At 46.4% G+C, this 115,343-nt stretch carries 92 protein-coding genes, 4 tRNA genes and 2 pseudogenes (2 of these 98 only partly in view); 24 read left to right on the top strand and 74 right to left on the bottom strand.

All coding sequences use genetic code 11. The features are described 5' to 3' along the window. Window positions 1–737 carry the 5' portion of an MBL fold metallo-hydrolase RNA specificity domain-containing protein gene (locus tag EK374_RS04700; protein ID WP_127020589.1) on the bottom strand. The gene continues 670 nt to the left of window position 1, outside the view, so 737 of the gene's 1,407 nt are visible here — the first part of the coding sequence; the start codon lies at window positions 735–737; the stop codon falls past the left edge of the window. Window positions 738–856: 119 nt separating this feature from the next. On the opposite strand from EK374_RS04700, the gene EK374_RS04695 reads away from it, so the two are divergent. Continuing rightward, the gene (locus EK374_RS04695) at window positions 857–1,735 is read left to right on the top strand and encodes an LOG family protein (RefSeq protein WP_127020587.1); all 879 of its coding nucleotides are present in this window, start codon (window positions 857–859) and stop codon (window positions 1,733–1,735) included. 39 nt (window positions 1,736–1,774) lie between these two features. Here the strand turns inward: EK374_RS04695 and EK374_RS04690 are convergent, their stop codons facing one another. The 5 genes from EK374_RS04690 to EK374_RS04665 all read right to left on the bottom strand — a co-directional run bounded on the left by EK374_RS04690 (window position 1,775) and on the right by EK374_RS04665 (window position 7,994). Next, the gene (locus tag EK374_RS04690; protein ID WP_127020585.1) at window positions 1,775–4,042 is read right to left on the bottom strand and encodes an arginine/lysine/ornithine decarboxylase; all 2,268 of its coding nucleotides are present in this window, start codon (window positions 4,040–4,042) and stop codon (window positions 1,775–1,777) included. Between the two features lie 427 nt (window positions 4,043–4,469). Next, on the bottom strand, window positions 4,470–4,676 hold the full coding sequence (locus EK374_RS04685; RefSeq protein WP_127020583.1) for a hypothetical protein: 207 nt from the start codon (window positions 4,674–4,676) through the stop codon (window positions 4,470–4,472). Between the two features lie 146 nt (window positions 4,677–4,822). Then, the gene (mtgA, locus tag EK374_RS04680) at window positions 4,823–5,521 is read right to left on the bottom strand and encodes a monofunctional biosynthetic peptidoglycan transglycosylase (RefSeq protein ID WP_127020581.1); all 699 of its coding nucleotides are present in this window, start codon (window positions 5,519–5,521) and stop codon (window positions 4,823–4,825) included. A gap of 235 nt (window positions 5,522–5,756) precedes the next feature. Beyond that, complete coding sequence (tyrA, locus tag EK374_RS04670) at window positions 5,757–6,902, bottom strand: bifunctional chorismate mutase/prephenate dehydrogenase (RefSeq protein WP_206099285.1); 1,146 nt, start codon at window positions 6,900–6,902, stop codon at window positions 5,757–5,759. 9 nt (window positions 6,903–6,911) lie between these two features. After that, window positions 6,912–7,994, bottom strand: a complete 1,083-nt coding sequence (locus tag EK374_RS04665) for a 3-deoxy-7-phosphoheptulonate synthase (protein WP_127020579.1) — start codon at window positions 7,992–7,994, stop codon at window positions 6,912–6,914. 359 nt (window positions 7,995–8,353) lie between these two features. Between EK374_RS04665 and EK374_RS04660 the strand changes: the two genes are divergently transcribed. Both EK374_RS04660 and EK374_RS04655 read left to right on the top strand, forming a co-directional pair. Then, a complete protein-coding gene (locus EK374_RS04660) occupies window positions 8,354–8,704 on the top strand; it encodes a DUF3135 domain-containing protein (RefSeq protein WP_127020577.1) in 351 nt (116 codons plus the stop codon). Between the two features lie 101 nt (window positions 8,705–8,805). Next, window positions 8,806–9,384 carry a response regulator gene (locus tag EK374_RS04655; protein WP_127020575.1) on the top strand — a complete coding sequence of 193 codons (579 nt, stop codon included), beginning with the start codon at window positions 8,806–8,808 and terminating at the stop codon, window positions 9,382–9,384. Window positions 9,385–9,679: 295 nt separating this feature from the next. On the opposite strand, the gene EK374_RS04650 is transcribed toward EK374_RS04655, so the two are convergent. The 7 genes from EK374_RS04650 to ffh all read right to left on the bottom strand — a co-directional run bounded on the left by EK374_RS04650 (window position 9,680) and on the right by ffh (window position 15,178). Then, the gene (locus tag EK374_RS04650) at window positions 9,680–10,906 is read right to left on the bottom strand and encodes a threonine/serine exporter family protein (RefSeq protein ID WP_127020573.1); all 1,227 of its coding nucleotides are present in this window, start codon (window positions 10,904–10,906) and stop codon (window positions 9,680–9,682) included. A 114-nt stretch (window positions 10,907–11,020) separates the two neighbouring features. Further along, the gene (locus EK374_RS04645; protein ID WP_127020571.1) at window positions 11,021–11,623 is read right to left on the bottom strand and encodes a DNA-J related domain-containing protein; all 603 of its coding nucleotides are present in this window, start codon (window positions 11,621–11,623) and stop codon (window positions 11,021–11,023) included. A gap of 54 nt (window positions 11,624–11,677) precedes the next feature. After that, window positions 11,678–12,037 carry a 50S ribosomal protein L19 gene (rplS, locus tag EK374_RS04640; protein WP_046518264.1) on the bottom strand — a complete coding sequence of 120 codons (360 nt, stop codon included), beginning with the start codon at window positions 12,035–12,037 and terminating at the stop codon, window positions 11,678–11,680. Window positions 12,038–12,059: 22 nt separating this feature from the next. Continuing rightward, complete coding sequence (gene trmD, locus EK374_RS04635; RefSeq protein ID WP_407691852.1) at window positions 12,060–12,836, bottom strand: tRNA (guanosine(37)-N1)-methyltransferase TrmD; 777 nt, start codon at window positions 12,834–12,836, stop codon at window positions 12,060–12,062. Then, window positions 12,836–13,363 (bottom strand): ribosome maturation factor RimM, encoded by a 528-nt coding sequence (rimM, locus tag EK374_RS04630; RefSeq protein WP_127020569.1) that lies wholly within the window; start codon window positions 13,361–13,363, stop codon window positions 12,836–12,838. Before rimM ends, trmD begins: the two co-directional genes overlap by 1 nt. Window positions 13,364–13,391: 28 nt before the next feature. Then, window positions 13,392–13,643, bottom strand: a complete 252-nt coding sequence (rpsP, locus tag EK374_RS04625; RefSeq protein WP_046518266.1) for a 30S ribosomal protein S16 — start codon at window positions 13,641–13,643, stop codon at window positions 13,392–13,394. Between the two features lie 167 nt (window positions 13,644–13,810). Next, the gene (gene ffh / locus EK374_RS04620; RefSeq protein WP_127020567.1) at window positions 13,811–15,178 is read right to left on the bottom strand and encodes a signal recognition particle protein; all 1,368 of its coding nucleotides are present in this window, start codon (window positions 15,176–15,178) and stop codon (window positions 13,811–13,813) included. A gap of 167 nt (window positions 15,179–15,345) precedes the next feature. Here ffh and EK374_RS04615 point away from each other — a divergent pair, with 167 nt between their 5' ends. Further along, window positions 15,346–16,155: a cytochrome C assembly family protein gene (locus tag EK374_RS04615; RefSeq protein WP_127020565.1), complete on the top strand. Its 810-nt coding sequence runs from the start codon at window positions 15,346–15,348 to the stop codon at window positions 16,153–16,155. Window positions 16,156–16,247: 92 nt separating this feature from the next. Continuing rightward, window positions 16,248–17,516 carry an HlyC/CorC family transporter gene (locus tag EK374_RS04610; protein WP_127020563.1) on the top strand — a complete coding sequence of 423 codons (1,269 nt, stop codon included), beginning with the start codon at window positions 16,248–16,250 and terminating at the stop codon, window positions 17,514–17,516. A 90-nt stretch (window positions 17,517–17,606) separates the two neighbouring features. On the opposite strand, the gene EK374_RS04605 is transcribed toward EK374_RS04610, so the two are convergent. The 3 genes from EK374_RS04605 to EK374_RS04595 form a co-directional block, all read right to left on the bottom strand. Continuing rightward, entirely contained in the window at window positions 17,607–18,224 is a 618-nt protein-coding gene (locus EK374_RS04605) for a transglycosylase SLT domain-containing protein (protein ID WP_127020561.1), read from the bottom strand. Between the two features lie 182 nt (window positions 18,225–18,406). Beyond that, window positions 18,407–19,981: a glutamate--cysteine ligase gene (gene gshA, locus EK374_RS04600; protein WP_127020559.1), complete on the bottom strand. Its 1,575-nt coding sequence runs from the start codon at window positions 19,979–19,981 to the stop codon at window positions 18,407–18,409. Between the two features lie 109 nt (window positions 19,982–20,090). Next, window positions 20,091–20,546: a CBS domain-containing protein gene (locus EK374_RS04595; protein ID WP_127020557.1), complete on the bottom strand. Its 456-nt coding sequence runs from the start codon at window positions 20,544–20,546 to the stop codon at window positions 20,091–20,093. A 93-nt stretch (window positions 20,547–20,639) separates the two neighbouring features. Here EK374_RS04595 and EK374_RS04590 point away from each other — a divergent pair, with 93 nt between their 5' ends. Next, window positions 20,640–22,187, top strand: a complete 1,548-nt coding sequence (locus EK374_RS04590; RefSeq protein WP_127020555.1) for a methyl-accepting chemotaxis protein — start codon at window positions 20,640–20,642, stop codon at window positions 22,185–22,187. A 50-nt stretch (window positions 22,188–22,237) separates the two neighbouring features. Here the strand turns inward: EK374_RS04590 and clpB are convergent, their stop codons facing one another. The 3 genes from clpB to rluD form a co-directional block, all read right to left on the bottom strand. After that, window positions 22,238–24,823 carry an ATP-dependent chaperone ClpB gene (gene clpB, locus EK374_RS04585; protein ID WP_127020553.1) on the bottom strand — a complete coding sequence of 862 codons (2,586 nt, stop codon included), beginning with the start codon at window positions 24,821–24,823 and terminating at the stop codon, window positions 22,238–22,240. 97 nt (window positions 24,824–24,920) lie between these two features. After that, entirely contained in the window at window positions 24,921–25,655 is a 735-nt protein-coding gene (gene pgeF, locus EK374_RS04580; RefSeq protein ID WP_127020551.1) for a peptidoglycan editing factor PgeF, read from the bottom strand. Then, the gene (rluD, locus tag EK374_RS04575; protein WP_127020549.1) at window positions 25,655–26,629 is read right to left on the bottom strand and encodes a 23S rRNA pseudouridine(1911/1915/1917) synthase RluD; all 975 of its coding nucleotides are present in this window, start codon (window positions 26,627–26,629) and stop codon (window positions 25,655–25,657) included. Before rluD ends, pgeF begins: the two co-directional genes overlap by 1 nt. A gap of 126 nt (window positions 26,630–26,755) precedes the next feature. Between rluD and EK374_RS04570 the strand changes: the two genes are divergently transcribed. Further along, on the top strand, window positions 26,756–27,508 hold the full coding sequence (locus tag EK374_RS04570; protein WP_127020547.1) for an outer membrane protein assembly factor BamD: 753 nt from the start codon (window positions 26,756–26,758) through the stop codon (window positions 27,506–27,508). A 34-nt stretch (window positions 27,509–27,542) separates the two neighbouring features. On the opposite strand, the gene radA is transcribed toward EK374_RS04570, so the two are convergent. After that, a complete protein-coding gene (gene radA / locus EK374_RS04565; RefSeq protein WP_127020545.1) occupies window positions 27,543–28,901 on the bottom strand; it encodes a DNA repair protein RadA in 1,359 nt (452 codons plus the stop codon). 115 nt (window positions 28,902–29,016) lie between these two features. Here radA and EK374_RS04560 point away from each other — a divergent pair, with 115 nt between their 5' ends. After that, on the top strand, window positions 29,017–31,566 hold the full coding sequence (locus EK374_RS04560) for a PilZ domain-containing protein (protein ID WP_127020543.1): 2,550 nt from the start codon (window positions 29,017–29,019) through the stop codon (window positions 31,564–31,566). A 25-nt stretch (window positions 31,567–31,591) separates the two neighbouring features. On the opposite strand, the gene EK374_RS04555 is transcribed toward EK374_RS04560, so the two are convergent. Together EK374_RS04555 and serB are read right to left on the bottom strand one after the other, a co-directional pair. Further along, window positions 31,592–32,488 carry an alpha/beta hydrolase family protein gene (locus EK374_RS04555; RefSeq protein WP_127020541.1) on the bottom strand — a complete coding sequence of 299 codons (897 nt, stop codon included), beginning with the start codon at window positions 32,486–32,488 and terminating at the stop codon, window positions 31,592–31,594. Beyond that, window positions 32,488–33,537 (bottom strand): phosphoserine phosphatase SerB, encoded by a 1,050-nt coding sequence (serB, locus tag EK374_RS04550; RefSeq protein WP_127020539.1) that lies wholly within the window; start codon window positions 33,535–33,537, stop codon window positions 32,488–32,490. Before serB ends, EK374_RS04555 begins: the two co-directional genes overlap by 1 nt. An 83-nt stretch (window positions 33,538–33,620) precedes the next feature. On the opposite strand from serB, the gene EK374_RS04545 reads away from it, so the two are divergent. Next, on the top strand, window positions 33,621–34,235 hold the full coding sequence (locus tag EK374_RS04545; protein WP_127020537.1) for a hypothetical protein: 615 nt from the start codon (window positions 33,621–33,623) through the stop codon (window positions 34,233–34,235). Here the strand turns inward: EK374_RS04545 and EK374_RS04540 are convergent. The 7 genes from EK374_RS04540 to EK374_RS04510 all read right to left on the bottom strand — a co-directional run bounded on the left by EK374_RS04540 (window position 34,232) and on the right by EK374_RS04510 (window position 40,183). Continuing rightward, window positions 34,232–35,032, bottom strand: coding sequence for a TatD family hydrolase (locus EK374_RS04540; protein WP_127020535.1), 801 nt, complete (start codon window positions 35,030–35,032; stop codon window positions 34,232–34,234). The two genes, EK374_RS04545 and EK374_RS04540, sit on opposite strands and share 4 nt — an antisense overlap. Then, window positions 35,023–35,661, bottom strand: a complete 639-nt coding sequence (pdxH, locus tag EK374_RS04535) for a pyridoxamine 5'-phosphate oxidase (protein ID WP_127020533.1) — start codon at window positions 35,659–35,661, stop codon at window positions 35,023–35,025. Before pdxH ends, EK374_RS04540 begins: the two co-directional genes overlap by 10 nt. A gap of 39 nt (window positions 35,662–35,700) precedes the next feature. Further along, entirely contained in the window at window positions 35,701–37,440 is a 1,740-nt protein-coding gene (gene argS / locus EK374_RS04530) for an arginine--tRNA ligase (protein ID WP_127020531.1), read from the bottom strand. Window positions 37,441–37,476: 36 nt separating this feature from the next. Beyond that, window positions 37,477–39,063, bottom strand: a complete 1,587-nt coding sequence (gene prfC, locus EK374_RS04525) for a peptide chain release factor 3 (protein WP_127020529.1) — start codon at window positions 39,061–39,063, stop codon at window positions 37,477–37,479. A gap of 173 nt (window positions 39,064–39,236) precedes the next feature. After that, entirely contained in the window at window positions 39,237–39,683 is a 447-nt protein-coding gene (gene rimI, locus EK374_RS04520) for a ribosomal protein S18-alanine N-acetyltransferase (RefSeq protein ID WP_127020527.1), read from the bottom strand. Window positions 39,684–39,686: 3 nt separating this feature from the next. Next, window positions 39,687–40,094 carry a hypothetical protein gene (locus EK374_RS04515; protein ID WP_127020525.1) on the bottom strand — a complete coding sequence of 136 codons (408 nt, stop codon included), beginning with the start codon at window positions 40,092–40,094 and terminating at the stop codon, window positions 39,687–39,689. 12 nt (window positions 40,095–40,106) lie between these two features. After that, a tRNA-Trp gene (locus EK374_RS04510) sits at window positions 40,107–40,183 on the bottom strand. A gap of 228 nt (window positions 40,184–40,411) precedes the next feature. Between EK374_RS04510 and EK374_RS04505 the strand changes: the two genes are divergently transcribed. Then, window positions 40,412–40,837 (top strand): CBS domain-containing protein, encoded by a 426-nt coding sequence (locus EK374_RS04505; protein WP_127020523.1) that lies wholly within the window; start codon window positions 40,412–40,414, stop codon window positions 40,835–40,837. A gap of 117 nt (window positions 40,838–40,954) precedes the next feature. Here EK374_RS04505 and EK374_RS04500 read toward each other — a convergent pair whose 3' ends face one another. Both EK374_RS04500 and EK374_RS04495 read right to left on the bottom strand, forming a co-directional pair. Then, window positions 40,955–42,928, bottom strand: a complete 1,974-nt coding sequence (locus EK374_RS04500; RefSeq protein WP_127020521.1) for an alpha/beta hydrolase family protein — start codon at window positions 42,926–42,928, stop codon at window positions 40,955–40,957. A 59-nt stretch (window positions 42,929–42,987) separates the two neighbouring features. Further along, window positions 42,988–45,993, bottom strand: coding sequence for a TonB-dependent receptor plug domain-containing protein (locus tag EK374_RS04495; RefSeq protein WP_127020519.1), 3,006 nt, complete (start codon window positions 45,991–45,993; stop codon window positions 42,988–42,990). A 999-nt stretch (window positions 45,994–46,992) separates the two neighbouring features. Between EK374_RS04495 and EK374_RS04490 the strand changes: the two genes are divergently transcribed. Further along, entirely contained in the window at window positions 46,993–47,463 is a 471-nt protein-coding gene (locus EK374_RS04490) for a hypothetical protein (protein ID WP_127020517.1), read from the top strand. A 12-nt stretch (window positions 47,464–47,475) separates the two neighbouring features. Here EK374_RS04490 and EK374_RS04485 read toward each other — a convergent pair. From EK374_RS04485 to EK374_RS04450, 8 genes are all read right to left on the bottom strand, one after another. Beyond that, window positions 47,476–47,552: transfer RNA gene (locus tag EK374_RS04485), tRNA-Arg, on the bottom strand. A gap of 39 nt (window positions 47,553–47,591) precedes the next feature. Next, window positions 47,592–47,668, bottom strand: a tRNA-Arg gene (locus EK374_RS04480). Between the two features lie 17 nt (window positions 47,669–47,685). Next, window positions 47,686–47,775 (bottom strand) — tRNA-Ser (locus EK374_RS04475). Window positions 47,776–47,933: 158 nt separating this feature from the next. After that, window positions 47,934–48,137, bottom strand: coding sequence for a carbon storage regulator CsrA (gene csrA, locus EK374_RS04470; protein ID WP_008897327.1), 204 nt, complete (start codon window positions 48,135–48,137; stop codon window positions 47,934–47,936). Window positions 48,138–48,251: 114 nt separating this feature from the next. Then, window positions 48,252–49,460, bottom strand: coding sequence for an aspartate kinase (locus EK374_RS04465; RefSeq protein ID WP_127020515.1), 1,209 nt, complete (start codon window positions 49,458–49,460; stop codon window positions 48,252–48,254). 6 nt (window positions 49,461–49,466) lie between these two features. After that, window positions 49,467–52,085, bottom strand: a complete 2,619-nt coding sequence (gene alaS, locus EK374_RS04460; protein ID WP_407691858.1) for an alanine--tRNA ligase — start codon at window positions 52,083–52,085, stop codon at window positions 49,467–49,469. A gap of 9 nt (window positions 52,086–52,094) precedes the next feature. Next, the gene (locus EK374_RS04455; RefSeq protein ID WP_127020511.1) at window positions 52,095–52,580 is read right to left on the bottom strand and encodes a regulatory protein RecX; all 486 of its coding nucleotides are present in this window, start codon (window positions 52,578–52,580) and stop codon (window positions 52,095–52,097) included. A 2-nt stretch (window positions 52,581–52,582) separates the two neighbouring features. Beyond that, window positions 52,583–53,305, bottom strand: a complete 723-nt coding sequence (locus EK374_RS04450) for a DUF2189 domain-containing protein (RefSeq protein WP_127020509.1) — start codon at window positions 53,303–53,305, stop codon at window positions 52,583–52,585. 294 nt (window positions 53,306–53,599) lie between these two features. Between EK374_RS04450 and EK374_RS21125 the strand changes: the two are divergent. Continuing rightward, window positions 53,600–53,967: pseudogene (locus EK374_RS21125) on the top strand (DUF5924 family protein); the annotation flags it as partial. After that, window positions 53,950–54,264, top strand: a complete 315-nt coding sequence (locus EK374_RS21120; protein ID WP_407691857.1) for a DUF2914 domain-containing protein — start codon at window positions 53,950–53,952, stop codon at window positions 54,262–54,264. The pseudogene EK374_RS21125 and the gene EK374_RS21120, both read left to right, overlap by 18 nt. A 95-nt stretch (window positions 54,265–54,359) precedes the next feature. Here EK374_RS21120 and EK374_RS04440 read toward each other — a convergent pair whose 3' ends face one another. After that, window positions 54,360–56,522, bottom strand: a complete 2,163-nt coding sequence (locus EK374_RS04440) for a S46 family peptidase (protein ID WP_127020505.1) — start codon at window positions 56,520–56,522, stop codon at window positions 54,360–54,362. Between the two features lie 180 nt (window positions 56,523–56,702). On the opposite strand from EK374_RS04440, the gene EK374_RS04435 reads away from it, so the two are divergent. Continuing rightward, window positions 56,703–57,212 carry a TIGR00645 family protein gene (locus EK374_RS04435; protein ID WP_127020503.1) on the top strand — a complete coding sequence of 170 codons (510 nt, stop codon included), beginning with the start codon at window positions 56,703–56,705 and terminating at the stop codon, window positions 57,210–57,212. 71 nt (window positions 57,213–57,283) lie between these two features. On the opposite strand, the gene EK374_RS04430 is transcribed toward EK374_RS04435, so the two are convergent. After that, window positions 57,284–58,237, bottom strand: coding sequence for a porin (locus EK374_RS04430; protein WP_127020501.1), 954 nt, complete (start codon window positions 58,235–58,237; stop codon window positions 57,284–57,286). Window positions 58,238–58,929: 692 nt separating this feature from the next. Here EK374_RS04430 and EK374_RS04425 point away from each other — a divergent pair. Further along, entirely contained in the window at window positions 58,930–60,558 is a 1,629-nt protein-coding gene (locus EK374_RS04425) for a methyl-accepting chemotaxis protein (RefSeq protein WP_127020499.1), read from the top strand. Window positions 60,559–60,687: 129 nt separating this feature from the next. On the opposite strand, the pseudogene pelA reads toward EK374_RS04425, so the two are convergent. From pelA to EK374_RS04335, 18 genes and pseudogenes are all read right to left on the bottom strand, one after another. Continuing rightward, window positions 60,688–61,551 (bottom strand): annotated as a pseudogene (gene pelA, locus EK374_RS21175) (pectate lyase); the annotation flags it as partial. A gap of 349 nt (window positions 61,552–61,900) precedes the next feature. Continuing rightward, window positions 61,901–64,969: a TonB-dependent receptor gene (locus tag EK374_RS04415; protein ID WP_206099284.1), complete on the bottom strand. Its 3,069-nt coding sequence runs from the start codon at window positions 64,967–64,969 to the stop codon at window positions 61,901–61,903. A 114-nt stretch (window positions 64,970–65,083) separates the two neighbouring features. Continuing rightward, a complete protein-coding gene (locus EK374_RS04410) occupies window positions 65,084–65,281 on the bottom strand; it encodes a hypothetical protein (protein ID WP_127020495.1) in 198 nt (65 codons plus the stop codon). An 18-nt stretch (window positions 65,282–65,299) separates the two neighbouring features. Further along, entirely contained in the window at window positions 65,300–66,922 is a 1,623-nt protein-coding gene (locus EK374_RS04405; RefSeq protein ID WP_127020493.1) for an NADP-dependent glyceraldehyde-3-phosphate dehydrogenase, read from the bottom strand. Between the two features lie 13 nt (window positions 66,923–66,935). Then, window positions 66,936–67,886 carry a sugar kinase gene (locus tag EK374_RS04400; RefSeq protein WP_127020491.1) on the bottom strand — a complete coding sequence of 317 codons (951 nt, stop codon included), beginning with the start codon at window positions 67,884–67,886 and terminating at the stop codon, window positions 66,936–66,938. Window positions 67,887–67,908: 22 nt separating this feature from the next. Beyond that, entirely contained in the window at window positions 67,909–68,565 is a 657-nt protein-coding gene (eda, locus tag EK374_RS04395) for a bifunctional 4-hydroxy-2-oxoglutarate aldolase/2-dehydro-3-deoxy-phosphogluconate aldolase (protein WP_127020488.1), read from the bottom strand. Continuing rightward, window positions 68,562–70,061, bottom strand: a complete 1,500-nt coding sequence (locus tag EK374_RS04390; protein ID WP_127020486.1) for a mannitol dehydrogenase family protein — start codon at window positions 70,059–70,061, stop codon at window positions 68,562–68,564. The genes eda and EK374_RS04390 overlap by 4 nt, the downstream gene beginning before the upstream one ends. A gap of 10 nt (window positions 70,062–70,071) precedes the next feature. After that, the gene (uxaC, locus tag EK374_RS04385) at window positions 70,072–71,496 is read right to left on the bottom strand and encodes a glucuronate isomerase (RefSeq protein ID WP_127020484.1); all 1,425 of its coding nucleotides are present in this window, start codon (window positions 71,494–71,496) and stop codon (window positions 70,072–70,074) included. A gap of 9 nt (window positions 71,497–71,505) precedes the next feature. After that, on the bottom strand, window positions 71,506–73,053 hold the full coding sequence (locus tag EK374_RS04380) for a UxaA family hydrolase (RefSeq protein ID WP_127020482.1): 1,548 nt from the start codon (window positions 73,051–73,053) through the stop codon (window positions 71,506–71,508). Window positions 73,054–73,106: 53 nt separating this feature from the next. Further along, window positions 73,107–74,543 carry a glycoside hydrolase family 28 protein gene (locus tag EK374_RS04375; RefSeq protein ID WP_127020480.1) on the bottom strand — a complete coding sequence of 479 codons (1,437 nt, stop codon included), beginning with the start codon at window positions 74,541–74,543 and terminating at the stop codon, window positions 73,107–73,109. 210 nt (window positions 74,544–74,753) lie between these two features. After that, window positions 74,754–77,717, bottom strand: a complete 2,964-nt coding sequence (locus tag EK374_RS04370; RefSeq protein ID WP_164731816.1) for a ligand-binding sensor domain-containing diguanylate cyclase — start codon at window positions 77,715–77,717, stop codon at window positions 74,754–74,756. Window positions 77,718–77,822: 105 nt separating this feature from the next. Next, on the bottom strand, window positions 77,823–78,860 hold the full coding sequence (locus tag EK374_RS04365) for a LacI family DNA-binding transcriptional regulator (protein WP_127020476.1): 1,038 nt from the start codon (window positions 78,858–78,860) through the stop codon (window positions 77,823–77,825). Window positions 78,861–78,872: 12 nt separating this feature from the next. Continuing rightward, a complete protein-coding gene (locus EK374_RS04360; RefSeq protein WP_127020474.1) occupies window positions 78,873–79,649 on the bottom strand; it encodes an IclR family transcriptional regulator in 777 nt (258 codons plus the stop codon). A gap of 9 nt (window positions 79,650–79,658) precedes the next feature. Continuing rightward, on the bottom strand, window positions 79,659–80,954 hold the full coding sequence (locus EK374_RS04355) for a TRAP transporter large permease (protein WP_127020472.1): 1,296 nt from the start codon (window positions 80,952–80,954) through the stop codon (window positions 79,659–79,661). Continuing rightward, the gene (locus EK374_RS04350) at window positions 80,954–81,454 is read right to left on the bottom strand and encodes a TRAP transporter small permease (protein WP_127020470.1); all 501 of its coding nucleotides are present in this window, start codon (window positions 81,452–81,454) and stop codon (window positions 80,954–80,956) included. The genes EK374_RS04355 and EK374_RS04350 overlap by 1 nt, the downstream gene beginning before the upstream one ends. After that, complete coding sequence (locus EK374_RS04345) at window positions 81,447–82,463, bottom strand: TRAP transporter substrate-binding protein (RefSeq protein ID WP_127020468.1); 1,017 nt, start codon at window positions 82,461–82,463, stop codon at window positions 81,447–81,449. Before EK374_RS04345 ends, EK374_RS04350 begins: the two co-directional genes overlap by 8 nt. Window positions 82,464–82,737: 274 nt before the next feature. Next, window positions 82,738–83,580: a 5-dehydro-4-deoxy-D-glucuronate isomerase gene (gene kduI, locus EK374_RS04340; RefSeq protein ID WP_127020466.1), complete on the bottom strand. Its 843-nt coding sequence runs from the start codon at window positions 83,578–83,580 to the stop codon at window positions 82,738–82,740. A gap of 34 nt (window positions 83,581–83,614) precedes the next feature. After that, window positions 83,615–84,373, bottom strand: a complete 759-nt coding sequence (locus EK374_RS04335) for an SDR family oxidoreductase (RefSeq protein ID WP_127020464.1) — start codon at window positions 84,371–84,373, stop codon at window positions 83,615–83,617. A gap of 424 nt (window positions 84,374–84,797) precedes the next feature. On the opposite strand from EK374_RS04335, the gene EK374_RS04330 reads away from it, so the two are divergent. The 3 genes from EK374_RS04330 (at window position 84,798) to EK374_RS20735 (ending at window position 91,968) form a co-directional block, all read left to right on the top strand. Then, a complete protein-coding gene (locus EK374_RS04330) occupies window positions 84,798–87,575 on the top strand; it encodes a TonB-dependent receptor (protein ID WP_127020462.1) in 2,778 nt (925 codons plus the stop codon). 234 nt (window positions 87,576–87,809) lie between these two features. Beyond that, window positions 87,810–90,266, top strand: coding sequence for a glycoside hydrolase family 88 protein (locus EK374_RS04325; RefSeq protein WP_164731933.1), 2,457 nt, complete (start codon window positions 87,810–87,812; stop codon window positions 90,264–90,266). Between the two features lie 4 nt (window positions 90,267–90,270). Continuing rightward, on the top strand, window positions 90,271–91,968 hold the full coding sequence (locus EK374_RS20735; protein WP_206099283.1) for a pectinesterase family protein: 1,698 nt from the start codon (window positions 90,271–90,273) through the stop codon (window positions 91,966–91,968). Here the strand turns inward: EK374_RS20735 and EK374_RS04310 are convergent. Together EK374_RS04310 and EK374_RS04305 are read right to left on the bottom strand one after the other, a co-directional pair. After that, window positions 91,965–93,152 carry a winged helix-turn-helix domain-containing protein gene (locus tag EK374_RS04310; protein WP_127020458.1) on the bottom strand — a complete coding sequence of 396 codons (1,188 nt, stop codon included), beginning with the start codon at window positions 93,150–93,152 and terminating at the stop codon, window positions 91,965–91,967. The two genes, EK374_RS20735 and EK374_RS04310, sit on opposite strands and share 4 nt — an antisense overlap. A gap of 3 nt (window positions 93,153–93,155) precedes the next feature. After that, window positions 93,156–93,884 (bottom strand): tRNA1(Val) (adenine(37)-N6)-methyltransferase, encoded by a 729-nt coding sequence (locus tag EK374_RS04305; protein WP_233280333.1) that lies wholly within the window; start codon window positions 93,882–93,884, stop codon window positions 93,156–93,158. Between the two features lie 109 nt (window positions 93,885–93,993). On the opposite strand from EK374_RS04305, the gene srmB reads away from it, so the two are divergent. Further along, window positions 93,994–95,253: an ATP-dependent RNA helicase SrmB gene (gene srmB, locus EK374_RS04300; protein ID WP_233280332.1), complete on the top strand. Its 1,260-nt coding sequence runs from the start codon at window positions 93,994–93,996 to the stop codon at window positions 95,251–95,253. A 69-nt stretch (window positions 95,254–95,322) separates the two neighbouring features. Here the strand turns inward: srmB and EK374_RS04295 are convergent, their stop codons facing one another. From EK374_RS04295 to yaaA, 3 genes are all read right to left on the bottom strand, one after another. Continuing rightward, entirely contained in the window at window positions 95,323–96,033 is a 711-nt protein-coding gene (locus EK374_RS04295; RefSeq protein ID WP_127020454.1) for a hypothetical protein, read from the bottom strand. 287 nt (window positions 96,034–96,320) lie between these two features. After that, complete coding sequence (locus tag EK374_RS04290) at window positions 96,321–97,619, bottom strand: inosine/guanosine kinase (RefSeq protein WP_127020451.1); 1,299 nt, start codon at window positions 97,617–97,619, stop codon at window positions 96,321–96,323. 243 nt (window positions 97,620–97,862) lie between these two features. Then, window positions 97,863–98,642, bottom strand: coding sequence for a peroxide stress protein YaaA (yaaA, locus tag EK374_RS04285; RefSeq protein WP_127020449.1), 780 nt, complete (start codon window positions 98,640–98,642; stop codon window positions 97,863–97,865). Window positions 98,643–98,937: 295 nt separating this feature from the next. Between yaaA and tal the strand changes: the two genes are divergently transcribed. The 3 genes from tal to EK374_RS04270 all read left to right on the top strand — a co-directional run bounded on the left by tal (window position 98,938) and on the right by EK374_RS04270 (window position 101,890). Continuing rightward, window positions 98,938–99,894 (top strand): transaldolase, encoded by a 957-nt coding sequence (gene tal / locus EK374_RS04280; protein ID WP_127020448.1) that lies wholly within the window; start codon window positions 98,938–98,940, stop codon window positions 99,892–99,894. A 70-nt stretch (window positions 99,895–99,964) separates the two neighbouring features. Continuing rightward, complete coding sequence (pgi, locus tag EK374_RS04275) at window positions 99,965–101,593, top strand: glucose-6-phosphate isomerase (RefSeq protein WP_206099282.1); 1,629 nt, start codon at window positions 99,965–99,967, stop codon at window positions 101,591–101,593. 120 nt (window positions 101,594–101,713) lie between these two features. Next, window positions 101,714–101,890 carry a DUF3545 family protein gene (locus EK374_RS04270; RefSeq protein WP_127020446.1) on the top strand — a complete coding sequence of 59 codons (177 nt, stop codon included), beginning with the start codon at window positions 101,714–101,716 and terminating at the stop codon, window positions 101,888–101,890. Between the two features lie 109 nt (window positions 101,891–101,999). Here EK374_RS04270 and ung read toward each other — a convergent pair whose 3' ends face one another. The 7 genes from ung to EK374_RS04235 all read right to left on the bottom strand — a co-directional run bounded on the left by ung (window position 102,000) and on the right by EK374_RS04235 (window position 109,514). Then, the gene (gene ung / locus EK374_RS04265) at window positions 102,000–102,662 is read right to left on the bottom strand and encodes a uracil-DNA glycosylase (RefSeq protein WP_127020444.1); all 663 of its coding nucleotides are present in this window, start codon (window positions 102,660–102,662) and stop codon (window positions 102,000–102,002) included. 3 nt (window positions 102,663–102,665) lie between these two features. Beyond that, the gene (gene thrC, locus EK374_RS04260; RefSeq protein ID WP_127020442.1) at window positions 102,666–103,955 is read right to left on the bottom strand and encodes a threonine synthase; all 1,290 of its coding nucleotides are present in this window, start codon (window positions 103,953–103,955) and stop codon (window positions 102,666–102,668) included. 9 nt (window positions 103,956–103,964) lie between these two features. After that, window positions 103,965–104,897: a homoserine kinase gene (gene thrB, locus EK374_RS04255; RefSeq protein ID WP_127020440.1), complete on the bottom strand. Its 933-nt coding sequence runs from the start codon at window positions 104,895–104,897 to the stop codon at window positions 103,965–103,967. 1 nt (window position 104,898) lies between these two features. Beyond that, a complete protein-coding gene (gene thrA, locus EK374_RS04250; RefSeq protein WP_127020438.1) occupies window positions 104,899–107,358 on the bottom strand; it encodes a bifunctional aspartate kinase/homoserine dehydrogenase I in 2,460 nt (819 codons plus the stop codon). Window positions 107,359–107,572: 214 nt separating this feature from the next. Beyond that, entirely contained in the window at window positions 107,573–108,541 is a 969-nt protein-coding gene (locus EK374_RS04245; RefSeq protein WP_127020436.1) for a sensor domain-containing diguanylate cyclase, read from the bottom strand. After that, window positions 108,541–109,152 carry a chemotaxis protein gene (locus EK374_RS04240; RefSeq protein ID WP_127020434.1) on the bottom strand — a complete coding sequence of 204 codons (612 nt, stop codon included), beginning with the start codon at window positions 109,150–109,152 and terminating at the stop codon, window positions 108,541–108,543. The genes EK374_RS04245 and EK374_RS04240 overlap by 1 nt, the downstream gene beginning before the upstream one ends. After that, complete coding sequence (locus tag EK374_RS04235) at window positions 109,149–109,514, bottom strand: response regulator (RefSeq protein WP_008897284.1); 366 nt, start codon at window positions 109,512–109,514, stop codon at window positions 109,149–109,151. Before EK374_RS04235 ends, EK374_RS04240 begins: the two co-directional genes overlap by 4 nt. A 280-nt stretch (window positions 109,515–109,794) precedes the next feature. On the opposite strand from EK374_RS04235, the gene EK374_RS04230 reads away from it, so the two are divergent. Both EK374_RS04230 and rdgC read left to right on the top strand, forming a co-directional pair. Further along, complete coding sequence (locus EK374_RS04230; protein WP_127020432.1) at window positions 109,795–111,543, top strand: sensor histidine kinase; 1,749 nt, start codon at window positions 109,795–109,797, stop codon at window positions 111,541–111,543. Between the two features lie 117 nt (window positions 111,544–111,660). Next, the gene (gene rdgC, locus EK374_RS04225; RefSeq protein WP_127020430.1) at window positions 111,661–112,557 is read left to right on the top strand and encodes a recombination-associated protein RdgC; all 897 of its coding nucleotides are present in this window, start codon (window positions 111,661–111,663) and stop codon (window positions 112,555–112,557) included. A 56-nt stretch (window positions 112,558–112,613) separates the two neighbouring features. On the opposite strand, the gene EK374_RS04220 is transcribed toward rdgC, so the two are convergent. The 3 genes from EK374_RS04220 to EK374_RS04210 all read right to left on the bottom strand — a co-directional run. Beyond that, on the bottom strand, window positions 112,614–113,453 hold the full coding sequence (locus tag EK374_RS04220) for an HDOD domain-containing protein (protein ID WP_127020428.1): 840 nt from the start codon (window positions 113,451–113,453) through the stop codon (window positions 112,614–112,616). Between the two features lie 102 nt (window positions 113,454–113,555). Next, a complete protein-coding gene (locus tag EK374_RS04215) occupies window positions 113,556–113,975 on the bottom strand; it encodes an HIT domain-containing protein (RefSeq protein WP_127020426.1) in 420 nt (139 codons plus the stop codon). Then, window positions 113,965–115,343, bottom strand: partial view of an ATP-binding protein gene (locus EK374_RS04210; protein WP_127020424.1) — the 3' portion only. Its footprint extends 1,288 nt past the window's final position; 1,379 of the gene's 2,667 nt are visible here — the last part of the coding sequence; the start codon falls outside the window, past its right edge; the stop codon is at window positions 113,965–113,967. The genes EK374_RS04215 and EK374_RS04210 overlap by 11 nt, the downstream gene beginning before the upstream one ends.

Below are 115,343 nucleotides of genomic sequence, written 5' to 3'. Positions count from 1 at the left end.
TTGCCGCCTGCTTTATGTGCTTCCTCCAGCGCATTCGCAAACTCTTCCAGTGTATTTTGTAAGGGCTGGTGGTTGCGATCGCCATAGGTACTTTCCATCAGTACCAGATCAGCAGTTTTTACCGGGCTTGGGTCTGGCATCAGCACTGTGGCTGGGTTACCTAAATCGCCGGAAAATACTAGCTGGCGCATCGCCTTGCCATGCTTGACTGCAAGCTGCACTATCGCGGAACCAAGAATATGACCGGCGTCGAGAAACTCTAACTCCAGCCCTTCACAGACCGTCACTTTTTGCTTGTAACCGATCGGATGGCAACAATCCAGCACCTGCTCTACATCCTGCACCGCCATCACAGGGTCAAGCAGCTTTTTACCTTGTCGGGCCAACTGCTTGTTCTGCCATTCCAGATCTTTTAAATACAAATGCACTGAATCTTTTAATAACACGCCAAGCAGTAAGGCCGTGCCCTGAGTACAATAAATTTTGCCCTGAAAACCCTTCGCCACCAGCAATGGCAATAAACCACTATGGTCTATATGAGCATGAGACAAAATCACGTAGTCGATATCTTTGGGGCGAAAGGCAAAACGGAATTTATTCCATTCGGTGATTTGGTTTTCGCCCTGAGTCATGCCGCAGTCGAGCAGAATCTGTTGGTCTTGCAGCTTCAGCAGATAACAAGAGCCTGTGACCTGCTCTGCAGCCCCTAAAAAGGTTAAACTGGCATCTAATGGCATTGGGTACACTCCGGTTGTGGGGCTAAGTCCATGTTATAACTGAACTGAAGTGTTAAAAGATTAGTCTATATCAAACAAAGCATTAGTTTATTCCGTCTTCCCTTTTATGGAGCCTCTACATGTCTGGTGACATCCCCCTGTATCAACGCCATCTGAGTTCTGCCCGTGAAGCAACAGAACAACAAAGTCAGGATTTACTTGAGCATCCGTCCTACCGACTCGCCTTTGCAGACAATGACTTTTTAATGCAGGACGAATTACGGCATGTGCGTTTACAACTGGAGTATTTAAAACCCCAGCTGATCCTGGAACAAAATCAGATTAAAGCCACAGTGGTCGTTTTTGGCAGCGCCCGCTTTGTGTCGCGTCAACAGGCAGAGCAGATGGTGGCCGAAGCCAAAACTCAATTAAAACAATACCCTGAAGCTTTGGAGCTGCAGCAAAAGCTCAAAGTGGCACAGCGTCAGCTGAAAAACAGTGCCTATTATGAAGCGGCGGCGGCGTTTTCACGTATTGTGACGGAGCATAGTCAAAGTTGCCCTGATACCTCCTTAATGATTATCAGCGGTGGCGGGCCTGGGGTGATGGAGGCTGCAAACAAAGGTGCCTATCAGGCGGGTGGGCAAAGTATTGGCCTGAATATTGTGCTGCCTCATGAGCAAAAGCCCAACCCTTATATCACGCCGCAATTTTGCTTTCGGTTCCATTATTTTGCCATTCGCAAAATGCACTTTTTACAACGTGCACGGGCTTTAGTCGCCTTCCCTGGTGGTTTTGGTACTTTGGATGAGCTGTTTGAAACCCTGACTCTATTGCAAACAGGCAAAGCCAATACAGTGCCAGTGATCCTGTATGACAAAAATTTCTGGACCCGTTTGATTAACTTTGACCTGCTGGTCGAGGAAGGATTGATTAAAGCTGAAGATATGCAGCTGATCCAGTTTGTCGATACACCGGAACAAGCCTGGCAAGCGATTTGCCATTGTTATCAGTTATAACGAAATAAAGGGTCAGAGCCTTGGCTCTGACCCTTCGACTTATTGAGCTTTTACGCAGTCAACAAAGTATTCTTTTTTACCATTACGTTCTTCACAAACCAGACCATGGATATAAGTCTCGAAGCCCGGGAAACGTCCGTTAAATTCGCGGGCGAATTTCAGGTAATCCACAATAATGGTATTAAAGACTTCACCCGGCACCAACAGTGGGATACCTGGCGGGTACGGCGTTAACATCACAGCGGTAATACGGCCTATCAGATCATCCAGCGGCACCCGGTCCAGCTCTTTATGCGCCATAGCAGCAAAAGCTTTGGATGGTTTCATTGCTGGTACCAGCTCAGACAAATACATCTCAGTGGTCATCTTAGCCACGTTATTTTCACGGTAGATCTGGTGAATTTGATCACATAAGTCTTTTAAACCAATACGTTCGTATTGAGGGTACTTGGCGATAAACTCAGGTAATACCCGCCACAGTGGGGCGTTTTTATCGTAATCGTCTTTGAACTGCTGCAGCGCTGTCACCATAGTATTCCAGCGGCCTTTGGTGATGCCGATGGTAAACATAATGAAGAAGGAGTACAGACCGGTTTTTTCGATAACGACACCGTGTTCAGACAGATACTTCGCCACAATAGCAGCCGGAATACCTGAATCATCAAAATCGCCCTCTACGTTTAAACCAGGCGTCAAAATGGTCGCTTTGATTGGGTCAAGCAGGTTAAAACCTTCGGCAATATCACCGAAACCATGCCAGCTTTCGCCAGCCTTTAACATCCAGGCGTCGCGGTGATCCAGACCTTCGTCTGTTAAATCATCCGGACCCCACACTTTAAACCACCAGTCATCACCGTATTCATCGTCGACTTTACGCATAGCACGACGGAATTCTAAAGCTTCGTCCAGTGACTCTTCCACTAAGGCTGTGCCACCTGGCGCTTCCATCATGGCAGCAGCTACGTCACAGGAGGCAATAATGGCGTACTGTGGACTGGTTGAGGTATGCATCAGATAAGCTTCGTTGAACAAATGCTGATCCAGCTTGTTCTGCTTTGCATCCTGCACCAGAATTTGTGAAGCCTGTGAAATACCAGCCAGCAGTTTGTGCGTCGACTGAGTCGAGAACACCATAGAGGTTTCACAACGCGGACGACCTTCACCTATCGCATGGTAATCACCGTAGAAGTCATGGAAAGCGGCATGAGGTAACCAGGCTTCATCAAAGTGCAGAGTTTCGATTTCGCCGTCAAGCATCGATTTAATTTCTTCGACGTTATACAAGACGCCATCATAAGTCGACTGAGTAATAGTCAAAACCCGTGGTTTCACATCTGGATTTTGCTCCAGTTTTTCACGGCAGAACGGGTTTGCCATCATCTTCTTACGGATAGTTGCTGGTTCAAACTCACTACGCGGAATAGGACCAATGATGCCGTAATGGTTGCGTGTTGGCATTAAGAACACCGGCACAGCGCCCGTCATCATAATGGCGTGCAAAATAGATTTATGGCAGTTACGGTCAACAACTACGATATCACCCGGTGCAACAGTGGAGTTCCAGACGATTTTGTTCGAGGTTGAAGTACCGTTGGTGACAAAAAACAAATGGTCGGCGTTAAAAATACGCGCCGCATTGCGCTCTGAAGCCGCCACTGGACCTGTGTGATCCAGTAACTGGCCTAATTCATCAACCGCGTTACAGACGTCGGCACGTAACATGTTTTCACCAAAAAACTGGTGGAACATCTGACCTACAGGAGATTTTAAAAAGGCGACGCCACCTGAGTGTCCAGGGCAGTGCCAGGAGTAGGAGCCATCTTGTGCATAGTTGGTTAAAGCACGGAAAAACGGTGGAGCCAGCGTATCTAAATAGCTTTTGGCTTCACGGATAATATGCCGCGCCACAAACTCTGGCGTGTCTTCGTGCATATGAATAAAACCATGCAGTTCACGTAGAATGGCATTAGGTATATGGCGTGAAGTCCGGGTTTCACCGTACAGATAAATTGGGATATCCGGATTTCGATGACGGATTTTATCAACAAAACCCTTCAGGTTTTCCAGCACCGACTGGCTATCTTCCACTGAGCCAGCGCCAAATTCTTCGTCATCAATAGACAAAATAAAACCAGCGGCCCGGCTTTGTTGTTGAGCAAAAGAGGTAAGGTCACCATAACTGGTATAACCCACTACATCCATGCCTTCGGCTTCAATGGCTGCAGCCAGTTCACGAATACCTGAACCACTGGTATTTTCGGTTCTGAAATCTTCATCAATGATGATCAGAGGAAAGTAAAAACGCATGGAATACCCCAAGCCGGTTAAAAGTGCGCAAAGGATACTTTATTTTGCAGAAAATTCCTCTAATCCGACCTGTTTTTCCTGCAGAAAAAACTGAAATTACCCAAATCAGTTAAAAAATATCAGTTGAATACGTATTCACCAGAGCAGAAGTGCTGAGTGTCACAGAACTGACACAGCTTTTAGCCATCTTAGCTATGGCTGCAGTAAGACGCAGCTCTATTCCTGTTCTGTACCCGTCGCCTTTGAAGCTGCAGCTTTGTTGACTTCGCCATCTAGCCCCAGTCAGATAGGCCGACTATGCTGCTGGGGGCTCACTGGCTTGTCGCCTCCCTGTATCGTCAAGTCAATTGGGTATACACCTAGCGATTCGGGGACTGCATGCAGTCCCTGCTTTTTTGCATTTTTATCTTTGTAAAAAAGAGCCTGCTCAGATGCTGGAGCGTTCTGAGCCAGCCACTGAGTGTTGTTCAGTGCTATAACCCGCCTCAAGCAGTAAATCCATCAACTCATCCTCACAGACGCCGACAAACCTCAGATGTTGGATAGCTTCTTCTGTGCTTTTGCCTTGCTGCAAATCTGCCTGGATAGTTTTTATATGCACAGAGCGCATAAATTCAGATGTTCTTTTGCCCATGATCAAACTCCGCATTAACTCTTCAGTTGCGGCAGATCCTAAACAGCCTGAACAAAGTTTGCATCGAAAAAGCGTTAAAAATCAGAAATCTTCACCGAATCGTCACACAAAAGTCATGAAAAAGTCATGAAAAAGTCATATATGGTTTAATTGTCAGCCAAACGTTGCTCTATAGGAGCTAATTGCCTCATTTGCTTTAAAATCCATTGTTGGCGTTTGTAGACATAAGGCGAGGGATTTTGCACTTTAAAACGCAGTGGGTTAGGCAAAACTGCCGCTAACAGCGCAGCCTGATGGCGACTTAACTTACTGGCAGGACGCTTAAAAAACGTCTGAGCTGCGGCTTCAACCCCAAAAACACCAGGGCCAAACTCCACACTGTTTAAATAGACTTCTAAAATGCGTTCTTTGCCCCAGGTCAATTCAATTAAGCCGGTAAAGACCAGCTCCAGCCCTTTGCGAAACCAACTGCGACCTGTCCATAAAAATACATTTTTTGCCGTTTGTTGGCTGATAGTAGAAGCACCACGCACTTTCCGGCCTTTACTGTTGTATTCCAATGCCTTTTCAATAGCAACTGTATCAAAACCATAATGATCCGGAAATTTTTGGTCTTCAGCCGCCACTACAGCTTGTTTCACCGCCGCAGACATCTGTTCAAAAGGCACCCAGTCATGCTGTAACTCATAACTTTGATGATTATTCCACAGCGCCTGAATTTGCCGTTCAATCATCACGCCAGTGACAGGCACTGGTACAAAAGCAAACAGCAGCACCAGGCTAAAAGTCAAAATAGCCAGGTATTTTATAATGCTTAGCAGCTTATGAAACCAAAGTGAAATCAATGACTTTTCCGATTAGATAAAAGTGTTCGTCAGATTTTAGTGTAAAGCGCTGCAACAAAATCAGCCAGCATTAGTTGCTGTATACCCTTCACACTTGAAGCTGCAGCATTGTTGGCTACGCTACTCGCCCCAATCGCATAGTGTATCTATGCTCATGGGGTCTCGCTCACTTGCCGCCGCACTGCAACGCCAATTGCTTTGGGTATATAACCGAAAGGATTTAAGGAAATACTCTTTAACTACGTTCGTCTGAAGCTTTTTGTAATAAGCGACGACTTTCCTGCAGAAACTGATCCGCTAAAGGCCCGAAAAACTGCTGGCCCTTGGCAAACTCAGCCATTAAACCGACTTTGTCGCGTGCAGCGAGCAAATGCGATAGTTGATTAAATCTGTGCTGATAACGCTGCAACAAACCAGTCACTGCGCTGGAGGACAACATAATGTCGGCATACAACTCAGCATTTTGTGCAAACAACCGGCCTACCATCGCCAGCTCCAACCGGTAAATAGGTGAGCTCAATTCCAGCAACTGCTGTAAATCAGCTTGCTCTTCTGCCAGATGCACACCGTAAACTAAAGAGCTGAAATGGCGCATCGCCTGAATAAGTTGCATCAGTTCATCATGTTGCTGCGCAGATTTTTCGGTCAGTACAGCGCCCCAGACTTTGAATTGTTGAATCAGCCACTGATACTTTTCAGCATCGCGGCCATGACTGACCACCACTACTTGCTTGGCTATATTGCTGATATCAGGGCCGAACATCGGATGTAAACCTACAACGGCAGCACTGTGCTTCGCCAGCATAGCGCTCAGAGGCCCGGTTTTGGTGCTGGTTAAATCAGCAAGTACAGTATCGGCATCCAATTCAGGTAATTGCGTTATCACTTGTTCAGTCACTGCGATGGGCACTGCAATCAGCACTAAAGCAGCGCCTTGCACCATGTCTTTTGCCTGATGCCAGTTCTCTTGCTCCAGCACTTCAACCAGATAACCAGAGCGCAGGAATAAGCTGACAAAACGTTTGCCCAAAGCTCCGGCACCACCCACCACCACCACTTTATCACCTGGTGTTCGACAGCAGACAAAACCGGCTTCCTGAGTCTGGTAAGACTCACGCATCACACGGCGTAATACATCTTCAATTAAATCAGCTGAGACGCCTGCTGTTTCAGCCTGTTGACGACGGGCTTTAATCAATGCCTGTTCACGTTCAGGCACATACAGAGGCAAAGCATACTGTTGCTTTACTCGCCCGACTTCTGCCGTGACAGCGGCTCTTTTGGCTAATAATTCAACCAGTTGGCTATCCAACTGATCGATTTGCTGACGCAGCGGCAGTAAAGCTGCCATAGGGTCAGGTGTGCTTACAACTTTGTTCATGCGTATATCTCAGGCCGCAACTTCACGCGAAGCTTGTTGTGGCGTCTCTTGTGAAGATAGCTGTTGATCCAGACCCGCCAATAAGCCGGCTGTACTCGCCCAGTCGATGCAGGCGTCTGTTACAGATACACCATACAACTCAGCTTTGCCATCCACTAAATCCTGACGACCTGCGTGAATATGGCTTTCCAACATAATGCCAATAATGGCTTTATTGCCTTTGATACGCTGCTCAATCACAGACTGAGCCACAATGCCTTGTCTGTTATGATCTTTACTGGAGTTGCCATGACTACAGTCAATCACCAAAGCTTCAGGTAAAGCATTTTTACGCAGTGCTACCAAAGCAGCCTGTACACTGTCTTCGTCATAGTTGGGTTTAGTGCCACCACGTAAAATCACATGACCGTCCGGGTTACCGGCGGTTTGCACCAAAGACACCTGACCTTTTTGGTTAATACCAATAAAGCTGTGACCGCTGGCAGCGGATTGCAGCGCATTCAATGCGATATTTAAATTGCCGTCAGTGCCATTTTTAAATCCAACAGGCATCGACAAACCACTGGCCATCTCGCGGTGGGTTTGTGACTCCACAGTACGAGCCCCAACAGCAGCCCAGCTGATTAAATCAGACAGATACTGAGGACTGATGGGATCCAGTGCTTCAGTGGCCGCAGGCAATTCCATCTCGACTAAATCCAGCAGCAAACGACGACCTTTGGTAAGACCCGTTTCCAGATCAAAAGAATCATCTAGATGTGGATCGTTGATAAAGCCTTTCCAACCGACCGTAGTACGTGGTTTTTCAAAGTACACCCGCATCACAATGTATAAGGTGTCTTTGTATTGCAGTTGCAGTTGCTTCAGGCGACGGGCGTAATCCATAGCTGACACTGGGTCATGGATAGAACATGGACCTGTGATCACCAATAGACGCGGATCACGGCCATGCACTATGTCAGCAATTTCCTGGCGGGATTTCTGAATAAAGTCAGATCCTGCACTGGATAAAGGTAAAGCCTGCTTTAACACTGCAGGTGGGCTTAATAACTGCTCCGAAACTATACGTAAATCGTCAACTATCTTGCTCATTTCAATGCTCCTGTTTGCATCATGCGTTGCCAAAGCGCCGGTTTTACTTGATAAATGCAAGCAGAACACCAGTAAACTTATATTTACAACACGTATTTAATTTATTACGAATTGAAGCATATTAAAAACCAACGACAAACAAGTCAACCTTTTAAGTCAAACAAATAAAGGAATCAAAGCAAAACAAACAAAGAAACCCAGTGTAAACCTTTAAATACAATCATCCATAGCAATCTCCAACTAGTCTATCGGCAGGTATTTTCTACAGAGCAGCACCAGACACAACCACAGGAACAACAGCCTGAATTAGATGGTCTACACTAAGACTTAGTCCGTTCACACTATGTATAGGTTGGCTCATGGCTGGATCCCCTTATTCACCCCTGCCCGCTTTTGACGAATTGCTAAGCATGGCAAAGCAGGACCCTGCAGCATTGGATGCGTTACAAAAAAAATTAAATCAGGAACTGATTGATGCACAAAGCGATGACAAGGGCAGAAAAGCTATTCAGCAAACCTTATTCAGGCTGCAGTCAGAACAGCTAAGATATAAAGCACCTCTGGTCCGGCTAACCAGAGCCTATCAACTGATGTTGTCGGAAATGAGCCGGATGCAGGATGCCTTGGCGCAGCTATGCACAACGCAAAAACCGCCGAAAAAGACTTGTGCTACTATTTTGCCTTTCCGGTCCAAGAGTCAGGAGCGATAAGTGAAAAAAAAGCGGTTGAAATTCACAAAAATAAAGTGACAGCAGCCAGTGTTCTCGTCTAGAATTGATAAAAATACAAAATATGATACCCATTAGCCAGTATGAACAAAAGTAAGCACACAGAACCTTTATTATCGACTCAACAAGCTGCTGATTTACTTGGTGTTTCTTTACGCACCGTGCAGTTGTGGGTGGAAAAAGGAGCTCTGGACGCCTGGAAAACTCCAGGTGGTCACCGTCGAGTCACTCAATCTTCTGTCGAACGCCTTCTGCTGAAAAATCAAACTCAACCTGTTGATAATTCAGTTCGCATTCTCTTGGCGGAAGATGATGAGTTACTAAAACAACTTTATAGCCTGCAAATTGAATCTTGGGGCTTACCTATCAGTTTGCAGTCTGTCACTAACGGTATAGCTGGTTTATTAAAAATTGGCGAATGGGCACCACAAATTCTGATCACAGATTTGCAGATGCCTGAGCTGGATGGTTTTCAAATGATCCGTGAACTGAAATTATCTTCACGCCATGAAAATATGAAAATCATCGTGGTCACAGCCTTAACAGATGCAGAAATTGTAGCCGGAGGCGGTTTACCTGACACTGTCCAATTGATGCGAAAACCACTGTTATTTAGCGACTTAAAAGACCGCTTAGAGAAGTTACTACAAGAGCTGCGTTAATCGCAGCTTTTTTACATTTTGCTGTCCTGCAAAGTGTTCCGGCCAGTGGACAGAGCCACTGGCGCTCATCCGGGCATTGCCAAACTGTTGGCAATGCTTTTACCGGCTTCGCCCTGACGGGCCATCGTCGCTATGATCCTCGCACCAGTCATTTGTTTCAGCGGATTAACGTTGGTCTCTGGCGAGCATACGCCTCAATCCATAGAAACATAGGACTACTATGCTCCTGGGGTCTCCAATGCTTGTCGTCGCACTGCAACATCAATTACTTTGGGTATAACGAAAATCGAGTTTGCTACAACGCCTTTCTCGGCGGTAATGCCACGTTAGCAAAAATAAAGCCTGCCACCAACGACATAAAAATCAGAAACGTTTGCTGACCTAATTGCTCAGTTGATACCATCTGTTGGCCTGAAACAAAAGCATTTAATCCTATATAAGTCTTGCTACCAGGGACCAACACTATCATTCCTTGCAGAGAAACTATGCTACCAGGCGCATTCATCAGTCTGTTAAACAAGTTGCCGTATAAACCTACGGCAAAGGCCCCTACGAAAGCACCTAGTGCCAAACCAAGATAATAAGCCCCCCATAAGCTGGCAGCATAAGCAATAAAACCCGATACCAGCCCCCAAAGCGCATGCTTAAGCCTGGCTTTAAACACCACTACTAGGCTGCCACATAAGATAGCCACAGCCAGCCAGCTAGTCCACTGAGGTACAGAAGGCGCTAATTGCGGTGGAATTTGGCCAAATAATATCTGACCTAAAGCTATCCCTAAAAAGGCGCCAAAATACAGCTTAAACAACAGCATCACCGCATCCATCACACGGGCGGTTCCCGATACCAGGTGACGGGCTGCCAGCTCCGCTAATCCAAGAGTTAAGGCTAAACCGGGAATAAAGACAATAATAGCGGACAAAACCACCAAGGGCACATTGATCATAGGATCAATATAAACAGCAACAGCTGCGGCCAGTAGTGCCGAGACTAAAGCCACCAATGGCTCCAACATATGAGCCACCCGGCGTGATTTAGCCGACCAGAGTACAAACAAATACACTATTAGGCTCAGCACTGTGGACCAAAACACATCGTGCCAGCTTGCACGCATTAACATGGCAAAAGCGCCCCCTGCGGCGCCGAAAGCCGCGAAGGTAGCCCAACGTGAATAAGGGTTGGGCGCTGCTGCTATTTGATCGAGCCGCTGATTCACATCCTGCAAAGTCAGTTTGCTGCTGGCAAGCGCATCCACCAGCTCGTCTGTGTAAGATAAAGCGCCTAAATCTAACTCTCCAGGGGTCACTCGGGAGATGTGAGTGTATTCATTTTCATCGCCAGGGATCCAAAGCACAAAAGTGAGTACAGTGGGTGTGATAGCAAAAGAACCGCCGATCTGCAGCAGTTTTGCAACTTCCTGTAAATGCGCTTCCAAACGGTAAGCTGGTGTACCAAACTTATGCAGCATTTTGCCAAGCTTGACGATAAAACGGCGTTTTTCAATAAAACTGGCGGAATCCACTTTAGGGTCCTTGTCGCGTTGCAACACAATACAGCTATTGTAGTGGGCTTTATAACGTAAGGATAGAAGAGGATATTGCTAAGTGATTGATAAAGGCTAAGTTACTGTGCTTTTCTATAAAGAAAGCTCAGCTAGCAACCATTGATATTCCTGCTGCAACAGCTGAAAAGCAGCAGCGTCTCCGCCTTTATCCGGATGCAAACGCAGCGCCTGCTGTCGATAGACTTTTTTCAACTGGGCTACAGAATATGGGTGGCTTAACTGCCACTTTTGCTGCAACTGGCTGGTGTCGAGCGCTTTATTTTGCTGATACAACGCCAGCTTTTTCCAAAACTCAGTCAACACAGACTGTAATTTATCATCTGTCATCGCCCGCATATTTTGCCAATCCAGATAATAAGCGGCTTTGTCCTGCTGCTCTTGCCATAAGGCTACTGCATTGTCAGGTAAAGCTGTGACTGTGTAGATCATCACTTTGGCGTAACCAATATGCAATAAAGCTACTTGTTCCTGCTGCCACTGTGCCTGCAGTACAAATAAATGATGATAAAGAATAAAGTGTTGTTGGAATAACAAGGAATCAACAGCAAGAGTGCGGGGTTCAGGGAAAAAGGCTTTTAATTGGTGCAGCAATTCCTGCTCGCTGATCTCTCCCTGTCTGGATAACAGGAAAGCTTCGAGTGCGGCTACTAAATCGGCTTGCAGTTCGGTATGCATGGCCTAAGTAAAGACATAAAAAAAGGCTGACACAAGGTCAGCCTTTCCAGTTGCTTAGTTAAGCTTTTCGCGGATACGCGCTGATTTACCTGAACGATCGCGTAAGTAGTAAAGCTTGGCACGGCGAACTGCACCACGGCGTTTCAGCGTAATGCTGTCAATCATAGGGCTGTGCGTCTGGAATACACGCTCAACACCTTCGCCATTGGAAATTTTACGAACTGTAAAAGATGAATGCAGACCACGGTTACGTTTAGCAATAACGATGCCTTCGTAAGCCTGCAGACGAGTTTTATCGCCTTCTTTTACTTTAACCTGAACTACTACAGTGTCACCTGGGCCAAATGCTGGCACGTCAGTTTTTAACTGTTCGTCTTCAAGTTGCTTGATAATGTTTTGGCTAACTTTGCTCATAACAATCTCACTTTACCTGGAATTAACTATCGTGTTGCTGCAACGCCTGGTGTTCCTGTTGGAATTCATCCAGTAATTTGCGTTGCTCCTTAGTCAGAGCCAGGGCATTTAACATATCCGGCCGTCTTAACCAGGTTCTACCAAGAGCCTGTTTCAGACGCCAGCGTCTTATATTTTCATGGTGTCCACTCAGCAACACCGGTGGAACCTCTTTGTCTGCTAACACCGCAGGTCTGGTGTAGTGTGGGCAGTCTAACAAACCAGTTGCAAACGAATCCTGTTCTGCCGACTCTTCGTGCCCCAGTACGCCTGGTACCAGTCGCGACACCGCATCAATCAGCGTCATCGCAGGCAACTCGCCTCCACTCAGCACGTAATCCCCAATTGACCATTCTTCGTCAATTTCGGTTTCAATTACGCGTTCATCAATGCCTTCGTAACGGCCTGCCACTAGCAGCAGTTTCGGGTAACGTGCAAGTTCCTGTACACCTTTTTGGTCTAATTTGCGGCCTTGCGGCGACAAATACACCGTATGTACATTCTCTCCGGCAGCTTGCTTGGCGGCGCGGATTGCGTCGGTCAGCGGCTGTACCATCATTAGCATGCCTGGACCACCACCAAAGGGGCGATCATCGACGGTATTGTGTTTGTCGCTGGTATAATCTCGCGGATTCCAGCACTCAACCTGTAACAAACCCTGCTTTACAGCGCGGCTTGTTACACCAAACTTTGTAATAGCATCAAACATTTGCGGAAACAGAGTAACAACCCCAACCCACAATCCAGCTTGTTGCGACATTAAAAGTCCGGATCCCAGTCTACTAAGATACGTCGTTCAGCGTTATTCACATCCTTAATGACAGAGTCAGTCAGGAAAGGGAGTAAACGCTCCGTCTTGCCAAATGCATCGGATTTATTGGCTTTCACAACAAGAACGTCGTTTGAGCCAGTTTCCATCATGTCGACCACTTCACCTAAGTGATAACCAGCCTCGTTCACTACAGCCATGCCCATCAGGTCACGCCAGTAGTAATCACCCTCAGCAAGCTGGGGTAATGCAGAACGCTCTACTGCGATATCCGCATTCACGTAGAGTTGAGCCTGGTCACGGTCAGACACTTCAGCCAGTTTGACGATCAGGCCATTGCCATGTCGTTTTTTACTGCTGATCTGCACTTGACGCCAGTTACCCTGCAGTTGAATTTGCCAGGGTGTGTAATCAAAAATCCCTTCCGGGACATCGGTATAGGAGTTTACTTTTAGCCACCCGTTGATGCCGTAAACAGCGCCAAACTTACCTAAGACAACTAAATCTTTACCGTTCAAGGTGAAACTCCGACCTTTATTTTAGCTATTAAGCAGCAGCTTTCTTAGCAGCTTTCACCAATGAAGCAACGCGGTCGCTTAAAGAAGCGCCTTGCGATACCCAGTGGTTGATACGCTCTAAGTCAATACGCGTTTGCTCTTCTGCACCGCCAGCGATTGGGTTGAAGAAACCCACGCGCTCAATAAAGCGGCCATCACGAGCAAAACGGCTGTCCGCTACCACAACTTGGTAAAATGGACGCTTTTTCGCGCCACCACGTTGTAAACGAATAGTTACCATACCGTCCTCTAATAATCGTTCAGGATTTAAAAAAATAACAAACCCCGCGGTCAGACCGTGGGGTCGGTGAATTGTACGGATTTTTGCCTGCTTTGCAAGGTTTTTCGGGCTTTGGCCGCATATTTACGCAAATACCAAAGCCCAGGGGACAGAGCTGAAAAACGGATTTAACGCGGAGGTAATAAGCCAGGTGGCAACTTACCGCCCATACTACGCATCATTTTCATCAAGCCGCCTTTGCCGGACATCTGCTTCATCATTTTCTGCATTTGGGTAAATTGTTTCAGCAACTGGTTCACATCCTGTACCTGAGTACCTGAACCTGCTGCTATGCGTTTTTTGCGTGAGCCTTTAATCAAATCAGGAAATAAACGTTCTTTTTTCGTCATGGAATTAATAATGGCTTCCATTTTATTGAACTGCTTATTGCCCATCTGATCCATAGCACCAGCTGGTAAGTTTTTCATACCGGGTAATTTATCCAGCATCGACATCATGCCACCCATACTGCGCATCTGCACGAGTTGGTCGCGGAAGTCTTCTAAACTAAAGCCCTGCCCTTTCATCACTTTGGCTGCCACTTTAGCAGCTTGTTCTTTGTCGACCTTCTGCTCGATTTGCTCAATCAGACTCATCACATCGCCCATGCCCAGAATACGGGAGGCAATACGATCCGGATGGAATGGCTCTAAGGCGTCAGTTTTTTCGCCCATACCGATAAACTTAATCGGCTTGCCTGTGATATGACGAATAGATAAAGCAGCACCACCACGGGCGTCACCATCAGCTTTGGTCAGGATCACGCCTGTTAAAGGCAAAGCTTCGTTAAAAGCTTTAGCTGTATTGGCTGCATCCTGACCCGTCATGGCATCGACCACAAACAAAGTTTCTACAGGTTTTACCGCAGCATGCAGCGCTTTGATTTCACCCATCATTTCTTCGTCAACATGCAGACGACCGGCGGTGTCGACTAAAAGCACATCAAAAATTTGTAAGCGGGCGTGAGCTATCGCAGCGTTCACTATGTCTATAGGCTTCTGGCCAACATCGCTAGGGAAGAATTCAACACCTACTTCTTTTGCCAGCGTCTCTAACTGTTTAATAGCAGCAGGACGATAGATATCCGCAGAGACCACTAATACTTTTTTCTTCTTCCGCTCTTTTAAAAATTTGGCTAACTTAGCCACAGAGGTGGTTTTACCCGCACCTTGTAAACCTGCCATTAATACAACAGCGGGCGGCTGAACATTCAAAGCCAGTTCTTCGTTGGCCTCGCCCATGGCATCTTCTAAAGCTTTGCGGACGATTTTCAGAAATTCCTGACCTGGTGTCAGACTTTTGCTGACTTCAATACCAACAGAACGTTCTTTCACCTGATTGACAAAATCACGAACCACAGGCAAAGCCACGTCGGCCTCTAATAAAGCCATCCGTACTTCACGTAAGGTTTCTTTGATATTATCTTCAGTTAAACGACCACGACCACTGATGTTCTTCAGCGTTTTGGTTAGGCGGTCCGACAGGTTTTCAAACATAACTTAGCACCTGATATACAATATGGCCGGATTATACCCCAGCTGGTTAAAGGAGTCAGCCGCCATCTGAGCAGAAGCAGTTACTCTGAATACACAAGCTTACACTGTCAAATGCGAGTAATTTGCAATAGAATGTTAAATCTTCACGAATCAACAGGATCTGATTTATGTTAGTTGAGCTGTTACCCGGTGTGGCATTGATTGGTTATCTGCTGGCAACCGGCATGGTATTGTCCCGCCTGGTGCATCCACAAGGCCCTAACTATAAATTAATGTTCAGTGCGGCTTTGTTGGCCATTGTTAGCCATATGCTTTTTCTGGCTGATTCGATTTTTGCCGACTCGGGTCAGAATTTTAGCCTGCTGAATGTGATTTCATTGGTGTGCTGGCTGATTAGCACTGCTATTACTATTACCGCTTTGCGCACTCCTACTGTTCTGTTGTTACCCATCGTGTACGGCTTTTCTGCCCTGACTCAGCTGGCTATTTTAGTATTGCCTGCTGAAGTGCAAATGCAGCATTTTGAACATAGCCCTATTTTGCTGATGCATATCATAGTGGCATTTGTGGCTTACACCTTATTAATAGTGGCCACTTTACATTCGCTGCAAGTGCACTACATCAGCAAAAAACTGAAACAAAAGGATTTTATGCTGGGCAATCAGTTTTTACCGCCGCTGCTTCAAGTGGAACAGTTGCAGTTCAGAGTATTATTGCTGGGTACTTTATTACTGGGTTTAACTTTATTCAGTGGTGCCGCTTTTACGGATAACTGGCTGGCCGCGCAAAACCTGCATAAAAACATACTAAGCTCCATCGCTTTTCTGGTATTTGTTGTGTTGTTATGGGGCCATGCTCAATTAGGCTGGCGTGGTCGCTTGGCCATTGCTTTAACCTTTACTGGCAGTATTTTACTGACGCTGGCTTATTTTGGCAGTCGTTTTGTTCGTGAAGTGCTGCTTGACCGGCTCGGATAATGGCTTTTTCTGCTTAGGGGCCATTAAGTCTTGACTTGATTGGCCGTTCGTAATATCAAATAACTTCGATTAGCCCTACAGGTATCTTACTTTTGGACGAGATCTCAACCAGTACCCTTTTTATAATTCTGGGACTGCTGGTGTTATGTTCTGCATTCTTCTCAGCTTCTGAAACCGGCATGATGTCGGTGAATCCATACAAGCTTAAACATCTGGCCAATGAACAGCACAAAGCTGCACTGCGTGTAACTGCCATGCTGGAACGCCGCGACAGGCTCATCGGTTTAATTCTGGTCGGTAACAATCTGGTTAATGTAGCAGCATCATCCATTGCCACCCTTATCGGTATGAGGCTCTATGGTGATTACGGAATAGTTATCGCTGGTATAGCACTTACTCTGGTTATTCTTATTTTTGGCGAAGTAACCCCCAAAACGCTGGCTGCTTTACACCCTGAAAAAGTCGCCTTCCCAAGTTCAGTGGCTCTCAAACCCTTGATGAAGCTGCTTTATCCTGTGGTCTGGTTACTGAACAAAATCTGTAACACCTTGTTAAGATGGCTTGGCGTCAGTGCTGAGCAACACCATGGCAACAGTTTAAGCTCTGAAGAGTTACGTACTGTAGTGCATGAAGCTGGCGCTCTAATTCCGCAACATCACCAAAGTATGCTGGTCGGAGTGCTGGATTTAGAAAAAGCCACAGTCGAAGATATTATGATCCCCCGCAACGAGCTGGTTGGGGTGGATATCAACGACGAATGGAAAGATATAGTGCGTCAGCTATCTAACAGTCAACACAACCGTATATTGTTATACCGCGACAGCGTTGATGATGCATTGGGTTTTATTCATAGCCGTGAATTAGCTCGTCTGGCATTAAAAGAACAGCTAAACAAAGCCTCGTTATTACGATCAGTGCGGGAAATTTACTTTATCCCGGAAAACACTCCACTCAATACTCAACTGCATAAGTTTCAAAGTTCAAAAGAGCGTATAGGTCTGGTGGTCGATGAATACGGTGATATTCAGGGGTTGGTGACTTTAGAAGATATACTCGAAGAAGTGGTAGGTAATTTCACTACTGACATAGCAGATAGTCAGAATGAAGAAATTCAACCTCAAGCCGATGGCAGTTTTTTGGTGGACGGTGGTATTAACCTGCGCGACTTAAACAGAGATATGCAGCTGAACTTTCCAACCGATGGCCCTAAAACATTAAATGGTCTGGTATTGGAATATCTGGAAGAAATTCCGGAAGCCAGTTTAGGTTTAACTCTGGCGGGTTGCCCAATGGAGATTATCGAAGTGCAGGATAATATGATTAAAACAGTGCGATTAATGCCCCACTTGCAAAGGGATTAATATATCCGTTGTACTTGAATTAAAATTTGAGACGGGCGCGAATAAACAGCGCCCTTACAAAACCATCTTCCTGTACAAGGCTGTGTTCGATTAACCAAATAAGCCAAAAAACCAGCCGCTTTTAAATTCTTCTTCGCAGCTCTGTAACTGGCGCTGATACATAGTCGCTCTTTGTTGTACCTTGCGGGAGGTTTCCATCAACCAGCGCTTTTTATAGTAACTGCCACGTTTATAGCCACCCCAGCCCTCGTGGTAGTTCAGGTACTGCGCATAAGCATCCGACTTCGACACTTTGTTAATACGACTGCTTTTATTGATATACCAACCCATAAAATCCAGAGCATCTTCAAAGTTTGAGCGCGCCGCAAAATAGCTTCCCGTTTCTCGGCCATAATCTTCCCAGGTTTCATCTTTCACCTGAGCGTAACCATAAGCCGTACTGGCACGCCCTACGGGAATAAAACCAAACCAGTACTCCATAGGTGGCTGTGCATCGTGCTTAAAGCTACTTTCCTGATACATTATCGCCATAGGTACATGAATAGGCACATCCCATTTATCACGCATATCAGATGCAGCGTCATACCAGTCGTCATGCTCGCGGAATATTTCGCACAAATTAGAGCTGTTTTTTGGGGGGGCTGTAGCGCAACCAGTCAGAACTGAGGCCAGTGATAAGAAGAGTAAAGTTTTTTTAATTTTTTTCATCAGACGCTGAACTTTTTAAAACACAACTCAGACTAACCCAATGAACGGATTCAACCAAGTTTTTGTTTTTCATCCCTGGATTATCCTTATCCTTAGTTTCACGGCCAGCTTGCTGGCCGTTTTTTTATCTGTCAGATAAGGCATGTAAAAAAAAGCCGGATGTGTGATATCCGGCTTTATCGTTATAAATCAGCAAAATATCGTTCGAGATACTGGTCAAAATTCACATCGTCTGCCTGTTCAATCTTCTGCTGTTCTAGCAAAGATACCGCAGCCATCTGCTCAAATTCTGCTTCAGTATAAATCTGGTAATCAGTTGCTGCGAGCTGCTGGCGGTATTGTTCAGCCAAAGCCAGCGCATAATAAGGGCTGTCCTGTTGCTGGGCTATTAAACGGCTTAATAACTTACCTGAGTAGGTTTGGTTCGGGTCTAATAAGCCTAAGTAAAACTCTTTGATAGCAGCACTGTACGAATCACCACCATGAGCAGCATCCATCCAGTTCGCTATAGGCATCAGATCAGCAAACAGTTGTTCAGCCCAGTCCAACATTAAACGAGGCTGACCATTCTCATTCAGATCTAAATTCCGCTTACGGCCTTCTGTGACCACTTTGCGCAGGTTTTGCTCTGTCACCGTCTGTTCGTCAGCTGATAGATCAGGGCTTTTTTCTAATAAACAATAAATTAAAAACAAATCGAGAAAACGCATTTGTTCAGCGTTAATCCCCACAGCACTAAATGGGTTTACATCCAGAGCCCGCACTTCGATGTACTCAACACCACGGCGTTTTAAAGCACAGGTTGGCCGCTCGCCACTTTGAGTGGTGCGTTTAGGCCGGATGGTTGAATAAAATTCGTTTTCTATTTGCAGTATATTGCTGTTCAGTTGCTGGTACTGCCCGTCCACTTTAATGCCAATATTGGCGTATTCAGCAGAAGGCGTCGAAATAGCCTGGCGTAAGCCTTTAATATAATCCGGTAAATTGTTGTAGCTGATATTTAAACTGGACTGTGCACTGTTGGTGTAGCCCAGATCACTCATACGTAAAGAAGTGGCATAAGGTAAATACAAAGAGCCTTTGCCCAGAGTCTGGAACTTATACTTAGGCTCACGGCCTTGTAAAAACGAGCTACACATGGCCGGAGAGGCACCAAACAAATACACCACCAGCCAGACGTATCTTTTATAGTTACGAATAAGGTGCAGGTACTGAGCAGAAATAAAATCCTGTAATGAACCTGTATCCCCTAATAACTGCTGATACTGCTGCCAAAACTCTTGTGGAATTGAGAAGTTAAAATGCACACCACTAATGGCCTGCATCATGCTGCCATAACGGTTTTTAAGGCCCTGACGATACACGGTTTTCATGGTGCCAACGTTAGAACTGCCATATTGTGCTAGCTGAATTTCGTCCTGATGGCCTATGTAACAAGGCATAGAACCGGCCCAAAGCCGCTCTTCGCCTATATGGGACAAGGCAAACTTATGAATATCTGTCAGTTGTTTTAAAGTGACGTCAATATCGGTCTGAGCCGGGGTAATAAACTCCAGCAAAGACTCTGAAAAATCTGTAGTAATTAAAGGATGAGTCAAAGCCGACCCTAAAGCTTTTGCATGACCCGTTTGTGCCAGTTGGCCATCCGGATTAATCCGCAACGTCTCCCGCTCAATACCCCGTCTGATACCTTTAATTGCAGTTTGAAATGACGTGGTGCCAAGCGCAGCCAGACGTTGTTCGAGGAAATGACTCAAGCTGATCCCTTATTTCTGATAATGAGCGAATGTTAAAATGGGGCGACTCAAATTAAAAAACAAGAGTGACCAAAAATTAAGTTTTTATGAGACAAAATGATGTTGCATTCTACTCTTCTTCAGCCGCTGCACCATAAGCTAATCTGCTTTTACGTGCAGCCTGCAACACCACTATCCGCATAATATCTTTCCACGACACTATACCTATAGCCACATTATCCTGATCAGTCACAGGTAAGCAGCCAATATTGTGTTTGAGCAATAATGCCGCGGCTTTCACGACAGGATAATCTTCAGGCACCGCAATCACAGGGCTGGTCATCACATGCTTAATTTTACGGCTGGTGACAAAGATATCCAAAGTTTTTTCTGACGCAGCATCCATTACAGGAGCCAGAGCTTTGAAATAATCTTTCACTGAAACTATACCTACCAGACGCCTGCTGGCATCAATAACGGGCACATGCTGAAATTTGGACTGATTAAAAATGTCTTTTAACGCAGACAAACTCATATCCGGGTCAACCATGGTCAATTTTCTGGTCATAATGGCAGATACTTGCATAATGCTCCTAAGCTCGCTTATCTGAGAGATCTTTGAAATAATGCCGCCGCTTTGATCCAGATTAACTGAATGATAAATAAAAAGGAAATATGCATGAACCGCCGCAACCAGCAGCTTGTTGACCAGGAAGTTCAGTACGACGCCGGACAAGAGTTAGTCTCCACTACGGATACCCGAGGGGTGATCACCTATGCTAACCCAGCTTTTTGCCTGGTTGCAGGTTACACCGAAGACGAACTCGTCGGTAAAAACCATAATCTGGTGCGTCATCCTGATATGCCTGCAGCAGCTTTTGCCGATCTGTGGAGCCACTTAAAGCAAGGTCAATCTTGGCGTGGCATGGTGAAAAATCGTTGCAAAGACGGCCGTTATTATTGGGTGGATGCTTTTGTCACCCCGATTTATCAGCAACAGCAACTGGTTGGATATCAGTCGGTGCGAGTGAAAGCAAGCCCGGATCTGATCCAAAGAGCCGATCGTTGTTATCAGGCGATCAATGCAGGTAAAACCGTCAGCCAGTGGAATGCGAACCCGAACCTGCGCCGCCTTATTGCACTGCTTAGCAGCTTCATCTTAATAGCTGCGGGTGCATTGCTCTGGTCTCATGCGTTATGGCTGGCGTTACTTATTCCAGCTATTTTCTTTGTGCTGATGTATGACGAATTAGTGGATATTCCAGCCCAACTTCATAAAATTCAGCAAGACTTTGATTCAGTATCCCGTTATGTCTATAGCGGTAAAACTGCATTTTCGATTGCAGATTTCCGTCATCAGATGCATCAGGCCCGTTTGCGTACTGTGTTAGGTCGCACCAAAGACAGCACCAATAAACTCTCCAGTATTGCCGACACACTGGAAGAAGCAGTGCATTTAACCGAACGTGGTATTCACCAACAAAGCCAGGAGCTGGTATCTATTGCAACGGCCACTCAGCAATTGAGCAGTACTGTGCTTGATATTGCCGAGCGTACAGGCGAAACCAACCAGAAAGTGGGTGAAGCTCAGCAAATATGCCAGCAGGCAGAACAAGTGATGCAGTTAACCGCCAACACAGTAAAAAAATTAGCTGTTGAAGTACAAGGCGCCGCCAGTACTGCAGATAATTTAGCTGTAGAAGCTGAACGTATTGGCGCTGTCATGACAGAAATTCAGGGAATTGCTAATCAAACCAACTTACTGGCGTTAAATGCAGCCATTGAAGCGGCGCGGGCCGGTGAACATGGCCGCGGTTTTGCCGTAGTAGCTGATGAAGTCCGGGCTTTATCATCCCGTACCCATAAAGCCACAGAGCAAATTCAGCGCTCTATTGGTGAAATTCAGCAAACCTTATTGAGTTGGGGCAAGACCATGACACAAAGCCGTGAACAGGTAGAAGAATGTGTGACTCAAACCACTCACAGCACAGCTCAGTTATCCGACATAGTGGCGATGGTAAACACTATTGACCACCTATCGTCACAAATTGCAACTGCTGCGACTCAACAAGGCCAGGTCGCCAGTGAAGTTGCCAGCAACGTGCAAAACATTCAGCATATTGCCAATGAAAACTTAAACAATATGCAACTGGTCGCCGACAACAACAAACGCCTGCACCAGCAAGCCGCTGAAATTGCCAATTTAAGTAAGACTTTTAGTCAGTAACCCTGACCAGTAAAAAGCCCGCTGAAGCGGGCTTTTTTGTCACAGTCCTTTTAATGAACAGGTCCGGAGCCAATCACAAATTGTCCTTCTTTGGCATCGACTGACACTATTGCATTGGGCTTAATCTGACCTTTCAGTAAGGTTTGAGCTAATGGGTTTTCAATATAATGCTGAATAGCCCTTTTTAAAGGCCGCGCCCCAAAGACGGCATCAAAACCAGCTGCGGCCAGCAGATCCAAGGCGGAATCTGTTACTGACAAACCAAAGCCTTTATCCTGCAAACGCAACCGCAGACGCTGCAACTGAATAGACGCTATATGGCGGATATGGGCGCTGTCTAGCGGGTGGAATACCACAGTTTCATCTAAACGGTTTAAAAACTCAGGCCTGAAGTGTTTGCTCAGTACTTCCATCAGCATATCTTTCATTTGCTGATAATCCTGATGCTGGTAATGCTCCTGAATCAGGTCTGAGCCTAAGTTCGAGGTCATAATGATCACTGTGTTTTTAAAATCCACAGTACGGCCTTGTCCGTCTGTTAAACGGCCATCGTCCAACACCTGCAGCAGAATGTTAAACACATCAGGATGAGCTTTTTCCACTTCATCCAGCAGCACTACTGAATAAGGTTTACGTCTTACAGCTTCAGTTAAATAACCACCTTCTTCGTAGCCGACATAACCAGGTGGTGCGCCGACTAAACGCGATACAGTGTGTTTTTCCATAAACTCCGACATATCAATGCGGATCAGCGCATCTTCGGTATCAAACAGGAACTGAGCTAAAGCTTTGGTCAGTTCGGTTTTACCCACACCTGTCGGGCCTAAAAACAGGAATGAACCTATAGGCTTATTCGGGTCGGCTAAACCTGCACGGGAACGGCGAATGGAGTTAGACACAGCCTCCAATGCTTCGGCCTGACCTACCACACGTTTTTGCAGTTCCTGCTCCATACGAAGCAGTTTATCGCGTTCGCCTTCCAACATTTTGCTGACCGGAATACCAGTGGCTTTGGAGAGCACATCGGCAATTTCCTGCTCAGTTACTTTGTTTCTAAGCAGCGTCATTTCGTGCATTTCCACTTGTGACGCTAAATCCAAGCGTTTTTCCAAAGCAGGAATACGTTCGTATTTTAGCTGCGACATGCGGTTTAAATCTCCGGCACGGCGCGCTACTTCCATATCCAACCGGGCTTGTTCTAAGTCCGCTTTGATATTTTGCGTGCCTTGCAAAGCCGCTTTTTCTGAAGACCAGACTTCATCCAGCTCGTTGTATTTCAAATCCAGTTCACGGATTTGTTCCTGGATCATGTCACGGCGTTTTTTGGTGGCGTCATCTGTTTCTTTTGCCAGTGCATTGTCTTCCAGCTTCAGCTGAATAATACGCCGCTCTAATCTATCCAGCTCTTCTGGCTTAGAGTCCATCTGCATCCGGATACTGGACGCCGCTTCGTCAATTAAATCTATGGCTTTATCCGGCAATTGCCGGTCGCTGACATAACGGTGTGACAAAGTAGCGGCCGCTACTATGGCCGGATCAGTAATTTCTACCGCGTGGTGCAGCTCGTAGCGTTCTTTTAAGCCACGCAAAATGGCGATAGTGTCTTCCACTGAAGGCTCATCCACTATCACTTTCTGGAAACGTCGCTCCAGCGCCGCATCTTTTTCAATGTATTTGCGGTATTCATCTAAGGTGGTCGCGCCTAAGCAGTGCAACTCGCCCCGCGCTAACGCAGGTTTAAGCATATTGCCGGCATCCATAGCACCATCGGCTTTGCCTGCACCTACCATAGTATGAATTTCGTCGATAAACAGAATGACCCGGCCCTCTTCTTTTGAGAGCTCGTTCAGTACCGCTTTTAGGCGCTCTTCAAATTCACCGCGATACTTAGCACCAGCTAACAAAGAGCCCATATCCAAAGACAACACACGTTTATCTTTTAAACCCTCAGGCACTTCTTTATTGATGATTCGCAGCGCTAAACCTTCGACTATGGCGGTTTTACCCACCCCTGGTTCACCAATCAATACCGGATTGTTTTTAGTACGGCGCTGCAGCACCTGAATACAACGGCGGATTTCTTCATCTCGGCCTATGACTGGGTCTAACTTGCCAGCCTCAGCCCGCGCTGTTAAATCCACTGTATATTTGGTTAATGCCTGACGGCTATCTTCCGCATTAAGGTCATCGACATTTTGGCCACCACGGATTTGTTCTATGGCTTTTTCCACCACTGCTTTATCGACACCCAGCAAGCGTAATAAATGACCTAATTCAGATTTGTCCTCACAGGCAGCCAACACAAACAACTCGCTGGAAATATATTGGTCTTTGCGCTTTTGCGCATATTTATCACATAGATTCAGCAGGTTAATAGTGGCAGCGGACAGTTGCACATTGGCATCCACGCCATCCACTTTGGGTAAACGCTCTAACGCCTGGGATAATTTGGAACGTAATTCGTTGGTATTGACGCCAATTTTGCTAAACAGATCTTTGGTGGAGCCACCTTCCTGATTCAGCAAAGCATGCATTAAATGAATAGGTTCAATAAACTGATGGTCACGGCCTAAAGCCATAGACTGAGCTTCGGCTATTGCCAATTGGAATTTACTGGTAAATCTGTCGAGTCTCATAGTATCTATCTCCACGCACATCAAACTGCTGTTGGCATTAAGATGGGGGAGAGCCGACTAATAATCAAGCAATAAAACGTCAAAAATTTGACTTGGATCAGTCAATCCAGATACAGGATGCCATCCGGCCTGTTTGTCCATCACGGCGGTAGGAATAAAAAGCTTGTGAGTCGGTGTAAGTGCAAAAACCACCACCGTACACTTGTGAAACGCCACAAGCATTCAAACGTAAACGCGCAAGTTGATATAAATCAGCCAGCCATTTACCTGTTTTATTTGGAACTGCCACAAAAGCAGCGTCAGCTTTGGCATCTTTTTCAATAAAAGCCAAACGTACTTCCGCCCCCACTTCAAAAGCTGTGGGGCCAATAGCAGGGCCTAACCAGGCCATGACTGTCGTTGGATCAGAAAACTGCGCCAGCGTTTGTTCCAGCACGCCGTCTACCAAACCGCGCCAACCGGCATGAGCAGCAGCCACCTGAGTACCAGCTGCATCACAAAACAACACAGGCAGACAATCAGCGGTCAGTACCACTGCTACCAGACCTTTGGTTTTGGTGGCACTGGCATCGGCGGTAACAGGACCCATTGAAAAATCAGTCTGGTCCAGCACCACGCAATTTGTACCATGCACCTGGTTTAGCCATAAAGGTTCAGCAGGCATCTTCGCCTGTTGTCTGAACAGCTGACGATTCTGCGCCACTGCGTCAGGCCTGTCATTGACATGACTGCCTAAATTCAATCCATCGTAAGGAGGCAAAGATACACCACCCTCGCGAGTACTGATCGCTGTTTTTATACTTAATGGCGCAGGCCAGTCAGCTTTAAACATCAGGCAAAGTCCAGACCATGAATGTCAGTGTCTTCACGCAATGCCAGAGTCAGCTCAACCATATCGTCAGGAATTGGCGCATGCCATTCCATAATTTCACTGGTAATAGGGTGAGCTAAACGCAGCATAGCTGCATGCAGCGCCTGACGTTTAAAGGCTCGTAATACAGTTAACAAAGCTTCATCCGCTTTACGCGGTGGACGTGGACGACCTGCGTAGACAGGATCACCGACCAGCGGATAGTTAATGTAGGTCATATGCACACGAATTTGGTGAGTACGGCCTGTTTCCAGACGTAAACGCAAACGGGTATGAGCACGGAACTTTTCCATCACACGGTAGTGAGTCACAGCAGGACGACCAGAGCTGGTCACTGCCATATGAGTACGTTTGGTCGGGTGACGGCCTATTGGCTCATCCACTGTACCGCCCGCGGTCATAGTGCCGTGGCAAATCGCTTCGTATTCGCGGGTAATTTCCCGCTCCTGCATCGCCTCCACTAAATGGGTTTGAGCCGGAATAGTTTTGGCTATCACCATTAAACCCGTGGTGTCTTTATCTAAACGATGCACTATGCCAGCACGTGGCACTTCAGCAATAGAAGGACAGTGGTGTAACAAGGCATTTAATAAAGTACCGTCGGCGTTGCCCGCACCAGGATGCACCACCAAACCCGCAGGCTTATTGATCACCATAATGTGCTCGTCTTCATAAACGATATTCAGATCGATAGGCTCAGCTTCAAAGCGTTCGTCATCCGGTAACTCGGCCTGGATCAATACAGACTCCCCGCCCAGTAACTTTTCTCTGGGGGTGTTACAGAGCTGGCCATTGATTTGAACCCAATCGGCTAAAATCCATTCTTTTATTCTGGAACGCGAATAGTCCGGGAACATTTCGGCCAATACCTGATCTAAGCGCTTACCAAATAAATGGTCAGGTACAATTTCTGCAAGTTTTATCTGTTTTGTCATGTCGGAACCAGTTATCCTGTGTGCATACCCGAACTGTCTGGGTTAGAATCGGGCCATAAAAGGTTATTTTAACGGTTTTACTCCAGACTAAATAGCCAATAGGTTTAAGTAGTAGCGGATTTTTAAATGAAAGTGAATTTTTTAGCCATAATCGCCCTAGCTTTAACACTAACCGCCTGTGCGGGGAACCATAAAGCCGAAGAAGAACTGGTGAATACGAACCAGTCTGCCCAGCAAATGTATGACGAAGCCAAAAATGTGCTGGATTCGGGTCTCTACAACAGAGCTATTGAGCTGTTAAGAGCCATGGAAAGCCGTTATCCCTTTGGCCCATTGTCTCGTCAGGTTCAGCTGGATCTGATTTACGCCTATTACCAAAGCGGTGATACCACTCAGTCTTTAGCCAGTATTGACCGTTTTATCAGATTGAACCCAAATCACCCGGATTTAGACTATGCCTATTACATGCGTGGTTTAAGTAATGTTAAAGTCGACGAAAATGCTTTTCAGGAATTCGTCGGCATTGACCGTGCAGACCGCGATATGTCCAGCACCAAACAAGGTTTTGATGATTTCAAAATATTGGTCAGCACTTACCCAAACAGTAAGTATGCCAACGATGCCAGAAAGCGCATGTTCGCTATTAAAGAGAAACTGGTCCGTTATGAATTGCTGGTCGCAGACTATTACACCCGTCGTGGCGCGCATCTAGCTGCTGCCAACCGCTGCAAATATATTGTTGAGTACTACCGCGATTCGCCGCAGGTTGAGCAAGCATTGCTGATCATGGTCGACAGCTATGACAAATTAGGTTTAGTGAAATTACGTGACGACGCCAAAGCTGTGTTGTTATTAAATTACCCTGACGCTCTGAATTAAGCATAAGGGTCAGAGTTGATAGCTCTGACCCAACTCATAAAGCATCCAATGCTTCAGATAACTTACTGACTGCTATCACTGTCATTCCTGGAATTGCTTCTTTCGGCGCATTTGCTACTGGCACTATGGCGCGTTTAAAACCATGTTTAGCCGCTTCTTTTAAACGTTCCTGACCACTGGGTACAGGACGGATTTCACCGGATAAACCAACTTCACCAAAGACCACCAATTCGTTAGGCAAGGCTTTATTTTTAAAACTGGATACCAATGCCAGCAAAGTGGCTAAGTCAGCGCTGGTTTCGTTCACTTTCACACCACCCACCACGTTGACAAACACATCCTGATCGGCCATTTGAATACCTGCATGACGGTGCAATACGGCAAGTAACATCGAAATACGGTTTTGCTCCATCCCCAAAGTGACGCGCCGTGGATTATTTAATGGCGAATAATCGACTAAGCCCTGAATCTCCACCAGCAAAGGCCGGGTACCTTCCCACAGCACCATAACAATAGAGCCTGGCGTATCTTCTTTGCCACGGCTTAAAAATATAGCGGACGGGTTTTTCACCTCACGCATGCCCTGCCCAGTCATTGCAAAAACGCCCAGCTCATTCACTGCACCAAAGCGGTTTTTATTGCCACGTAAAGTACGGAATCTGTTGTCGGTATCGCCATCCAATAAAATAGAGCAGTCGATGCAATGCTCCAGTACTTTAGGGCCAGCAAGCGAGCCGTCTTTTGTGACGTGACCGACCATAATTACAGCCACATTATGCTGCTTAGCAAAACGGGTTAAATAGGCGGCACTTTCCCGCACTTGCGACACACTGCCAGGTGCAGACTGAATATCGGCCATCTGCATCACCTGAATCGAGTCGATGACCATAATGCGTGGTTTTTCTTGCTGCGCCAGTTGGCAAATAGTTTCGACATTGGTTTCGGCCAGCATCATTAAGTTTTGTGTTGGTAAGCCCAATCTGTTGGCCCGAAGCGCGACTTGTTGCAACGATTCTTCCCCCGTGACGTACAAGGCTTTATCGGTCACAGCCAATCCACACATAATTTGTAGCAGCAAGGTGCTTTTACCTGCCCCCGGACTACCACCAATTAAAATGGCCGATCCTGGCACTATACCGCCGCCCAACACCCTGTCAAACTCAGCAAAACCAGAACTAAAACGTGGTACGTCCTGTAAATCAACCTGGTCAAGCCGGATCACCTTAGCAGCAGTAGCACCGGCATAACCGTCAAAACGTTGCTGTTTTGTCACGCTGGGCAAACGCACTTCGCTGATACTATTCCAGGTACCGCACTCAGTGCATTGGCCTTGCCAGCGCACAAAGTCAGCACCACAGTCATTACAAACGTACGCGCTTTTAGTTTTAGCCATTTTTTATCTCTTCTTATTAAAAGGCACGATTATTGCTTTTACATCGTACTGGTTTTACTCTAACCCAAATTATTCATACAGGGCTTGCTACTGCCCTGTAGGTGTTTAAGCGAGCATGACAACAAACGACTTACAAGCTTATAGCAGCGTGCTGGAACGTCTGAAACCCCTTATCAACACAGAGCTGTTTGATGAGGAGTTTCGACTATTGACCGGAGACTTAGCCAAATCGCAGCAATTTCTGATCAAAATGGAATTAAAGCGTTTGGCACAGCCATGCACCTATTATATCGATTTACGTGGTAGGGTCGACGGTGATGTGCGTCCTTTTGAGCATAAAGGCCAAACCCATTATCTGGATGAAGTTGCGATCCGAACTTTCGAAAAAGGCCTGAAACAATACGGCCAGTATACTATTGGTATTTTTGAAGATGTCACCAACACCAATAACAACTTCAGAGTAAGACACCAACAAGAAACAAATAAGAGAATACAAGATGTGTTGTCAGGAGAAGTGTCAGAGACTCGTGATTTAGCTGCTATACCCCCAGATGCAGATATAACAGCGAACGACTATAAAGCCGCCCAGTTGATCCGCTTTGCTAGCTATAACGTTCGCCGTGAAGAACGAATGAATTTTTCCATCGACATTGAAGTCGTATTGCAAGACGAAGAGCGTTTTCCTGCAACGACCAGCGACTTATCTGTATCTGGCTGCAAAATTAAAGTACCGCTGGCGATAGAAATGACAGCAGGGCAAGAAGTTGCCATATTTTTCCGAGGCTTAGAGCAGGAGTTTGCCCTTGGGATCAACAATGGTATTCCCTATCAGGTGATTGATAGTGAAGCTGCGGATAAAAGTTATTACGTGCGGCTGAAACGTTTGCCTTTAGCTGACGAAAAAGGCTTTTCGGAGTTTCTGCATCATTTTATCCACGGTAATAAAAGACGCTACAAAGTCAATCTGGACAATACCTACGAAGCGGTATTTATTAAAGGCTATGAGCAATTTTACCTGCCACGTATCAATTCTTTACCTGTGTTTCTGGCTGTTAATGAAGGCAAAGCGGCTCCAGCCTGCGTATTAACCACTGAAAATAACAGACACCTGATGCATTACTTTCAGGATGAGCGCCAGCAAAACGTGTTGCCGCAACTACTGCATGTAAGACGCTTAAAACAATGCTTGGCCAAAGAAGCCAATGAAAACAGTACCGTGCTTTATACCTTTACCCATGCAGCCAAAGGGCGGTTGTTTTTTTATTCCGCAACCACAGAAGAGCTACTGCAATACCCTGAACTAAGATCTGTGTTTTTTGGTTTTGGCGCAGCCAAAAACAGCTTCAGGGCTTTTCGAATGTCGGTTCTGCGCACTATACCTGCGCACGCCCATATTCCGCTGTCTTTACCCAATACAGCCGATCAGGAAGTACAAAAACTTAACCAGCCGCCAACGCCTTTAATTTCAAACTTTATCCGCAACTTGCGCTACATTGTGGCGCTGACCGATATCAGCACAGCGCAAAGCAGCAGCTTGTATAAAGCTATGACTTACGATGCAGCCTTGCTGAATCAGCTGAAAGTCTTTGGTCATGCCAAACTTGAGCAGCTTCCGTCTATTGAAAGTGCTTCAGTGCAGTATGTAAACTTACGCTCTGAAAGCCGGTTTTTATATAAAACCACAGTGCTGTTAGAAAGTGATAAAGGAGATGATATTCAATCTTTTAGCCGCGATTTCTCCAGCAAAGGCCTGCAACTTGAATGCGCTGAACCTGTCAGTTTTTCTAAAGGTGATACGGTAAACATCAGCTTGCCAGAACTGCAAAAGATCACCACCAAACATCAGCTCTCAGGCTTGCCTTATGAAGTCATGGCCGTTAGCAAAAACAAACTGATTATGAATATGCGGGTGGTGGACCCGACCAATGATCATGCAGGCAAAATATTCTTCCAGCAGTTGATTAATAACAACAGAAGCAAGCTGACGATGGCTGAGGAGACGCCTAAATTTCCTGGCCTTGGTCCTGCACTCCGTAACATGTATGCTAAAGCTTTGGATACCTTTGCATTTTACGTACATCGTCAGGGAATTCGTTACAATCTGGATGTAGTGGCTATGGGGGCTAAACCCAGCGCTTTGCATAAGTTGCTGGCGCAGTTTAGTGAAGACCCTGAATCCATCACTATGCTACCGCTGTTGAAAAACAATGCCACCAATTTGCATTTTGCTAATCAGCTGAAAAAGATGAAACGCCAGGAAGTGCCTTTTAGTTACGAAGTGTTTTTACGTTTTGTACCTGAACAGGACAGCATAGAACAAAGCTTCGAAACTAAATTTGATTTTGACTTTAAGTTGCACAGTGCAAAAAAAGAATTTGTCGATAACGTGGTCAGCACCGATCTACTGTTTGCATTTAAGATCTTTTTATCCCGTACAGGTCGTCCAGATACTGAACATATTGCCAAAGAACTAGGATATGTCAGTACTTATGCCATTCATAAAGCGAAAGTATTGGAAGAAGAACTCTGGAGTGTGGTGGGCGTAGGTGATGTTGTAGATATCACAGATGAAGTGTTACTGCGTTATAACACCAGCAATGAGCAGATCGAAGCACAACAGCAAAAACGGCTGGCGTTATTGGCAAGCCTTAAACGACCTGAATAATAATCGCCCAGTTAAAAATGGGCGGCTATATCTGCTTTAACCACAACTCAAGTTCAGCAAAATGGTCTGCACCAGCACTGGGATGAGTCAGCATCGAGATATGATCATAATCCTGCTGATGGCCCTGCGCTTTACCCAGCAAGCTATAACGCCCTGAGTTTAAGCCAGTTTCCGCCAGAAATGCCTGCACATCCAGCGGATGTCCTAACAGCTGATCGTTAATGGCAGCAAAATGCCAGCTAACTGGCCAGTTCACATCGGCGCACGCTGCGGCATAGTCAAAACCGTCAGTTGGATCAACAAAAGCCTGACCACGGATCCAGCCAATGGTATCCAGTAAATACTGAGCTGGTTCGTTGTCCGCGCCAAAACGCCACTGTTTTGCCGGTAAATAACCATACAAAAGACACAGCAGCGGCGAAAGCCTATTCCAGACCAAATCAATATGCAGCCGCTTTTTAAAACCACCTACACTAATCACCCGTTTGGAGCCAAAGGTAATGATGGCTTTGACCTTAGGCAGCAGCGCAGGAAAACGCGCTAAACTTGCCGCCAACACCACACCAGCCCAGGAATGCGCCATCACTACTACAGGCTGTTGATACTGCTGCTGCAAATAATTAATTAAAGCCGGAACATCCAGACAAATCAGTTGTTGCTGACTGTGATTAAAATGCCTGCTCGCTTGAGGACTGGATAAACCACGGCCAGCAAAATCAGCGCAAGTGACGTCAAAACCACGATCGGCCAGAAAGCAGCCCAAACCCCGGCCCTTTTCATTGTAAAAAATCCGGCTGTTTTCAATAGCGCCATGTAGCATCAGTATTGGATAAGCTGACTCTGAATGATTCGGTGTTAACTGCCGCAAATGCAGCTGATAATCAGCGACCGTCAGCCATTCTGAGCTTTGCTGGTGTTGCATCAGCTTTCCAGTAAATACAACAGCTGCAATAACGAACCTTGCCGTATCGCGGCTTTGGCCTGTGCCTGCACCTTAGGTTTGGCATGAAAAGCCACTCCAAGAGCAGCAACTGCCAACATAGGCAAGTCGTTGGCACCATCGCCAATAGCCACAGTCTGACTGGACTGGATTTGATACTGACTGGCAATCTGTTGCACCACATCCGCTTTGGTCTGGGCATCCACTACAGCCCCCAACACCTGCCCTGTCAGCTTGTCATCGATGATTTCCAGTTGATTAGCAAAAGTAGCCGTCAATTGTAAACGTTGCTTCAAAGCTTCAGTAAAATAGGTAAAACCACCGGACGCGATCACTACTTGCCATTGATGTTGCTGTAAGAATGCCACTAAGGCTTCTAAACCCGGCATCAAAGGCACAGCATCCAGCACTTGTTTCAAAATACTCTCTGGTGCGTCTTTCAGTGTGGCGACACGCTGACGTAAGCTTTGCGCAAAATCCAGTTCGCCATTCATAGCTCGGGCAGTTACAGCTGCCACTTGTTCACCAACACCTGCCAGTTTGGCAATTTCATCAATGCACTCTATCTGAATAGCAGTGGAATCCATATCCATCACCAGCACACCAGGTTGCTTTAAAAACACTGGTGCTGGCAAGTAGACCAGCTCTGCAGTCCAGTCTTCACTTAACTGGCGTAAGGCCAGAATTTGCGCTGAGCTTAAGGCTTGCGGTAAATCGATACGCACAGCCAAGGCTAACTCAGTGTGAGGACGATACAAACTTAAGCAATATGCCGCATCTGCAGGCAATAACTGCAGCACAGCGAAAAGCTGCGATAGCGTACAGCTGCCGGAAAAGATCCGCAGGCTGGCCGTGCTTTGTCCTTTGACTAATCCAGTCCAGAATTCTGGAGCTGAAACAGAGTCAGGCGCTTCGCGTTCGCTTTGATAAAAGCCTGAAGCATGCATTTGTACTGCGCCTTGTGCAGTCAGCCACTGAACTAAACTGTTGTCAGCAAAGGAGTTTGGGTCAATCTTATAATAAAAGCTCAAAGGGCCACCTGTACTTCATTCTGTTGCCGTGGCATTCTACCGACATTTTTAAGCCATTGTCAGTGTAAAAATCAGGCAAATTAATGCAATTAAGCGGATATCAGCACAACAAAAACTCAAAATACTTCAGACTAGCCCAGCTGTTGCTGGCCTTGCTGGGGATTTGGGTGCTCTCACAATGGTGGTGGAACAGTAACCAGCAAGGTGAACTTTTATTCCAGCAACAAAGTGCAGAACTGATGCGCTCGACCCTGGTCGCTTTATCTCACACCGCTGCTTATCTCATAAACAACGACCAGCTGGAAAGCTTAAAACAACTGACCACCCATATTGCAGCTACCCCTTACTTGCAGGATGTAGTGGTGTATGACGCCAACGGTGTGAAGTTATCGGCTTCAGAAGGCACTGCAGCAGCTCAGTTGTTGTATGCACCTCAGCATGAACAAGCGCTGCTTGCTATGGTGCAGGAAATTACGCAGGAAGGCAGGGTCATTGGCTATATCAAAATCAGTATGAAACTTGATGCCAGCCTGTTGCCTGTGACTCAGGCCTGGCAGCAGTTAATGCGACAAGTATTCTGGATGTTGTTACTCGCAGGGGTAGTGGCTTTTATGCTCCGCGGCAGCTGGAGCAAAATTGTGCATCAATGGCAAAAATGGCGTCGCAGTAAACAGGCGGATGCGGCGAATTTGCTTTAGGTTTGAAACAACTGAATCGCAGTATTACACAACACTTGTGCAATTTGCTGCTGATTTTCGCCTCTTAACTCTGCCAGCTCTTTCAGCACCAAAGGCAACTGGGCAGGTGTATTGATTTCACCTTGAAAACCATTTAGCGGCATCGAAGGTGAATCGGTTTCCAGCACTAAAGCGTCGAGCGGAAATTGTTTTACTGCCTTGCGGGTTTTCTCAGCACGCTCGTAAGTAATAGTTCCGCCAATGCCAAGCTTAAAGCCCATATCAATAAAGGCTTTGCCTTGCGCAAAGCTGCCTGAAAACGCATGCAAAATGCCTCCTTGGCTAAACTGCTGCTGTTTAATAACCTGCAGTAATTCATTTTGTGATTTACAATGATGCAAAATCACAGGTTTCTTCAACTTGGCTGCCAGCTGCAACTGAGCCTCAAAACACTGTCGTTGCAAAGCAAAACTGTGTTCATCCAAAGCAAAATCCAGTCCTATTTCACCTATAGCACTGACTTGCGGTAAGGCTGCCAAAGCCTCAAGTCCTTGCAGTGCATAAAATTCTGATTGGCTTGCCCACCAGGGATGTACGCCTAAAGCGATGTAAAAACCATATTGCTGCTTTAATTCCAGCAAAGGCAACCAGGCGGACGATTGCACTGCCGGCACTAAAAAGCCTTCCACGCCCACAGCTTTGGCGTTGGCCAGATGTAAACCGAGATCAGGCAATAACTCTGGCAAATCCAGATGGCAGTGGCTATCAAATAATACAGGCCGCGTATCTGCGGCCTGTGAAGGATGAATTATGGACATAAACGCTCTATGGCCCAGCTGCTGTCTGCTTGCTGCTTGTACATAAAGCGGTCATGCAGCCGATGCTCGCCCCCTTGCCAGAATTCAATCTGATGAGGTTTGACCAAAAAGCCGCCCCAAAAAGAGGGAACCGGCACTTCGCCCTGCTCAAATTTATGTTTAATTTCAGCAAACTTTTGCATCAGCACCTGACGGGTCGACACAGGCCTGCTTTGCTCTGAAGCCCAGGCTGCCAGCTGACTCTCTTTTGGCCGGGATAAGAAATAACTCATCACCTGACTGGTCGGAACCCGTTCTGCCGTGCCATAAACAATGACCTGACGCTCCAATGGATGCCATGGAAAATGCAGACTGACCTTAGGGTTCTGCTCCAGCTCAGAGGCTTTACGGCTGCCTAAGTTGGTGTAAAACACAAAACCCTGGCCGCTGACATCTTTGAGCAGCACCAGACGTTGTGATGGCTGACCTGATGCATCCACTGTAGCGACGCACATAGCGGTCGGATCCGGTAACTCGGCCGCTACAGCGTCTTTTAACCAAGCTTCAAACTGTAAAAAAGGATCGGCATTGAGCTTATCCAGATCCAGTTTATCCATGGTGTAACTACGGCGAATATCAGCAATTTTCATCAGTATGTCCTTAGGCCGAACCAGCCTCGACAAAGCGGATTACATCCGCTCCATCACCTCGATACCTAATAAGTCTAAGCCTTGTTTTAAAGTACGGGCCACCAGAATACTCAGCATTAAACGGCTGTTTTTCAGGTCTGGTTCAATGCCTTCTTTTAAAATAGGGCAAGCTTCGTAGAAACTCATAAACTGACTGGATAACTCGTACAGGTAATTACACAGCAGGTTAGGTACCGCATCTTTCATCACGGCCTGTAGGGTTTCTTCTAAACGTAACAGTTTGACGGCTAACTGCTTTTCCTGCTCTTCCACCAACATCAGCGGAGCCACAAAGCTCTCGTCGATACCGGCGCGGCGCAAAATACCGCTGACACGGGTATAAGCATATTGCAGGTAAGGGGCTGTGGCACCTTCAAAACTTAACATGGCATCCCAGCTAAACACATAATCACTGGTGCGGTTTTTCGATAAGTCCGCAAACTTTACTGCACCTATACCAACTTTACGTGCCACTTCAGCCATTTCTTCCGTGCTTAAATCGGACGATTTTTGCTCAACCACGGCCCGAGCCCGCACTACAGCTTCTTCTAACAACTCAGCCAGTTTGACAGTGCCACCAGTACGGGTTTTAAACGGCTTACCGTCTTCACCCATCATGGTACCAAAGGGGCAGTGATCATACGCGACATGCTCTTTTAGCAAACCCGCTTTACGGGCCACCAATTCCACTTGTTTAAAGTGCAGCGCCTGACGGGCATCGGTAAAAATCACAATGCGATCGGCAGCTAAATCAAAACTACGGTACTGACAAGCCGCTAAATCTGTAGTGGCATAGAGGAAACCACCACCGGTTTTTTGCACGATAAAAGGCGAAGGGTTGCCTTCTTTATCTGCCAATTCCTGTAAAAACACCACTAAAGCGCCTTCACTTTCTACGGCTAAACCCTGTTGCTTTAAGCCATCGACTATAGGCTGCAGCATAGAGTTATAAGCACTTTCTGGCTTGATATGCTCATGGCCTAAAGTCACTTTTAAGGTTTTATAGACATCATCGCTGTGTTTAATAGAAGTATCGATAAACAGCTGCCATAACTTTTGGCAATGAGCATCGCCACTTTGTAGTTTCACCACATAGTCACGTGACTTATCAGCAAAACCTGCTTCATCGTCAAAACGTTTTTTCGCTTCGCGGTAGAAGTCTTCCAAATCTGCTAAGGCGACTTGTTCTAAGTCGATACCAGCCGCCAGCTTGTCTTCCAGATGAGCAATCAACATACCAAACTGCGTACCCCAGTCGCCCATATGGTTCTGACGAATGACTTTATCACCCCAGAACTCCAGACAGCGCACGACGGCGTCGCCAATAATAGTGGAACGCAAATGGCCAACGTGCATCTCTTTTGCCAGGTTGGGCGCTGAGTAATCCACTACTACTGTTTGTGGTGCCGGATTTGCGCTTAAAGTTAAACGTGGGTTTTGTGAAGCGCCCACCAACTGTGCGGCTAACCAGTCTTTACGTAAAGTGACGTTAATAAAACCCGGGCCTGCAATCTCTACTTTTTCAGCCATATCGGCCAAATCCAGTTGTTGCACCAGCTGCTGCGCCAAAGCACGCGGATTGGTTTTTAATAACTTGGCAGCCGCCATAGCGCCGTTAATTTGATAATCACCAAATTCAACTTTAGTACTGATGGTGACTGCTGTATTGGTATCGGCAGGCAAACCTAAAGCCACCATAGCGGCCTGAGTTTTTGCAGATAATAATTCTTTGATATTCATAACAAACCTTTGTGCCTGAATTAGTGAGTGCCTGAATTAATGTTCACGGGTCTTATGGAATTTGATCTTCGGATAACGCTCTATCGACAAGTTCAGGTTCACCATAGTAGGTGCCAGATACGTCAGGTTATCGCCACCGTCCAGTGCTAAGTTGGTACTGGCTTTGTTTTTAAACTCGGCCATGGCTTTCTGATCATCGCTGTAGACCCAACGCGCGGTCGTCACGTTAACGCTCTCGTAAATCGCGTCGACGTTGTATTCAGATTTTAAACGGTGCACCACCACGTCAAACTGCAGCACACCTACGGCGCCTACAATCAAATCGTTGTTATCCAGCGGACGGAATACCTGCACGGCGCCTTCTTCAGACAACTGCACTAAACCTTTGAGCAGTTGCTTTTGTTTCAGTGGGTCGCGTAAACGAATGCGGCGGAATAACTCAGGTGCAAAGTTTGGAATACCTGTGAAGTTAAACTTTTCACCAGAGGTAAAAGTATCACCAATCTGAATAGTGCCGTGGTTATGTAAACCTATGATATCGCCTGGAAAAGCTTCTTCCACATGCTCACGATCACCGGCTAAAAAGGTTAATGCCTGAGGTACCAGCATGTCTTTGCCAATACGCACATGGTGCATTTTCATGCCCTTTTCATATTTACCTGAACAGATGCGTAAAAAAGCCACACGGTCGCGGTGCTTAGGATCCATGTTGGCCTGAATTTTAAAGACAAAACCGGTAAAAGCTGGTTCTGAAGGTTCAACCACACGACTGGTAGTCGCACGGTGTTGTGGTGCAGGTGCCCATTCGGTTAAACCGTCCAGCATATGGTCGACACCAAAGTTACCTAAAGCTGTACCAAAAAATACTGGTGTCAGCTCGCCTTTACGGAACAACTCTAAATCAAACTCATGGCTGGCGCCTTTGACCAGTTCCATTTCTTCCCGCAGCTGCTCAGCGTAATAACCTACTCTTTTATCCAGCTCAGGATTGTTAATGCCTTTAATCACATCCAATTCCTGGATGGTATGGCCCATACCTGATTTGTATAAAATAATTTCATCACGGTAAATGTGATAGACACCTTTGAACTCTTTACCTGAAGCTATTGGCCAGGTAATAGGAGCACAGGCGATTTTTAATACGTTTTCAACTTCATCTAACAAATCAATAGGATCACGAATATCACGATCCATTTTGTTCATAAAGGTCACAATAGGCGTGTCGCGTAAACGTGTGACTTCCATTAGCTTAATAGTACGGTCTTCAACACCTTTAGCGCCGTCTATGACCATTAAGCAGGAATCTACTGCTGTTAAAGTACGGTAGGTATCTTCCGAGAAGTCTTCGTGACCTGGCGTATCAAGCAGGTTGACTAAGCAATCCGCATAAGGGAATTGCATCACAGATGTCGTGACCGAGATGCCCCGCTCTTTCTCCATTTCCATCCAGTCGGAGGTAGCGTATTGGCCAGACTTTTTACCTTTGACCGTACCTGCCTTTTGGATCAACTGTCCAAACAACAACACTTTTTCAGTGATAGTGGTTTTACCGGCATCCGGGTGAGAGATGATCGCAAAAGTGCGGCGTTTGTTAATTTCTTCTAAAAACAGTTCGGTAGTCATGCCATCCAACTTGATCAATAAACGAAGCCCACAACATAGCCAAGAAGCAGAGTGGGCTTGGGTTACTTGGGTATAAAGGGAAATTTCGCGCGATTATAGCAGCAAGCAGAGCATAGGCACAGAATTTAGCCACTTTGCTCTGGAAATTATCTTTCTGAACAGACGATTTAACCTTAGCCTAAGGGCAAAGCCATCAAAATAGCGTCTTCACGGCCCGTTGCCGTAGGGTAATAATTGGGGCGTAAACCTGTTTGAATAAAACCACATTTTTCATAGAGTTTAATGGCATTGGCGTTGGATTGACGGACTTCCAGCCAGCAGTCCAGTGCTTCTAAATCCTGGGCCTGTGCAATAAAGTGCTGCATCAGTTGCTGGCCATAACCCTGACCCTGAGCTTTTGGCGCCACGCCAATATTAAATAAACTGGCTTCTACTACGACTTTTTCGCCTATGTAAAAACCCAAAATGGCATCGTTATCATCCATCAGTACCGCATTAAAATAACGCTCGCCAAAGCAGGTGCTAAAGGTGCCTTCCGACCAGGGATGGCTATTGGCGCTTTGTTCTATCTGCAGCATCGCAGGGATATCGGCAGGGGTGGCACTACGTATTAACGGCATGCATCAGCTCTCTTGCTGGAGGCACAACCAGAGCAGCTTTTTCTGCTGGGCTGACTGTAATAATTCAATCGAAGGTGTTACTAAGAGTCCGTTTTGCAACATAGGTTCAGTACTGGCTGGGTTTAACCGCCACAGCAGCTCTGGTTGATACTCACTGAGTGCCACTGAGACGTCTTTGCAGAAAGCCAGTTCCGGGTCAGGTTCCTGATAGGGTTCAGTGTATGATTCAGTATCAAAAGGTACTGCTGGTTCGACAGGCTCTGCCAAGGCTTTAATAGCAGCAACAGCTTCTGTCAGCACACCAATTTCCGCTTCAGGCGTTTTGGCCATAGCAGAAAACTCTTGATGTAATTCAAGTGGTTGTATTTGGAGTAAGTGCAGCAGTTGCTGCTTAGACGATAAAGAATTCATATCAAAATGAAGTGGCAGGGGCAGAGGGATTCGAACCCCCAACCATCGGTTTTGGAGACCGCTGTTCTACCAATTGGAACTATGCCCCTAGCGTTGGAGGCGCCATTATACAAAAGAGAGTTCAAAGGTAAAGCAAAAATCTGCCTGCACTGATTTAACTGCACACAAAACATACGTTTCATCACTTTAACTCCCCTTCTCTGCTTGCTACAAAGTTTTCTAATCGCAAATTACGATACTCTTGTGCTTATTAATTCGTTTTCATCGAAGCATTTATCGGGCTTATGCTGCTTCCATAGTTTCAAAGGAGAAAAACCATGAGCAAAGTACAAGATATATTCCAGCGTGAATTTCCACGCCTGCAACAAGACGATACGATAGTACAGGCTGTGCAGCAACTGCGACAGTTTAACCTGACCGGTGCACCAGTGTTTAATAAAGAAAATAACCTGGTCGGTTATTTGTCTGAGCAAGACTGCTTAACCGCTATGTTACACGCCAGCTACTTCTGTAGCCTGCACAATACCATTGCTCAGGTAATGAGCAAAAAGGTGGTCACTGTACAGGCTTCTGACAGTGTGGTGGATAGTGCAGTGATCTTTACCAGCCTACATTTGCATCAGTTGCCTGTGCTTGAGAACGGCTTGGTGGTTGGGGTGTTGAATAGAGGTCAGGTGGTTAGAGCATTAGAGGCTACACTTGGGGATTGTTATGGCGGACATGCGAAGGAAGAAGCCGCATGAAAATGGCGAGCAAAAGTGCTCAGCTGATCGATTGTCGCTCTGTAGCAAAGCTCGAATAAAAATCTGACAGACCCGGCGCTTAGCGCTGAGTCTGTCAGGTTAGGTCAGCTATCTAATTTAATTCGGTTTTCCAATGTGCTTTTCAAAGAAAGCTAACATTTTCTGCCAACGTTCAACGTTATTCTCAGGAACGAAGAAGCCATGGCCCTCTTTCTCTTTCACCAACCATTCATAAGGATGATTACGCTTTTCAAGCTCAGCCTTTAAATGGTTCGCATGAATAATAGGAACTCGTTTGTCTTCACCACCATGTATGATAAAGACAGGCGCTTTCAGCTTGTCCAGTTGTTTGAGCGGCGAATAAGCATTTAACTGCTCTTTATCACGCCCAATAACTTTCTCAAGATAGGTAACACCAGACTTACGCTCAGGAATATCACCCTCTGTGTACATCAGGTTTAAGTCGTAAACACCCACAAAACCAACAACACATTTATACAGATCAGGCTCACGGATCGCACTCATAAGAGCGGCATAACCACCGTATGAACCGCCATAAGTACAAACTCTTGACTTATCTATCATACCTTGCTCTGCTAAATGTAAGACACCGTCTGTCATGTCATTAATCATAGTAGAGCCCCAGTTGCGGTAACCGGCCTGTTCAAAACTCAGACCAAAACCACCGGATCCCCTGAAGTTAGGTTGTAATACTGCGTAGCCGCGGCTTGCCAGCACTTTAGCATCAGATGAATAACTCACTGTATCTCTTACGCCATGAGGCCCACCGTGCGGTAACATAATTAATGGTAAATTTTTAGCATCTGTATTTTTTGGCAAAGTTAACACAGCATGGATAGTGAGTCCGTCCCTGCTTTGGTATGTAATGCCTTTTGTTGTAGGCATATCTCTGTCTTTAAGCCATGGCGTTGTATTAAGCAGATGCGCTAACTTTTTGTCGTTTTTATTGTAAATATAAAAATCAGCCCCGCTGTCCTGATCGGACACTGCAAGAACGATAACCTTGCCATCTTTTGTCATCGACGTGACATTAACCACTTTGGAAGGAAAAGTTTTTTGCATCGAGCGAATTAACATCGAAAATTCATCAACGGCATCATCAAAAATAATGGTTTCGTTGGTGTCATAGCTATAAGCGGCACCAATGACGTCTGCTGGCACACCTTTGACAATATTCAGCACAGGGCTCAGATCCACTTTTGGATGCTGGGCAATAATTTCCTGCTTATGAGTATCAGTGTTATATAAAGTGATGGCTGCAGTTTCTGTTTCCGTATTACTGACTCCCACAATAGTTTTATTGTCAGCTAAAAAAGCGTAAGGGGTAAAATAGCGGCCATTGATATCTGCTTTGGCTAGCTGTTGCCATTCGTCGTCTTCGCTTTTACGATGCACGAGCAATAGCTCCTGATCATTTTCAGGATTTAAGCCAATCGCCATCCGCGCCACACCATTGTTGTCCAAAATCAAGGTAGCGCTATTCTCAAGAGTTGATTTAATAGGCATTTTTGTAAGAGGCGTGACTCTGCCGTTATAGACATTGAGCTTACGCAAATGCATATAGGGTGAGTTTTTATTGTATGGACTGCTGTTGATTAAAATATATTCATCATCATCAGGCAACAAGTGAGCAACAGTAGAAAATACATATTCCGCATTTTTCGCTCGTGGGCCAGTCAGCGTGATAGGCTTACTGCCATCGGCATTGACGGCAAAAAGCTCACCAGCATAACTTGGCATCTCAAGTGCACCAATCATTCTGGCCACCTGAATTAAGATCCGCTCGTTATTTACCCAAAAAAATCCACCTATAGTATCCTTACCCCTAAGATATTGATTAGAAACAACTTTATTAGTCTTCATTTCAATAACAGTAAGAAATACACTACCGGAATCTTCTCTGGATGTTGCTGCAATATACTTACCGTCCGGAGATATTTTTATATCCAGAAACTGAGCTTTTTTTGCAAAATCCTCCAAAGAAATTTGTGCTGTAGTCGCAGCCTGGGCATAAATTCCAAATGCGGGTGACAACAGAAAAATTACAAAAATAAGACGTAAAAGATCCATTTTTTCCTCCTAAAAAAATAAAGCCCATAAAGGGCTTTATTTATTAATGTCAGCTTTAATTAAAAATTATAGGACATGTTCAAGAATACACGGCGACCTACAGTGTCATACTGTGAGTACAGGGCTGAGTAACCAGCCTGATAGAAACCACCAGCAGCACTAACCTTAGGCGGCTCTTTACCAAACACGTTAGCAACACCAAATGTCAGATCAACACCAGACTCAAATGACGTCATAGCTGATGCAGTATGAACAATATAGCTTGGTACATGTGCAATAAAGTTATAACGCTCGCCACGGTAAGCTGTAGTTGTACTGGAGAAATACTTCCAGTCATCAGCTTTACCAGTGTACTGAGTCGACCAGATGTATGACCAGCCATCACGCTTCAGTGAGAAACGGGCAATACCAGAGTGCTTCGGAGAGCCAACATCACCAACATACTGGTCTGGCTCACTGTCCGCAAACAACTGATACGTTTTTTCCAGCTGAATGTTGTGTTTGTAATCAACGCCAAAACGACCCATATCAGTATCGATGTTGTAGTTGAATGCTAAGTCAATACCTCTGATCTTCTGGCTAGCTACGTTTAAGTAACCACCAAAAATCTCATCAACACCATAGTCACCGTTTGTTCCATCACGTCTTGTAAACTGGTTACATAACGGCTCTGAAGCAAAGTTTGCAGAACGGTAGCAAGTGTTGGTGATATCTGAACCACTTACAGACGAAATCTGGCTAGATATGTTGTATTCATAGGCATCAACTGACGCACCAATTTCATTGTCTTCGCTGGTCCACACTAAACCAATAGTTTCAGCCACTGAAGTTTCAGCTTTTAAGCGACCTGCACCACCAGCTGTGTATGATGTTGCAGACGAGCCTGCAGAAGTGTAAGACGCAGGGACGCCATCGGCCTTACAGTTTGCCAGCACGCGGTCATCAATAGTACCGTCAGCTTCTCTGCCTGACCAGTTTAAGCATGGATCCGCAGTTGTTTGGCCCAGGAAACCACTTTGGTTACCTAAGTACAGCTCAAACAAAGCTGGAGAACGGAAAGATGAACCTCGTGAAGCACGAACACGGAAACCTGCAGCTATATCCCAGTTAATACCGGCTTTATAGGTGGTGTCGTTACCATAGGTGTTTACGTCAGTCCAACGGCCAGATAAAGTCACATCAAGGCTTTTCACTAAGAACATGTCAGCCAATACAGGGATCTGGAATTCACTGAACACAGCTCTTGTAGACTGATCACCAGCGGTGATACCTGAACTGGAAGAACCCCACAGGTTGCCTAACAATGTTTGCTCACCCGGTGTGTCATTTAACTCATCTTGCTGGTATTGAACACCAACTGCAGTACCAACCTGACCAGCTGGCAGCTCGTACAGATCACCAGATAACACAGCTTCAATAGTTGACTGTCTGTAGGTGGTTACACCTCTGTCTATACCAAATAAGAATTCACGTTCTGATGGTAACAAGTTACCGTCGTTAAATTCTGGGTCTAACCATCTTAAATCAACGCAGGTTTTACCTGAATATGGAGTAACCTGGCCGTTACAGTACTGAGCCGTAGGGTTAGCCATTGTTGGCAGTAAAGACTGGGCTAAATCCATCGCATCTTTGTGGATGATTTTATTTTTATAAGTACCTTTGTTGTAACTGTTCTGGTAAGAAACTTCCCAGTCCCAATCGCCAATACTACCATCAGCACCAAGTACATAACGGGTGTAGTTGATATCAGTTTCGCCACCAGTCCAATTGGTCATAGCAACAGCCATTAAAGACGAAGCACCACCCCAACCTTGGTTGTAATCATTTTCGCCCACTAAAGCAGTACCTAAGATACGGCGATCGCCGTTCCAGAACTGACGGTAGCTGTTGATTGTAGTGGTACGGCGGCTGTGCAGGATGTCACCGAACAAACGAACGTCATCATTCAGGTTGTAATCACCCTGGAAGAACAGTGAGCCAACTTCAGTTTCCGGAGTAAAAGACTGTAAGTCCTGGAATCTGTGGTCGGTATTGGCAATGGCGTCTGATTCACGGTCATAAGATACCGGGAACCAATTTTCAGGCAGTGTAATACCATTTGGTCCTGTAGCAGCTGGCATAGGACGGGTATTTAAACCAGCCAGAACACCACCGTAGTCATACTGGGCTTTCATGCCTGGTAAAAAGTTGCCTGTAGGGCGTGTTGCAGCACTGTGCTCGTATACCCAGATACCTGACTGAGTATCAGCACAGTGGTAAGAACCAGTACGAGGATCGATAGGATCGGCACGTTCACCTGTTTCTGTATCAAAAAGTACACGCTCTTTACATGCGAAGTAATCACGGTCACCACGAGCTAATTCGTGTTGAATTTTATAGTCCGCCATTACACGGACAGAGCCCTTATCAAAGGTTTTACCTATGGTAAAGTCAATACGTTGGTTTTCACCACCTGAATCGAATGGTTGGCTCAAACTCACGTTTACTGAAGAGTCATCACCTTTTTTAGTGATGATGTTGATCACGCCAGCCACAGCATCAGAACCATAAAGTGAAGATGCACCGTCTTTCAGTATTTCAACACGTTCAATTAAGGAGATTGGCAAACTGTTTAAGTCAAAGGCGTTTACCTGACCACGAGTACCAGCAGGGCCAGCACGACGTCCGTTTAATAAAATCAGAGTACGGTTTGAACCTAAACCACGCATATCCACTGATTCAGCACCAGCACCACCAGCAGTCACATAACCAACTGTTAACGCAGATGTTAACTGGTTAGAACCAGAAGCTACAGTTGATGTACGCAGTAAATCACTTAAAGTTGCCAGACCTTGTGCACCAGCAATATCCGCAGTCAAAATTTCTACTGGCACTGCAGACTCAAGTCCGTCAGTACGAATACGAGAACCTGTAACCTGAATACGTTCTGTTTTCGCATCTTTGGCTTTTGTATCTTCTTCTGAAGCCGAGGTGTCCTGAGCGAAAGCAGTTGAACTAAGAAGTGCAGTAGCACCAAATAGCAATGCCGTGCGCACAGATGTTGCTAGTTTGTTTTTCGTGTACATATTTTTTTATCTCCCTGGATCACTGTTTTTAGTGATTTTCTTATTAATTTACTCAGTCTTGTCAGGCGACTGTTGCCCTGTTACAAACAGAATGTGTCTATTTGGTAACATTTCGATAGTAAGCTGACCTTTTCCTTAAGGTCAATAACTTTCGACGGAACTTTTCAGCCTTTTTACTGTCGTCTAAATTTGAGAAACACCCGACTAAAACATCACCTAATTCATTTGCGCATAAACGAATGCGAATAGTTGTGCACAGTTGTGCTGTGTTTAATTTTTGCACCAATATCCGGAACGCCATATAAAGAGCGTTATTGTGCTCAAAATTCAAGCTATGTTGCAGGTTAAACGCGACGAAATTAAAAACACTGCAAAAATTTGTTCGGGCAACCATAGATAAAGGCGATGCCTGCAGAAAGTTTGACAAGACGATCTATGTCCTCTGGCATGCCCTTCCATCATCATTACCCAATAAAGAAACACAAAAACGCCGGGAGCGTTTTTAGATCGTCGCACGACGAGTCCCGAAGAAATTTTTCGCAGGGATGTCACATGAAGGTTTTTAAACGGCAACAAGAAGATCTATCCCGCAGGCAACCCTTTCATCACTCACTTATGGAAAAAGGAAACACAAAAACGCCGGGAGCGTTTTTGGACCGCCGCACGGCGAGTCCCGAAGGGATTTTCCGCAGGGATGTCACATGAAGGTTTTTAAACAGGCAACAAGAAGATCTATCCCGCAGGCAACCCTTTCATCATCAACTTATAAAAAAGGAAACACAAAAACGCCGGGAGCGTTTTTGGACCGCCGCACGGCGGGTCCCGGAGGGATTTTTCGCAGGGATGTCACATGAAGGTTTTTAAACAGGCAACAAGAAGATCTATCCCGCAGGCAACCCTTTCATCATCAACTTATAAAAAAGGAAACACAAAAACGCCGGGAGCGTTTTTGGACCGCCGCACGGCGGGTCCCGGAGGGATTTTTCGCAGGGATGTCACATGAAGGTTTTTAAACAGGCAACAAGAAGATCTATCCCGCAGGCAACCCTTTCATCACTCACTTATGGAAAAAGGAAACACAAAAACGCCGGGAGCGTTTTTGGACCGCCGCACGGCGGGTCCCGGAGGGATTTTTCGCAGGGATGTCACATGAAGGTTTTTAAACAGGCAACAAGAAGATCTATCCCGCAGGCAACCCTTTCATCACTCACTTATGGAAAAAGGAAACACAAAAACGCCGGGAGCGTTTTTGGACCGCCGCACGGCGGGTCCCGGAGGGATTTTTCGCAGGGACGTCACATGAAGGTTTTTAAACAGGCAACAAGAAGATCTATCCCGCAGGCAACCCTTTCATCATCAACTTATAAAAAAGGAAACACAAAAACGCCGGGAGCGTTTTTGGACCGCCGCACGGCGGGTCCCGGAGGGATTTTTCGCAGGGATGCGAAAAACAAAAAAACCTGCACTTAGCAGGTTTAGTTGTGGTGGACGCAGGAGGATTCGAACCTCCGACCGCTCGGTTCGTAGCCGAGTACTCTATCCAGCTGAGCTATGCATCCATCTGGTACTTTCTTTTTCACATCGTCGTTGCAGTTAAGTGGTGGACGCAGGAGGATTCGAACCTCCGACCGCTCGGTTCGTAGCCGAGTACTCTATCCAGCTGAGCTATGCATCCAATCTTAACAGTACAACTGGCGGAGAAGGAGGGATTCGAACCCTCGATAGAGTTTCCCCTATACACCCTTAGCAGGGGTGCGCCTTCAGCCACTCGGCCACTTCTCCGCGCTACGTTGCGGCGTGTATATTAATGTCTCAGGAAAATAAGTCAAACAATTTTTGGAGCTGGAAAGCGCGTTTGCTGACCTTTTAAACAATTCGACTAATTATTCGCTACAAAGCGTTAAAAATATACAATTTCTAAAAATGATAAAGCTTAAAACTTATTGATCGTCATCGCCGCTAAAGCCACCTGGGGTGCCTTTTTCAGCCTGAATGCGCATGTAAATCTCTTCTCTGTGCACTGATACTTCTTTTGGTGCATTCACACCAATACGAACCTGATTTCCTTTGACGCCTAAAACTGTGACCGTGACTTCATCACCGATCATCAGTGTCTCACCAACACGACGCGTTAAAATAAGCATTCTTTGCTCCTTTTGTATGATCCCAGCTTCCAATGGTTGCGCTTGCATAATAGTACTGCGCAGACCTGTCAGCCTTATGATAACTTAGCTGACAAATTTATGAAAACCTTGAAATTAATTAACTGAACCCAATAAGGCAGAGTGTAAAGCCACTGCTACTTTATTCAATTCAGCCTCTGGCACGACAATAGATAACTTAATTTCGGCACAACTGACAGCCACCAGTTTTACGTCTAATAACTGCAATTGCTCAAATACTGTCGCTGTAATGGCAGGATTTGATTTTAGCCCTATCCCTACTATAGATAACTTGCCCAAAGACTTCCTGCTTTGCAGCGTAAAATTTTGCTTCTTTTTCAGTTCATTACAAATATCTTCTACAGTGTTCAGATCATTTTGACTCAAACTGAACTGCATCTGCACTAAACCAGACGACGCATACTGCACCTTTAACATATCGGTCTCAATAGCTAATCGGGCAAACTCCTTCAGCAATGCGATATGTAGCTCACTGCTTAACTCATTCAGCTCCAACCAGACTTCGCCGGACTGACAAGCCAATCCTGTCACAGCAGGTAAACTCATGCTCTGGTCCTCATAACACACTAAAGTTCCCTGATCGGGCTTGAAACTGGAAAGCACCCGCACTGGCACCCGGTGCATAGCTGCGTATTCGACAGAGCGGGAGTGCAAAACCTTGGCCCCTAAACTGGCCAGCTCCAGCATACTGGAGGCGTCTACATAAGGCAGCCGAAAGGCCTCAGCACAAATACGCGGGTCTATACTGTAAATACCGTCGACATCGGTGAATATCTGACACTCGTCGGCTTTTAATGCTGCGGCCAAAGCAACCGCTGTGGTATCAGAACCTCCACGGCCTAAGGTGGTGATATTGCCTTCAATGTCACGCCCCTGAAAACCAGCGGCTATGACAATATGGCCCTGCTCCAACTCCTGCCACAACCGCTCAGTGCCCACAGATAAAATACGGGCACGACTGAATTTGTTGTCCGTCAGAATACCAATCTGATCGGCCAGCAAAGAGACGGCAGGATGGCCCCTTTTGATAAGCGCCATCGCCAACAAAGCAATGCTGACCTGTTCACCGCTGGCGGCTAACATATCCAGTTCACGAGTCGAGGGACGAGTGTCAATCTGATGCGCCAGCCCAAGCAGCCTGTTGGTTTCGCCTGCCATCGCAGACACCACTACAACTACTTTATGACCGGCATGCACAGTTTGAATCACCTGCTCTGCCACAGCTTCGATACGTTCGGGGGTACCTACTGAGGTACCCCCGAATTTTTGTACATATAAAGCCACTGAGCTTTACAGCTTAGCCGCAATATAGTCGGCAGCAGCTTTGAGCACGCCAGGTAAAGCAGCCACATCAGTGCCACCGGCCTGAGCTAAGTCCGGCTTACCACCGCCTTTACCACCAACCTGCTCTGCAGCCCAACCTATCAATTGACCCGCCTGCACTTTGCCAGTTAAATCAGAAGTAACGCCAGCAATTAAACTGACTTTGCCTTCTGCAGCTGTGGCCAGTAACAAAATGCCAGAACCTAATTTATTTTTCAGCTCGTCCACCATAGTACGGAAGGCTTTTGGATCGGCACCTTTCAGTTCTGCAATCAGCACTTTAACGCCATTAATCACCTGCACCTGCTCCAGCAGGGAAGCACCAGCAGCGCTGGCGAGTTTAGCTTTTAATTGCTCCAGCTCTTTTTCTAAGGCTTTGCGGCTGTCCATGGCTTGCTGCACTTTGTCAGCGATTGAGAGAATATCGCCTTTGAGCATTGAAGCCACAGTCTGAGCCTGCTGTTCCAACTTATGCACAAAAGCTAAAGCGCCTTCGCCAGTCACAGCTTCAATACGGCGAATACCAGCAGCTATACCGCTTTCGACCACAATTTTGAATAAGCCGATATCACCAGTGCGGGACACGTGAGTTCCACCACAAAGTTCAATCGAGAATTCGCCCATGCTCAGCACGCGTACTTCGTCATCATATTTTTCGCCAAACAGCGCCATAGCGCCTGCGGCTTTAGCCTCATCGACATTCATCAGACGGGTCAGTACTTCGTGGTTTTGTTGTACCTGCTCATTGACCAGTTGCTCGATACGGCGAATTTCATCGGCTTTTACGGCTTCAAAATGCGAGAAGTCAAAACGTAAACGCTCAGAACCTACTAATGAGCCTTTCTGTGTCACGTGTTCACCCAACACAGTGCGAAGTGCAGCGTGTAACAAGTGAGTGGCAGAGTGGTTTTTACGAATAGCTTCACGACGGGCATTATCAATGGCCGCATCCACCATATCACCAAGAGCCAAAGCACCTGTTAAGCTGCCTTTGTGCGCAAAAGCTTTTCCTACTTTGATGGTGTCAGCAACCTGGAATACAGCGCCATTAGCCAGGGTTAATACACCCGCATCACCACACTGGCCGCCGGATTCAGCATAAAACGGGGTTTGATCCAGGATCACTAATGCCTGCTGTCCATCGGTCAATGAGTTAACAGCATTGCCTTCCAGCAGAATTTCAACCACTTTGGCTTTGCCCTGAATTTGGGTGTAGCCTGTAAAGTCGGTGCACTGCGCCGAAGTTAAGGCCTGATTGTAATCAGCACCAAAGTTCGAAGCTTGCTGAGCACGTTTACGCTGCGCTTCCATCGATGCTTCAAAACCAGCCTGATCCACAGTTAAACCGCGTTCACGCGCCACATCACTGGTTAAGTCCAGCGGGAAACCGTAAGTGTCATACAGCTTAAAGGCTACTTCGCCCGGAATAACAGTGCTGCCATTCAGCTGAGCTAAGGCGTCTTCAAGAATACCCAGACCACGTTCTAAGGTTTTACCAAACTGTTCTTCTTCCAGCGCCAGCACTTTTTCAATTACGGCCTGCTTTTCAATCAACTCTGGGTATGCTTCGCCCATTTGTTCAGCCAAAGCGCCAACCAGTTTGCTAAAGAACACACCTTTAGCGCCCAGCTTGTTACCGTGACGGATAGCACGACGAATAATACGGCGCAGCACATAGCCACGGCCTTCGTTGGATGGCATCACACCATCCGCCACTAAGAATGAACAGCTACGGATATGGTCAGCGACCACACGTAACGATTTGTCGTTTAAGTCTTTCGCGCCTGTAATTTCTGCAGTCGCTTTGATCAGCGCAGCAAAAGTATCGATTTCGTAGTTGCTGTGTACGTTTTGCAAAATTGCAGCAATACGTTCCAGGCCCATGCCGGTATCCACACTTGGTTTTGGCAGAGGTTCCATCCGACCATCGGCATGACGGTTAAACTGCATAAAGACGTTGTTCCAGATCTCGATAAAACGATCGCCGTCTTCTTCTGGTGAGCCAGGAGGACCACCCCAGATATGATCGCCATGATCATAAAAAATCTCAGTACAAGGACCACAAGGACCTGTATCGCCCATAGCCCAGAAATTATCAGAGGCATAAGGTGCGCCTTTGTTATCACCGATGCGGATAGCGCGCTCTAAAGGCACACCAATCTCTTTGGTCCAGATATCAAAAGCTTCGTCGTCTGTGGCGTAGACAGTGATCCAGAGTTTTTCTTTAGGTAGCTTGACCACTTCAGTCAAAAATTCCCAGGCGTATTTAATAGCGTCCTGTTTGAAGTAATCACCGAAGCTGAAGTTACCCAGCATTTCAAAGAAGGTATGGTGACGGGCTGTATAGCCAACGTTTTCTAAATCGTTGTGCTTACCACCGGCACGTAAACAACGTTGTGCTGTCACGGCGCGGTTGTAGCTGCGTTTATCCTGGCCTAAAAACACATCCTTAAACTGCACCATACCTGCGTTGGTGAAGAGTAAAGTGGGGTCATTGCCAGGGATCAGCGAACTGCTGCTAACGATTTGGTGGCCTTTACTGGCAAAAAAGTCCAGGAAAGCGCGGCGAAGTTGTGCCGAAGTCATATACATATCTTACTCTTCTTTAAGCTCTGCAAATACAAGTTGGATAGTGTCACTGCCAAAGCCCCGGCTTTGTAAGTAACGCATCCGTTTAAGTTTGTCCTGATAATCCGCTATGGGTTTATCAGCATATTTTTTCCGGTACGCCTGTGTGGCGACCTCAAACCAATCGATATCTAATTCTTCCAGCAGTTGCTGTTGTAAATCTTTTTTAATGCCCTGCTGCGCACAAAACTGGCTAATGTAAAACCATCCATAGCCTTTATGCAACTTTGCATTGACCTGCATACGGGCATAACGTAACTCGTTCTGGTAATCCCGTTGCTGCGCCCAATCCAGTAATTCAGTAATTTGTTCTGCCGACGCGCCTTTTTGTTTGAGCTTTTGTTTCAGCTCCAACGCACTGTATTCACGGCGCGATAGCAAACCCAACAGCCATTGCCGCAATTCCTGCTCTGTTAGAAGCTTTGGTTCTTGCGAAGGCTGGGGCTCTGTCATGTTTATACTTCCAGCACAGCAGGTGCTGAATCATCCAGCTGCAAAGCAAAAAAGGCACTGAAAGATAAAAAGAATGCCACTTGCAGCACAGGAACTATGACAATAAAAGCAAAACCTAAAGTGACCATACCTAACATGCCCAAAGCCACAGACAAAATACCAAACAAAGTGAGAGCACCAACATTACGCCAGCAGGCCGTTAGACTAGACATTAAAATGGCCTGCAAACGTTGTTCGTTAAGGAAATACGCTATAGCAACAGCGTAAGCAAACAACATAAAAACCAGACACAGCACAACAGCAAAGAGAAAGATGGTGACAGGGTCAACTACACCAGCCTGAGTTTGCTCCAGCAACTGCGCAGCCAACAGCATTAACGGAATATTCGCCAGCAAGTTAGCACCAGCCAGTCTGATAAAAGTACGGCGATAACGCGCTTCTTTAAACACACTAAAAAGTAGCTGAAAATTGACAGCTTGTTGCTGTTGCAACAGCACTATAGTTTTATAAAGACCCGCTGTTAGAAATGGATTCGCCAGCACCAGAATCACACCAAGCACAGGATGCAGTTGCGCCAATAAACTTAAGATGGTGGTAAAAGCCACCATAGCAATCAGGGTTGAAGGCGCCTGACGGAACAATTCCCAAGCTTTGGTCAGCCAAGACAGAGCCGCCTGCGTAGGCACTCGGCGTATGATAAGTTTTACCTGAACTTTCTGATCCACTAACTTTAACCCTTCTATCACTTCAGCAATCGAGGCCCTGATGGCTACGAAATGAGGTGTATCTTACTGCAAAAGCAGGGTTACTAAGAATAGCTGGCACAGAAAAAGGCGGTTTTAGCAGTGGATTATGCAAATTAAGTCGAAGCTTCCCCCAATCTGCAACCAAAACTGCCTTAGCAGGTCTTTACAGCGTATAGTGCGGCAGAATGAATTCAAACCGCAGATGGACAGCTTTGCCTTACCATTTTTCTGGCGGCTACAGACTGGGACCAGCCCCAGGCCGTTTTCACTGCATTGTTGGTTTGTTGTGCTTTGGTCGCAGTGATTGATCCGGCCTACAACAGACTGCTGACAAAACGACGCGCTTTATTTTTGGTATATCACTGCTTTTCTTTATTCGCCGTTTTGATGGTGGTCTTGCCACTACTGTTTTTATGACCACCACCCAAAGTCTGGGTTTGGCTTTGGTTATATCTGCTTTGCTAAGTATTCCCAGTATCCACCCTTTGTTGGCGCAACCAGGCCGTTGGCGTTTCCCCCTGTTCACCCTGACGTTAGTGGTAATGACCACCAGCATCTGGTTTAGCCGCAGCCTGATCCCCGCCCCTGTGTTAAACCTGAATGACATTCAGCTGAGCCAGCATATGGATTATGAACAGCGTTTACCAGGCGCGGCTATTACAGAGTTATCCTTGGCAGAACTACAAAAAGGTTTATATGCCTATACCTCAGTACGGGCACCACGGGGTCTGAAAGAACAGATTTATCATGAGTGGATCCACAATGGTGATTCAGTGGAACGCATTCAGCTGAATATTGCTGGCGGAAGGGAAGAAGGCTACAGAGCCTGGACGCGCAAACAACAGTTCCCACACGATGCTGTGGGTAAATGGAAAATTCGGGTGGTGACAGATTCGGGGCAATTGTTAGGGGCTACAAAATTTACTGTGACCCCTTAAGACGGGCGGGGACGTAGGTGCCGCGGCTTGTCCCGGCCCTTCTTTACGCACCACGGTATCAATAGACGGGCGGGGACAAACCCCGCCCCTACGGATTATTCCTTCACAATTTCCATTTCTTTCAGAAGGTTAGTCGCTCCATCTACTTTTTCCATTTGCCACAGCATATAACGGCTGTCGACATGGATAGAACGGTTGTTAGCCGGGTCGTAGTCCCAGTTGCCTATGATGCCTTCAATCACACCATCAAATAACAAACCTACTAATTCAGCTTTACCATTCAGTGTCGGCGAACCTGAGTTCCCGCCTGTGGTGTCCACTGTACTTAAGAAGTTAACCGGCAGATTGTTATAGACAGCATCTTTATAAATCCCGAAATCGCCTTTCTTTAACGCTTCGACCTGAGCTGGTGGAGCATCAAATGGATCTATGCCAGTTTGTTTCTGCAAAATACCAGCTGCGGTGGTAAATGGCTGATAAGACACAGCATCTTTGGGTTGGTAACCTTTGATAGAACCATAAGTGACACGCAACGTACTATTCGCGTCAGCATATACCGGCTTACCATTGGCTTTATTAAAGGCAATAATAGCTTCCATCACCACAGGGCGGGCCACTGCCAGCTTACCTTTGTGTTCTTTGTCTTTGGTTTCCAATGCAATATCAGTTTCATACATTGCGACAGCATATTGGATCAGCGGATCTTCGCTTGCTTTAAAATCGTCTACAGATTTACCCATCCAGGCTAAACGTTCCACTTCATCAGACAATTGAGTGGCTTGATACAAGCTTTCAAGCTTAGTGCGAAGCGCCGCCACATCGAGCTGTCCAGAACCTATACCAAAGTAGCCATCCAACGCTTTTAACCGTTGAGCAGCAGGTAACTTGGCGTAATGTTGCAGGAAATGCAGCATCAGTTCTTGTTCAACTTTGGCATCAAAGCTGCGTGACAAACGTTTCATGCTGGCAGAAAAGCGCTCCAGATCCCGCTCTTGATAACCCATTTCGCGTTCTGCGTCTGGTTTTTGCTGCTCATTGGCTAAACGGTATAAACGTTTGGCGGTATTAAACAGCTGACCGTAGCTTAAATAGCCTAATATCAGGTCTCGTTGCTGATTTTCTTGCTCTTCCGCTAATAGCTGCTGCAGGCTGCGCACTGCAGGCGCATATTTAGCCTGACGTGCAGCGCTGGATTTAATCCAAAGGTTCAGAGCCTTATCAAACTGATCTTTGCGCTGTTGGGTATCACCTTTCTGGTAGCTCGTGATCATGCCTTCGAAATTTTTTGCATAGTTGGCTAATGACGCCAAAATGCTCTCGTATTTAATGCGGGCTTCAGAGCCTTCGGCGGAATTCTGCTTAATCACTGCAATAGCTTCTTCACGATAAGCTTTGGATAAAGGCAACACCTGGGTGAACTGGTTTTCTACTTCGGCCGCAGTGTTGTATCTGTTGGTTCGGCCCGGATAGCCAATTACCATCACAAAGTCGTTTTCTTTCAGCGGTTTGGCAGATACTTTTAAATAAGAAGGCGGAGTAAAAGGCACGTTGTCAGCACTAAAATCAGCAGGCTGACCGTCTTTACCTACATAAGCACGGTAAAACGAATAGTCCCCCGTATGGCGTGGCCACATCCAGTTGTCGATGTCGCCACCAAATTTACCAATACCTGAAGCTGGTGCATGCACTAAACGCACATCACGAATTTCCATTTGTTTGATCAGGTAATATTCCAGACCGCCATGAAAACTGTAAACATCACATCTGTACCCTGGAGTTTCACAGGCTGCAATTTGCTCTTTACGAAGTTCGCTAATCCGGTCAAAACGCTCTTTCCCTTTCAGCGCTGGTGACAACTCCTGATTGATCTGAGCGGTAATATTGGTCACTTCCTGAGTCACAAATACTTTCGAGCCTGGTGCGGCAGGAAGTTCTTCGTCTAAATCTTTGGCTAAAAAGCCTTTAGCCAACAGGTTGTTTGCAGCTGTGCTGTTGTGCTGGATACTGCCATAAGCACAGTGGTGATTAGTCACCACCAGGCCTTGATTAGAGACAAAAGACGCAGTACAGCCCCCTAAACTAATCACTGCATTCATAGGGAATGCAGTTAATTGGGCAATACTTTTGGCATCAATTTCTAAACCTTTTTCTTTGAGGAGTTGTTCAAGTTCAGGCAATTGATGAGGTTGCCACATACCTTCATCGGCATGGGCGAAAGTGGCGACTGACAAAGCCAGCGCAAGCAGAGTTTTTTTCATTTGGAATTTCCTTGGCATAGAGGCCCAGATAAACTAACAGCATCATGACAAGATACAGATGCTATTGCGGGTAACAGCCCTCATTGTGCGATATTTTGCGGCAAAGTAAAACGGCCAGAGGCTTGAATTTCTGCACTATTTCCCCCATAAAGTGAAGTCGTTGAAAAGACAGGAGCAGTAATGGAACAACTAATTGAAAAGGCGATGTACGCCACCCGGTGGCTGATGGCGCCTATTTACCTTGGCTTGAGTTTGGCATTGCTGGCCCTTGGTATTAAATTTTTTCAGGAAGTATTCCATATAATGCCGGTTATTTTCAGCATGAAAGAAGTGGACTTAATTCTGGTGATCCTGTCGCTGATAGATATCACGCTGGTCGGCGGTTTGATTGTGATGGTGATGTTTTCCGGCTATGAAAATTTTGTCTCACGACTGGATATTGAAGGCGATGGCGAAAAATTAGGCTGGTTAGGTAAGCTAGATTCTAACTCACTGAAAAACAAAGTTGCGGCTTCCATTGTTGCTATTTCGTCTATTCACCTGCTGAAGGTTTTTATGGATACTGAAAATATCCCAAATGACAAAATCATGTGGTATTTGCTTATTCATATGACCTTTGTGTTATCTGCTTTTGCTATGGGCTATCTGGATAAAATAACCAAAGGCGCAGGCAATAAAGATAATTTTTAGCCACACTTCACCCGCTGGTAAAAGAGCAGACCCGCCTGGCGGGTCTGAACACATCGACAATACCTGTTCTGTTAGAAATTGTATTTAAAACCTAAAGCTGCAGATTCATCCTGCTCGGTCTGAAAGTCCAGTGTAGAGAACATGGTGTAAATGACCATTTCGCTATTCAGTGCATAGTCTGCACCTATACTCCATAAAGTTCCTGTTTCTGCGTGACGGAGTTTGCTGTCATCACGCTGCCATTGCAGTTTGTAGGTCATAGCCTCACGTTTATAAGCAAGCTGCGCCATCACTGCGTCACCATCAATATTGCGTCTAATATGCTCACTGTGCTGCAACATCAGACCGGCAGACAACTGACCTCCAGAGAGTTCCATCAGTTTAAAATGAGCCACAACACGTTCGGCATCAATGTTATTCAGCTCACGAGCCTGACTGTAAGCAAAGTAGTAAGGGTAGGCTTTAAAACCTGAGTCACCATAACTCAAAGTCCAGTCATAACCACCAGCAACTTCATCACTGGCACCAGTCTGATAGGTAGCTTGCAGTTGAAAACCTTCAATCACAGGGCTCTGATAACCCACTATATTTTCAAGCCTGTCCTGCCCTGGACTTAACTGAGCTATGTCGTTCAGGGTTTCGTTAAATAAATCGATTTTACCTTCGGACTTTTTAAAACGGGTATCGTTTTTACCAAAAACTAACTCCCCCCAATTACCGGCAAAACCAATATAAGTGTTACGGCTGCCTAAGCGATGATCTTTGTTTGAGTCATCCAGACCATTGACCTGCCACTCATAGACCATAATCAAATCGAGGTTGTCCGTAAGCGTCTGTCGGGCTTTAAATCCCAGCCGGGTAAATGGCGCTTCGATTTGCCACCCCTGATCAGAATAACGATACAAGCCTTCATCGACGTACAAGCCCTGCAGATCCAGTTTTCCGTACAGATCCCATTCAAAAGCCTGGACTCCGGAACTCAGCACGATGAATGAACTTAACATCACATAATATTTCTTGTTCAAATTCGTCCCCTTAATCACTATTTAATTCTGTCAGCAATAAAACCTCAAAGCACGCTGCTGAACGTTACAGGCAAATATTTTATGTAACTGGCCATGGACTGTGCCTGTACACTATCATCAGCACAGTGAATCACCACTTCGATTGTTTTACTTCATACAATCATGAATCATTTGCATTTCTTATCAGCCTGAAACTTTCAATAACAACACTGCAATGAATACAAAAAATTAAGTTGGGTAAAAAACATCGGCATCATACAATAAGTCACAGTCCAAATTATTCAACATTATCTAATCAAGCTGAAAATGATAAAATAAACCATAAAAACCAAAGCGTTAAAAACACACCAAATTAATAAAACTACCACTTTTAGCATTTACAACAGGTTAAAATAGAGTTACTTCGTAAATTCATCTATCGATAAATTAAATTTTTCAGTGTTTAAAATCAAATGGCACTTTATAGGGTTTTAGCGGATAAAACGACAGATGTCAAAATGCACACTGAAACTGATGGAGCTGTGTTTAATCACTGCCTTGGTCATTATGTTCTATAGTATCAACAGCAGCGACACTCCTATTTTTTTAACTGCATGATAAGGAATAATGGAAACAGATACATTTTGAGAGAGTTCCGCATAAATTTTCTGAATCAATACAGCAAGACCAAAGATCATAGATAAGGAGTTACCATGTTTAAAGATATGTATCTGAAAAATATAATTTTATCCATTCTTCTAATGTTCAGCGCCGGCCTGGCGATATTAAGTTTTTACTCCTGGAACAGCGCAAAAGCCAGTGAAGAAGGCATGGCAGACCTGTACCGGCTATCCGTGTTACAAGTAAATCCTATTTCTGACGTCTACGGCATGCTGCTGCGCAGCAGGCTGGCGCTGGCTGGTGGTTTTATCGAAAAAGAAGGCGGGCAGAACGATAAAGCCCAGGTAAGCGCTCAACGTGGTGAAAAATTCCTGAAAGAGGCTGTAGATAAGTTTAATGCTTTTGCTGAAGTCGGCCTGAAAGGCGATAACAAAGAGCTGGTCAGAGAAATGCAAGCTGTGTTCTCTTTGTACTTCGCTGCTATTGAAAAAACAGCAAAGGAACTACAAACAGGCACCAGCGCAAGTTATGTGACAGCCAATCTGGAAGCTCGTGATACCAATGTGAAAGCTCAGGAAATGGTTGCGAAGTTTGTTGAGCAAGCCAGTACTAAAAATAGCAGCTTTATGCAGGAAGCCTCCGATCGCTACAGTGCAACAGCCATTCTTTGCGCTCTTTTTCTGGCCATCTCTCTGGCCGCGTTAGTGATGAGCTGGTACCTGATAAAACGAATGCTGATCCAACCACTGGAACTGGCTGGAGTGCATTTTCAGCGCATGGCTCAGGGCGATTTAAGCAGTCATATCAAAGTCGAAAGCAAAAATGAAATAGGTGCTTTGTTTTCTGGTTTGCAGCATTTACAACAAAGCCAAAAAGACACCATCAGTCAAATTAATAACACAGCCACTCAGTTAGCTTCAGCGGCTGAAGAGTTGAGTATTGTCACCTCACAAAGTACAGAAGGTCTTGATTTACAAAATGCCGAACTGCAACAGGCTGCCACCGCAGTGAATGAAATGACAGTTGCAGTTGAAGATGTGGCACAAAATGCTTTATCCACCTCAGACGCTTCAAGAGAATCAAATGAGCTGGCCAGCCGCAGCTTTGAAGAAATGAAACAAACCATTGCGCAAACCCGTAAAATGGCAACGGAAATGAAAACTTCCGCGGAGCTGGTGCAAGAACTAGCCACACAAGCAGGCAATATAGGCCAGGTGCTTGATGTCATACGTGCTCTGGCAGAACAAACCAACCTACTGGCCCTTAATGCAGCAATAGAAGCGGCTCGCGCCGGTGATGCCGGACGGGGTTTTGCTGTAGTTGCAGATGAAGTCCGTGCTTTGGCTCATCGCACTCAGAACTCCACCAAAGAAATTGAACAATTAATTACTCATATTCGTCAGGGCACAGAGAAAGCGGTTCAATCAATAGAATCCAGCACCGGGCTTGCAGACAATACAGTAGAAATGGCGAATAAAGCAGGCCAGGCTTTTGAACAGATTTGTCACTCGGTCAGTCATATCAATGAGCGTAACTTACTGATAGCAACGGCTTCAGAAGAGCAGGCTCATGTGGCTCGTGACGTCGACAGAAGCCTGGTTGCTATTAAAGATCTGGCTGTACAAACATCGGCTGGAGCCAATCAGACCAACGCCGCAAGTCAGGAATTGGCAGGCATGGCAGCCAGACTGATGGATATGGTCAAACGTTTCAAAGTTTAATAGCCCCACCCCAGCCTCTCCCGGGCTGGGGATTTCCCCTGATATTTCTACTCTGTTGCTGAGCCTGTTATCAGGATGTTCCACAAGCCCAGCCTTCCACTGTGGATACGCCTTGAGCACAGCCTGAGCATTACTCTGATACCAGCCATAGCCTTTTTGTCGTTCTATTGAAAGCTGCGCCATAGTGCTGACCACTATGCCATTCCGATCAACAAAAAGCGGTTGCTGTTTTTCTAAATCATAAAATCTGGCCCATAAAGGTTTAGCTCCAATTTTTTTCACAAAACGTACACCGTTGTCGCTTCGCTGCATTTCGGTATCGCGGATTTGTTTGGCTTGAAACCAGGCGACTGCGGCTTCCACACTTTGTATCACTGCAGCAGAGGGCTTTGGTAACTGCATCAACAATAAGGTGACTTCAGCACTTTCACTGCTAACCAGCGCCGGTAATTCATAAGCTCTGGCTTTTATCGCTTGCAGTGTCAATGGGTGATGTTGTGCCGCCCAGACGGTCAATACGCCATTCACTTTTATTTGGGCTTTTAATAACAGTTCTATACCACGGAAAAACTGCTGCTGTGCCTGCTGTCTGACAGCGCTATTTATAAAAGCGAACTGCGGATCTGTTGCTACTTTGTTTAATAACTTAAGCAGTTCTGTCATCACATGGTCATTCAGAGTAATAGCATCATGGTAACCACTACGCAGCGGATAGGTCTGAGCAAAACCACCATTAGGGTATTGGGCGGCCAACACAAAACCAATAGCTCGTTCAATAGCCTGTTGCAGCTTAGGCCGTATTGCCTTTTTGGCATAAGGTAGGAAAGCGGTTAACCAAAGGATCTGCGTACTGGTGGCATCATTATCGAAAGTCGGAATATAGTCAGCTTCAGTACCAAACATCTGGCCTAGCTGACGAGGCTGTGTTGCCATATCTGTTCTTTTACTCCAGCCACCTGAAGGCGTCTGAAAAGACAAAATAGCCAAAGCCATTCGCTCGGCCTCTGCTGAAGACCAAAAAGCTGACTCCGGTTGCTCAGGAAAGCCAAACTTCTGGTGCTTGACTGCTTTACTGGCTTTGCTTTGGTTTAATTGTTTTAATTCATCCGCTAAAAATTGCCGATCAAGGCGCTGCAATTGCTCTGACTGTGCAAAATACTGTTGCCACTGTTGCTGATCCACGACTTGGTTGCGCCAGTCAGGCGTTAGTTCCGACTCTACAGCAACAGCCTGCCGGATACTCAGACATAGCATCAAAAAAAACCATAGTGTTTTCATCACAACTCCGGAATAAAGTAAAGCCAACATCAGGTTGGCCTTACTTTTAACTCATTGACTCAGCTCAGAATGAACCCCGAACCCCAACCAGATACTGCCGGCCAGTCAACAAGTACTCAGCTGGCCTTGGCGTGTAGACATCATTCCATTGCTCTGTCGCAGCATTGGTCAGGTTAATAGCTTCGAAAGACAAAGACAGATTGTCGTTAATTTCGTAGCGGGACGAGAAATTCAGCTGGCCTTTATCACCGTAACCCCGGCCAAAACTGGACTCATCTTTGTACTTATTCAGATACTCTTTGATATAGTTTTCCCGGAAATTATAAGAGATACGGGCACTCCACTGATCTTGTTCATAATACAAGGTTGCGTTGTAGCTCAGGCGCGATGTCTCTTCAGCCATCATACTGCTCACTACATTGGTGAAGGGATCTTCAATATCTCTTTTGTAGTCAATCCAGGTCAGATTAGATTGCCAGCCAAAAGCATTAAAAGGTTCAGGTAAAAAACTAAAAGGTTGCTGATAGATAAACTCAGCCCCCAATACGCCTTCCGCCGGAGTATTTTGCAGTTGGGTCACATCCCAGGTGATAGTTGCAGGGTCTACGCCCCCTAAATCTATGCCCATAGCCTGTAACTGGGCTGTATTAAACACCTCTTGCGACGAGCCTTTGCTTAACCCGGTAATATTTTTATGAAACACCGCCAGCGCCAGCAGAGACTCTTCAGCAAAGTACCATTCCAGAGCCAGATCGATCTGATTCGACTCGTAAGGCTTTAACGTAGGGCCTGCACCTAATTCAATAGTAGCCGTAGGATCTTTTGAATCCGGAGTATTTACTTTGATAGCAGAGGCCAAATCCGCAATTGCTGGCCTGGTTATGGCTTGTGACAAACTTAAACGAGCGACCAAATCATCTGTCAAATCATAGGCCAGGTTCAAAGACGGCAACACGTCATTACTTTCGCTGACAGTCTCGCGAAAACCATATCCTGCAGCTAGAGCTGCACCATCACCTCGTCCTGCGGTATATCCGTCAGCGTAGATATGGTCCAAATTCACAATACGTGAGGTGTTGGTATTATCCAACACCCGAACCCCAATATTGCCGCGAAGCTCACTGTCCCAGAGCTGCTTCACAAAATCCAGCTGCAGATAAGCGCCAGTCACCTTTTCTTCGACCTCATAAGTAGAGGCATAACGTTCTTTGGCTTGAAATATGGCTTCATCTGCGAAAACAGCCAGTACTTTGTTGTAATCTGCGGTCAGCCAGCTACCGGCATTCAGCGTTGAAGAGCCGGGTACTGATGCTGCATTGCCAAAATGCTGGCCTGCCTGGCTTAACGACAAAGCATACAAAGCACCTGCAGTTTTATCCGCGTCCATTTGTTGCACCAAAACTTCTGCGCTGTCACCACTGGTTTTATTCGTACTGGTATTCAGTGCTTTCCAGGCGTTATCCCCTTGCACGTTCGCTGTATTAAACACTCGGTGGTTAAGACCAAACTTCAGGCTGTAATCGTCATTCAGCACATAGGTAAAACTCAACGACAAGTTGCTGTTGTCGCTATTGATCGCCTGCGTTTTTTTCCGCACCAGCCCCAAACTATATAAATCCGGGTCCAGCATCAGTTGCTGCAATTGATCAGAGGTATAGCTTTGGCCTGGAGCCTGAGCAGGAGCAAAGGCAAAAGACGGCATATCCATATTCATCACGCCACTGCCAATAGCTGTGCCGGTTTGCCCCAGCAATGCTACCGGGTCAATACTATTGTCATAACTCCAGCCAAAAGTAGAATTAAATGAATCCAGACCAAAGGTATGCTGAAACGGAATATCGAGTTTAGACTCACCATAACCAGCCAAAGCAACCAGACTCAGTTGCTCAGTCAATTGCCAGTCAGCGCTTAAAGTAACCTGATTAAAATCAGACTCAGATAAATCTTTCCGGGCTTCTGAACGGATGGGTACGCCGGATAACACTCCAGCCACAGCAGTATTGTTGCCATCAACAACCAAATTTTCTGCATATAACTTAGTTTTACTGCTGACATTGCCCCGCAGCAAGGCTGAATATTGAAACTCGTCCATCGTGCTGTCGAGTTTGGCGTGCAACAAATCCAAATTGAATTTTAATGAATCTGAAGCTTCATACTGAACAGCACCAGTCAGGCCTAACCTTTCCTGTTGTTTGTTAAAAATGGAATAACGTGGGATACGAGGTAAATACAGGCCTTCCATATTTTCATTGGTGTAAGCCCCCTTAGGCGACAACTGAAACACTGGGGCTGAGGTCAATTTATTAGTAGGAGAATCTTTGGCCCAGGACGGATTATTAATATTCCAGCGGCCGGTGGTAGAACCTTCACTTTGTACTAAACCTTCGGAATAAGCAGCGGAAAACAGCACGCCAAACTTATTATCCCAATTCTGGCTAAACATAAAGGATCCGCGAGGGGTAATTTCTTCCGCCACATCGTTGTAACGGCCATTAAGATTATAGGCAAACTTGCGGCCCTGATATTGAAAAGGTCTGGCGGTCTGTAAGTTGACATTACCTGAGATACCACCATCTTCCAGTTCTGCCGAGGTTGTTTTGTTCACGTCTATCTGAGTAAATAATTCCGACGCAAACACATTAAAATCAAAAGCCCTGCTTTTGTTTGAACCGCCGGCCGCATCTGTGGCTGCACCGGCAGACGCAGACTCCATGCCATTAATAGTAGTTTTGACGAAAGTCGCTCCCAGACCACGCAAACTGATTTGTCGGCCTTCGCCTGCATCTTGCTCTATCGCTATACCTGGGACTCTGGCGAGCGCATCGGCGATATTCAGATCTGGAAACTTGCCCAGATCTTCTGCCAAAATAGTTTCTTTCGAACCAACGGCCTCGCGTTTAGACATTAAAGCGACATTTAAACTGCCCCTAAAACCAGAGACTTCAATCCGCTCCACCTCTTCATCTTTCAAATCAGCGGAAGCTTTTGCTGCAGTCGGTTGAGGTTCTTGTTGCTGAGCTAAAGCTAATGATGGTTGCAGTACCATCCCTAAAGCACCGCTAAGCAACATAGTTTTAAATAATGGCGTAAGGCTGTAACGGCGCGCACTGCCGCTTTGAATTGTTATTTGCATTGGTATTTCCCTGTCTTTTGAGTTTTTTTAACTGCAGGTTCTGACTGCGACCTGCTTTTTTGGTCGAAATTTCTAAAAAAGCATCCTTTACCACCACGGCCACCGGTGGCATTTTTAAAAAAAGTAAAAAATATCAGTGTGTTTAAGCTGCACAGCCCCGTGGCGACGAAGCTGTAACAGCAAACTCCAAGGCTCTCGTAGCATCAAAAGCAAAGAGCCATCGGCTAAATTCACTTCATCCATTTGCCGTGCACCGGCTTGCTGCAAGGCTTTGAGGTCGGCGACATTTAACGCTACATGTTCAAAACTCATGCTGCATTTTCCACTGTGTTAAAACAGAAAATCTGTGGCTAAAAACTGTGATGAACCTTGTTTAATCATCTCTTTCATTAGCGCAATTTGTTCAGGGTTGTATTTACAGGCAACTAGCGTAGGGATCGAAAACTGCAGCAAAGCATCTTCCACTGATAGTGTGCCTTCGGCTGAATTCTTCCGGCCAGTAAAAGGGAAACTATCCGGACTGCGCTGGCATTGGCTGTTGATATTGATACGGCCGACCTGATTAGCGAACATATCCACCAGTTCACCTATTTGTTGCGCGTCCTGACCAAAAATACTCAGCTGCTGGCCGTAATCTGAATGGATCACATAATGGATCACTTCGTTGATATCGTCATAAGGCACTACGGGCACTAATGGGCCAAACTGCTCTTCCTGATACAACCTCATCTGACTATTAACCGGATACAACAAAGCCGGACGCATTAACGAGCCTGAGCTTTGACCGCCTCGTGGATTGATGACTTTAGCTCCGTGGGCAACAGCATCCGCTATTAAGCCTTGTAAAAAATCGACTTTGCCTGGCTCAGGTAAAGGCGTAATTTGCACGTTGTCGGTCCAGGGTAAACCCAGTTGCAAAGCACTGATGGCCTCTGACAGTTTTTGCACAAAAGCATCAGCAACAGAACGCTGTACAAAAAAGATTTTTAACGCTGTGCAGCGCTGACCATTAAAGGACAAAGCTCCCATCACGGCTTCTTTGACCGTTAGATTTAAATCGGCATCCGGCAACACTATGGCTGGATTTTTGGCATCTAATCCCAGTACTGCGCGCAGACGATGTGGCCGTGGATGCAGTTTTTTTAAGTCGCTGGCGCCTTTATTGGTGCCGATAAAAGCAAATAAGTCGACACTGCCACTTTCCATTAAAGCGCCAACAGTTTCGCGTCCACGCCCATAAATCACGTTTATAACGCCCGGCGGAAAAGCTTCAGCAAAGGCTTTTAATAAAGGCTGGATTAATAACACACCATATTTGGCAGGTTTAAAAATAACGGTGTTGCCCATGATCAAAGCCGGGATCAGGGTAGTAAAAGTTTCATTGAGCGGGTAGTTAAAAGGCCCCATACAAAGCGCGACACCTACAGCAACCCGGCGTATTTTGCCTAAAGTGCCCTGCTCTATCACAAAGTGGCTGGCGCTGCGGTCCTGTTGCTTTAAGGCTTGTATCGTATCGCGGATATAGTCGCAGGTGCGGTCAAACTCTTTGGCGGCATCAGGCAAAGGTTTACCAATTTCCCACATCAATAAGCGGATCACAGCCTCACGTTGCAGCAGCATAGCTGCAAGGAATTTCTCCACGGCCACCACACGTTCCATCACCGCCATAGAGGGCCAAACACCACGGCCTAAATCATAAGCCTTAAGCGCTGCATCCAAAGCGGCTTTGGCCGCAGTTTCGTCCATTAACGGCGTCGCGCCTAATAAAGTTGCGGTCAGTTCACCTGCGCTATTTCTAAGCGCTACCGGACTATAGACAGGCGCTAAATCGCCCTGCCACTGACAGAGTTTGCCGTTGAGTAAATAGTCACGCTGCTCTATCTGACCTGAGAGTTGCCACTGGGCCGGAATTTCAGCCTGGGTTGGAAAATACAAAGACAGATCAGCAGACATGACAAACTTCCTTTTAGCTAAATGTAGTTAAATTAAAACGGCTGGAAAAACTACGGAATTGCTCTTTCGTCACAATAGCTCCGGTGTGTTCTACCACAAAACTGGCTAAAGCCGCGGCATACTGGCAAGAGGCCAAAGGCGATAAGCCATTCAGGCGACCTGCGAGATAGCCGCCATTAAAAGAGTCTCCAGCTGCTGTGGTATCTACGACTTTCTTCACAGGCACGGCCGGACTCTGGAAACTGTTGCCATCGCTATAGCCCAGCACCCCGGCAGGACCATTTTTGACAATAATCTCTTTGACGCCCAGCTTCTGCAGTTGCACCAACACATCGGCAGCAGAGGTACTGCCGTACAGCACTTTATGGTCGTCCAGCCCAGGCAATGCTATATCAGACAAGGCATAAGCCTGATCAAAATTAGCCCGGCAAATTTCGGCATCGGGCCAAAGTGCGGGCCTGTAGTTTGGGTCAAATACAATTTGTACCCCCTGAGCTTTTAACTCTTTAATCAGCGCAAACAGATAAGTACGATCGTCCAGCGACAAAATAGCCAGACTGATACCTGAGAAATAAAACAGATCCGCAGGCAACAAATTGGCAATGGTGTTGTGCTGACGAAACAAGGCAAGACTTTGTTTGGCCGCAGAGCTGTCACGCCAGTAAACAAAGCTACGCTCACCAAAACAGTCGGTGTTGATCATATACAAACCAGGCCGGGCTGTTTTTGTACGAAGCACCAGGGAGCTATCGAGTTTTTCCTGTTCCAGTTGAGCAATCAGTTTGTCGCTGACTAAATCAGTGCCCACTGCGGATAAAAACTTCAGGTTCAGCTGCACTGGTGCACTGCGCTTGCAATACACAGCAGTGTTGTAGACATCTCCGGCAAAAGCCTGATGGTAGACGTTATCCACGAGCTGGAATAACTCGACCATACATTCGCCAAAAATAATGACTTGTTTCATGGATGCATCCTTAAGTTCAGCCTCAGGCCACCTGGCTATGCCGTACCCGGCTTTGTTCTGCCACAACAACAGACTGACGGGTTAATTCAGTAATGGCAGCCCAGTGTTGCTGTTGCACCAGATCTTTAGGAGACAACCAGGAACCACCTGCGACAAACACATTAGGTAAAGCTAAAAAATCTGCCAGGTTATTAAGCTGCACGCCACCTGTCGGACAAAATTTAACCTGCTGAAATATACCAGCCAAAGCTTTCAGCATGTCAATACCACCGGCTAAATGCGCAGGGAAAAACTTCAGTTCAGTTAACCCCATCTCTAGTGCCATCGCCATTTCAGAAGGAGTAGCCACACCAGGCGCTAACGCTAATTCGGTATTGATCATGGCTTTGAGTAACTCCGGCGTGCTGGCCGGACTCACCAGAAACTGTGCACCAGCTGCTTTGGCATTCCTAGCGTCTTTGGCCGATAAAATGGTACCTGCTCCTGTTAAAAGCTCCGGTACTTCAGCACGAATAGCGCTGATGCAATCTAAAGCCGCAGCAGTGCGCAATACCACTTCCACTGCTGTGACTCCACCTTGTTGCATCGCTTTAGCAATAGCCACAGCCTGGGCTGGTTGTTCAGCCTGGATAATTGGCAGCAACAAACCGCCTTTGAGTAAGGAAGATAAAGAGGTCATTCAACGATATCCTGTAAAAAAGCGGCAACATCTGTGCCTTGAGATAATAAAAGTAAAGGGCAAAGCTGTTGATAGGCAGCCGTTAGTTCAGCTTTAAAGGCATCTGACTGCTGCAAAGCAGGAGGAAACACCTGATCTAAGGCTAAAAACAATGCAGTGTCAGTCTGAGCCTCACCAGTACAAGTGGCAGCACAATTTAATAAAGTGGCAGCCAAGGGGTCGACTAAGGCCGTATCAGGTTGTTGCTGATAACGCAGCCGGATAAACAGCAGCCAGCTGGCAACCACCAGACTTAATAATTGAATAGAACGACCACTGGCTAAGTTATCCAGAATAATTGGAAACACCCGCATTGGCAGTTTTTGCGAGCCATCCCATGCAATTTGAGCCAGCAAATGCCGGATAGCAGGGTTATCAAAACGCTGGAAAATATCAGCGCTGTACTCTGCCGGGTTTAATTCAGCCGGCGCGTGGAAGGAGCCGATAATCTCTTTTTGTGCCAGTTTTTGCACAAAGCTGCGTAACTGTGGTTGCTGCATGGCATCAAACACAGTGTCCAAACCACACAAAGAGCCTAAGTAAGCCAAAGCCGAATGGGGTGCATTGAGTAACCTCAGCTTGGCTTTTTCAAAGGCTTTGACGTCCTGAGTGTAAGTCACCCCGGCCTGATGCCAGGCAGGTCTGTGGGCAGGCAGAACATCTTCAATCACCCACTGACAGAATTTTTCGCGTTTAATAGGCCAGTTGTCCTGATAACCCAGCTCTGCCGCCAGTTGTTTCGGTAGCATTTCATCTGTGGCAGGCGTAATGCTGTCCACCATAGTGCAAGGACATAACAGCTGCTGTTCCAGCCAGTTGGCCAAAGCTGGTTGCTTTTGCCGTGCAAAAGTAAGCAAAGCATTACGGAGTTTATGGCCGTTGTCGGTCAGGTTATCGCAGCTCAGCACGACAAAAGGTGGCACATTGGCGGCAAACCGCAGAGCCAACGCCTGCACTAACAAACCTATAGCTGAACGAGCTTTAACGTTAGTTTCTAAATCGTGCTGAATATCGGCGTGATTTAAATCCAGCTCACCCAAGGTATTTAAGCAGTAACCTTTTTCTGTGATGGTTAAAGTGACATAAAAGCTGGTGGGTGCGGCTAAACGCTGCAACACCTGTTCGTACTGCTCTGCAGCCACTAACAGCTCACGAATAGAACCGACCATCTGGTACTCTGTTTTTTCATCCAGCAATACCAGACTGTATAAACCCTGTTGCGGTGTTAAAGCTTTGGCTAAATCGTTCGATCGCATCGACACCACAGAAATACCCCAGTCACCGCCGTATTTCAGCGCGAGATCTGTGTACCAGGCCTGATGCGCCCGAAAAAAAGCACCAGGACCAATATGCACTATGCCTATGCCTGTGGCGGAAGGGTCATAGGCTGGCAATTTCAGTTTGCCGTGCAGCTGTTCCAGTAACGCTGGCTGTAAACGAGGAATATCAATGCTCATGCTTAATCCCTTAGTCCAACTGATAGGCTTGTTTTACCAACTGATAGGTCAGCTGCTGTGCCAGTTCATGGGCTTCATCTTCGTTTAAGCGATGTTCAGCCACCAAGCCAGCTAAAAAGCGGCAGTCAATGCGACGTGCCACATCATGGCGGGCCGGAATAGACAAGAATGCACGGGTATCGTCGTTAAAGCCTACGGTGTTGTAGAAACCTGCGGTTTCAGTGACCTGATGACGGAAACGCAACATACCTTCAGGGCTGTCATGGAACCACCAGGCTGGTCCCAGTTTTAATGCCGGGTAATGGCCAGCCAAAGGCGCCAGTTCACGGGCATAAGTGGTTTCATCCAGGGTGAACAAAATAATTTTCAAAGCGGCATTGTTGCCGTATTTATCCAGCAGAGGTTTTAAGTTGCTGACAAACTCTGTCGGACTTGGAATATCCGCGCCTTTGTCGGCACCAAAACGCTCAAAAATCGACGGGTTATGGTTACGGAAAGCACCTGGGTGAATTTGCATCGTCATGCCATCTTCAATGCTCATGCCCGCCATTTCTGTCAGCATTTGGCCGCGGAATAACTCAGTTTGCTCTTTGCTGGCAGTACCGGATAAACACAGCTGAAACAAAGCGCTTGCTTCATGCTCTGACAAATTGGCTGTTTTGGCTGTGGGGTGACCGTGATCCGTGGCGGTAGCGCCGTGATCGCGGAAAAACTGCCGACGAATACGCAAGGCCCGTAAATAGCCCTGCCAGCTATGCGTGTCCTGACCTGTTTGTTCGGCCAGTTTTTTGATATTGGCCAGAAAATCAGCACGGTCGGCGTCTATCACATCGTCAGGTCTGAAAGTGGTGATCACCCGTTTTTCATAACCAGTGCCTTTTAAAGCGGCATGGTGTTTCAGCGAATTCACAGCGCCTTCGGTAGTCGCAATCAGTTCAATATTAAATTTATCCAGCAAAGCACGGGGTTTAAATTCCGGTTTCACTAACTGCTCGTTGATGCTGTCGTAATACAAATCGGCGGTATCGCTGTTTAATGCGTGCTCTAACCCAAACACATCGTGAAATACGCTGTCGAGCCAAATGCGTGACGGCGTGCCACGGAACAAATGATAATTTTTGGCAAAAGTGTGGAAAATTTTGCGGTAATCCGTTTCAACCGGCGTGCCGTCTTTAGTGCGGATACCCAAAGATTCCAGCGAAATCCCCTGGCTGTACAGCATACGGAACACATAATGATCCGGCAGCAGCAGTAAGCTGGTCGCATTATCAAAATTGGCATTGCTGGCAAACCAGCTTGGGTCGGTATGGCCATGCGGGCTGACAATAGGCAAGTCTTTAATGCCGGCATACAAACGTCGGGCTATGGCGCGAACTGTTGGATCGGCCGGGAATAATCTGTCTTGATCAAGTACTAAAGGTTTAAAGTTGGCCATATAAATTCCTTACAGGGTCACGCCATTTTTCCAAATGGCAATTTCTTTGTTGTCTGATAATTCGTTTTGGGTCTGCTTGCCTGAGGCGATATCGATCAGATGACGGAAAAACTGGTAGGAAAAATCCTGCGCATTCTGGCCTTGTTGCAACAAAGCGCCGGCATCAAAATCTATCCATTGCGGTTTACGTTTGGCTAAATCGCTGTTAGACGAAATTTTAACCGTAGGCACAGGGAACCCCAGCGGTGTGCCGCGGCCCGTGGTAAACAGCAGCATGGTCGCGCCACTGGCTGCTAAAGCAGTGGACGACACCGCATCATTGCCGGGGCCTTGCAGTAAAGTTAAACCTTGCTGCTGCACTAAAGCGCCATAAGGGATCACTTGTGTCACTTTGGCAGAGCCACCTTTCTGAATGGCGCCTAAGGATTTCTCTTCCAATGTAGTTAAACCACCGGCTTTATTGCCCGGGCTTGGGTTTTCGTAAACGGGCTGTTTGTTGTCGATAAAGTACTGTTTAAAGTCGTTGACCAAAGTGACTATGTCGGAAAACACAGTTTCATTGACAGCACGGCTCATCAACACTTGTTCGGCGCCAAACATCTCCGGAGTTTCAGTCAGCACTACTTTGCCGCCTGCAGCACAGACTAAATCGGCAATACGGCCTACCAGTGGATTGGCTGTTAAACCACTTAAACCATCGGAGCCACCACATTTCATACCGACCACTAAATCGGACACAGGACAGGCAGTGCGCTTATCTTGCTGCATCAGCTGAATAAGTTCAGCCGCAGCTTCCAAGCCTTGCTCTAGTTCGTCTTCCACTTGCTGGGCGTTAAAAGAGCGTAATCGACTTTGATCCAGTTCAGGGCAGGATTTAAGTAAAGCCGCCAGTTGATTGTTTTCGCAGCCTAAACCCAGCACCAGCACTGCACCAGCATTGGGGTTTTGCATCAGGCCAGCCAATACAGCGCGGGTATGGTTTAAATCATCGCCTAACTGAGAACAGCCAAAAGGATGGGTGTACGCAAAGACGCCGTCCGTTAAACCAGCAAATTGCTGATTGGCTTTTTCGGCTATTTTCATTGCCGCACGATTGACACAACCTACTGTATTTAAAATCCATAACTCGTTACGGGTACCCACCCGGCCATTGGCGCGGCGATAACCCATAAAATGGGTAGGCAATTCGGCAGGGAATGCTAAATCATCAGCCGTGCAGCCGTGGTACTGGTATTCAATCTGATCAGACAATAAGGTTTTCAGATTATGTGAATGCACCCAGCTACCAGAGGGAATATCGTCCTGCGCTACTCCTATGGCGTAACCATATTTGATCACCGCTTCGCCTTTTTTAATCAGCTTCAACGCCACTTTATGGCCTGGCTGAATATCCTCTTTTGCCTGCACCTGTTGCCAGGGTTCGATTAATGGCTCGCCTGAAGCTAAAGGCTGTAAAACCACCAGCACATTGTCGCGTGGATGCACCTGTAACAGGCTCAACTGAATAGCGGCCGGATCGGCAATATGTGGGCTACAACCTTTTGTTTGTTCTGTCATTTTCAACCTGCTACATAGCTTGTCTATCGGTGGCAAAATTAAGTTAAAAAATACTATTCGCTTTGTTTGAGCTGAGCAGTCGTGAGTGCTTTCCCATTCAGGCTGACATTTTCCAGTTTAAAATCACTGGTATGTTGCAATACACCTAAGCTCGCCTGGCCAAAGCTGACATCCGTCATACGGATCCCGCTGATACCGGCTCGGGGTAAACCACGAATTTCAAAAGCTCGCTGGGCTTTTTTTACTCTGAAATTGCTGATACTCAGATCCTTGACTTGAGGTAAAAACTGACCCGCATCACCTTCTTCATAGTAGAAATTGATGACGATAGCGTCTTTGACTTCGCCAATTTCGATGTCATCTACTGCGACTTGCTCAATTAAACCGCCACGAACTGAGTTGGTTTTAAGACGTAAACCCCGTTCCAGATCAGGGCTGCTCATACGACAGCGCCGGGCAAATATTTGCTTGGCACCACCGGAGATTTCACTGCCAATCACGACACCACCATGACCGGATTTCATCAGGCAATCCTGGATCACCACCTGCTGAATCGGAGTAGCCAAACGACGACCATCGGCATTACGGCCAGATTTTAACGCGATACAATCATCGCCTGTATCAAACAGGCAATTTTCGATCAGTACACGCTGACAGGACTCAGGGTCGCAGCCATCGGAATTAGGACCAAAACTGACGCAGTTCACTCCACGTATCACCACATCTTTACAGAGCACAGGATTAATCAGCCAAAACGGCGAGTTACGGATAGTGACACCTTCAATCAACACTCGTTCGCACTGGTATGGCTGAATAAAAGGTGGCCTTAATCTGTTATTGTCCAGAATGCGTTTTTCAACAGGTACACCAGCTTCCGCCATAGCAAACAGCTGGTCACGGCCAGACTTTTGGTCCGTTGCCGGATCCAGCTTCCATGGCGTATGTTTCCATACTCCTTTCCAGGGCCACCAGTTTTCACCACTGGCATTGCCCTCCAGGATACCTTCGCCTGTTACTGCAATATTCTGCTGCTGATAAGCATAAATCAGAGGCGAAAAGCCCATCAGCTCCACCCCTTCCCAGCGGGTAAACACTAGCGGCAAGTAAGAGTCCGGATCGGTGACAAAAGATAAAACAGCGTTTTTTTTCAGATGCAAATTTACATTAGATTTTAAGTGCACAGGACCCGTCGACCAAACACCTTCAGGCACCACGACACGACCACCACCAGCTTGATGACAAGCCGCTATGGCTTTGGCTATCGCCTCATCACAACGTTGATTTTGCTGAGCGCCAAAAGCTGTGATGACAAAATCACGCTGTGGAAAGGATGTAAGTTTTAAATCCCGCAGTATTTGTTCTGCAACAGCCCAGATTGGATCTACAACTTTGGCTGCTGCCGATACTTGAAAATTCAGTAAAGGCTGCAGTGCCGCAGAGGCAATACCAGCTTTGAGTAAAAAACGTTTTTTCAGATCAGGTCGTAGCATCCGTTATTCCATTTTTGTTTTATCTGCATAAAGCCAGAGGAAATCATCTGATTTATGTCTGTTTAAACAGCATAATAACGCATTTGCCACCGGTAGCAAGAGATTGCCATCATTTTTTGCCACCGATGGCAACTGGTCAGAGAACTTCAGAAGGAAGATTCCATTATTGAAATCAAAGCAACAGAAAACTGACATTGCTGAACAGAGATCTCAGGCAGCGCAGACTCTGTTACGGCCTTGTTGTTTTGCCTGATACAAGGCTTGGTCCGCTAAAAACAGCAGTTGTTTGGCGTCAGTTAATTCGTCACTGATGGCAATACCAATACTGACAGTAATACAGAGTTCTTGCGCTATATCCAGCCAGTCCAATGCCATAATCTCCAGACGCAAGCGTTCGCATACCTGTTGCGCCTGCTCCAGACTGGTGGATGGCATCAGCAAAGCAAACTCTTCTCCCCCCCAACGGGCGGCACAGTCGACGGAGCGGGAATGCTGACGGATTTTTTCAGCAATAGCCGCCAGTGCCAGGTCGCCGGCATTATGCGACCAGGTATCGTTAATGACTTTGAAGTGATCGATATCGATAAATGCCAAAGCAAGCGGCTGTTTCAAGCGTTGAGAGCGGGTAAATTCTTTACTTAATACTTCATCAAAAGCCCGGCGGTTGGCGAGGCCAGTCAAACCATCCTGTCGCGCCTGTAATGCCAAGGCTAAAGTTTGTTGATGCAATTGGGCTAACAAGGCTGACTTTTCTTCATCTGCCGCCTGCAGGCTATTGGCCTTTTGCTGCAACTCTGCAGTTTTTTCCTCCACCTGACGCTTTAAACGCTGCTGAGAATGGCGCAGGCTGGACATACGCCAATACAACAGTAACAACAAAACCGCCAGGACTGACAATGCGCTCAGCCACTGAAAATTTCGGGTTTGCCACCAATGCGGATGTTTAATCAATTCTATGCGAGCCGCTTTACTCCATTCACCGCCTGGGTTCGCGGCCTGAACTAAAAACTCATAACGCCCTGGCGCAAGATTGGTGTATTCCGCAAAGTTTTGCTGCCCTCTATCCAGCCAGTTGGCGTCAAAACCAACCAATCTGCTGCGATATTGAATACGGTCAGGCATCACATAACCTAAACCTGCAAAATGTAATTCCACTCTGTCACTATCGGGTTGCAACTCCATGCTGCCACTGATTTTTTGTGTAACGCCATTGACCAGCAACTCTTCCAACACGACCGGCGGAACTGTTTCAGCAAACCCAGCTAAACGATCAGGCTGTACTCTGCTGACGCCTGAAGCGGTGGCAAACCATAAAGAACCATCCTGAGCCAACATAGCGGCTGGATTTGAGCCGCCATTGGCCTGAGCACTGAGCATGCCGTCACTTTCACCATATAACTCGTATGCAACTCTTGCAGCGGTGCCATCAGCTACAGCATTCGCGCTCTGCTGGCTGATGCGTAAAATACCTCTGTTACTGCTCAGCCAAAGATTGCCATGTAAATCGGCTTGCACCTGAAAAATTTTATCAAATGGCATACCAGCCTTACGGCCGACCAGAGACAACTCAGCCGTATCTAATCGATAACGCGCTAAACCACGATCTGTAGCCAACCACAGCAGCTGTTGTTCAGCTTGTTCGAAAAAATCAAAGGCATATTCAGTTTGATCGAGCTGTGACAACGGCAAAGGCTCAAACTTGCCGTTCACAAGGCGGGTTACACCTGTGCCTGTGCCTATCCAGAGCACATCACCAATCTTATGCAAAGCCACCACAAAGTCAGCCGTTAAGCCTTCCCTTGTGGTGTAACTCTGCATCTGCTGAGCATGATAATGATTCAGGCCTTGTGCTGTACCCAGCCAGATAGAACCTTCCTGCAAAGGCAAAATAGCCCGAACTTCGTTGGATAATAAACCTGAACTGCGGTCCAGCAATTTTGTCAGCTTACCGTCGCTGTACTGAAAGACTCCGGAAGAGTAAGTGCCAATCAGTACATCACCCCTTGCGGTTTCGGCCAGGCTCAACACTGATTGTTCTGGCAGCAGGTTTTGCTCTGTCAACAGCTTGCCGTTCAGGTAACGCGCCACGCCGCGCGCTGTACCTATCCAGATACTGCCATCTGAATGTTGTAGTACTGTACGGACAAAATTATCAGGCAGGCCCTGTTCTGTGCTTAATGTGGCGAAAGGCGCATCACGCAAACGGAATAATCCCCCATTGGTGCCTAACCAAATGCTATGTTCATTGTCTTGATAAATCGCCAGCACTCTGTTGTTTGGCATACCATGTTTGGCCGTTAGCTGCTCTAAACCATAGTTACTTAAACGAAAAACGCCCTCTTCAACAGTACCAATCCAAAGATCATCCTGGTGATCAACCAATAGTCTGGATATGGCTGTTTGTTGAAGTTCTGACTGCACTACGACAAAGTGTTCACCTTGTTGCCGGTACAAGCCACGCTCAGTTCCCAAATACAGTTGGTTTTTGTAGAACGCCAAAGCAAAAATGGGCAGCTTGGGGCTGTTTTCAACAGAACTCAGTTTGCCTTGCTGCAAATAAGCTAAACCTTCAGCAGTCCCCAGCCACAGCCCATCTTTATCATCATGCAGCATGCTGTAAAGGGTATTGCTGGGTAAGCCATGATGCCTTGTCCATTGCTGGCGTGAACCATCCCTCTGCAGACAAAATAAACCTCCACCTTCAGTACCTACCCAAAGCTGCCCTTTTGCATCCCCCCGCACTTCATTAACCAAAGCTGACACTGGATCCACAGACCGCCACTGCTGATCCTGCAGTAATGCTAAACCGCCCCGGGAGCCTCCTAACAATAAGCGGCCTTTTGGATCTAAATGCAAAGCTCTGATGCCTGAATCCGGCAGGCCGGTTTGCTGTTCACGACCATACACTTTAAATTCACGGCCGTTATAGCGAGCCACACCTTCCCAGGTCGCAAACCAAAGGTAACCGTCCGGAGTCTGGCTTATGCTGTTAATCGTATTGTGAGGTAAGCCCTGACGTGTACTCCAGCTTTCGCGGAAGTAATCTGTTAAGGCTGCAGTTGCGGCAGACGCAGAAAATGACAGGGATAAAAAAAGCGACAGTAAAAGTGCAGTGCAAGCAACACTGAACTTTTTATTGTGCAAGAAGTTGATAAAATTTGTAAAAGTAAACATCTGCGCCATCCCAGCCAGAAGATGGTTTCATTTTTTCTAATAAAACCACCTTACTCTATTTTTCTGTCAGGGAACACTAAAAAAGTAAAAGCACAGCTGAGGTAATTACAACACCACCACTGCGGCCTGAGCCGTCGACTCGCGCACGACCAGAGTTGGAGCCACCTTGGCTGCAACTTGTTGAGCTGCTTTATCATTCTGCTCAATCACCATAATCATTTTGGTGGTTGCCAACTGAGCCATTTGTCGCACCGGGCGCTTGATGGTCGTTAAAGCAGGTATCACTCGGGACGCCAGTAAGTTGTCATCAAAACCAGCGACAGACAGCTGTTGTGGAATGGCAATACCCATTTGATGCGCCACTTTCAGTACACCAGCCGCCATTTGATCGTTATTGGCAAAAATAGCTGTAGGTAAAGGGCTTTGGCTCAACAGGCTGCGGGCGCACTCAATACCTGTTTCGTAGGTGTTATTACCCTCCATGATGCGTTCCGCTTTCAGCGCTATACCGTAAGCCGACAAGCCTAATTTAAAACCCTCCATCCGCTCAGTGGAGGATTTATAGCGCTGTGGACCACTGATAAATGCAATATCCTGATGACCTAACTGAGCAAAATAACGCGCCATTTCAGCGGCTGCAGACCGGTCATCCGACACCACTATGTGTTTAGCTTCATCTATAGCAACAGAGGTCAACCGCACATAAGGGCGCCCGGCATTTTTTAGTGCGTCAGCCAAAGACTCCAGTTCGGACACTGGAGGTAAAACTATCACACCATCCAGTTTGGATCTGTTGATAAAATTCAGGCAATCCTGCACCAGGGTTTCACTGCGATAACGACAAGGATGCACCACAAGCTCGTAGCCCAGAGTCGAGCATATTTCCAGCACACCGCGCTGAACATCATCTAAATACAATGCATCCGGGTTATCGTAAATTAAGCCTAATAAATACGAGCGGCTGGATGCTAAACCACGGGCCTGGGTATTTGGTGAATAATTCAGTTCAGCGATAATTTTTTCGACTCTGACTCTGGTGCTGTCACCCACACTTAAAGAGCCATTGATCACCCGCGACACTGTGCGTTTGGATACACCTGCCAGACGGGCCACATCATTAATGGTCGAACTTTTTTGTATCATCCACTTGTCCTGTTATTTATCATTGGCCAGCAAAGCGGGCCTGTAGCATGCCAGACTAATATCAATAGCAGCTTGTTTCACCGTCGCAACCACTAGTGGTAAACGTTGCTTGCACAAAATAGTCGCCAACCCTGTGACTCCAACACAAGCCACTACTATGCCCTGCGCATTACGTATAGGCACTGCGATACAGCGCACATTGGGTTGATACTCCTGATCGTCTACCGCGTAACCCCGACCTAAAACACTTTGCAATTCTACTCGCAAGCGATTCAGATCGGTAATGCTTTGTGGCGTTCGGGCTGGCATTTGCTGCAAACCTGGCAAAGTAGCCAGTTGATCAAAGTAGTTAAATGCCAGAAACACTTTGCCACCGGCAGAACAGTGCAAATCGGCCAGAAATCCAGGCCGTGCAGCCAAATGGCTTGGGTTGGGACTATCACAAACTTCAGCTATTAAAGCGCCATCAGGCCTGGGCAATGCCAGATGGCTGGTGAGGCCAGTGCTTATGGTCAGCTTATGTAACACGGGCACAGCCAGTTGATGCAAATGATGATGCTGCAATAAATCCAGCCCCATTTTGTATAAACTGCTGCCTACCCGATACTTTTTACCTTCTTTGTACAGCATTTGTTGCTGACAAAGGGTTTGTAAAATACGAAAAGCGCTGGTTCTGGGTACCTGCAGTTGCTGCTCAAGCTGAGATAAAGTTAAACCAGAACCTGATGCCGCCACCAACTCCATCATGCGGCAGGCATTGGCAAGATTTGGGATCAAATAACTGGTCATGAATCCCCCCTACAGCCCAAACAAATTAGGCAAAAATTCACTGATAGCTGGTACATAAGTCACAAGCAATAACACCACCACCATAGCTGCATACATAGGCAACAGCGGCTTAATTAAAGACTCGAGCTTAGTTTTAGCCACAGCACAGGCGACAAAAAGCACACTGCCGACCGGAGGCGACACTAAACCAATAGACAGGTTTAAAATCATCATGATGCCAAAATGCAGCGGGCTCATGCCAAGCTCCACCGCTACTGGCAGAAAGATAGGCGTGAATATCAGCACTGCTGGTGTCATATCCATAAAAGCGCCCACCACCAGCAAAATAATATTGATCAATAACAAAATCAGTAGCGGGTTCTCACTTAAGGTCAACAAACCCTGACTAACAGTTTGCGGAATATTCTCGTAGGATAAAATCCAGGACATAGCAGCAGAAGTGGCAATTAAAGCCATAACTATGGCTGTAGTTTCAGCGGATTTCAGCAAGATAGCAGGCAGTTCTTTTACCTTCACTTCACGGTAAACACAAACTGCCAGAATAAAGGAATAAACAACGGCAATAGCACCAGCTTCTGTTGCGGTAAAAGCGCCACTGATAATGCCACCTATCACCAAAACAATCATCAGTAAGCTTGGAATAGCTGCAGCCAGCTTGCTAAAGGTTAAAGACAAAGGCAGACGTGCAGCCAGCGGGTAACCTTTCATTTTGGCGTAACCGGCACAAACCAGCATCAACCCTATACCTAGCAAAATACCTGGCAAATAACCCGCCACAAATAAGGCGGCAATAGATACACCGCCGCTGGCGATAGCATATACGATCATAATATTGCTAGGAGGTATCAGCATACCTGTAGTTGCAGCCGCCGCTGTTACCGCAGCGCTGTAGTCAACGTCATAGCCCTGCTTTTTCATCTCGGGCACCATAAAACTGCCTATAGCAGAAGTGGCTGCTACCGCAGATCCTGAAATAGCGCCAAACAACATACAAGACAACACGTTCACTAGTGCCAGACCACCTGGTAAACTACCCACCAAAGCCATAGCAGCTTCAATTAAGCGTTTGGCAATACCGCCCCGCCCCATTAAAAGCCCTGAGAGTACAAAAAACGGAATGGCCAGCAAGGCAAAGCTATTTAAGCCACCCGCCATACGCTGCGCCAATGTAGTGACGGCCGGTAACAAATCCATAGAAAGGAGCATAGTGCACAAGGTGGCTAAGCCAATGCAAAAGGAAATAGGCACGTTCAGTAATAACAACACAAAAAATACACTAATTAAAATAAGTGCAGACCATTCCATTATTCAGACTCCTCTGCCGGGACTAATTGAATTTTTGCCGCCAGACAGCGCAGCTGACATAAACCATAAAAAGCGATCAAAACCCCGGCCAAAGGCAAGACCAGATAAATCCAGGCCATCCGAATACCTAAAGCTGCCGACATTTGGTTTAGTTCAAAAGTGAGCCATACCAGTTCGCCACCGCCCCACACCATCACTACGGAGGAGAACACCACCACAGCAGCTGTCAGCACAAAAGCAATACGGTGTTGCCATAGAGCGGGCATCCGGCTGGTCACAATATCCAGGCCCAAATGCTGACCAGTGCGATAGGCATAAGCTGCACCCAACATTGCAATCCACAATAATAAACAACGGGCAATTTCTTCGGTCATAGAACTGGGATCGCTTAACACAAAGCGAGACAATACTTGCCAGCACACCACTAACACTATGATGGCCATTAACAACATTAAACTTCGCTTCAATACCCAGTCGACAAGCAGTACTAATTTAGTCATTGGACACCCCCACTATTTCAGCCGGAACTAACGCAATTTCAGCCACCAGGTTCCCCACTTCGGTGCCCTGCAGAGATTGATGCAACGGCTTGACTGCTGCTGCAAAAGCGGCCTTATCCGGATAAATAACTTCCACGCCAGCAGCTTTGACTTTCGCTAAGGCATCATCACTGGCCTCTTGCCACAATTCACGCTGATAACGTACTGAATCGTTCATGGCTTGTTGCACCCAGCCTTGCTGCTGTGCATTCAGGCTTTTCCAGACAGGCAAACTCATTAAAATCACGTCCGGCACTGAGGTATGTTCGTCCAGACTGTAGTATTTGGATAACTCGTAATGACGGGATAAATAAAAACTGGGGGGATTGTTTTCTGCACCATCCACCACTCCTTGTTGCAAAGCTGTATAGAGCTCGCCCCAATCAACAGGTGTCGCGGCGCCACCTAAGGTTTGTACCATCTGTACAGCTGTCTGGCTGTTAGGTACCCGAAATTTTAAGCCTTTTAAATCAGCGGGCAGATGCACAGCCTTGTTCGTGGTATAAAAGCTACGACTACCTGCGTCGTAATAACCCAACCCATGCAAGCGGGCGCTGTGCATCGAGTTGAGCAAATCCTGGCCTATGGAGCCGTTTAACACAGCCCATAAATGTGCACTGTCTCTGAACACATATGGCACACTAAACACCTGCATCTTAGGGACAAAACCTTCAAGCGGACTGGCGGAAACTTTGGTTAAGGCCAGACTGCCAATTTGTAGCAGTTCAATCAGTTCACGCTCTGAACCAAGCTGGCCACCGCTATAGATCTGAATATGCATCTGACCAGCAGAATAATGTTCCAGCCGCTCTGCCATATAGAGCATTGCTTTGTGCACCACATGCTCCTGATCCAGCGAATGCCCCATACGTAAGGTGATCTGCTCTTGCTGGCGCTGACAGCCTGTCGCAAATAGCAGAGTCGCCAAACCGCAGCACAGCAGCATGCCGCGCAGTGAAAAGAATTTCATCGTCTAACCTACCTGTTGTTTTCCCCGTCGTACTTGAAGCTGCAGCTTTGTTGACGAAGTTCTCTCGCCCCAATCACATAGGGCTACTATGTTCATGGGGACTCAAGCCCTCGTCGCCTCCCTGTAACTCCAATTACTTAGGGGATCTCTCTTTGTTATAAGTCAGCGCTCGTACTGCTGGCGCTGTCGAAGGGCACACTGTCTATTGCAGTGATTGCTGCCCTGTTTTACTAAGTGGTTACAAAACGAAGCTCTCCCCAGAGCTCCGTTACCCTTATCTCAATTGATCAGGGCCAAATTTATCCATGTCGTGATAATCCAGATTTTCACCTGCCATGCCCCAGATAAAGGCATAGCTGCCGGTACCCACACCGCTGTGGATTGACCATGGCGGAGACACCACAGCCTGATCATTGCCCATCCACAAATGGCGGGTTTCCTTGGGTTCACCCATAAAGTGGCACACTGCCTGACCAGGTGTCAGATCAAAATAGAAATACGCTTCCATCCGTCTGTCATGCTGATGCGCTGGCATGGTATTCCATACGCTGCCCTGACTGAGCACTGTTAAGCCCATCTGCAGCTGGCAGGTTTGCACTACTTCTTTAATCATTAACTGATAAATAATGCGCTCGTTACTGGTGGCCAAAGCGCCCATCTCCAGCTTTTTACAATCATGCATCCGCACGTGCTGAACCGGATATGCGTGATGAGCAGGGGTAGAATTTAAGTAAAACTTTGCGGGTTCCTGCGCGTTTACGCTATGGAAACTGACATTTTTACAGCCCATACCGACATACAACGCTTCTTTATTCGCCAGCTCGTATTTGTTGCCGTCGACTTCAACAAAACCAGTGCCACCAACATTGATCACTCCCAGTTCACGGCGCTGCAAAAAAAACTCAGCTTTGAGCGCGTCTACGGTTTGCAGTACCACAGGCGCTTTCACTGGTACGGCACTGGCAACAATCAAACGTTCATAGTGGGTGTAACACAGCACCAACTGATCAGCCTGCATCAGGTTGTCGATCAGAAAGTTCTGCCGTAGCTTTTCGGTGTCGTAGTGTTTGACATCGTTCGGCGCTGTAGCAAAACGGTTTTCAAAAATTACATTCATTTTATTCTCCTGAGTTCACCGGCATAAATTAGCCTTAACGGGCCAGCCAGCCTCCATCCACAGCCAACACATGGCCATTGATATAATTACTGGCGCTGCTTGCCAAAAACACAGCTGCGCCTGCTAAATCTTCGGGTTCTCCCCAACGACTTGCTGGGATCCGCGCCAAAATCGCCTGATTACGAGCCTGGTCCTGCTGCAAAGCAAAGGTATTGTCAGTACGGAAATAACCTGGAGCTATCGCATTGATATTTAACCCTGAAGCAGCCCATTCATTGGCTAAAGCTTTGGTTAAACCTGTAATGGCATGTTTGCTTGCGGTATAAGCTGGCACGGTAATGCCACCGCTGTATGACAACATCGACGCAATATTAATGATTTTACCCTGACCCCGTTTAAGCATTTCAGCCCCCAGCAACTGGCTTAACAAAAAGGCTGAATCCAGATTCACCCGCATTACGTTTTGCCACTCTTGGATTGGATAATCCACCGCAGGCGCACGGAAAATAGTGCCCCCACAGTTCACCAAAATATGGACTGGTCCCATAGCTAAAGCCTGCTGAGCCAAAGAACGCACCTGCTCCAAATCCGACAAATCGGCAGCTAACGCAAAGGCCTGACCACCCTGAGCCTCAATCTCAGACGCCGTAGCGCTGGCGCCCTCTATTTGAGAGCTACAACAAATCACAGTAGCTCCAGCTTGGGCCAAAGCATGCGCAATGGCTTTACCTAAACCACGGCTGGCACCGGTAACTAATGCCCTTTGCCCATTTAACGAAAATAAAGCCGACATTCTTTGACTCCTATTTTTTATCTGAATCGCTGCTGCAGACTGTTACAACATGAGGACAGCATCTGGGCCCATTTAACGCTCAAAATGTCCGTGATCTTTAGCTCAATCAGAATTAATTTCACATCTGGAACAAAACCTATTTTATCTGCGGCCCAAATGTGCAACATTGTCAATACAAAACAATAAGTTAACCATCAACACTAAATAAAACCTTAGAACAAGACTGATTTTTTTTTGTGCGACGTTTGACAGTAATCTAAGCTTGGTGTTAGCTTTTTGCCATCGGTGGCACAAAATTGCAAGCATTTTTTGCCACCGGTAGACAAAATCAACAGGGAGTCGCACAAAGCGTCTTCCATTATTAAAAATACAGCTGGCATGTACTGGCTGAACGCTTTGAACCAGACAGGACGAGGTAGATATCATGGCAAAATCCAACACGCCATTTCACCCGAATAAAGTTGCGCTAGCTTTAGCTATTGCAGGTTGTACTTCACTATTTTCTGTAGCAGCACAAGAAACTACCGAAACGAAAAAGCTGGATGAAAAAATTGAAGTGATCGAAGTGAAAGGTAGTTTCCGCGATTCGTTATCTAATGCTTTAAATCAAAAACGCCAATCAGACGGCGCCATCGATGCCATTCTGGCTGAGGATATTGCCGACTTCCCGGATTTAAACCTGGCAGAATCGTTACAACGTATTCCTGGTATTGCCATTTCACGTGCAGCAGGCGAAGGCCGTCAGATTTCAGTGCGGGGTTTAGGCCCTGAATTTACCCGTGTTCGTATCAACGGTATGGAAGCGGTATCGACCAGCGGTGGTACTGACCAAATAGGTGGTGCAAACCGCGGCCGTGGTTTTGACTTTAATACCTTCTCCTCTGACCTATTCAGCTCTTTAACTGTGCGTAAAACCGCATCAGCCGATGTGGAAGAAGGCTCATTAGGTGCCACTGTAGACTTAAAAGCAGCCCAGCCTTTTGATTATGATGGCTTTACTTTTGCGGCTTCAGGCCAGATGGGCTACAACGATTTATCTGAAAAGTCTGATCCTAAAACTTCATTTTTAATCAGCAATATTTTTGCCGACGGCAAACTGGGTGCGTTGTTTTCCGCTTCATATTCAGAGCGTCAACTTAAAGACCAGGGCGCCAGCGCAGTACGTTGGAATAACGTCAACGACTTCGGTTTTTATCAGGGTAATGCGACAGCACCTGAACTGGACGAAATCAATAATGCATTCCGTCCACGTTTACCACGTTATGACTCCTACACCCACGACATGGACCGCTTAGGCTTAAGTTCTTCTTTCCAGTTCAGACCAAATGAAGATACAAAAATTGATTTAGATATTTTGTATGCAAAAACAGATGCCACCCGCAATGAAGTATTTTTACAGGGTATTTTAAACGCCGGTGCAAATCGTCCAACCTCAGCCACAGCGGCTTCTGGTAATACAGGCGTAATGAATGTCGTCGATTATTTCATCGACGATACCAACACCATGACCTATGGTAGTTTTGAAAATGCCACTATTCGTGCTGAAAACCGCTTTGATGAACTCAGCACTGAGTTTTTACAATACAACCTGTCTTTAAAGCAGCATTTGACCGATGACCTGAGCATGGATGCCATGATTGGTACCGCCAACTCAGAATTTGATAACCCGGTTCAAACCACATTAGTGGCCGAAAAGCGTGGTGTTGAGTTTGCCTACGATTATCGTGGTGGCAACAGAGATAATCCGGCACTGACTTATGGCGCAGGAGTATTTGAGCCGACTGGCTGGACGTCCAACAGCGTACGTTTACGTCCATTAGGTGCTGAAAATACTTTTGATACAGCAGAATTGAATTTTACCTACCTCTTGACTGATAACGTCACTTTAAAAGCAGGCTTGCACTACAAAGACTTTAGTTTTGAAACTTACGAAGCCCGTCGCAAGTCTGAAAACGGCGCAGGCATTGTGTACACGCCAGATTTGCTGATGCAACATAACTCAAGTTTAGGCAGTCAACCGGTTTGGTTAGTACCTGATTTTGCGGCTATTGACGCCCAGTATGATATTTACAGTAATGCAGGCGATTTTGCCGTCAGTGCAGACAATCGCCGTCCGGATAACTACTCAGCCAGCGAAAAAACCTTAGGCGCTTATCTGCAACTTGGATTTGATACAGACATTGCCGATATGCCATTGCGTGGTAACGTTGGTGTACGCCAGGTGAAAACAGACCAAAGCTCAACCGCCTGGGCGACTTTCGCCAGTACTCCAACTCAAATTACCGCAGAACATGACTACAACGAGTTATTGCCATCGATCAACCTGGCATTAGAGCCATGGGAAGATGTCATAATCCGTTTTGGCGCTGCTGAAGTAATGGCTCGCGCCGGTTTAGGCTCTATTCGTCCTGACGTCTCAGTTTCAGTTTCAGGGGGCAGCCGTTCTGTCTCTGGCGGCAACCCACAACTGGAACCAACAAAAGCACGCACTTATGATTTAGGCTTTGAGTTTTATTTCTCTGATGAGTCGATGTTAGGTGTAGCGTTTTTCTTCAAAGATATCGACAGCCATGTACAAACCTTACGTGAAACCAAGGCTTTTACCGCAACAGGTTTGCCTGTTCAGGCCGCAATTGACGCCTGTACTGCAGGCCCAGGTTACAATGCCGACTGTAATGAAAACGTGGACTGGCAGGTCACTACACCACTGAATGGCCCTGGCGGTGATTTAAAAGGCATGGAAGTGAGCTACCAACTGCCTTTTACCTTCTTACCTGAGTTCTGGAACAGATTTGGTTTTATTGCCAACTATACCTATGTCGACGCCCAGATGGATTATATCAATGCCGCAGGTGTGGTTCAGGCAACACGCGACTTAAACGGCCTGTCAAAAAATACCTCTGCCGCCACTCTTTACTACGAACATGAAGCCTTAAACGCTCGTGTCTCTATGGCGAAACGTGGTAAATACCTGACCACAGCTGTAGGTCGTGACAACAACGATATGGAAGGAACCAACGCCACCACTAACGTTGATGCATCAGTGTCCTACGCATTAAACGACAACTGGAAAATCAGTTTTGAAGCACTGAACCTGACCGACGAAGTGGATGACCAATGGGTAGATTCAGCAGGTAACCGCCTGACTTATTACCATGAAACTGGTCGTCAGTATTATGTAGGCGCTCAATACAAGTTTTAATTTGTCCTTCGTACTTGAAGCTGCAGCTTTGTTGACTGCGCGCTCTCGCCCCAATCACATAGGACAACTATGTTCATGGGGCCTCGCTCACTTGTCGCCTCGCTGCAACATCAATTACTTTGGATAAATATAACTGGCTTAGCCAAGGATGGCGGCTTTGGCGTGACTTGCAGTCTGGCACTGTAAGTCACGATTTTGTTTTTACTTTGACAACAGGTAATAGCCGTGACTTTGATGTTTAAACGCCCATTGCTGATCTCCAGCCTCGCCTTAAGTTTTTTAGCCGCTTGCAGTAAACCAGCTCCAGCACCAACACCAACTGAGCAACAAGCTGTTCAGTCAGTAAAACCTGTCGCTACCTTAAGCATTCATAATCCTTCTGATTTCTCACGCCCACAAGAAGCAATTTTTCTTTCTGCAGCAGATTTAGGTCTGGCAGAAACTGAAGTACAGAATTCCGCTTTTATTGCGACCAGCGCAAAAGGCCAGCTGCCGTCACAATGGATTGACCGCAACGCAGATGGCCAAAAAGATACCTTAGTGTTAAGCCCCACTCTGAGTGCAGGTGAAACCTTAGAACTTCAAATTACAGCAGGAACAGCCGCTGTGTTGCCGAAACAAACGCAAGCCGAAATTTCGCAAAAAACCGGCGGCCAGTGGCAAGACAAAACCTACGTCGGTGGCCATTTTGAGAATGTCAGCAGTCTGACGCCTCCCCCCCAGTACACGGATCACAGTGAATTTATCCGCTACGAAGGCCCGGGCATTGAATCCGACAAAGTGGCCTACCGCATTTATCTCGACTGGCGTAACGGTTTTGATATTTTTGGCAACAAAACTGGTAAGCCGGTGCTCGATCAAATAGGTCAGGATGGTTACAGCTCCTACCATGAAATGTTGCCATGGGGCACAGATGTACTCAAAGTTGGCAAAGCTGTGGGTGCTGGTGGTTTTGGCTACTGGGATGGCAGCAAAATAGAACGAGTCTCAAAGCTGGATGGCCATACAGCCACTATTATTGAAAATGGTCCTTTGTATTCGGCCCTAACCATAGACTACAAAAACTGGCAAATTGCCGGTAAAACTCTGGATGTGAAAGCCCATTTGTCGATGACAGCAGGCAGCCGTTTATTGCAAAACCGCCTGACCTTAAGCCAGCCGCTGGATAATCTGGCGCTTGGCATAGTAAAACTCCCTGACACTCAACTGCTCACCGGTACATTGGAGAGCAGTGGCCATACCTACACTTACCTCGCGACTTACGGCAAACAAAGCCTGGATGGTGCCAACCTGGGCATGGCGATTTTATTTAAACGTGGCAAGCTCAAAAAATTAACTACAGACGAACATAACCATGTCGCTGTGATGAGTGTATCTGGGCAACATCTGGAGTATTACCTGCTAGGTGCCTGGCAACATGAACTGAATGGCATCACGAATGAGCAGCAGTTTGTGGAGTATTTGCAACAGGAAGTAGAACGTTTAACTCTGACGCCGCGCCTGAGATTAAAAACAGAATTAACCAAAGCCCAAACCAGTCAAGCACTGACCAGCGAGCGAGCTTTATACTGGAGTCAGCAACTAGCCAATTCTGAACTCAACCGCCAGGCTGGTCAGTATTATTGGGGGGGCTGGGATACCGAACGTGACCGCCCTGTCGCCTTTGAATACACCACAGGTTTATTGGTACAGGCTTTTGATGACTTAAATAAATACGCTGCTAATCCTGCTTATCAGGCCGTGATCGACAAAATGGCCGACAGTTTTGTTAGTGCTGACGGCACTATCCACAGTTATGACGCCAGCAAGTTTAATATCGACAGTATTAACAGCGGTAATCTACTGCTAAGGGTATTTGAACAAAGCAATGAGCCCAAGTATCAAATCGCAGTTCAGAAGTTACGCGAACAGTTAAAACATCACCCAAAAACCTCAAACGGTGCTTTTTGGCATAAGCAGATTTACCCAAATCAGCTGTGGCTGGATGGGGTTTATATGGGCATGCCGTTTTTAGCTTATTACAGTAGTCTGTTTGAGCAAGGAGCCAGCCTGGAGCAAGTGGTGCACGAGTTTGTAGTCACCCGTGAACAGTTACGCGATGACAAAACCGGTTTGTATTTCCATGCATGGGACGAATCCAGACAGATGGACTGGGCCGATAAAACCACAGGCCGTTCTGCTTATTTTTGGGGCCGTGCTATTGGTTGGTTGGGTATGGCGCTGGTCGATGTTTTAGATTATATCCCAGCGGATAACACCGAATTACGTCTGCCTTTACTGAATATGGTCACCGAACTGGCGGCAGATTTAGCCAAGTATCAGGATGCTGAAACGGGCGTTTGGTATCAGATTATGGATAAAACCGGCGAGCGTGGTAATTATCTGGAGTCGAGTGGCAGCAGCATGTTTGTTTATTTTTACGCCAAAGCCATCAATAAAGGCTATTTGCCAAAAGATCAGTATCTGGAGATCAGTAAAAAAGCCTGGCAAGGTCTTTTAAATGAATTTGTACTGGTGCATCCGGATGGCAGCATCAGCCTGACTACTATGGTGCAAGTCGCAGGTTTAGGTGCAGGTCGCGATGGTAGCTACCATTACTACATGAGCGAGCCCATCTACCGCAATGACAGCAAAGGTACAGGGCCATTTATTATGGCTGGTGTGCAAATGGCACAGTTGCTAAAGGATTAAACCAATGTGGTCACTGTTTGTCAGGCTGAGTGCACTTGTGCTCAGCCTGTTTTGCTTAAACCTGTACGCCAGTGAGCAACCACTGCGCTTACAAGTTGCTTTAGATGGCTCAGCGCCTTTTCACTCTATTCAACAAGCGCTGGACTCCTTACCTTCAACCAAACAATGGGCCTTAATTGAAATTGGCCCTGGTATTTATAAAGAAAAACTTTACCTAAGCCGCGACAAAGTCATTTTAGCGGGCAGCGGTAAAACCAGCACCACTATTGAATTTCCGGAACTTCGTAAAAACCATTTAAAACAGCAGCCTGATGACTGGGGCTCTGCTGTGGTTAATATCAAAGCCTCGGATATAGTGCTGCTGGATTTAACCGTATTTAACAGTTACGGCGCTCTGTATGGCGATCACGATCATCAGTTTGCTATTCGTGGTTTTGAGCAGGCCAGCCGTATTATTACTGACCAATGCAGAGTAATAGCAGGTGGCGCCGACAGTTTAAGCTTATGGAACAAAAAGGGGATGTACTACCACAGCAACTGCTACTTTGAAGGCCATGTCGATTATGTTTGCCCACGCGGAACAGCCTGGATTAAACAGAGCCAGTTTTATAGCCAGGCCACCGAAGCTTCTCTTTGGCATGATGGCGAATTGGATCAAAACGCGAAGTTAGTGGTCACAGACTCCAAGCTATCCGGTATTCAGGGCTTTTTACTCGGCCGCCGCCATTATGACGCTCAGTTTTATCTGCAGAATAATCAGTATTCACCTTTGATGGCGGATAAACCTATATTCCGTAAAACCTATCCGGATGAACCCAGCCGCGACAGAGCCAACTTATGGGGCGAGCGTAGTTATTTTAGCGGGTCCAGCGGCGGTGCTAATTACGGCTGGCTGCAAAACAACTGGCCTAATGCAGTATCTCAGATCACTGAAGATTGGGTTTATCAGGGCCAGTGGCAACCAGAACAGCTGTTAAAAACAGTCCGCAGCTGGTTAACAACTAAACCCCAACCTATGCCTGCCAAACTCTATCTGGTCGGTGATTCAACCATGTCGGATAAAACTAATCTGGCCTATCCGGAGCGCGGCTGGGGCCAGTTATTACCTGACTTTATACTGCCGCAGTTGCAAGTGATTAACTTAGCAGCCAATGGCCGCAGCACTTTACGTTTCTTAAACGAAGGGCGCTGGCAAATGCTACTCGATGAATTACAAGCCGGTGATTATGTGTTGATCCAGTTTGGCCATAACGATCAAAAACAAGACGACCCTAAACGTTATGCCGACGTCAATACGCGTTACCCGGAATTGCTGCAGCAGTTTATCCGCGAGGTCAAAGCCAAAGCCGCTATTCCGCTGCTTGCCAACTCGATTTGCAGGCGGAATTTTAAAGGTAAAACTTTAGAGCGGGATTTAGCAGCTTACGCAGCCCAAGCTAAACAACAGGCTGCATTGGCTCAGATCGACTTTTTTGATTTGCAGCAGCACAGCTGTGATTTATGGCAAGAGTTAGGCCCTGCTGGCAGTCAGCCCTATTTTATTCAGGTGCCTGCTGGTTTGTATCAGAAATTCCCGGATGGCAAAACCGACAACACCCATCTGTCGGTGCAAGGCGCTGCAAAAGTTGCACAGCTTTTTGTGCATGACTTACAAAAGCAACAACATCCCCTGGCTAAGTACGTCTACCGAACCAAGCTTTAATACATAAACCAGTCACGGGTTCTGGCGCTGGTTTTTACCAGTTGCCAGGTCTCGCAGCCATTAAAAGTGGCATAGTCCAGCACAGCTTTGGTCAGTGCCGCTTTTAATGCATCCGTCAGTTTTACCTGCTCATCCAGCACTAAGTGCTGCAACAATAAGGTTTTGCTGGCTCTGTCTGCTTTAACATCCACTTGGCCTATAAACTGGTCTTTATATAACATCGGCAGGCTGTAATAGCCTATCTGACGTTTGGCAGCAGGCACATAAACTTCGATCTGGTAATCAAAATTAAACAGCTGCTTTAATCTTTCGCGCTGGATCACTAAGTTATCAAAAGGCGATAACAGCCAGACTTTGTTGGGCACTTTTTTTGGGGTATTGTCAGTAAGCACTAACTGGGGCTTGTGGTAATACGTCTTTCCATCCAGCAGAAAACTTTGCAGCCTGCCCTGCTCCAGTTGTTGTTTTAGCTGCAGCTTGAGCGCAAGCTGCATATTCTTACGCAGATAACCTATTTGCTGTACTGTCGCCACCGCCTGACTTTGCAGGCAACGCTCAATTAAATAATCAGCAAACTCAGCATCCGTAGGTGGCTGGTGTTGATGATGATCAGGCCAAACCCGTTCCGCCAGATCATAGACCTTCTGGAATTTATCTCTTTTGGCTACCATCAGCTTACCTTGCATAAACAGCTGTTCCAGTGCCTGCTTGGCTGGTTGCCAATCCCACCAGGCACCGTTTTTCTTGCCCGCATTTCCATTTTCACTGGCAAAGTCACTGGCCTTTAGTGGTCCTTCGGCAGCAACCCGGGCCAGCACTTCATTCATCAGTTGCTGTTCAGGGTTAAACCAGTGGTTGTCGCCGTTTTGCAGTAACAGCTTTCGCTGCAAACTAAAACGATAATCTTCCGCTGGTAAAAAGGCAGCGGCATGCGACCAGTATTCAAAACTTTGCTTTTGCTCCAGCGCTTTATCCAACAGCTTTGGCTGGTAGTTTTTTACTCTGTTAAAAAGTACATGATGATGCGCCCGCTCCACCACATAAATAGAATCCAGCTGCACATAACTAATTTGTTTCAGAACCTCTGCCACAGCTGCTTTGCCGGAGGCGGGTTGCAGCAAACCCTGATGCTGTAACACCAACTGGCGTAACTCTTTGGGGCTAAAGGGGCAGGACAAAGTCATCACTTAAAACCTTAAATAAAAATCGGCCAGAAGGGTTCGATAGTCATCACTGTACTGGCCCAGGCTTTGCTGTATCAAGAGTTCTGTCTGGTCAACCTGGCTGGTTACGGCACTGGCACTAAAGTCCAATAACTGTAATTTGGCAGCCTTATGCGCAGCAGTTTTGACCAGACAACGGCGCTGTAAAGTCCAGCCAGCCTGTTCTGCCACAGAGATAAAATCTGCATCAGCAGGCAGCACTAGGCAAAAATGTGCACCAGCAGTAGCAAGCTTTTTGGCAACAACTGCCAACTCAATAAAAGATAAGCTGTCGGTATGGCGGGCTTGATGCCGCTTCGGATCTGAAGCGCCTAAACTCTGCTGAAAATAGGGTGGATTACTGATAATCAGCTCAAATCCATGCTCCGGTTGGTTATCCGTCGCAGCATAGGTTAGAATATCGGCCTGAATGACTTGGATTTGTGCCGCCCAGCGACTGGCCGTCACATTTTCCTGCGCCTGTAAGGCCGCATCCTGGTCCAGTTCTATTGCATAAACCAATGGGTTAAGCCCAGATTTTTGCAGTCGCTGCGCCAGCATCAGAGACAAAATGCCACTGCCAGCTCCTATATCCAGTGCTGTGCCAGCCTTGGGTAAAGTTGCCCAGGCGCCCAACAGCAAGGCGTCCGTGCTGACTTTCATCGCACAGCGGTCGTGGCCAACAAAAAATTCTTTACACCAAAAGCCGCTCACCACTGTCCTTACTTACTAAGGTCAAAAGAGTGGCAGTGTAAAAGATGCTATAAGCTCTGTCACTGACAGACAGCATCTCCGGACTATCTAAACAGAAGGTAAGAACAGCGTGAGCGAAATTAACACTGCACAGGAAAAAATGACCTTTGCTGAGTTTCAACTGGATGACAGCTTAGAGAAAACCCTGAGTAAAGCGGGTTTTAAAGAAGCGACCAGCATTCAGAAACTGGCTATTCCTGTGGCTTTGGAAGGCCGCGACATACTGGCCAGTGCCCCCACAGGCACAGGCAAAACTCTGGCGTTTTTATTGCCGGCTATTCAGTACCTGCTGGATTTTCCGCGCCGTGATCCGGGTTTTGCCCGAGTTCTCATCATGACGCCTACCCGTGAACTGGCCTATCAGATTTTTGAACAGGTACAACAGCTGATTATGCTGACCGACCTGCATGCTGGTGTGATCACAGGTGGTATCAACTACGGCAGTCACAAAGAAACTTTAGAAAAAAACAATGACATTCTGGTGGCAACCCCAGGTCGTTTAATTGAATATCTGGATAACGAAAGTTTCCATGCTGACGAAGTGGAAGTACTGATCCTCGACGAGGCCGACCGTATGCTGGATATGGGTTTTGTTGGTGAAATGAACCGCATTATCCTGGAAGCAAAACGTCGTCGTCAGACCATGCTATTTTCCGCAACTTTGGATGGTAACGGTGTAAAACGTTTCTCCGAGCGGGCTTTGCGTGAGCCAGTGCTGTTAGAGGCTGCACCACCACGTCGCGAAAAAGCCAAAATTATGCAGTGGATGCACGCAGCGGACGATGCAGCACATAAATTGGCTTTGCTGGTGCATATTCTGAAGCAGGAGGATGTCAGCAAAGTCATAGTCTTTGTGAAAACCCGTGAGCGTTTAGCCACCTTAACAGGCCAGCTCGAAGCTGAAGGTTTAAAATCTTGCTGGTTACAGGGAGAAATGCCGCAGGACAAACGCCAACTGGCATTACAGCGTTTCAGTAATGGTCAGGTGCGTATTCTGGTAGCCACAGATGTAGCGGCTCGAGGTCTGGATATTGACGATATTACTCATGTGATTAACTACGATATGCCACGTACTGCAGATGTCTACGTACACCGTATTGGTCGCACCGGCCGCGCTGGTAAAAAAGGCACTGCCATTTCGTTAGTAGAAGCTCACGATATTGCTGTGGTAGGTAAAGTAGAGCGTTACACAGAGCAGCCGTTAAAACGCCGCTTTATTGAAGGCTTACGCCCTAAACACAAAGAAGCCAAAGCACCGACTAAACAGAAAAAACCTAAAACAGCAGCCAAGAAAAAAGCGCTGAAAAAAGCTGCCAAGGCCAAGGGTTAGTTCTTCATCCTGACCTAACATCGTTTGCTGTATCACAAAGCAAACTATGTTAGGTTGGGTAGTGCCAGCTTAATTTATCTTACCCAGCATCAACTTATTATAATTCTGTATAAATTCCCGCTGCCGCTCTGCAGGCACAGCCTCTAAATGCAAATCCAGATAAACCTGAGTACCGGCCAAGGCTTCTATGCTTTGATTGAGTTTATCGATAATCGCCTGCCCCCTATCACTTTTATTACAGGCAAAATAAGCCAGCTGCAAAGGTTCAGCTTCGGCGACGCTGTATCCTTGCAGTAAAGTCGCATCCGTAGTGGCCAGCATAAAAGGGTATTCCAGTATGGCTGAGACGCGATGTTGCTGCAACATAGGCCAAAGCTGCGCAATCTGCGCACCGCTTTGTTTAAAATACAAATTGTGTCTGAGCACTTTTTCTTTCAGCAATAGATCCAGTTCTGTACCATAGGAACGTTCCAGATCCAGCCCTACTACAAAGTCAGCTTCAGTCAGCAATAACTCACGTAATCGGACTTGACCACCCCATTGCTTTAGCTTGGACTGCAATTTGGTATGCAGCTTACTATCTTCGGGTAAATAGAGTTTTAAACCTTCAATAGCCGAAAGCGGTCGGCTGAAAATAAATTCAGCCTCTCGTTGCGGATTCTTTAAGATGCTGGCCATGCAGCTGTCCGCTTGAGTGCGGGTGAGCTCGCTGGCTTTAGTGAAATTCACCTGATGAAAATGTGGGCTGAGTTCTGAGCTTTGCGCCAAAATCAGCCGCATTAGTTTCAACTCAAGACTTTCGGTGGTTACAGAGGTTCTGGTCAGCCAATTAGATGGCATTTTACTTTGAAAATGTACATCCTGGGGTTCAGCCTGCAACTGCTGACTACAACAAAACATTACGGCGATCGTACAAACAAGCTTCCAACCTACCACTTCTGATCACCCGACTCCATGCCCTATAAAGCCAGCATAAAAGTGAAGTCTTTGGGCTGTAAAGCTTTTTTTTCCAGAATAGCAAAAAGGTCGGGACAACCGACCTTTTTAATAAAACTCAAAACCAGGTGTTACCTGTCCCAGTAGCTTTCTTCCAGAGAGTCTTCTTTTTCAGGTAAGCCTTTAGATAAACGTGGCGCGTTTTGTACCAATATAGCGTAACTGACGCGGTTGGCGTATTTACAGATCTGAGCAAAAGACGAATAAGCCAGATAAGGCTGTTCGTGTTTACTGGATAAAGGCAAAGTTTGACGGTGGAAATGATTGGCCGCTATGTCATGCAAAATAGCAGCTAAAGCGCCATCACCTGCGCCATTGGTATTTTTAATCCGCTCAGGTCCACCCAAATAAGGATCGATATGCGAGTAGACTTTGACCGGCTGCTGGCAGTCTTTTTTCTGCATAGGACGGCTGAATTCAAACTCGTTGTAATCCGCCAAAGCACCGGATTTAATTGGATTGGTGGTTTCACGTTTAGCTGATTCATCGGTGTAACCGCACAAATACAAACCTTCAGGGCCTGCAGTTAGCAGCACCATATCGACATAATCCAGCGCCGCTTCTGCCGCCAGTAATGGATCAGCAAACCCAGTTAAAGCTTCCGCTTCCAGCTCATTCATTGCGAGCACATTAACGTACTGCGCCAAAGTTTGCTGAATTAGCTCTCTGTGCTCTTCCACTAAATGCTTTGTGCCTAAGCTCATCACCACAGGAACATCTGCAGATTTAGCATCGGATAACATTTTAACCATCGCCTGCTGTATCGGCTGATCAGTGGCGCGTAGCGGATAAGCACTGACCACTATAGCCGCGGCTTTGGCAATAATATCTGTTGGGATATAAGCTGGAGTTAACTCGTCCATATCACCCGGGTCTATCACAAAAGTACGTTCGCCATCCGGAGTGATCATGGTAATACCGCGGCCAATGTCGCCTGGCACGCCTTGTAAGTGATTCATATCCACTTTACTGCTGGTATGGCATAAATAGTGATAAGCAGGAGAACCCAGTTGAATATTGGCTGACATCACGCCCAACAACACGGATTTATCATCAGCCAGTACAGAGTAGTTATGTACTGTATTGCCTATGGTGCCGCCGGCAAAGTGATCAGAAATAGCGTTGGAGCCCACCAGTTCCTGATAAATCAGGTCAGCTTTGCCATGTTCCACTAAGTTGGATAAGCCTTTGCCTATGCCGTATTTTTCAAGAAATTCATCACTGACATTGGCGATGACATCCACTATGGTTTGGTCCAACCCCACTATATAAGTGTCCAGCTCGGGCCGCACTTCGTAGCTGGGTAAAGTCAGCTTAGGCTGAGACACAGGAAAATAATGTTTGAGTTTACGACGACCAGGGAATTTCATAGGGCAACACTCGGATCAATAGAGCCGCGCATTTTAGCAAAAGCCAATTAAAAAAGCGCACTAAAAAGCCGCAGTTTTCTGCAGCTTTTCCGCTTATTTAACGATACAACCAAGATCGATGTCCAAAGTAATTGGAGTTGCAGCGAGGCGACAAGCGAGTAAGACCCCGGGAGCATAGTAAACCTATGTGACCGGGGCGAGATAGCTTTCAACAAAGATGCAGCTTCAAGTACGAAGGGCATATTAGTCTTGCTGTTGCATCCGTGTAAACACCAGTTTATCAGCTTTGGATTCGGCACTGCTAAACTGGTAACCAGCACTATTAAATTGCTTTAAGCCTTCGACCTGATCAATTTGCTGTTCAATGACGTAACGCGCCATCAAGCCACGGGCTTTTTTGGCGAAAAAGCTGATGATTTTGTACTGACCATTTTTGAAATCTTTAAATTCCACATTCACTACTTTGGCTTTCAGGGCTTTTTTATCTACAGCTTTAAAGTATTCCTGCGAGGCCAAATTCAGTAGCATCTGTGAATTTAACTGATCCAGCTGTTGATTCAGTTCGGTACTGATGCGATCGCCCCAGAACTGATATAAATTTTTACCACGGCCATTTTCTAACGAAGTGCCCATCTCCAGACGATAAGGCTGCATCAGATCCAAAGGCCGCAACACTCCATACAAGCCACTTAAAATACGTAAGTGCTGCTGGGCATAATCGAGCTCTTTTTGTTTCAGGCTGGACGCTTGCAAGCCCTGATACACATCCCCATTAAAAGCAAAGACGGCTTGACGGGCATTATCAGGCGTAAAAGGTGTAGACCACTGTGCAAAACGTGCTGCATTCAGACCGGCCAGTTTGTCGCTGATATGCATTAAACCTGAGAGTTGAACAGGTGTTAGATCGCGGCAATAGGGCATCAACTCAAGGCTTTGATCCAGCAAAGCAGGCTGACTAAAAGCAGTGACGGATAACGGGCTTTGGTAATCTAAATCTTTGGCGGGTGATATCACCATCAACATGGGTTTTGTTTTCCTGTACAGCTAAGTAAAACGACTATAACAAAATTTGGCGCAGAGCTCGACTACAAAACTCAATACGGACGCGGCTTTGACATGGTTTTTACTTTTTTTCATGATAAGCTCTGATCCGTATGCAGAGCTTATAAAATAAGGCTGCGACCAGTAAAATAAACAGAATTCCGAATGAGGGAAACTTGCCGCAAAAGCCTGTTTTTGTGTTGTAATTTTCCTACATTTATTTAGTATTAAGCCCCACATCACTGACTTGTGATCAGAAAAACGGTAATAAAACAATATGAGCACTTTACTCGAACAGTTAAAAGCAGTAACTACTGTCGTGGTCGACAGTGGTGACTTAGGCGCAATTGAACAATTCCGCCCTGTAGACGCTACAACAAACCCTTCGTTATTGCTAAACGCCAGTCAACTGGAGTTTTCTAAGCCTTTATTGGCTCAGGCTGTGGCTTATGCCAAAAGCAAAAGCTCAGATCTGGCGACCCAGGTCAGCATAGCCAGTGATAAGTTTGCAGTAGATATCGGCACTCAGATCAGCAAGTTAGTACCAGGCCGTGTGTCGACTGAAGTGGATGCCCGTTTATCTTTTGATACTCAGGCCAGCATCAATAAAGCACTGCAACTGGTTGCTTTATATGAAGAAAATGGTATCAGCAAAGATCGCATTTTGATCAAAATAGCCTCTACCTGGGAAGGTATTCAGGCTGCCCGCCATCTTGAGCAACAAGGTATTCAGTGTAACCTGACACTGCTGTTCCATATGGCGCAAGCCCGTGCTTGTGCTGAAGCAGGCATCTTCTTAATTTCTCCTTTTGTTGGCCGTATTCTGGACTGGTACAAAGCCAACACCAAACAAGACTACACAGCAGAAACCGATCCTGGTGTGGTTTCAGTGCGTGAAATTTATCGCTATTTTAAAACCTATGGCCATAAAACTGTGGTGATGGGTGCAAGCTTCCGTAATATCGGCGAAGTATTAGCTTTAGCAGGCTGTGACCGTTTAACTATCAGCCCGGGCTTACTGGAAGAACTCAGCCAGCAGCAAGGCAGCTTAACAGTTCATCTGCAAGATACAGGCGCTACCGCCAAAGAAACTGCGGCCTTAACTGAAGCAGAATTCCGCTGGGCGCTGAATGAAGACGCAATGGCCACCGAAAAACTATCGGAAGGTATCCGTAAATTTGCCGTTGACCAACGTAAGCTGGAAAGTTTAATTCAGGCCCAATTACAGGCCTAAGCAAAGGCTTGTTTCACGGTCTACATACAGGGTTAATTTTAATCACCATCGGATCACTACAGGAGTTTATATGATGTCGTCTGCGATTTGGGCAGAGTTAAAACAGTTGGCTCAACAGCCTTTGTCCTTGCGTCAGCAGTTTGCTGCAGATCCAAAGCGTGCTGAGAAATTTCAGGTCAGTGCCTGTGGTATTCATCTGGATTTTGCCAAAAACCTGATCACAGATGGCATCTGGCAAAAGCTGTTGGAATTGGCCAAACAAAGCCAGATCCACAGCAAAACTCAGCAGATGCTCAGTGGCGACAAAATTAACAACACGGAACACCGTGCCGTCTGGCATATGGCGTTACGAGCCGATACAAAAACTCCTTTAGTGTTAGATGGTGTTGATTTACAACCAGAAATTCAGGCCTGCCATGCACAAATGGCAGAGCTGATTGGCCAGTTGCATCAAGGCAGCTACAAAGGCTATCAGGGCGATGCCATTACCGATCTGATTTGGATTGGTATTGGTGGCTCTTTATTAGGCCCACAAATGGCCTGTGAAGCTTTAGCCCCTTTTAACAAAAGCCCGGTGCGTATTCATTTTGCCGGCAATATAGACGGCGCTGTAGTGTCTGATGTAGTCAGAGATTTAAACCCGGCTACTACGCTGGTGTTTGTGGCATCGAAGTCTTTTGGTACTGAAGAAACCAAACAAAACGCATTGGCTGTGCGTCAGTGGTTCATAGACAAAGGTGCAGACAAAGCCGCTATCGCCCGGCATTTCTGGGCTACTTCGTCCAATATCAAAGCTGCAGCAGAGTTTGGCATAGTGGCTGAGCATATTCTGCCGATGTGGGACTGGGTCGGTGGTCGTTATTCCTTATGGTCTGCCATCGGCTTTCCTGTGGCATTGCAGTTAGGCATGGAGCAATTTCAACAACTGCTCAAAGGCGCCCGTGATATGGACCAGCATTTTATCCATGCGCCACTAGAGCAAAATATGCCGGTGATTTTGGCTTTGCTTGGTGTTTGGTATATCAATGCTAAAGGTTGTCAGGCGCAGGCTTTATTGCCATACAGCCATTATTTACGTTTCCTGCCCTCTTACGTGCAGCAACTGGATATGGAAAGTAATGGTAAAGGAGTGGATCTTGATGGCAAGCCATTAACAGATGCTACAGCTCCGGTGATTTGGGGCGATGCGGGCACCAACGGTCAGCATGCGTACCATCAGTTATTGCATCAAAGCGCATTGGCTGTGCCGTCAGACTTTATTCTGCCGGCCAAAGTCAGTCACGAGCTCAAAGATCACCACCACAGATTAGCTGCGCACTGTTTTGCCCAAACTCAGGCCTTGATGCAAGGTAAAACTTTTGACGAAGCCAAAGCTGAAGTATTGGCAAGTGGCGCATCAGAAGCTGAAGCTATTGCTTTGGCACCACATAAAGTGTCGCCTGGTAATAAACCAAGCAATACCTTATTACTGCCAGAACTATCACCTTATTACTTAGGCGCCTTAATTGCTCTTTATGAGCAGAAGGTGTTTTGTCAGGGTGTACTGTGGAATATCAACTCTTTTGATCAATGGGGCGTTGAGCTGGGTAAACAGCTGTCGACTCCTATTTATCAGGTGTTATCTGATCAACAAAACAATAACTTTGATGCGTCCACAGAGGCACTTATCGCAAAATTTAAGCAGTTGAACTTGGGCTAACCTGTTGAATGAACGAAAAACATTCATTTTTCGTTCATATTTGTGTCAAAGAGTTATTTTATTTTTAGACAAAGTGTGGTACTAATTTGTTGAAAATAACAACAACTCAGAGGGGCAACCATGGAAAGCTTCGAAGACTTACTGAATATGTTGGAGCGTCCTGCGACAAAGAGCCGTTCAGTCAAACGCAAGTGGCGTGAAATTGAAGCAGTCAAAGAACGCCAGCGCTTAAAACGAGAACTAGAAGACATAGATTGGACCATAGAACCTGAGTTAGTTGACATAGAATTAAGTTAAATTGAGCCCCGGCAGCAATGTCGGGGCTTTTTATTTGACTGTAATTCGACGGCCATCTAACACTAGGGGCGACCTTTAAAGTCGCCTGACTATGTGTCACAACGACGGGTTATACCTGCCAGCGGATAGGTGTTTTGCCTTGCTGCTGCAGTAGCTCATTTGCTTTTGCAAAATGGCCGCAGCCCAAAAAGCCGCGATGCGCTGACAAAGGCGATGGATGAGGTGCGGTCAGAATATGGTGTTTGGTTTTGTCGATCAGCTGTGATTTTTTAATCGCATGGCTGCCCCATAACAAAAACACTATGCCTTCTGCATGAGCACTGATAGCTCGGATCACCTGATCGGTAAACTGCTCCCAACCTAAGTGACGGTGTGAGTTGGCTTCATTCGCCACCACAGTTAATGCGGTATTGAGTAACAACACGCCCTGCTCTGCCCAGCTTTCCAGACACCCATGTTTTGGGGTTTGAAAATCAACATACTCCAGCGCCAACTCTTTGTAGATATTGCGCAGCGAGGGGGGAATGGCCACTCCTGCAGGCACAGAAAAACTTAAGCCATGCGCCTGATTCGGGCCATGATAAGGGTCCTGCCCTATCACCACCACTTTCATCTCTGCAAAAGGCGTCAGCTTAAAGGCATTAAACACCAGCGCTTCAGGTGGATAAATCACCTGACCTGCGGCACGTTGTTGCTTTAAGTAATCCATAGTTTGCAGAAAATAGGGCTGATTTTTTTCAGCCCCAATCACGTCTTGCCAGTGTAAAGACACAGTTTATTTATCCAGAGTCAGTAAGAATTGGCGTAATTGTACAAAATCCGGCGCCATATCTGCACTTAAACTTGTCTCTGAAGCCACAGCAGCTAATTCAGGCGGCAGAGCTATAGGGCTGCCAAGGATATTTTCGACCTGCTCTTTAAATTTGGCCGGATGGGCGGTGCCTAAGAAAATACCAAATTCGCCGTCCTGCAAACTGCGTTTTAAGGCTTTGTAAGCAATAGCAGCATGAGGCTCACTGACATAACCTAAATGCGCCAACTGACGCATAGAGACCTGGGTATCTTCTTCATCCACCATCACAGCTTCTAAATCGTCGCGGCAAATTTTCCCCTGAGCCAATAATGCCTCAACCCGTGGCCAGTTATTTGGTGCACTGACGTCCATCGCATTAGATAAGGTTGCCACTGTTTTGTTCGGTGTCCACTGACCATCCTTCCAGTAGCGTGGCACTGTGTCATTTAAGTTGGTGGCCGCTATCATACGTTTGATAGGTAAACCCAATACTTTGGCAATTAAACCCGCCGTCAAATTGCCAAAGTTACCACTTGGCACTGAGATCACTATTTGATCCCGTTTGTCTTTCGGTACCTGAGCCACAGCTTCAAAGTAATAACAAATCTGGGCAAATAAACGGCTGATATTTATGGAGTTGGCTGAGTTGATATTCAGCTGTTTCACCAAGTCGCGGTCGTTAAACACCTCTTTCACTAACGCCTGACACTGGTCAAAGTCGGCCTCTATGGCCAGGGTATGAATGTTATGGCCTAGAGTCGTAAACAGCTTTTCCTGCAGCGGGCTGATTTTTCCTTTAGGAAATAAAATCACTACATCAACACCGGCCTGCTGATAAAAGGCATGTGCCACAGCCGCCCCTGTATCACCTGAAGTGGCAGTGACAATAGTGGTTTTACTGACATTCTGCTGCTTTTGAGCCTGAATCAGGGCCTGCGCCATAAAGCGGCCACCAAAGTCTTTAAAAGCTAAAGTGGGGCCATGGAATAACTCTAAACAGGCGACATCATCCGTGACTTGCGCTAAAGGCGCCGGAAACTGAAAAGCGTTGCTTACCATCTGATGAATTTGTTCAGCAGAAAGCTCGTCACCTATTAAAGCTTCCAATACTTTGGCACTGCGCTCGACAAAAGGTAGTTCCAATAAAGCTTCTATATTCAGAGTTGGCCACTGGGTTGGGAAAAACAGCCCTTGCTGTTCGCCCAAACCAATACGTACTGCATCTAAAAAACTAACTTGTTGTGAAGCGACTTTCGTATTTGTTAATTGCATTGTTACATCCTACAGCGCACGTGCGCCTTGTCTCGCCAGGTGACAGACTGTCGTAATGGCATCTGAGTTTTTAGCGTAATACTGTTGTAAATAATCAGCGGAAAATTTGGCCTGAGCGTCATTCTGACAGACCGCAAAAATAGTAGGGCCAGCACCGGAGATACCGACATGACCTATGCCCTGTGCCGTTAATTTCTCCCGTATAGGCAAAAGCTCCGGCATCAGGTGCTGACGGGCCGGTTCGGCCACTAAATCCTGTAAAGCGGCAAAAGCTTCAGTTTCATCTTTGGCATACAAAGCACTGATAAAACGACTTAACATACCGGCAAAAGCTATGCTGTGTTTTAGCGTCAATTGTTGTGGCAATACAGCCCTGGCTTCTTTAGTCGATAACACAGTACCGGGATAACACAGCACCACCTGCCAATGTTCAAACCAGGGCAATGCCCGGCATAACAAAGGACTGTCCGGCAACATCAACAATAAGCCGCCATAAAAAGATGGCGCCACGTTATCGTAATGCACTGAACCACTAACACCACCTTCAAGCTGCGCCATTAGCTGCAACAGCTGATAGTCGTCTAAAGGTTTACCGAAATAGTCATTAAAGGCATAACAGGCCACAACAATAGAACAGGCGCTGGAACCTAACCCACTGCCAACCGGCAGGTTCTTCACCAGCTCCAGTTGCAACCGCGGTAAAGTCCGGTCTATTGCCTTTTCAAAAGCATAAAAGCACTTCAGCACTAAGTTATCGTCTGTGTCTTTGGGCAACTGATGCACATAACGACCGGTCAGAGTTAAACTTAATTCTGACTGTTCACTATGAATTCGCAGTTCATCACCAAATAAAGAGCCATCCACAGGCTCAAAAGCAGCGCCTAATAAATCAAATCCAACAGAAAAATTCCCTGTGGACGCAGGCGCAAAATACGACTTCATATTACATCTCCTGCTGCCAGGACAAAGTCCGCATCACATCGCTGAACACACCTGCAGCTGTCACTGCAGCACCAGCACCATAACCACGCAACACAAAAGGAATAGGCTGGTAATAACGGGTATGAATGGCCAGCGCGTTTTCACCGTCTTTCACTTTGGCTAATGGATGATCCTGATCCAAAGCTTTGATGGCTACCTTGCAGCGGCCTTCGCTGATTTCGCCTATATAACGCAACACCTGACCTTTGGCTTTGGCTTGTGTAATCCGCTCTGCAAAAGACTTATCAAGCTCTGGTAACTGCTGCATAAAGGTAGGAACATCAGTGCCAGGTGCAAAATCTGCAGGCAACACCCCTTCCACTTCTACATCAGCTAAATCCAGCATCAGCCCCGACTCACGCGCCATAATCAGTAATTTACGAGCCACATCCATACCAGATAAATCATCACGAGGATCCGGCTCAGTAAAGCCTAATTCCCGGGCTTTGGTAGTGACTTCAGATAAAGATTGGCCCTGTTCCAGCAAACCAAAAATATAGGATAAAGAGCCTGATAAAATCCCTTCAAAAGCCACCAACTGGTCACCGGCATTAAACAAGCCCTGTAAAGTGTCGATCACAGGCAAGCCAGCACCTACTGTGGTCTCGTACAGGAAGCGACGTCTATGCTGCTGTGCCACCTGACGCAGCTGATGGTAGTAATCCAAAGAACCTGTATTGGCTTTTTTGTTTGGGGTGACTACATGGAAACCGGCTTTTAAGAAGTCGACATACAAATTGGCCACAGGCTCTGCACTGCTACAGTCAATCAATACCGGATTGGTTAAATGCTGCTCCTGAGCAAAACGGCTTAAATCCGCCACAGAAAACTGGCCTTTAGCCTGCTGCATTTGCTGCTGCCACTGACTTAAATCTATGCCCTTCTCATCCAACAACAAAGTTTTGGAATTGGCGATGCCATACACCTTCAGCTTAACGTTACGTTGCTGTAAAAACTCTTGTTGACGCTGGAACTGCGCCAGCAATTCGCTACCTACCACACCACAACCGACCAGAAACACATCGATGCTGGGGATATGGCTGAAGAAGTTTTCATGGCAGACCTTCACTGCGTTCTGACAGGCCTTTTGTTCTACTACAGCGGAAATAGAACGTTCGCTACTATCCTGCGCTATAGCCACCACATTGACACGGGCTTGTGCCAGCGACGCAAAAAACTTAGCCGCCACACCGCGGTGCTGACGCATACCATCACCGACTAAGCTGACAATGGCCATGTCGGATAATATTTGCAGTGGTCTTAATAACTTGCCTTGCAGCTCCAGTTCAAACTCGGCTTCCAGCGCTTTTTTCGCTGCGGCTAAATCCAGCTGAGCTACACAAAAGCTAATACTAAATTCGGAAGAAGACTGAGTAATTAAACTGACAGATACCTGTTCACGCGCCATAGTGGCAAACACACGGGATGCCATGCCGACCACACCTTTGAGGCCCGGGCCAGAGACTGTGATTAGCGCCAGATGCTCAAGACTGGAAATGCCTTTGACCAGCGAGTCGCCGTTGTTGTCTGCATCAATGCAGGTACCAGGCGCTGACGGGTTTAAGGTGTTTTTGATATAACAAGGAATTTGAAAACGAGCTAAAGGCCCAATGGTTTTTGGATGCAGCACTTTGGCGCCAAAATACGACAGCTCCATAGCTTCATCATAGGATAAATGGTCAATCAGCTTGGCTTGTTTCACCTGACGAGGGTCGGCACTGTACACGCCATCTACATCGGTCCATATCTCACAGACAGAGGCTTTCACCGCAGCAGCGACAATGGCGGCAGAGTAGTCCGAGCCATTACGGCCTAATAAACACAACTCTCCCTGTGCATTGCTGGAGACAAAACCGGCCATTACATAGACCTGAGCCGACTGCCTGGCTAAGGCTGCAGCAAAAGTTTGTTCTGAAGCAGGAATATCAGCCACAGCATTTAAGTAATCGCCTTGGCTTTTTACTAAAGCCACTGAATCCAGCAGCACCACATTAACCTGACGGGATTTAAACAGAGCCGTCATCAGGCAGACGCTGAACTGCTCGCCCATACCTAAAATTTGCGCCTTGATATGATCAGGGCAATAACTCAATAAGCTGATACCCTGTAAACGTTCAGTCAGCTTTTGCTCCTGTTCGTCAGCCAATTGCTGCACTGCTTTTAATTGGTCAGCATTCACCCGAAGCGAAGCTTCTGCAATAAGCTGCGCCAGTCGCTGCTTCCACTGTTGCAATAGCGGTTGATAATCGGACCCTAAAAAGGCTAAATCCGTTAACTCCACCAATAAGTTAGTGACGCCCTGAGGCGCAGACAACACCAAGCCTACGCTTTGATTGCCAATTTGTTGTTGCACTATATCCGCCACCTCGAGGAAGCGGGTTACCGACGCCAGAGACGAACCACCAAACTTAAGCACCCTCATGTTTTACTCCTTGCTAAACGAAAAAGGCCCGTGACGGGGAGGTCACGGGCCTTTTTGAAAACAATACGCCGCCGACCTCCTACCCCGCAGGGTTGGTGGTAATAATAATGGTGAGTGTATTGCGGATTTGTGTCTTTTTCATACTGCCTATATGCTCAAAATTTTAGACGTCTGTCAATCTAAATGTTTAGATTATTCTAAATTTAACGCGCTGTCAGATTGTCTTGAGTAGAAATTCTGTTTCACCGGCACTAAAGACAACCACCCTGTTGCGCCCCTCCCGCTTGGCGTTATAAAGCGCCATATCGGCCTGACCTATCAGCATTTCATGTGCACGCTCACCTGTAACATCCAATTGAGCAACCCCTATGCTAATAGAGGTTTGTATAGACTGCTCATGGAATGTGACAGCTTTACTGTTGACCGCCTGACAAATACGTTCAGCGACTTCCTGTGCGCCGGCAAGCGCTGTATTGGTTAGAACTATGCCAAACTCTTCACCACCGTAACGACCAAACCAGTCGGTATCACGTAACAAATCCCGAACCCGTGCCGTTAATTCAATCAGCACACAGTCACCCCCCAAATGGCCGTACTGATCATTCAGTTGCTTAAATTTATCCAGATCGAACAATAACAAAGACAAAGGCTGCTGGTAACGCTGAGCTCGCTGCACTTCCAGTTTCAGTTGTTCTTCCCAGTAACGCCGGTTTAACGCCTGAGTTAATCCATCAATGCGGTTACTATATTCCAGTTTCTGCAAAGTGCTTTGCAAGTGCTGCTGATAGACAAAAGCATCGGTGGCATCTTCTATCAGCAAACAAACATAACGACGACCGGCAGGATCTTTAAGTGGCAACATAGTACAGTTTTGCGCCATATACTGACTGGAACTCGTGACAGGCCGCAGATGCGGCAACTTAATCACATACTGACGCTGCTCCCAGCTACTGAATGAAGGACTTTGTAATTCAAGTACAGAAACAAATTTACGTCTGAGCCAGGCTTCAGGCACATCAGTAAACACTTTAAACAAATTTTTTCCTTTTACCTCTGCAAGCTGTACAGAGCTATGTCGCTGTAAAAAAGTATTCAGGTATACCAGCTGGAATTGTTCATCTACCACTAGCACACCACTGTTAAGCTGCTCCAGTACAGGGCCGGCTAACCAGTCTTCTGACATCAATATTCTTCCACTATCCGATCCAGAATTTGCTGGATATTTAACACAGCTTCACCGGGGATCAACAACAACATATCGCAGTTAAAGGAATGATCAATTAACTGGTAACTAATATCTACTTTAAGCGCCAACTCCCAGTGGCAGGCTGTTTCAACTAAGGCTTCTGCGACGTTATTCTGTCGCGACGATAACACCCTGGGCGCGCTGTACGACAGGCTATTGTCAATTTGCTCGGCCAGGCCATTTAAAAAAGTAGTGGTTAAAATAGAGCTGATATCCGTCAGCATCTCAAGCTCGGACGCACTATCTGTGTCATAGCCTAATAAAGCTGCAATCCGATGGGCGTTATCAAGCTGGTATAACACTATAGCTTCGCCACGTAAGCCATCATTACCCAGGAAACCCTGGCTAACCAGAGCAGCGTCAGTGCTGCTGTACTGAGCTTCAAACTGGGCGGGAATTTGCGCAGAGTTCACCAGCTCAATGGCTGGTACCTGCAAATGTACAAAGGTATTTAAAAAGCGGGCAAGTTTGTCGCTGGCCAGGCCCATAGCAACATTCATCAGCTCCTGCAAACAATCCCTTTGTTCTTCAGAGAATACTGTACTCATATCAGACCATATTGTTTCAAAATAACGACAAGTTTTTCTGGATTGACAGGTTTGTGGACAAAAGCCAGAGCGCCCAGCTCTGTGACTCGTTTTTGCATTTCAGGCTGGATGTCCGCAGAAATGACAATCACAAAACAGTCCAGTCCATCCTGTTTTATCGCCTCTAACACGCCAATACCATCCAGCTCTGGCATGGTGAGGTCTAAAAATACTAAACCAATCTCCTGACTACGCAAAATAGCCAAAGCTTCCACGCCATTACCAGCTGTGAGAATATCAGCGTCAAAAGACTCAGGTAAGGATTTACGCACTTGTTTTCGTGCAAGTAAGGAGTCGTCACAAATTAATACAGGTAACGCCATTAAAACAGCCTCTTTATTATTGCTTTATTTGTTTTCACTAAGGTGCGTACAGTTCAAATAGTAGACATCGCTACCATACTGAAAGATGTTGCAATTTAACACCATTAAATGCTGTTTTTGCTGCAATCTGACAATTTATAGCAGTCTTATTGCTAAAGCAGCTCTTGTTGCCTAGTCTCTAAGTTATTTATTACATATAGTATTTTCATTTAAACTGATCTTCTATAAGTTAGTGTTTTAGGGTGATTCATTATTAAGCCGAACAAAACAAGGTTGTTTCATGCAGCAGAAAAGTTTATCGCGTAAGCTGCTGACTAAAGTCTTGTCAGTGTATTTTATCCTGACCTTTGTGGTGACTTTAGGCCAGATTGTTGCCGAGTACTTCAACACCAAAGATCATATCAATGGTGAGCTCGCAACATTACAGCAAACCTTTTCCGGCAGTCTGACCCGTGCAATTTGGGAGTTAAATACCCAACAAGCGCTGATCATTGCAGATGGTTTGCTGGCTATCCCAGCTATTGAAGGCATTATTGTACGGGACGATAGTGGCGCTGTTATTACACAATTAGGTCGTTATATTGATATTAGTGAACGTTACAGCAATCAGTTGGTACAAGAAGGCATTCGGCTAACAGAACAAAACTCCGGCTTGTTTGGTTACACTTTCCCGCTCATTTTTGAATTCTCTGGCCGCGCAACTCAGGTCGGTGATGTCACGCTGTTTTCCAGCCGCGCCGTAGTGCTGGACCGGATAAAAATTGGTATTTATTTCCTGGTTGGTAATGCTGTATTAAAAACCACTTTTTTAATTATCCTGTTTTTACTGGCCTTCCGCAGTCAACTGACCTTACCGCTGAGTGAACTAACGCAACAAATTGAAGATTTGGAGCTTGATCATCTGGAAGGCACTAAAGTTGAAGTTCGCCACGATGAAGCCAATGAGTTGAGTGTCATGGCCGATGCTTTTAACCGCCTGATCGCTCGTGTACAGGATTACAAAGTTCAGCTGGAAAGCACCCAGAAGCAGCTGCTGCATTCGAATGAAAAACTCGATCAGCACAACTTATTACTGGAACAGGAAGTAGCGCGTAAAACTTCAGGCCTAAGTCAGGCCATGATGGATTTACAACAGCAAAAACAAGAACTGGAAGTGAAACAACAAGCCTTGCGTGAAGAAATAGAACGCCGCCGCCACAGTGAAGAAGCATTACGTGGCAAACAGAGTGAGCTGGAAAAAACCGTCGATGATTTAAAGCAGGCACAGGACCGATTAGTGCAGTCAGAAAAAATGGCTGCTTTAGGTGGTTTTGTCGCTGGTATTACCCATGAAGTGAATACTCCGGTAGGTATTGGCGTCACGGCAACCAGCTTTTTAGCAGAGAAGCTGGCAGCGCTGGACCTGGCTTACAAAGACAAAACCTTGTCTCCCAAAGTGCTGGAGCATTTTATTGAAGAAGCCAAACAAAGTACTTCACTGCTGCAGTCCAACCTGACTCGGGCTTCAGAGCTGATTGCCAGCTTTAAACAAATTGCCGTCGATCAGACCAGTGATGCAATTCGTACTATTAATTTGGCCGAATATCTGCACGAAGTGATCCGCTCTTTGCAGCCAAACTTTAAAAAGACCCGCCATCATATTGATGTGAATTGTCCGGAAAGTCTGATGCTGAGTTGCCCTGCCGGTGCTATTTCACAGATTTTTACCAACCTTCTAATGAATTCTCTTATTCATGGTTTTGAAGAGCTGGAAGAAGGTTATATCCGCATCACAGTGCTGGACGAAGGTCAGATGGTTGATATTACTTATTCCGACAATGGCCGCGGCTTGACGCAAGAACAACTGGAAAAGCTGTTTCATCCGTTTTTCACCACAAAACGTGATCAGGGCGGCAGCGGTTTAGGTACTCATATTACCTATAATCTGGTACGTCAAACGCTGGGTGGTTCAATTCAGGTCAGTAGCGAACCAGGCCATGGCCTGAGTTACCATATTCGTTTCCCGAAAAACTTAAAACGTAATTCCTGAATCTAAACAACCAAAGTGCAGTGATCTGCACTTTGGTTTTTTCCGCTGAAAAACTCTAAATCCTGCAGTTGAACTCTGTATACTAAGCCGCATTTCTCATCCCAAGAGTACTTACTTATGTGGTTTAAAAATTTACGTTTATATCAGGTCACCGAAAACTTAAACACCGACCAGGATCAATTAGAGCAGGCCTTAGCTGCATTCAAATTCACCCCTTGCACCTCGCAGGAAGCCATTAAAATGGGCTTCACCAGCCCCTTACATCCAAGCCTGAAGCAATATTGCCACCAGACCAATGACGTGATGTTGTTTGCGGTGAAACGTCAGGAAAAAGTGCTGCCGGGTTCTGTGGTCAATGAAGAACTGGCACCTAAAATTGACGCGATGGAACAGGAAAAAGGCCGTCCTTTAAGCCGCAAAGAAAAGCAGGCGTTAAAAGAAGAACTGATCCAGACTTTGCTTCCACGTGCTTTCAGTAAATCCAGCGTCACTACCGCCTTGTATGACAAACAACAAGGCTGGTTATTAGTGGATACCAGCAGCGCCAGCAGAGCAGAAGAATTACTGGCTTTGCTGCGTAAAGCTTTTGGCTCCTTACCTGCGATGCCGCTGTTGGACAACCACCAGTTAAATCAACAGCTGCATTTCTGGTTACAAGGTAAAGAGTTACCGGAAGGTTTTCAGTTAGGGGCTGAAGCTGAATTAAAAGCTCCGGATGAAGAAGGTGCTAAAGTGCGCTTTATCAACCACTTGTTAAGTGCCGATGAAGTGCAAAGCCATTTACAGGATAAACTGGTGACTAAGCTGGCCTTAGAGCAGGATGAAAAAGTGACCTTTTTAATTTGCGAAGATGGCAGTATCAAAAGGCTGAAATTCCATGACTTGTTGTCGGGTTCAAATGAAGAAATGGGCTGGGATGATGTGATAGGTCGGTTAGATGCTGATTTATTGCTGATGACAGACGCATTACGTCATGCTCTGTTGCCACTAAAAGCTAATATCGCCGTGCAGTAAAAACCAAAAACTAAAAAGCCCTGCAGTGCTGCAGGGCTTGATTCGGTCAAAGTGAGTTAACTGAATAGAGCTCTTACTTCCTGAGAAATCAGACGTACTTCAGCAATATCCATAAAGTTCGCGTCCGGCACTATATTACGATCGATATAAGGTTGAAAGGCCTGCAAACGAGCTGCTCCTTCCAGTGGACTCTGCACCAGCGCTCCCAAGCGGATAAAGTCAATATAACTCACCTGTTCAGGCTGATAAGAAGGACTATTCCAGTTCAGCACTATCTGCACATAAGTATCCGAAAAATCCCATGCCCGCATAATGCTGGAACCTATCTGACCAGATAAAGTACTGATGGCGTTTTCTAAAAACTCCGGATCACCAAACACAGTCTGATAGCGCTCAGCTTCAGTTAAAATAGGAAGGGCACCAATTAAATGCATTAAACCAGCCAGCGTCATCACATCCAGATTAAGATTGCAGTGCTTATTATCTGCTATATACAGCTTCAAACAGGCCAGCGCTATACTGGTAATGTTAACGCTGTCGCGCCATACCAAAGCCATTCTTTCTTTGATTTGCTCATGTTGTGAAACAAAAAGCTGCTCCATCGCCATAGCTGTAGCAATATTTTTTATCTGACTTAAACCTATACGGGTGATGGCCTGATTCAGTGAATTCACCTTAATTGAACGTCCCATAAAAGCACTGTTGGCGACCTTAATCATGCGGGCAGCCAAAGCAGGATCCTGAGCTATGACATCTGTCATCATGAGCAGGTTACTGTCCGGGTCATCTGCTGTTTTGCGCACCCGAATAGCCATTTCAGGTAATGTTGGTAAAACCAGCATATCTGTGCGGATCTTTTCAACCAATATGGTTAATAAGGCATTTTCAGCCGACATAACAAAGTTCCTTACAACAATAAATTTCAGACAATCAGCGCCTAATACTAACTCAAAAGCGTCACAAAAAAGCACTCATGCTACAAGTTTAGGCCTGAACAGTCATGCAGGTACGGTTAATAACGACAGCTTATGTTTTAACTGCAATAAGGCGGCTTCGCTATACACTTTTGCCGGCGCCTTCCCCCATACCGGAGCGGGCCAGGCGATATCGTTTTCATAACGCACTATATGATGCACGTGCAATTGCGGAACCATATTCCCAAGGGCAGCCACGTTCAGTTTTTTGGCATTAAACTCTGATTTCAAAAATTCAGATAAAAAAGCGCTTTCCCGCCACAATTGTCCCTGCTCATCTTGCGTTAAATCAATAATTTCAACCATAGCAGCACGGCGGGGAACGAGAATAAACCAAGGATAGTTTGCATCATTTTGCACACGCAACTGACACAGCGGCCAGTCGGCTAACCACAAGCTATCCCGCTCAAGCTCAGGCGCCAGTTCAAACACATTATTGTTCACTCGTAATCTCCTGTTCCGTACCTTGATCTGCCGCCACTAAAGCGACAAATTCATCGACCAGGCATGTAGCCAGATCTAAATCAGCTTCTTGAGCTGCCAACTCCAGCCTCGACATCAATTCGGTTAACTCTGGATAGCCCATGCTGCCTGCGCTGCCCTTTACGCTGTGCGCCTCATACTGCAAGCGATGCCAATTTGCTGTCGCTAACCAAAGTTGAAAATCATCAAGCAAGGCTGGTAACCCTTGTCTAAAGTCTTGTTTGAGCTGCAAAATGACAGGATCGGATGCTAATTGAGCAGCCAGTTGTTCATCCAGCGTTTTACTGGTTTGACAGAATTTTTGTATCACAGCTAAGAAGTCTTTTTGTACTATAGGTTTGGATAAAACAGCCTGGCAGCCTGCTTTCAGATAACGGCTTTGATCTTCACTCATCACGTTGGCAGTTAAAGCAACAATAGGTAAGTCCATGCCGGCATGCCGGATCAAAGCTGTTGCTTCTTCCCCCCCCATTTCCGGCATTTGCATATCCATCAATACCAGATCAAAACTCTCCAGTAATACCCGCTCAACTGCTTTGTGACCATTTTCCACAATCACAGCCTGAATACCCAGTTTTTGCAGCAATACCTGAATAAGCAACTGGTTGTCAGGATTATCCTCAGCCACCAATAATTTAAGCTGGTGATAATCTGTGGGGACTTCCACGGTCAGAACTTCCTGCACAGAACGCTGATAACTGTTCACCAGACTAATATGCTGATGCTCGCAATTCATCACAATTTCAAAGCAACTGCCGATGCCTTTGACACTATCCACCTGAATATCGCCCTGCATCTGTTCCATCAGCTTTTTCGAAATACAAAGGCCAAGTCCTGAACCACCAAAATTGCGGGTGACTGCGGCATCAGCCTGAACAAAAGGTTGAAACAGTTTGCCTAACTCCGCTGCTGTAATACCTATACCGGTATCCTTGATTTTGATCCTCAGCACTTCTTCCGGTGTTTGGTAGGAAACATGAATCACTACCTTGCCTTTTTGGGTAAACTTGACAGCATTTGAACTCAGATTCAGTAGCACCTGTCGGAAACGCAAGGTGTCTGTATAGATAAATTGCGGTAAAGGATAGTGTAATTCCAACAAACATTGCAGGCCTTTTTGTTCTGCCTGCTGCCGGGTTAGCTGGTAAATATCATCCACTATAGCCAATAAATTCACTTGCTCGGTCAGTAGTTCCAATTTATCCGCTTCAATTTTTGATAAATCGAGAATATCGTTAATCAAAGCCAATAAATGATCACCGCTGCGCAGCACTCTGCGCAAATAATCAAGCTGGCGGTGCGGATCATTTTCCTGGATAGCCTGTTCGC

The organism is Rheinheimera mangrovi (assembly GCF_003990335.1).
Lineage (GTDB): Bacteria > Pseudomonadota > Gammaproteobacteria > Enterobacterales > Alteromonadaceae > Pararheinheimera > Pararheinheimera mangrovi.
The sequence above is the reverse complement of the archived record's forward strand: the minus strand, read 5'-3'. Positions and strand labels throughout refer to the sequence as shown.

What these genes read in the sequence shown, in the direction of transcription:
- EK374_RS04695 (WP_127020587.1), top strand. Translation starts at nt 857, where the DNA reads ATGTCTGGTGACATCCCCCTGTATCAACGCCATCTGAGTTCTGCCCGT.
- EK374_RS04690 (WP_127020585.1), bottom strand. Translation starts at nt 4,042, where the DNA reads ATGCGTTTTTACTTTCCTCTGATCATCATTGATGAAGATTTCAGAACC.
- EK374_RS04685 (WP_127020583.1), bottom strand. Translation starts at nt 4,676, where the DNA reads ATGGGCAAAAGAACATCTGAATTTATGCGCTCTGTGCATATAAAAACT.
- tyrA (WP_206099285.1), bottom strand. Translation starts at nt 6,902, where the DNA reads ATGAACAAAGTTGTAAGCACACCTGACCCTATGGCAGCTTTACTGCCG.
- EK374_RS04665 (WP_127020579.1), bottom strand. Translation starts at nt 7,994, where the DNA reads ATGAGCAAGATAGTTGACGATTTACGTATAGTTTCGGAGCAGTTATTA.
- EK374_RS04660 (WP_127020577.1), top strand. Translation starts at nt 8,354, where the DNA reads ATGGCTGGATCCCCTTATTCACCCCTGCCCGCTTTTGACGAATTGCTA.
- EK374_RS04655 (WP_127020575.1), top strand. Translation starts at nt 8,806, where the DNA reads ATGAACAAAAGTAAGCACACAGAACCTTTATTATCGACTCAACAAGCT.
- EK374_RS04645 (WP_127020571.1), bottom strand. Translation starts at nt 11,623, where the DNA reads ATGCATACCGAACTGCAAGCCGATTTAGTAGCCGCACTCGAAGCTTTC.
- rplS (WP_046518264.1), bottom strand. Translation starts at nt 12,037, where the DNA reads ATGAGCAAAGTTAGCCAAAACATTATCAAGCAACTTGAAGACGAACAG.
- trmD (WP_407691852.1), bottom strand. Translation starts at nt 12,836, where the DNA reads ATGTCGCAACAAGCTGGATTGTGGGTTGGGGTTGTTACTCTGTTTCCG.
- rpsP (WP_046518266.1), bottom strand. Translation starts at nt 13,643, where the DNA reads ATGGTAACTATTCGTTTACAACGTGGTGGCGCGAAAAAGCGTCCATTT.
- ffh (WP_127020567.1), bottom strand. Translation starts at nt 15,178, where the DNA reads ATGTTTGAAAACCTGTCGGACCGCCTAACCAAAACGCTGAAGAACATC.
- EK374_RS04615 (WP_127020565.1), top strand. Translation starts at nt 15,346, where the DNA reads ATGTTAGTTGAGCTGTTACCCGGTGTGGCATTGATTGGTTATCTGCTG.
- EK374_RS04605 (WP_127020561.1), bottom strand. Translation starts at nt 18,224, where the DNA reads ATGAAAAAAATTAAAAAAACTTTACTCTTCTTATCACTGGCCTCAGTT.
- EK374_RS04595 (WP_127020557.1), bottom strand. Translation starts at nt 20,546, where the DNA reads ATGCAAGTATCTGCCATTATGACCAGAAAATTGACCATGGTTGACCCG.
- EK374_RS04590 (WP_127020555.1), top strand. Translation starts at nt 20,640, where the DNA reads ATGAACCGCCGCAACCAGCAGCTTGTTGACCAGGAAGTTCAGTACGAC.
- clpB (WP_127020553.1), bottom strand. Translation starts at nt 24,823, where the DNA reads ATGAGACTCGACAGATTTACCAGTAAATTCCAATTGGCAATAGCCGAA.
- pgeF (WP_127020551.1), bottom strand. Translation starts at nt 25,655, where the DNA reads ATGTTTAAAGCTGACTGGCCTGCGCCATTAAGTATAAAAACAGCGATC.
- rluD (WP_127020549.1), bottom strand. Translation starts at nt 26,629, where the DNA reads ATGACAAAACAGATAAAACTTGCAGAAATTGTACCTGACCATTTATTT.
- EK374_RS04570 (WP_127020547.1), top strand. Translation starts at nt 26,756, where the DNA reads ATGAAAGTGAATTTTTTAGCCATAATCGCCCTAGCTTTAACACTAACC.
- radA (WP_127020545.1), bottom strand. Translation starts at nt 28,901, where the DNA reads ATGGCTAAAACTAAAAGCGCGTACGTTTGTAATGACTGTGGTGCTGAC.
- EK374_RS04560 (WP_127020543.1), top strand. Translation starts at nt 29,017, where the DNA reads ATGACAACAAACGACTTACAAGCTTATAGCAGCGTGCTGGAACGTCTG.
- EK374_RS04555 (WP_127020541.1), bottom strand. Translation starts at nt 32,488, where the DNA reads ATGCAACACCAGCAAAGCTCAGAATGGCTGACGGTCGCTGATTATCAG.
- EK374_RS04545 (WP_127020537.1), top strand. Translation starts at nt 33,621, where the DNA reads ATGCAATTAAGCGGATATCAGCACAACAAAAACTCAAAATACTTCAGA.
- EK374_RS04540 (WP_127020535.1), bottom strand. Translation starts at nt 35,032, where the DNA reads ATGTCCATAATTCATCCTTCACAGGCCGCAGATACGCGGCCTGTATTA.
- pdxH (WP_127020533.1), bottom strand. Translation starts at nt 35,661, where the DNA reads ATGAAAATTGCTGATATTCGCCGTAGTTACACCATGGATAAACTGGAT.
- argS (WP_127020531.1), bottom strand. Translation starts at nt 37,440, where the DNA reads ATGAATATCAAAGAATTATTATCTGCAAAAACTCAGGCCGCTATGGTG.
- prfC (WP_127020529.1), bottom strand. Translation starts at nt 39,063, where the DNA reads ATGACTACCGAACTGTTTTTAGAAGAAATTAACAAACGCCGCACTTTT.
- rimI (WP_127020527.1), bottom strand. Translation starts at nt 39,683, where the DNA reads ATGCCGTTAATACGTAGTGCCACCCCTGCCGATATCCCTGCGATGCTG.
- EK374_RS04515 (WP_127020525.1), bottom strand. Translation starts at nt 40,094, where the DNA reads ATGAATTCTTTATCGTCTAAGCAGCAACTGCTGCACTTACTCCAAATA.
- EK374_RS04505 (WP_127020523.1), top strand. Translation starts at nt 40,412, where the DNA reads ATGAGCAAAGTACAAGATATATTCCAGCGTGAATTTCCACGCCTGCAA.
- EK374_RS04500 (WP_127020521.1), bottom strand. Translation starts at nt 42,928, where the DNA reads ATGGATCTTTTACGTCTTATTTTTGTAATTTTTCTGTTGTCACCCGCA.
- EK374_RS04495 (WP_127020519.1), bottom strand. Translation starts at nt 45,993, where the DNA reads ATGTACACGAAAAACAAACTAGCAACATCTGTGCGCACGGCATTGCTA.
- EK374_RS04490 (WP_127020517.1), top strand. Translation starts at nt 46,993, where the DNA reads ATGAAGGTTTTTAAACAGGCAACAAGAAGATCTATCCCGCAGGCAACC.
- csrA (WP_008897327.1), bottom strand. Translation starts at nt 48,137, where the DNA reads ATGCTTATTTTAACGCGTCGTGTTGGTGAGACACTGATGATCGGTGAT.
- alaS (WP_407691858.1), bottom strand. Translation starts at nt 52,085, where the DNA reads ATGACTTCGGCACAACTTCGCCGCGCTTTCCTGGACTTTTTTGCCAGT.
- EK374_RS04455 (WP_127020511.1), bottom strand. Translation starts at nt 52,580, where the DNA reads ATGACAGAGCCCCAGCCTTCGCAAGAACCAAAGCTTCTAACAGAGCAG.
- EK374_RS21120 (WP_407691857.1), top strand. Translation starts at nt 53,950, where the DNA reads ATGGATTATGAACAGCGTTTACCAGGCGCGGCTATTACAGAGTTATCC.
- EK374_RS04440 (WP_127020505.1), bottom strand. Translation starts at nt 56,522, where the DNA reads ATGAAAAAAACTCTGCTTGCGCTGGCTTTGTCAGTCGCCACTTTCGCC.
- EK374_RS04435 (WP_127020503.1), top strand. Translation starts at nt 56,703, where the DNA reads ATGGAACAACTAATTGAAAAGGCGATGTACGCCACCCGGTGGCTGATG.
- EK374_RS04425 (WP_127020499.1), top strand. Translation starts at nt 58,930, where the DNA reads ATGTTTAAAGATATGTATCTGAAAAATATAATTTTATCCATTCTTCTA.
- EK374_RS04415 (WP_206099284.1), bottom strand. Translation starts at nt 64,969, where the DNA reads ATGCAAATAACAATTCAAAGCGGCAGTGCGCGCCGTTACAGCCTTACG.
- EK374_RS04410 (WP_127020495.1), bottom strand. Translation starts at nt 65,281, where the DNA reads ATGAGTTTTGAACATGTAGCGTTAAATGTCGCCGACCTCAAAGCCTTG.
- EK374_RS04405 (WP_127020493.1), bottom strand. Translation starts at nt 66,922, where the DNA reads ATGTCTGCTGATCTGTCTTTGTATTTTCCAACCCAGGCTGAAATTCCG.
- EK374_RS04400 (WP_127020491.1), bottom strand. Translation starts at nt 67,886, where the DNA reads ATGAAACAAGTCATTATTTTTGGCGAATGTATGGTCGAGTTATTCCAG.
- eda (WP_127020488.1), bottom strand. Translation starts at nt 68,565, where the DNA reads ATGACCTCTTTATCTTCCTTACTCAAAGGCGGTTTGTTGCTGCCAATT.
- EK374_RS04390 (WP_127020486.1), bottom strand. Translation starts at nt 70,061, where the DNA reads ATGAGCATTGATATTCCTCGTTTACAGCCAGCGTTACTGGAACAGCTG.
- uxaC (WP_127020484.1), bottom strand. Translation starts at nt 71,496, where the DNA reads ATGGCCAACTTTAAACCTTTAGTACTTGATCAAGACAGATTATTCCCG.
- EK374_RS04380 (WP_127020482.1), bottom strand. Translation starts at nt 73,053, where the DNA reads ATGACAGAACAAACAAAAGGTTGTAGCCCACATATTGCCGATCCGGCC.
- EK374_RS04375 (WP_127020480.1), bottom strand. Translation starts at nt 74,543, where the DNA reads ATGCTACGACCTGATCTGAAAAAACGTTTTTTACTCAAAGCTGGTATT.
- EK374_RS04370 (WP_164731816.1), bottom strand. Translation starts at nt 77,717, where the DNA reads ATGTTTACTTTTACAAATTTTATCAACTTCTTGCACAATAAAAAGTTC.
- EK374_RS04365 (WP_127020476.1), bottom strand. Translation starts at nt 78,860, where the DNA reads ATGATACAAAAAAGTTCGACCATTAATGATGTGGCCCGTCTGGCAGGT.
- EK374_RS04360 (WP_127020474.1), bottom strand. Translation starts at nt 79,649, where the DNA reads ATGACCAGTTATTTGATCCCAAATCTTGCCAATGCCTGCCGCATGATG.
- EK374_RS04355 (WP_127020472.1), bottom strand. Translation starts at nt 80,954, where the DNA reads ATGGAATGGTCTGCACTTATTTTAATTAGTGTATTTTTTGTGTTGTTA.
- EK374_RS04350 (WP_127020470.1), bottom strand. Translation starts at nt 81,454, where the DNA reads ATGACTAAATTAGTACTGCTTGTCGACTGGGTATTGAAGCGAAGTTTA.
- EK374_RS04345 (WP_127020468.1), bottom strand. Translation starts at nt 82,463, where the DNA reads ATGAAATTCTTTTCACTGCGCGGCATGCTGCTGTGCTGCGGTTTGGCG.
- kduI (WP_127020466.1), bottom strand. Translation starts at nt 83,580, where the DNA reads ATGAATGTAATTTTTGAAAACCGTTTTGCTACAGCGCCGAACGATGTC.
- EK374_RS04335 (WP_127020464.1), bottom strand. Translation starts at nt 84,373, where the DNA reads ATGTCGGCTTTATTTTCGTTAAATGGGCAAAGGGCATTAGTTACCGGT.
- EK374_RS04330 (WP_127020462.1), top strand. Translation starts at nt 84,798, where the DNA reads ATGGCAAAATCCAACACGCCATTTCACCCGAATAAAGTTGCGCTAGCT.
- EK374_RS04325 (WP_164731933.1), top strand. Translation starts at nt 87,810, where the DNA reads ATGTTTAAACGCCCATTGCTGATCTCCAGCCTCGCCTTAAGTTTTTTA.
- EK374_RS20735 (WP_206099283.1), top strand. Translation starts at nt 90,271, where the DNA reads ATGTGGTCACTGTTTGTCAGGCTGAGTGCACTTGTGCTCAGCCTGTTT.
- EK374_RS04310 (WP_127020458.1), bottom strand. Translation starts at nt 93,152, where the DNA reads ATGACTTTGTCCTGCCCCTTTAGCCCCAAAGAGTTACGCCAGTTGGTG.
- EK374_RS04295 (WP_127020454.1), bottom strand. Translation starts at nt 96,033, where the DNA reads ATGCGGCTGATTTTGGCGCAAAGCTCAGAACTCAGCCCACATTTTCAT.
- EK374_RS04290 (WP_127020451.1), bottom strand. Translation starts at nt 97,619, where the DNA reads ATGAAATTCCCTGGTCGTCGTAAACTCAAACATTATTTTCCTGTGTCT.
- yaaA (WP_127020449.1), bottom strand. Translation starts at nt 98,642, where the DNA reads ATGTTGATGGTGATATCACCCGCCAAAGATTTAGATTACCAAAGCCCG.
- tal (WP_127020448.1), top strand. Translation starts at nt 98,938, where the DNA reads ATGAGCACTTTACTCGAACAGTTAAAAGCAGTAACTACTGTCGTGGTC.
- pgi (WP_206099282.1), top strand. Translation starts at nt 99,965, where the DNA reads ATGATGTCGTCTGCGATTTGGGCAGAGTTAAAACAGTTGGCTCAACAG.
- EK374_RS04270 (WP_127020446.1), top strand. Translation starts at nt 101,714, where the DNA reads ATGGAAAGCTTCGAAGACTTACTGAATATGTTGGAGCGTCCTGCGACA.
- thrC (WP_127020442.1), bottom strand. Translation starts at nt 103,955, where the DNA reads ATGCAATTAACAAATACGAAAGTCGCTTCACAACAAGTTAGTTTTTTA.
- thrB (WP_127020440.1), bottom strand. Translation starts at nt 104,897, where the DNA reads ATGAAGTCGTATTTTGCGCCTGCGTCCACAGGGAATTTTTCTGTTGGA.
- thrA (WP_127020438.1), bottom strand. Translation starts at nt 107,358, where the DNA reads ATGAGGGTGCTTAAGTTTGGTGGTTCGTCTCTGGCGTCGGTAACCCGC.
- EK374_RS04245 (WP_127020436.1), bottom strand. Translation starts at nt 108,541, where the DNA reads ATGTCAGAAGACTGGTTAGCCGGCCCTGTACTGGAGCAGCTTAACAGT.
- EK374_RS04240 (WP_127020434.1), bottom strand. Translation starts at nt 109,152, where the DNA reads ATGAGTACAGTATTCTCTGAAGAACAAAGGGATTGTTTGCAGGAGCTG.
- EK374_RS04235 (WP_008897284.1), bottom strand. Translation starts at nt 109,514, where the DNA reads ATGGCGTTACCTGTATTAATTTGTGACGACTCCTTACTTGCACGAAAA.
- EK374_RS04230 (WP_127020432.1), top strand. Translation starts at nt 109,795, where the DNA reads ATGCAGCAGAAAAGTTTATCGCGTAAGCTGCTGACTAAAGTCTTGTCA.
- rdgC (WP_127020430.1), top strand. Translation starts at nt 111,661, where the DNA reads ATGTGGTTTAAAAATTTACGTTTATATCAGGTCACCGAAAACTTAAAC.
- EK374_RS04220 (WP_127020428.1), bottom strand. Translation starts at nt 113,453, where the DNA reads ATGTCGGCTGAAAATGCCTTATTAACCATATTGGTTGAAAAGATCCGC.